This is a genomic window from Halogranum gelatinilyticum, from assembly GCF_900103715.1.
Lineage (GTDB): Archaea > Halobacteriota > Halobacteria > Halobacteriales > Haloferacaceae > Halogranum > Halogranum gelatinilyticum.
In genome coordinates this window covers 771389-879538 of record NZ_FNHL01000001.1, presented here as the reverse complement: position 1 = coordinate 879538, position 108150 = coordinate 771389, and the positions used below count along the sequence as shown (strand labels likewise).

At 67.6% G+C, this 108150-nt stretch carries 121 protein-coding genes and 1 tRNA gene (2 of these 122 only partly in view); 78 read left to right on the top strand and 44 right to left on the bottom strand.

What is annotated here, in order from left to right; all coding sequences use genetic code 11:
• Positions 1–288, top strand: the 3' end of a protein-coding gene (locus BLR57_RS04535) for a long-chain-fatty-acid--CoA ligase (RefSeq protein WP_089694569.1). It extends 1323 nt beyond the left edge of the window; 288 of the gene's 1611 nt are visible here — the last part of the coding sequence; the start codon falls outside the window, past its left edge; the stop codon is at positions 286–288.
• Positions 289–294: 6 nt separating this feature from the next.
• Here BLR57_RS04535 and BLR57_RS04530 read toward each other — a convergent pair whose 3' ends face one another.
• Positions 295–1584, bottom strand: a complete 1290-nt coding sequence (locus tag BLR57_RS04530; protein WP_089694567.1) for a nucleotide-binding protein — start codon at positions 1582–1584, stop codon at positions 295–297.
• Positions 1585–1728: 144 nt separating this feature from the next.
• Here BLR57_RS04530 and BLR57_RS04525 point away from each other — a divergent pair, with 144 nt between their 5' ends.
• Genes BLR57_RS04525 through BLR57_RS04515 form a run of 3 tightly spaced genes read left to right on the top strand, consistent with a single transcriptional unit; the run spans position 1729 to position 3807 of the window.
• Positions 1729–2895: a thiolase domain-containing protein gene (locus BLR57_RS04525; RefSeq protein WP_089694565.1), complete on the top strand. Its 1167-nt coding sequence runs from the start codon at positions 1729–1731 to the stop codon at positions 2893–2895.
• A 34-nt stretch (positions 2896–2929) separates the two neighbouring features.
• Positions 2930–3304 (top strand): Zn-ribbon domain-containing OB-fold protein, encoded by a 375-nt coding sequence (locus BLR57_RS04520; protein WP_089695519.1) that lies wholly within the window; start codon positions 2930–2932, stop codon positions 3302–3304.
• Positions 3305–3360: 56 nt separating this feature from the next.
• Complete coding sequence (locus tag BLR57_RS04515) at positions 3361–3807, top strand: hypothetical protein (RefSeq protein ID WP_089694563.1); 447 nt, start codon at positions 3361–3363, stop codon at positions 3805–3807.
• Between the two features lie 33 nt (positions 3808–3840).
• Here the strand turns inward: BLR57_RS04515 and BLR57_RS04510 are convergent, their stop codons facing one another.
• The 4 genes from BLR57_RS04510 to BLR57_RS04495 all read right to left on the bottom strand — a co-directional run bounded on the left by BLR57_RS04510 (position 3841) and on the right by BLR57_RS04495 (position 8330).
• Positions 3841–4773, bottom strand: coding sequence for an alpha/beta fold hydrolase (locus BLR57_RS04510; RefSeq protein ID WP_089694561.1), 933 nt, complete (start codon positions 4771–4773; stop codon positions 3841–3843).
• A 131-nt stretch (positions 4774–4904) separates the two neighbouring features.
• Entirely contained in the window at positions 4905–5978 is a 1074-nt protein-coding gene (gene meaB, locus BLR57_RS04505) for a methylmalonyl Co-A mutase-associated GTPase MeaB (RefSeq protein WP_089694559.1), read from the bottom strand.
• On the bottom strand, positions 5978–6397 hold the full coding sequence (locus BLR57_RS04500; RefSeq protein WP_089694557.1) for a cobalamin B12-binding domain-containing protein: 420 nt from the start codon (positions 6395–6397) through the stop codon (positions 5978–5980). The genes meaB and BLR57_RS04500 overlap by 1 nt, the downstream gene beginning before the upstream one ends.
• A 130-nt stretch (positions 6398–6527) precedes the next feature.
• Positions 6528–8330, bottom strand: coding sequence for a S9 family peptidase (locus BLR57_RS04495; RefSeq protein ID WP_089694555.1), 1803 nt, complete (start codon positions 8328–8330; stop codon positions 6528–6530).
• A gap of 140 nt (positions 8331–8470) precedes the next feature.
• On the opposite strand from BLR57_RS04495, the gene BLR57_RS04490 reads away from it, so the two are divergent.
• Positions 8471–9526, top strand: coding sequence for a glycosyltransferase (locus tag BLR57_RS04490; protein WP_089694553.1), 1056 nt, complete (start codon positions 8471–8473; stop codon positions 9524–9526).
• A gap of 131 nt (positions 9527–9657) precedes the next feature.
• On the opposite strand, the gene BLR57_RS04485 is transcribed toward BLR57_RS04490, so the two are convergent.
• Positions 9658–10329 carry a plastocyanin/azurin family copper-binding protein gene (locus BLR57_RS04485; protein ID WP_089694551.1) on the bottom strand — a complete coding sequence of 224 codons (672 nt, stop codon included), beginning with the start codon at positions 10327–10329 and terminating at the stop codon, positions 9658–9660.
• Between the two features lie 100 nt (positions 10330–10429).
• Positions 10430–11476, bottom strand: coding sequence for a M42 family metallopeptidase (locus BLR57_RS04480; protein WP_089694549.1), 1047 nt, complete (start codon positions 11474–11476; stop codon positions 10430–10432).
• 113 nt (positions 11477–11589) lie between these two features.
• Between BLR57_RS04480 and BLR57_RS04475 the strand changes: the two genes are divergently transcribed.
• Both BLR57_RS04475 and BLR57_RS04470 read left to right on the top strand, forming a co-directional pair.
• Positions 11590–11853, top strand: coding sequence for an MTH865 family protein (locus BLR57_RS04475; protein WP_089694547.1), 264 nt, complete (start codon positions 11590–11592; stop codon positions 11851–11853).
• 106 nt (positions 11854–11959) lie between these two features.
• A complete protein-coding gene (locus tag BLR57_RS04470; RefSeq protein WP_089694545.1) occupies positions 11960–12565 on the top strand; it encodes a J domain-containing protein in 606 nt (201 codons plus the stop codon).
• On the opposite strand, the gene BLR57_RS04465 is transcribed toward BLR57_RS04470, so the two are convergent.
• Positions 12562–13341 (bottom strand): DUF7839 domain-containing protein, encoded by a 780-nt coding sequence (locus tag BLR57_RS04465; RefSeq protein WP_089694543.1) that lies wholly within the window; start codon positions 13339–13341, stop codon positions 12562–12564. The genes BLR57_RS04470 and BLR57_RS04465 overlap by 4 nt on opposite strands.
• A 77-nt stretch (positions 13342–13418) precedes the next feature.
• Here BLR57_RS04465 and BLR57_RS04460 point away from each other — a divergent pair, with 77 nt between their 5' ends.
• Positions 13419–14111 carry a metallophosphoesterase family protein gene (locus BLR57_RS04460; protein WP_089694540.1) on the top strand — a complete coding sequence of 231 codons (693 nt, stop codon included), beginning with the start codon at positions 13419–13421 and terminating at the stop codon, positions 14109–14111.
• A 55-nt stretch (positions 14112–14166) separates the two neighbouring features.
• A complete protein-coding gene (gene pdhA, locus BLR57_RS04455) occupies positions 14167–15273 on the top strand; it encodes a pyruvate dehydrogenase (acetyl-transferring) E1 component subunit alpha (protein WP_089694537.1) in 1107 nt (368 codons plus the stop codon).
• A 3-nt stretch (positions 15274–15276) separates the two neighbouring features.
• On the opposite strand, the gene BLR57_RS04450 is transcribed toward pdhA, so the two are convergent.
• Positions 15277–16554 carry an NAD(P)/FAD-dependent oxidoreductase gene (locus BLR57_RS04450; RefSeq protein ID WP_089694536.1) on the bottom strand — a complete coding sequence of 426 codons (1278 nt, stop codon included), beginning with the start codon at positions 16552–16554 and terminating at the stop codon, positions 15277–15279.
• Positions 16555–17180: 626 nt separating this feature from the next.
• Here BLR57_RS04450 and BLR57_RS04445 point away from each other — a divergent pair.
• The 6 genes from BLR57_RS04445 to BLR57_RS04420 all read left to right on the top strand — a co-directional run bounded on the left by BLR57_RS04445 (position 17181) and on the right by BLR57_RS04420 (position 22024).
• Positions 17181–18359 (top strand): threonine synthase, encoded by a 1179-nt coding sequence (locus BLR57_RS04445; protein ID WP_089694534.1) that lies wholly within the window; start codon positions 17181–17183, stop codon positions 18357–18359.
• 50 nt (positions 18360–18409) lie between these two features.
• Positions 18410–19117, top strand: a complete 708-nt coding sequence (locus tag BLR57_RS04440) for a metal-dependent transcriptional regulator (RefSeq protein ID WP_089694532.1) — start codon at positions 18410–18412, stop codon at positions 19115–19117.
• A 6-nt stretch (positions 19118–19123) separates the two neighbouring features.
• Positions 19124–19834, top strand: coding sequence for a TMEM165/GDT1 family protein (locus tag BLR57_RS04435; protein ID WP_089694530.1), 711 nt, complete (start codon positions 19124–19126; stop codon positions 19832–19834).
• A gap of 45 nt (positions 19835–19879) precedes the next feature.
• Positions 19880–20128 carry a hypothetical protein gene (locus BLR57_RS04430; protein ID WP_139173274.1) on the top strand — a complete coding sequence of 83 codons (249 nt, stop codon included), beginning with the start codon at positions 19880–19882 and terminating at the stop codon, positions 20126–20128.
• A gap of 98 nt (positions 20129–20226) precedes the next feature.
• Positions 20227–20916 carry a LysE family translocator gene (locus tag BLR57_RS04425; protein ID WP_089694525.1) on the top strand — a complete coding sequence of 230 codons (690 nt, stop codon included), beginning with the start codon at positions 20227–20229 and terminating at the stop codon, positions 20914–20916.
• Between the two features lie 55 nt (positions 20917–20971).
• Positions 20972–22024, top strand: coding sequence for an NAD(P)-dependent glycerol-1-phosphate dehydrogenase (locus BLR57_RS04420; RefSeq protein ID WP_089694523.1), 1053 nt, complete (start codon positions 20972–20974; stop codon positions 22022–22024).
• A gap of 44 nt (positions 22025–22068) precedes the next feature.
• Here BLR57_RS04420 and BLR57_RS04415 read toward each other — a convergent pair whose 3' ends face one another.
• On the bottom strand, positions 22069–22776 hold the full coding sequence (locus BLR57_RS04415) for a M48 family metallopeptidase (protein ID WP_089694521.1): 708 nt from the start codon (positions 22774–22776) through the stop codon (positions 22069–22071).
• A 422-nt stretch (positions 22777–23198) separates the two neighbouring features.
• On the opposite strand from BLR57_RS04415, the gene BLR57_RS04410 reads away from it, so the two are divergent.
• The 3 genes from BLR57_RS04410 to BLR57_RS04400 are packed head-to-tail and all read left to right on the top strand — an operon-like array spanning position 23199 to position 25857.
• Positions 23199–23636, top strand: a complete 438-nt coding sequence (locus tag BLR57_RS04410) for a DUF5788 family protein (RefSeq protein WP_089695516.1) — start codon at positions 23199–23201, stop codon at positions 23634–23636.
• Entirely contained in the window at positions 23633–25378 is a 1746-nt protein-coding gene (polX, locus tag BLR57_RS04405; protein WP_089694519.1) for a DNA polymerase/3'-5' exonuclease PolX, read from the top strand. The genes BLR57_RS04410 and polX overlap by 4 nt, the downstream gene beginning before the upstream one ends.
• Positions 25378–25857 (top strand): Mut7-C RNAse domain-containing protein, encoded by a 480-nt coding sequence (locus tag BLR57_RS04400; protein ID WP_089694517.1) that lies wholly within the window; start codon positions 25378–25380, stop codon positions 25855–25857. Before polX ends, BLR57_RS04400 begins: the two co-directional genes overlap by 1 nt.
• A 41-nt stretch (positions 25858–25898) precedes the next feature.
• Here the strand turns inward: BLR57_RS04400 and BLR57_RS04395 are convergent, their stop codons facing one another.
• Positions 25899–26840 carry a cell division protein CdpA domain-containing protein gene (locus tag BLR57_RS04395; RefSeq protein ID WP_089694515.1) on the bottom strand — a complete coding sequence of 314 codons (942 nt, stop codon included), beginning with the start codon at positions 26838–26840 and terminating at the stop codon, positions 25899–25901.
• 136 nt (positions 26841–26976) lie between these two features.
• On the opposite strand from BLR57_RS04395, the gene BLR57_RS04390 reads away from it, so the two are divergent.
• Both BLR57_RS04390 and BLR57_RS04385 read left to right on the top strand, forming a co-directional pair.
• Complete coding sequence (locus BLR57_RS04390; RefSeq protein ID WP_089694512.1) at positions 26977–27261, top strand: DUF5789 family protein; 285 nt, start codon at positions 26977–26979, stop codon at positions 27259–27261.
• Positions 27262–27394: 133 nt separating this feature from the next.
• Positions 27395–27847 carry a DUF302 domain-containing protein gene (locus BLR57_RS04385; protein ID WP_089694510.1) on the top strand — a complete coding sequence of 151 codons (453 nt, stop codon included), beginning with the start codon at positions 27395–27397 and terminating at the stop codon, positions 27845–27847.
• 34 nt (positions 27848–27881) lie between these two features.
• Here the strand turns inward: BLR57_RS04385 and nreA are convergent, their stop codons facing one another.
• The 5 genes from nreA to BLR57_RS04360 form a co-directional block, all read right to left on the bottom strand.
• Positions 27882–29156, bottom strand: a complete 1275-nt coding sequence (gene nreA / locus BLR57_RS04380; protein WP_089694508.1) for a DNA repair protein NreA — start codon at positions 29154–29156, stop codon at positions 27882–27884.
• Between the two features lie 179 nt (positions 29157–29335).
• Positions 29336–29914 carry an anthranilate synthase component II gene (locus tag BLR57_RS04375; protein WP_089694506.1) on the bottom strand — a complete coding sequence of 193 codons (579 nt, stop codon included), beginning with the start codon at positions 29912–29914 and terminating at the stop codon, positions 29336–29338.
• A complete protein-coding gene (gene pabB, locus BLR57_RS04370) occupies positions 29911–31461 on the bottom strand; it encodes an aminodeoxychorismate synthase, component I (RefSeq protein ID WP_089694503.1) in 1551 nt (516 codons plus the stop codon). Before pabB ends, BLR57_RS04375 begins: the two co-directional genes overlap by 4 nt.
• A gap of 133 nt (positions 31462–31594) precedes the next feature.
• A complete protein-coding gene (locus tag BLR57_RS04365; RefSeq protein WP_089694501.1) occupies positions 31595–32479 on the bottom strand; it encodes a DUF4332 domain-containing protein in 885 nt (294 codons plus the stop codon).
• A gap of 44 nt (positions 32480–32523) precedes the next feature.
• On the bottom strand, positions 32524–33348 hold the full coding sequence (locus BLR57_RS04360) for a shikimate dehydrogenase (RefSeq protein ID WP_089694499.1): 825 nt from the start codon (positions 33346–33348) through the stop codon (positions 32524–32526).
• Positions 33349–33499: 151 nt separating this feature from the next.
• Here BLR57_RS04360 and BLR57_RS04355 point away from each other — a divergent pair, with 151 nt between their 5' ends.
• The 5 genes from BLR57_RS04355 (at position 33500) to BLR57_RS04335 (ending at position 38455) form a co-directional block, all read left to right on the top strand.
• Entirely contained in the window at positions 33500–34828 is a 1329-nt protein-coding gene (locus BLR57_RS04355) for a sodium:calcium antiporter (RefSeq protein ID WP_089694497.1), read from the top strand.
• A gap of 44 nt (positions 34829–34872) precedes the next feature.
• Entirely contained in the window at positions 34873–36252 is a 1380-nt protein-coding gene (locus BLR57_RS04350) for a D-aminoacyl-tRNA deacylase (RefSeq protein ID WP_089694495.1), read from the top strand.
• Between the two features lie 167 nt (positions 36253–36419).
• Positions 36420–37574, top strand: a complete 1155-nt coding sequence (gene ftsZ / locus BLR57_RS04345) for a cell division protein FtsZ (RefSeq protein WP_089694493.1) — start codon at positions 36420–36422, stop codon at positions 37572–37574.
• A 265-nt stretch (positions 37575–37839) separates the two neighbouring features.
• Complete coding sequence (locus tag BLR57_RS04340; RefSeq protein ID WP_089694491.1) at positions 37840–38013, top strand: protein translocase SEC61 complex subunit gamma; 174 nt, start codon at positions 37840–37842, stop codon at positions 38011–38013.
• Positions 38014–38017: 4 nt separating this feature from the next.
• Positions 38018–38455 carry a transcription elongation factor Spt5 gene (locus BLR57_RS04335; RefSeq protein WP_089694489.1) on the top strand — a complete coding sequence of 146 codons (438 nt, stop codon included), beginning with the start codon at positions 38018–38020 and terminating at the stop codon, positions 38453–38455.
• A gap of 88 nt (positions 38456–38543) precedes the next feature.
• On the opposite strand, the gene BLR57_RS04330 is transcribed toward BLR57_RS04335, so the two are convergent.
• Positions 38544–38846 (bottom strand): DUF7565 family protein, encoded by a 303-nt coding sequence (locus BLR57_RS04330; protein WP_089694487.1) that lies wholly within the window; start codon positions 38844–38846, stop codon positions 38544–38546.
• 129 nt (positions 38847–38975) lie between these two features.
• Here BLR57_RS04330 and BLR57_RS04325 point away from each other — a divergent pair, with 129 nt between their 5' ends.
• A complete protein-coding gene (locus BLR57_RS04325) occupies positions 38976–39710 on the top strand; it encodes a PHP-associated domain-containing protein (protein WP_089695512.1) in 735 nt (244 codons plus the stop codon).
• Between the two features lie 9 nt (positions 39711–39719).
• Here BLR57_RS04325 and BLR57_RS04320 read toward each other — a convergent pair whose 3' ends face one another.
• Both BLR57_RS04320 and BLR57_RS04315 read right to left on the bottom strand, forming a co-directional pair.
• Positions 39720–40214, bottom strand: coding sequence for a metal-dependent hydrolase (locus tag BLR57_RS04320; protein ID WP_089694485.1), 495 nt, complete (start codon positions 40212–40214; stop codon positions 39720–39722).
• Positions 40215–40348: 134 nt separating this feature from the next.
• Positions 40349–40870 carry a CinA family protein gene (locus BLR57_RS04315; protein ID WP_089694483.1) on the bottom strand — a complete coding sequence of 174 codons (522 nt, stop codon included), beginning with the start codon at positions 40868–40870 and terminating at the stop codon, positions 40349–40351.
• Between the two features lie 129 nt (positions 40871–40999).
• Between BLR57_RS04315 and BLR57_RS04310 the strand changes: the two genes are divergently transcribed.
• Both BLR57_RS04310 and BLR57_RS04305 read left to right on the top strand, forming a co-directional pair.
• On the top strand, positions 41000–42097 hold the full coding sequence (locus tag BLR57_RS04310; RefSeq protein WP_089694481.1) for a pyridoxal phosphate-dependent aminotransferase: 1098 nt from the start codon (positions 41000–41002) through the stop codon (positions 42095–42097).
• 67 nt (positions 42098–42164) lie between these two features.
• Positions 42165–43325 carry an ArsA family ATPase gene (locus BLR57_RS04305; protein WP_089694479.1) on the top strand — a complete coding sequence of 387 codons (1161 nt, stop codon included), beginning with the start codon at positions 42165–42167 and terminating at the stop codon, positions 43323–43325.
• Here BLR57_RS04305 and BLR57_RS04300 read toward each other — a convergent pair whose 3' ends face one another.
• From BLR57_RS04300 to BLR57_RS04285, 4 genes are all read right to left on the bottom strand, one after another.
• Positions 43326–44174 (bottom strand): SDR family oxidoreductase, encoded by an 849-nt coding sequence (locus BLR57_RS04300; protein WP_089694478.1) that lies wholly within the window; start codon positions 44172–44174, stop codon positions 43326–43328.
• A gap of 24 nt (positions 44175–44198) precedes the next feature.
• A complete protein-coding gene (locus BLR57_RS04295; RefSeq protein WP_089694476.1) occupies positions 44199–44987 on the bottom strand; it encodes an endonuclease V in 789 nt (262 codons plus the stop codon).
• A complete protein-coding gene (locus BLR57_RS04290; RefSeq protein ID WP_089694474.1) occupies positions 44987–45901 on the bottom strand; it encodes a rhomboid family intramembrane serine protease in 915 nt (304 codons plus the stop codon). Before BLR57_RS04290 ends, BLR57_RS04295 begins: the two co-directional genes overlap by 1 nt.
• A gap of 161 nt (positions 45902–46062) precedes the next feature.
• Positions 46063–46596, bottom strand: coding sequence for an inorganic diphosphatase (locus BLR57_RS04285; RefSeq protein WP_089694472.1), 534 nt, complete (start codon positions 46594–46596; stop codon positions 46063–46065).
• Between the two features lie 311 nt (positions 46597–46907).
• On the opposite strand from BLR57_RS04285, the gene BLR57_RS04280 reads away from it, so the two are divergent.
• Positions 46908–47267, top strand: coding sequence for a PadR family transcriptional regulator (locus BLR57_RS04280; RefSeq protein ID WP_089694470.1), 360 nt, complete (start codon positions 46908–46910; stop codon positions 47265–47267).
• 10 nt (positions 47268–47277) lie between these two features.
• Here the strand turns inward: BLR57_RS04280 and BLR57_RS04275 are convergent, their stop codons facing one another.
• Together BLR57_RS04275 and rnhA are read right to left on the bottom strand one after the other, a co-directional pair.
• Positions 47278–47874: a DUF7108 family protein gene (locus BLR57_RS04275; protein ID WP_089694468.1), complete on the bottom strand. Its 597-nt coding sequence runs from the start codon at positions 47872–47874 to the stop codon at positions 47278–47280.
• Entirely contained in the window at positions 47867–48463 is a 597-nt protein-coding gene (gene rnhA / locus BLR57_RS04270) for a ribonuclease HI (protein ID WP_089694466.1), read from the bottom strand. Before rnhA ends, BLR57_RS04275 begins: the two co-directional genes overlap by 8 nt.
• A 99-nt stretch (positions 48464–48562) precedes the next feature.
• Here rnhA and BLR57_RS04265 point away from each other — a divergent pair, with 99 nt between their 5' ends.
• Positions 48563–49423, top strand: coding sequence for an aminotransferase class IV (locus tag BLR57_RS04265; protein ID WP_089694465.1), 861 nt, complete (start codon positions 48563–48565; stop codon positions 49421–49423).
• Positions 49424–49461: 38 nt separating this feature from the next.
• Here BLR57_RS04265 and BLR57_RS04260 read toward each other — a convergent pair whose 3' ends face one another.
• Positions 49462–49941: a universal stress protein gene (locus BLR57_RS04260; RefSeq protein WP_089694462.1), complete on the bottom strand. Its 480-nt coding sequence runs from the start codon at positions 49939–49941 to the stop codon at positions 49462–49464.
• A 150-nt stretch (positions 49942–50091) separates the two neighbouring features.
• Here BLR57_RS04260 and BLR57_RS04255 point away from each other — a divergent pair, with 150 nt between their 5' ends.
• Positions 50092–50511: a Rieske (2Fe-2S) protein gene (locus tag BLR57_RS04255; RefSeq protein WP_089694460.1), complete on the top strand. Its 420-nt coding sequence runs from the start codon at positions 50092–50094 to the stop codon at positions 50509–50511.
• A 271-nt stretch (positions 50512–50782) separates the two neighbouring features.
• Here the strand turns inward: BLR57_RS04255 and BLR57_RS04250 are convergent.
• The 3 genes from BLR57_RS04250 to BLR57_RS04240 form a co-directional block, all read right to left on the bottom strand.
• Positions 50783–50857, bottom strand: a tRNA-Met gene (locus tag BLR57_RS04250).
• A gap of 69 nt (positions 50858–50926) precedes the next feature.
• The gene (locus BLR57_RS04245) at positions 50927–51379 is read right to left on the bottom strand and encodes a GtrA family protein (RefSeq protein ID WP_089694458.1); all 453 of its coding nucleotides are present in this window, start codon (positions 51377–51379) and stop codon (positions 50927–50929) included.
• The gene (locus tag BLR57_RS04240; RefSeq protein WP_089694456.1) at positions 51372–52157 is read right to left on the bottom strand and encodes a glycosyltransferase; all 786 of its coding nucleotides are present in this window, start codon (positions 52155–52157) and stop codon (positions 51372–51374) included. Before BLR57_RS04240 ends, BLR57_RS04245 begins: the two co-directional genes overlap by 8 nt.
• 141 nt (positions 52158–52298) lie before the next feature.
• Here BLR57_RS04240 and BLR57_RS04235 point away from each other — a divergent pair, with 141 nt between their 5' ends.
• The 4 genes from BLR57_RS04235 (at position 52299) to BLR57_RS19680 (ending at position 57648) form a co-directional block, all read left to right on the top strand.
• Entirely contained in the window at positions 52299–54710 is a 2412-nt protein-coding gene (locus tag BLR57_RS04235) for a DUF2298 domain-containing protein (protein ID WP_089694454.1), read from the top strand.
• A gap of 178 nt (positions 54711–54888) precedes the next feature.
• Positions 54889–56316 carry a cytochrome ubiquinol oxidase subunit I gene (locus tag BLR57_RS04230; protein ID WP_089694452.1) on the top strand — a complete coding sequence of 476 codons (1428 nt, stop codon included), beginning with the start codon at positions 54889–54891 and terminating at the stop codon, positions 56314–56316.
• Positions 56309–57310 carry a cytochrome d ubiquinol oxidase subunit II gene (gene cydB, locus BLR57_RS04225; protein ID WP_089694450.1) on the top strand — a complete coding sequence of 334 codons (1002 nt, stop codon included), beginning with the start codon at positions 56309–56311 and terminating at the stop codon, positions 57308–57310. The genes BLR57_RS04230 and cydB overlap by 8 nt, the downstream gene beginning before the upstream one ends.
• Before the next feature lie 5 nt (positions 57311–57315).
• Positions 57316–57648 (top strand): hypothetical protein, encoded by a 333-nt coding sequence (locus BLR57_RS19680; RefSeq protein WP_244509899.1) that lies wholly within the window; start codon positions 57316–57318, stop codon positions 57646–57648.
• 262 nt (positions 57649–57910) lie between these two features.
• Here the strand turns inward: BLR57_RS19680 and BLR57_RS04215 are convergent, their stop codons facing one another.
• Complete coding sequence (locus BLR57_RS04215) at positions 57911–58177, bottom strand: HAH_0734 family protein (protein WP_089694448.1); 267 nt, start codon at positions 58175–58177, stop codon at positions 57911–57913.
• Positions 58178–58214: 37 nt separating this feature from the next.
• Between BLR57_RS04215 and BLR57_RS19830 the strand changes: the two genes are divergently transcribed.
• The 6 genes from BLR57_RS19830 to BLR57_RS04190 all read left to right on the top strand — a co-directional run bounded on the left by BLR57_RS19830 (position 58215) and on the right by BLR57_RS04190 (position 60683).
• Positions 58215–58340: a hypothetical protein gene (locus BLR57_RS19830; protein ID WP_280140437.1), complete on the top strand. Its 126-nt coding sequence runs from the start codon at positions 58215–58217 to the stop codon at positions 58338–58340.
• Between the two features lie 35 nt (positions 58341–58375).
• Positions 58376–58657, top strand: a complete 282-nt coding sequence (locus BLR57_RS04210) for a 50S ribosomal protein L44e (RefSeq protein WP_009366299.1) — start codon at positions 58376–58378, stop codon at positions 58655–58657.
• Between the two features lie 2 nt (positions 58658–58659).
• Entirely contained in the window at positions 58660–58833 is a 174-nt protein-coding gene (locus tag BLR57_RS04205) for a 30S ribosomal protein S27e (protein ID WP_089694446.1), read from the top strand.
• 18 nt (positions 58834–58851) lie between these two features.
• On the top strand, positions 58852–59652 hold the full coding sequence (locus tag BLR57_RS04200) for a translation initiation factor IF-2 subunit alpha (RefSeq protein WP_089694444.1): 801 nt from the start codon (positions 58852–58854) through the stop codon (positions 59650–59652).
• Between the two features lie 3 nt (positions 59653–59655).
• Positions 59656–59835, top strand: a complete 180-nt coding sequence (locus tag BLR57_RS04195) for an RNA-protein complex protein Nop10 (protein WP_089694442.1) — start codon at positions 59656–59658, stop codon at positions 59833–59835.
• Between the two features lie 89 nt (positions 59836–59924).
• Entirely contained in the window at positions 59925–60683 is a 759-nt protein-coding gene (locus BLR57_RS04190) for a proteasome assembly chaperone family protein (RefSeq protein WP_089694440.1), read from the top strand.
• A 454-nt stretch (positions 60684–61137) separates the two neighbouring features.
• Here the strand turns inward: BLR57_RS04190 and BLR57_RS04185 are convergent, their stop codons facing one another.
• The gene (locus BLR57_RS04185) at positions 61138–61734 is read right to left on the bottom strand and encodes a DUF420 domain-containing protein (protein WP_089694438.1); all 597 of its coding nucleotides are present in this window, start codon (positions 61732–61734) and stop codon (positions 61138–61140) included.
• Between the two features lie 180 nt (positions 61735–61914).
• On the opposite strand from BLR57_RS04185, the gene BLR57_RS04180 reads away from it, so the two are divergent.
• Entirely contained in the window at positions 61915–63264 is a 1350-nt protein-coding gene (locus BLR57_RS04180; RefSeq protein WP_089694435.1) for an alkaline phosphatase family protein, read from the top strand.
• A gap of 112 nt (positions 63265–63376) precedes the next feature.
• Here BLR57_RS04180 and BLR57_RS04175 read toward each other — a convergent pair whose 3' ends face one another.
• Complete coding sequence (locus BLR57_RS04175; protein WP_089694433.1) at positions 63377–64456, bottom strand: tubulin/FtsZ family protein; 1080 nt, start codon at positions 64454–64456, stop codon at positions 63377–63379.
• Between the two features lie 77 nt (positions 64457–64533).
• Here BLR57_RS04175 and BLR57_RS04170 point away from each other — a divergent pair, with 77 nt between their 5' ends.
• The 12 genes from BLR57_RS04170 (at position 64534) to BLR57_RS04115 (ending at position 78211) form a co-directional block, all read left to right on the top strand.
• Complete coding sequence (locus tag BLR57_RS04170; RefSeq protein WP_089694430.1) at positions 64534–64944, top strand: DUF7310 family coiled-coil domain-containing protein; 411 nt, start codon at positions 64534–64536, stop codon at positions 64942–64944.
• Positions 64941–65396: a DUF7311 family protein gene (locus BLR57_RS04165; protein ID WP_089694428.1), complete on the top strand. Its 456-nt coding sequence runs from the start codon at positions 64941–64943 to the stop codon at positions 65394–65396. The genes BLR57_RS04170 and BLR57_RS04165 overlap by 4 nt, the downstream gene beginning before the upstream one ends.
• Positions 65397–65450: 54 nt before the next feature.
• Positions 65451–67496, top strand: a complete 2046-nt coding sequence (locus BLR57_RS04160) for an ATPase, T2SS/T4P/T4SS family (protein WP_089694426.1) — start codon at positions 65451–65453, stop codon at positions 67494–67496.
• Positions 67493–69340, top strand: coding sequence for a type II secretion system protein (locus tag BLR57_RS04155; protein ID WP_089694424.1), 1848 nt, complete (start codon positions 67493–67495; stop codon positions 69338–69340). Before BLR57_RS04160 ends, BLR57_RS04155 begins: the two co-directional genes overlap by 4 nt.
• Positions 69341–69374: 34 nt before the next feature.
• Positions 69375–69845 carry a DUF7283 family protein gene (locus tag BLR57_RS04150; RefSeq protein WP_089694422.1) on the top strand — a complete coding sequence of 157 codons (471 nt, stop codon included), beginning with the start codon at positions 69375–69377 and terminating at the stop codon, positions 69843–69845.
• Complete coding sequence (locus tag BLR57_RS04145) at positions 69823–70233, top strand: DUF7285 family protein (protein WP_089694421.1); 411 nt, start codon at positions 69823–69825, stop codon at positions 70231–70233. Before BLR57_RS04150 ends, BLR57_RS04145 begins: the two co-directional genes overlap by 23 nt.
• A complete protein-coding gene (locus BLR57_RS04140) occupies positions 70230–71150 on the top strand; it encodes a DUF7284 family protein (RefSeq protein WP_089694419.1) in 921 nt (306 codons plus the stop codon). The genes BLR57_RS04145 and BLR57_RS04140 overlap by 4 nt, the downstream gene beginning before the upstream one ends.
• Positions 71147–74296 carry a DUF7286 family protein gene (locus BLR57_RS19245; protein WP_170830557.1) on the top strand — a complete coding sequence of 1050 codons (3150 nt, stop codon included), beginning with the start codon at positions 71147–71149 and terminating at the stop codon, positions 74294–74296. The genes BLR57_RS04140 and BLR57_RS19245 overlap by 4 nt, the downstream gene beginning before the upstream one ends.
• 117 nt (positions 74297–74413) lie before the next feature.
• Positions 74414–74845, top strand: a complete 432-nt coding sequence (locus tag BLR57_RS04130; protein WP_089694415.1) for a DUF5791 family protein — start codon at positions 74414–74416, stop codon at positions 74843–74845.
• Positions 74845–75744, top strand: a complete 900-nt coding sequence (locus tag BLR57_RS04125) for an SDR family oxidoreductase (protein ID WP_089694413.1) — start codon at positions 74845–74847, stop codon at positions 75742–75744. Before BLR57_RS04130 ends, BLR57_RS04125 begins: the two co-directional genes overlap by 1 nt.
• Before the next feature lie 125 nt (positions 75745–75869).
• Positions 75870–77048 (top strand): DHH family phosphoesterase, encoded by a 1179-nt coding sequence (locus BLR57_RS04120; protein ID WP_089694411.1) that lies wholly within the window; start codon positions 75870–75872, stop codon positions 77046–77048.
• 44 nt (positions 77049–77092) lie between these two features.
• The gene (locus tag BLR57_RS04115) at positions 77093–78211 is read left to right on the top strand and encodes an aldo/keto reductase (protein ID WP_089694410.1); all 1119 of its coding nucleotides are present in this window, start codon (positions 77093–77095) and stop codon (positions 78209–78211) included.
• Between the two features lie 46 nt (positions 78212–78257).
• On the opposite strand, the gene BLR57_RS19240 is transcribed toward BLR57_RS04115, so the two are convergent.
• Entirely contained in the window at positions 78258–78428 is a 171-nt protein-coding gene (locus BLR57_RS19240) for an HVO_0758 family zinc finger protein (protein ID WP_170830556.1), read from the bottom strand.
• A 119-nt stretch (positions 78429–78547) separates the two neighbouring features.
• Between BLR57_RS19240 and BLR57_RS04110 the strand changes: the two genes are divergently transcribed.
• From BLR57_RS04110 to BLR57_RS04095, 4 genes are all read left to right on the top strand, one after another.
• Positions 78548–79714: an MFS transporter gene (locus BLR57_RS04110; protein WP_089694408.1), complete on the top strand. Its 1167-nt coding sequence runs from the start codon at positions 78548–78550 to the stop codon at positions 79712–79714.
• 66 nt (positions 79715–79780) lie between these two features.
• Positions 79781–80872 carry a glycosyltransferase family protein gene (locus tag BLR57_RS04105; protein WP_089694406.1) on the top strand — a complete coding sequence of 364 codons (1092 nt, stop codon included), beginning with the start codon at positions 79781–79783 and terminating at the stop codon, positions 80870–80872.
• On the top strand, positions 80869–81369 hold the full coding sequence (locus BLR57_RS04100) for a DUF7109 family protein (protein ID WP_089694404.1): 501 nt from the start codon (positions 80869–80871) through the stop codon (positions 81367–81369). The genes BLR57_RS04105 and BLR57_RS04100 overlap by 4 nt, the downstream gene beginning before the upstream one ends.
• A gap of 5 nt (positions 81370–81374) precedes the next feature.
• Positions 81375–81974: an NUDIX hydrolase gene (locus BLR57_RS04095; RefSeq protein WP_089694402.1), complete on the top strand. Its 600-nt coding sequence runs from the start codon at positions 81375–81377 to the stop codon at positions 81972–81974.
• 509 nt (positions 81975–82483) lie between these two features.
• On the opposite strand, the gene BLR57_RS04090 is transcribed toward BLR57_RS04095, so the two are convergent.
• On the bottom strand, positions 82484–82699 hold the full coding sequence (locus BLR57_RS04090) for a hypothetical protein (RefSeq protein ID WP_244509897.1): 216 nt from the start codon (positions 82697–82699) through the stop codon (positions 82484–82486).
• A gap of 184 nt (positions 82700–82883) precedes the next feature.
• On the opposite strand from BLR57_RS04090, the gene BLR57_RS04085 reads away from it, so the two are divergent.
• Positions 82884–83672 carry a DUF7388 family protein gene (locus tag BLR57_RS04085; RefSeq protein ID WP_089694400.1) on the top strand — a complete coding sequence of 263 codons (789 nt, stop codon included), beginning with the start codon at positions 82884–82886 and terminating at the stop codon, positions 83670–83672.
• Positions 83673–83776: 104 nt separating this feature from the next.
• Here the strand turns inward: BLR57_RS04085 and BLR57_RS04080 are convergent, their stop codons facing one another.
• On the bottom strand, positions 83777–84319 hold the full coding sequence (locus tag BLR57_RS04080; RefSeq protein ID WP_089694398.1) for a hypothetical protein: 543 nt from the start codon (positions 84317–84319) through the stop codon (positions 83777–83779).
• 273 nt (positions 84320–84592) lie between these two features.
• On the opposite strand from BLR57_RS04080, the gene BLR57_RS04075 reads away from it, so the two are divergent.
• On the top strand, positions 84593–85762 hold the full coding sequence (locus BLR57_RS04075) for an NAD(P)/FAD-dependent oxidoreductase (RefSeq protein WP_089694396.1): 1170 nt from the start codon (positions 84593–84595) through the stop codon (positions 85760–85762).
• 85 nt (positions 85763–85847) lie between these two features.
• Here BLR57_RS04075 and BLR57_RS04070 read toward each other — a convergent pair whose 3' ends face one another.
• Complete coding sequence (locus tag BLR57_RS04070; protein WP_089694394.1) at positions 85848–86321, bottom strand: Hsp20/alpha crystallin family protein; 474 nt, start codon at positions 86319–86321, stop codon at positions 85848–85850.
• The gene (locus BLR57_RS19235; protein WP_170830555.1) at positions 86318–86476 is read right to left on the bottom strand and encodes a DUF7559 family protein; all 159 of its coding nucleotides are present in this window, start codon (positions 86474–86476) and stop codon (positions 86318–86320) included. The genes BLR57_RS04070 and BLR57_RS19235 overlap by 4 nt, the downstream gene beginning before the upstream one ends.
• Before the next feature lie 155 nt (positions 86477–86631).
• Here BLR57_RS19235 and BLR57_RS04065 point away from each other — a divergent pair, with 155 nt between their 5' ends.
• From BLR57_RS04065 to BLR57_RS04045, 5 genes are all read left to right on the top strand, one after another.
• A complete protein-coding gene (locus tag BLR57_RS04065; RefSeq protein WP_170830554.1) occupies positions 86632–87492 on the top strand; it encodes a DUF429 domain-containing protein in 861 nt (286 codons plus the stop codon).
• A gap of 102 nt (positions 87493–87594) precedes the next feature.
• Positions 87595–89304, top strand: a complete 1710-nt coding sequence (locus BLR57_RS04060; RefSeq protein ID WP_089694390.1) for a radical SAM protein — start codon at positions 87595–87597, stop codon at positions 89302–89304.
• A 54-nt stretch (positions 89305–89358) separates the two neighbouring features.
• A complete protein-coding gene (locus tag BLR57_RS04055) occupies positions 89359–90138 on the top strand; it encodes an MBL fold metallo-hydrolase (protein WP_089694389.1) in 780 nt (259 codons plus the stop codon).
• 419 nt (positions 90139–90557) lie between these two features.
• On the top strand, positions 90558–91277 hold the full coding sequence (locus BLR57_RS04050) for a YkgJ family cysteine cluster protein (protein ID WP_089694387.1): 720 nt from the start codon (positions 90558–90560) through the stop codon (positions 91275–91277).
• A 152-nt stretch (positions 91278–91429) separates the two neighbouring features.
• Complete coding sequence (locus BLR57_RS04045) at positions 91430–91825, top strand: TRAM domain-containing protein (protein ID WP_089694385.1); 396 nt, start codon at positions 91430–91432, stop codon at positions 91823–91825.
• A 12-nt stretch (positions 91826–91837) separates the two neighbouring features.
• Here the strand turns inward: BLR57_RS04045 and BLR57_RS04040 are convergent, their stop codons facing one another.
• The gene (locus tag BLR57_RS04040; RefSeq protein WP_089694383.1) at positions 91838–92545 is read right to left on the bottom strand and encodes a class I SAM-dependent methyltransferase; all 708 of its coding nucleotides are present in this window, start codon (positions 92543–92545) and stop codon (positions 91838–91840) included.
• Positions 92546–92639: 94 nt separating this feature from the next.
• Here BLR57_RS04040 and BLR57_RS19230 point away from each other — a divergent pair, with 94 nt between their 5' ends.
• On the top strand, positions 92640–92810 hold the full coding sequence (locus tag BLR57_RS19230) for a hypothetical protein (RefSeq protein WP_170830553.1): 171 nt from the start codon (positions 92640–92642) through the stop codon (positions 92808–92810).
• Here BLR57_RS19230 and BLR57_RS04035 read toward each other — a convergent pair.
• Positions 92807–93199 carry a PPOX class F420-dependent oxidoreductase gene (locus BLR57_RS04035; protein ID WP_089694381.1) on the bottom strand — a complete coding sequence of 131 codons (393 nt, stop codon included), beginning with the start codon at positions 93197–93199 and terminating at the stop codon, positions 92807–92809. The genes BLR57_RS19230 and BLR57_RS04035 overlap by 4 nt on opposite strands.
• A 140-nt stretch (positions 93200–93339) precedes the next feature.
• Here BLR57_RS04035 and BLR57_RS04030 point away from each other — a divergent pair, with 140 nt between their 5' ends.
• Positions 93340–93618: a helix-turn-helix domain-containing protein gene (locus tag BLR57_RS04030; protein ID WP_089694379.1), complete on the top strand. Its 279-nt coding sequence runs from the start codon at positions 93340–93342 to the stop codon at positions 93616–93618.
• 154 nt (positions 93619–93772) lie between these two features.
• Complete coding sequence (locus BLR57_RS04025) at positions 93773–94675, top strand: glycosyltransferase family 2 protein (RefSeq protein WP_089694377.1); 903 nt, start codon at positions 93773–93775, stop codon at positions 94673–94675.
• A 46-nt stretch (positions 94676–94721) separates the two neighbouring features.
• Here the strand turns inward: BLR57_RS04025 and BLR57_RS04020 are convergent, their stop codons facing one another.
• On the bottom strand, positions 94722–95552 hold the full coding sequence (locus BLR57_RS04020; RefSeq protein ID WP_089695501.1) for an amidohydrolase family protein: 831 nt from the start codon (positions 95550–95552) through the stop codon (positions 94722–94724).
• 174 nt (positions 95553–95726) lie between these two features.
• Here BLR57_RS04020 and thsA point away from each other — a divergent pair, with 174 nt between their 5' ends.
• Positions 95727–97283 (top strand): thermosome subunit alpha, encoded by a 1557-nt coding sequence (gene thsA, locus BLR57_RS04015; RefSeq protein ID WP_089694375.1) that lies wholly within the window; start codon positions 95727–95729, stop codon positions 97281–97283.
• A gap of 396 nt (positions 97284–97679) precedes the next feature.
• On the top strand, positions 97680–98645 hold the full coding sequence (locus BLR57_RS04010; RefSeq protein WP_170830552.1) for a M48 family metallopeptidase: 966 nt from the start codon (positions 97680–97682) through the stop codon (positions 98643–98645).
• A gap of 94 nt (positions 98646–98739) precedes the next feature.
• Here BLR57_RS04010 and BLR57_RS04005 read toward each other — a convergent pair whose 3' ends face one another.
• The 3 genes from BLR57_RS04005 to BLR57_RS03995 are packed head-to-tail and all read right to left on the bottom strand — an operon-like array spanning position 98740 to position 100697.
• The gene (locus tag BLR57_RS04005) at positions 98740–99360 is read right to left on the bottom strand and encodes a trimeric intracellular cation channel family protein (protein ID WP_089694370.1); all 621 of its coding nucleotides are present in this window, start codon (positions 99358–99360) and stop codon (positions 98740–98742) included.
• A gap of 1 nt (position 99361) precedes the next feature.
• Complete coding sequence (locus BLR57_RS04000) at positions 99362–100147, bottom strand: SAM hydrolase/SAM-dependent halogenase family protein (protein ID WP_089694368.1); 786 nt, start codon at positions 100145–100147, stop codon at positions 99362–99364.
• A 10-nt stretch (positions 100148–100157) separates the two neighbouring features.
• The gene (locus tag BLR57_RS03995; RefSeq protein WP_089694366.1) at positions 100158–100697 is read right to left on the bottom strand and encodes a nicotinamide-nucleotide adenylyltransferase; all 540 of its coding nucleotides are present in this window, start codon (positions 100695–100697) and stop codon (positions 100158–100160) included.
• Positions 100698–100863: 166 nt separating this feature from the next.
• Between BLR57_RS03995 and lonB the strand changes: the two genes are divergently transcribed.
• Genes lonB through BLR57_RS03975 form a run of 4 tightly spaced genes read left to right on the top strand, consistent with a single transcriptional unit; the run spans position 100864 to position 104683 of the window.
• On the top strand, positions 100864–102999 hold the full coding sequence (gene lonB / locus BLR57_RS03990; RefSeq protein WP_089694364.1) for an ATP-dependent protease LonB: 2136 nt from the start codon (positions 100864–100866) through the stop codon (positions 102997–102999).
• Positions 103000–103851, top strand: coding sequence for a CPBP family intramembrane glutamic endopeptidase (locus BLR57_RS03985; protein WP_089694360.1), 852 nt, complete (start codon positions 103000–103002; stop codon positions 103849–103851). It begins immediately after the preceding gene.
• Positions 103852–103882: 31 nt separating this feature from the next.
• Positions 103883–104284 (top strand): hypothetical protein, encoded by a 402-nt coding sequence (locus BLR57_RS03980; protein WP_089694359.1) that lies wholly within the window; start codon positions 103883–103885, stop codon positions 104282–104284.
• 57 nt (positions 104285–104341) lie between these two features.
• A complete protein-coding gene (locus tag BLR57_RS03975; RefSeq protein ID WP_089694357.1) occupies positions 104342–104683 on the top strand; it encodes a hypothetical protein in 342 nt (113 codons plus the stop codon).
• A gap of 11 nt (positions 104684–104694) precedes the next feature.
• Here the strand turns inward: BLR57_RS03975 and BLR57_RS03970 are convergent, their stop codons facing one another.
• On the bottom strand, positions 104695–105147 hold the full coding sequence (locus BLR57_RS03970) for a methylated-DNA--[protein]-cysteine S-methyltransferase (RefSeq protein ID WP_089694355.1): 453 nt from the start codon (positions 105145–105147) through the stop codon (positions 104695–104697).
• 84 nt (positions 105148–105231) lie between these two features.
• On the opposite strand from BLR57_RS03970, the gene trpC reads away from it, so the two are divergent.
• The 4 genes in view from trpC to BLR57_RS03950 are tightly spaced (at most 33 nt apart) and all read left to right on the top strand, a layout consistent with a single transcriptional unit that may run on beyond the window.
• Positions 105232–106005, top strand: a complete 774-nt coding sequence (trpC, locus tag BLR57_RS03965) for an indole-3-glycerol phosphate synthase (RefSeq protein ID WP_089694353.1) — start codon at positions 105232–105234, stop codon at positions 106003–106005.
• Entirely contained in the window at positions 106002–107270 is a 1269-nt protein-coding gene (trpB, locus tag BLR57_RS03960; protein WP_089694351.1) for a tryptophan synthase subunit beta, read from the top strand. Before trpC ends, trpB begins: the two co-directional genes overlap by 4 nt.
• A complete protein-coding gene (gene trpA, locus BLR57_RS03955) occupies positions 107270–108112 on the top strand; it encodes a tryptophan synthase subunit alpha (RefSeq protein WP_089694349.1) in 843 nt (280 codons plus the stop codon). Before trpB ends, trpA begins: the two co-directional genes overlap by 1 nt.
• A gap of 33 nt (positions 108113–108145) precedes the next feature.
• Positions 108146–108150, top strand: the beginning of a protein-coding gene (locus tag BLR57_RS03950; RefSeq protein ID WP_089694346.1) for a 2-amino-3,7-dideoxy-D-threo-hept-6-ulosonate synthase. It continues 790 nt past the right edge of the window; the window shows 5 of its 795 coding nt (coding positions 1–5); it begins with the start codon at positions 108146–108148; its stop codon lies off the right edge, out of view.

Here is a 108150-nt window from a genome sequence, read left to right as displayed (position 1 = left end):
TTCGAACACGAGGCGGTTGCCGACGTCGCCGTGATTCCGGTGCCCTCGGAGAAGTGGGGCGAGACGCCGAAGGCGTTCCTCGTGCCCGCCAACGGCGACCCCGAGAACCCCGGCGTCACCGCCGAGGAGATCAAAGACTTCTGCCGCGAACGCATCGCCTCCTACAAGGTGCCCGGCGAGGTCGCGTTCGTCGCCGAGTTGCCGAAGACGGCGACCGGGAAGATTCAGAAGTACGAACTGCGCGAGCAGGAGTGGGAGGGCGAAGAGCGACTCGTCGGCGAGGGATAGCCGGAGTCAGAACGACTGCCGGACGCTCTGGAGCACCGCACCGACGCGGGTCCGAAGCCCACCGTCCGCCGTGTTCCGGTCCGTCTCGTCGCTCGGCTCTCCTTTTCCGCCTGTTCCGTCGCTCGGCTCTCCTTTTCCGCCTGTTCCGTCGCTCGACTGTACGGCCGTCGGCGACGGTGCGGACTGGTCGGGTCGCGCCGTCTCGTTGGCCTGCGCCGTCTCGTTGGACTGTGTCGAGTCGTCAGACTGCGTCGGCTCGTCGGGCTGCGTCGAGCCGGTGTCTGCCGCCGACGCGGGTCGCTCGTCCGGCTCCCGCGTGTCGGTTTCGTCCTCCACCGAGTCGGGGGCGTCAGTTTCGCCTCCCGTCGAATCGGAGCCGTCGGTCTCGTCCCCTGCCGAGTCGGGGTCGTCGGTCTCGCTCGTCGCCGTCGCGGTCGCTGTGGCGGCAGCGGTGTCGGTATCGCCTGCCTCCGGCGACTCGCCCTCGGGGAAGACGAACCCGCCGCGGTGTCGGGCGGTCTCCTGTCGGACGCGGACGGCGTTCGAGGCGAGTTCGCCGCGGTCGGCGGCGACCGCATCACGCCGGGCGAGTCGCCCCGCGATGGCGACGTAGGCCGCCGCCGCCTCGCTGTCGGGAGCCTCCGCCACGACCGGCCGTCCGGCGTCCTGCGACGCAGGCACCGACTCGTCCTCGGGGACGTGGCCGAACATCGGCACGTCGAGGAAGTCGGCGATGCGGTCGACCGGCGGCGAGTTACCCGTCCCCGACCGGACGAAGACGACGCCCGCGACGGTGCCACCGACGCGGGCGGCGAGCTGTTTCGTCTTCTCGGCGTCGCGGACCGAGGCGACGCGTGGCGAGGAGACGAGCAGTGTCTCGTCGGCCAGTGCGAGCGGTAAGAGCGTCTCGTGGCTCAGCCCCGCGCCGGTGTCGAGCAGGACGACCTCGTACTCCTCGCGCAGCGTGAGAAGCACGTCGCCGACGCCGTCGACGTCCGTCTTCGCGAAGCCGTCGAGGGTCGTCCCGCTCGGGACGACGCTGAACCCGCCGGGTGCGTCGTAGACGGCGTCGGCGACGGCGGCGTCGCCCGCGAGCACGTCGTGGACGGTCGTATCGGTCTCCGGGTCGACGTCGAGTGCGAGAAAGTCTGCGAAGTTCGCCATCGCGAGATCCAGTTCCACGACGACGACCGAGCGACCGGCGGCGGCGAGTGCCGCTCCGAGGTTGAGACTCGTCGTCGTCTTGCCGACGCCCCCCTTCGCGCCCGCGACGGCGTACACACGTCCCGTTGCCATAGCTCCGTATCACGAGAAGACCATTTAAAAATATGCCACGATCTGTTTCTCCAGAGAGACGACGTGCCGACGGATCGTCGCCGCGACGGGACTGACCGGCTCATCCGGCAAGTCTATACGCAACTCTCACATTGTCGTTCGTGTATGACTGGCGTACGAGTCGCCGGGGTCGGTCTGACCCATTTCGGGAGTCACCCCGACCGGACGGGCCGTGACCTCTTCGCCGAGGCCGCACTCGCGGCTCGCGAGGACGCAGGCGTCCCCCGCGACCACATCGAACAGCTGAACTACGGCAACTTCATGGGCGCAATCGCCGAGCGGCAGGGCCACCAGGGACCGCTCATGGCGGAGGCGGCGGGTCTCGGCTGCCCGGCCACCCGCTACGAACAGGCCTGTGCCTCCGCGGGCGTCGCCGCCCGCGAGGCCGTCCGGAGCATCCGCTCGGGCGAGAACGACGTGGTACTCGCCGGTGGGATGGAGCGGATGACCAACCTCGACACCGACGGCGCGACCGAGGCACTCGCCATCGCCGCCGACGAACTCCACGAGGTCCGCTCGGGCGTCACCTTCCCCGGTGCCTACGCGCTCATGGCGAAGGCGTACTTCTCGCAGTACGGCGGCGAGCGCGAGGACCTCGCGCACATCGCGGTCAAGAACCACGCCAACGCCCTCGACAACGAGTACGCACAGTTCCAGAAGGAGATCACCGTCGAACAGGCACTCGACGCCCCCATCGTCGCCGAGCCGCTGGGACTCTACGACGCTTGCCCCATCACCGACGGCGCGAGCGCGCTCGTCCTCGTCAGCGACGACTACGCGGAGGAACACGGTCTCGACGCGCCCGTCTCCATCACGGGGACGGGGCAGGGCGGCGACAAGATGGCGTTGCAGGACCGCGACTATCTCGCCCGGACGCCCGCCGCGACGGAGGCGGCCGAGGAGGCCTACGCCGACGCCGGTGTCGGTCCCGAGGACATCGAAGTCGCGGAGGTCCACGACTGCTTCACCATCGCGGAGGTGCTCGCGCTCGAATCGCTCGGCTTCTACGAACCAGGCGAGGGAATCGGCGCGGCCCGCCGCGGCGAGACCACCATCGACGGCGACCGCCCTATCAACCTCTCGGGCGGCTTGAAGGCGAAGGGCCACCCCGTCGGCGCGACGGGCGGCAGCCAGCTCGTCGAAATGACCCGACTGCTGCGCGGCGACCATCCCAACAGCGACGCCGTTTCGGACGCCCGCGTCGGTCTCACCCACAACGCGGGTGGCACCGTCGCGAGTGCGGTCGTTCACGTCTTGGAGGTGGGCCGATGACGGAGCGGCGATTCACTGCCGCGGAGGTATGCAGATGACCGACGCTGGCTACGACGACTGGCTCGACGCGATCGACGCTGGCGACGGCTTCTATCTCGCCTGCGAGGCTGGCCACGGCTCGCTGCCGCCCCGACGGGTCTGTCCGCACTGCGGCTCGCCAGAGCTCTCGGAGGAACCGCTGCCGGAGACCGGAGAGGTCGAGACGTACACCGTCGTCCACGTCCCGCCGCCGAACTTCGCGCACGAAGCACCGTATGCGACGGTCATCGCGGACTTCGGCGGCGTCCGGCTGACCGGCGTCCTCGGCAGCGACGCCGTCGACGACGTCGAAGTCGGCTCGGCGGTCGAAGCCGGGGCCGCGGCCAACGAGGCCGACGACAGCCGGATGGTCCGGTTCAGTCTGCGCTGAGCGAGACGCTCGGCCGACGAACACTTTTGTTCAGGGCGCGCGAACTCCGTCCGAAGATGCCCCTCCAACAGCTACGCGAGCGCGACCCCCGGCTCGTCGCCCTCGACGTCGCCGAGACCGTCGCACTCGTGCTCGTTCCCGCCGCCGTCGTCGGTCTCGGGTTTGCACTCGTCGGCGACACCAGCGGGCTCGTCATTGGGCTGTTCGTCGGCGGTCTCCTCGGCGCGGTGCTGGCGAGAGCGCGGTGGCTGCTTCGGGCGGTCCGCACCGACGACGGCATCCGGCGCGAGCCACGGCCGACGCCGACGCCGGAGGTTGCTCGAATCGACTACGACGAGCGGTACGACACGTTGCTCGCCGTCGCGCTCGCGCTCGTTGGTCTCGCCGCGGCCGTCGCGTTCCTGTCGGGCAGCCTCTCCAGCGACGTGAGACTCTGGGCCGTCGTCGTCGGCGTGTTGTCGTGGACCTGCCTGTTGGCACTCGTCGGCGTCAAGTCGGCCTGACCGAGAGCAAAACAGCTGCGAGTTCTCCGAAGGTTACGCCGCGTCGGCCGCGAGTTCCTCGCGCACTGTGTCGAGGAAGGCACCCGGATGCTCGACGTGCGGGAGCAGTTTCGCGTCGTCGAAGACGACGAGCCGCGCGTCGGCTTCGTCGGCGAGTTTCCGCCCGTCGGACAGCGGCGTGATGTCGGCCTCGCGGCCCCAGACGAGCGTGACCGGGACGTCGAGCGCGGCGAGCGTCTCGCCGAGGTCGATCTCGGAGTTGAGATAGCCGCTAATGAACGAGGCGGGCGCGAAGCGGGCGTTCGGCTGGTGGGCGGTGCGCCACTCGTAATCCATCCAGTCGTCGGTCACCGAATCCATGTCGTAGTAGCCGTGGTCGGCGTTGAAGTAGCGGATCGACGGCTTCGACGTGATGGCGTTGAACAGCAGGTCGCCGACGACGGGCGCGCGGACGAGTTCGCGGACTGCCTGGTTCGGGTCGGGACCGCCGCGGGCGGTCGGACAGACGAGGACGAGCCGCGAGAGGTCGAGTCGGTTGGCGACGGCGACGACGTAGGCACTCGTCAGCGACGAGGCGAGGACGCGCGGCGAGTCGAACTCGCCGAGGAAGTCGGCGACGAAGTCCTCGTAGAGTGCCGCGGAGTAGCGAAGCGGCGGCCGGTCGGACAGACCGAAGCCGGGGAGGTCGGGGGCGACGACGTGGTACTCGTCGGCGAGTGCCGAGAAGACCTCGCGGAACTCGCCGCTGGAGCCAGCGGCGTTGATGCCGTGGAGGAGGACGAGGTCCGGGTCGTCGGGGTCACCCGCCTCCGTGTAGGCGACGTCCATCCCGCGCCAGCGGTAGGTCCGCTGTTCACCGGCGAGGGGTGCTTCGAGTTCGCCCGCCCGGCCGTGGAGGGCGCGGTTGGCGAGTGCGGTCGCTCCGACACCTGCGAGTGCAAGACCGGCTGCTCGGCGGAGGTTCATACGTCCATCTGAGGAACTCCATGGTTAAAGGCGCACCTGTCAGCGGCCGGTCCCGTCTCGGATTCCGACTGGTCTCGGTCGCCAATTGGCGGCAGCCTCGGCCGTTGGGGGTCGTCCCACCGCCGCGGCCCTCACTCGCGCTGTTCGTCCAGACAGTCCCGGAGCGGCCCGATCAGGTCGTCGACGACGGTGTAGGGGTCGGTCTCGCGGTCGTGGACGGCCGCGGCGAACGACTCGACGCCGCCGCGACGGTCGAGTTCGCGTTCGAGCAAGCCCGCGGTGTCCTCCCGGAGGAGCTGGCGGATCTCTTCGGCGTAGCGCATCCGCGCCTTCGCGTCGAGGCGGCCGGTCGATTCGAGATAGGCGTAGTGGTCGTCGAGCGTCTCGATGAGGGTCGCGACGCCCTCGCCGTCCTTGGCGACGGTGGTGACGACCTGCGGGGTCCAGCGTTCCGTTTCGGTCTCATCGTCGCCGTCCTCACGCTCACCGTTGCCTGCGACTTCCGGCTCCTCGAAGCCGTGGTGGCCGAGGTCGAGCATCGCGGTCGGGTCGTCGCGCATATGGATCATCTCCTCCAGTTCGGCGACCGTGCGGTCGGCACTCGGCATATCGGCCTTGTTGACGACGAAGACGTCGCCGATTTCGAGGATTCCGGCCTTCAGCATCTGGACGTCGTCGCCGCTGCCGGGCTGGACGAGCACGGTCACGGTGTCGGCGGTGCGGACGATGTCGACCTCGTTCTGGCCGGCACCGACCGTCTCGATGATGACCTTGTCCTTGCCGAAGGCGTCGAGCGCCTTGACGGCGTCCGCCGTCGCGGTCGACAGCCCGCCGAGTTGGCCGCGAGCACTCATCGACCGGAAGAAGACGTCCATGTCGCCGACGTTCGAGGCCATCCGGATACGGTCGCCGAGGACGGCACCCCCGGTGAAGGGCGAGGAGGGGTCGACGGCGATGATGCCGACTGTCAGCCCCGCTTCACGGTAGGCGGCGGCGAGCTTGTCGACGAGCGTCGACTTGCCCGCGCCGGGACTGCCCGTGATGCCGATGACCTCGGCGTCGCCGGTGTGTTCGTGGAGCGCCGAGACGATCTCGCGGTAGCCGGGCGAGCGGTTCTCGATCTTCGTGATGACCCGCGCCAACGCACGGTGTTTGCCGTCGAGCAGTTCGTCGACGAGGTCACTCTGTGCAGCGTGCTGTGCCATCAGTCGCGGTCGTGGACGTTGTTGCGGACGAACTCGATGGTCTCTTTCATCGGGGTTCCCGGACCGAAGATCTCGGCGACGCCGAGCTCCTTCAGCTTCGCGCGGTCGTCGTCGGGGACGATGCCGCCGACGATGATGAGGGTGTCCTCGAAGGCCTCGTACTCCTTCAGCCCCTCGATGACCTTCGGGACGAGCGTGTTGTGGGCACCCGAGAGGATGGAGATGCCGAGCACGTCGACGTCCTCTTGGACCGCCGCCTGCACGATCTCTTCGGGTGCGCGGTGGAGGCCGGAGTAGATGACCTCGAAGCCTGCGTCGCGGAAAGCGCGAGCGATGACGTGTGCCCCGCGGTCGTGGCCGTCCAGTCCGACTTTCGCGACGAGACACCGAATGGCTCGTTGTTCTGCGTCTGCGCTCATACCTCGCGATTCGCTGTGGGGGCGTTTGACTCTAACGGATGTTCAGGATAGATGGTGACAGGGAGCCGCCAGTCGGCGGACGGCGTGGCGGTCGCCCGCTGCGTCGTCGGTTCCGGTGACGTCGACCCCTTCAGACGTGCTCTTCGAGGAAGTCGACGATCTCCGTGTAGGCCTGCACGCGATTCTCCAGCTTCGAGAAGCCGTGGCCCTCGTCGTCGAAGACGAGCTTTCGGACTGGGACGTCCTGCTCGCGGGCCTTCTCGACGATCTGTTCGGCCTCGCTCACGGGGACTCGCGGGTCGTTCGCGCCGTGGAGCACGAACAGCGGGGCCTGGATGGACTCGATGTTGTTGATCGGCGAGATGGATTCGAGGAACTCGCGGTCCTCCTCCAGCGAGCCGTATTCGGCCTCACGGAGTTCGCGCCGCCAGTCGCCCGTGTTCTCGAGGAACGTGACGAAGTTGGCGATGCCGACGATGTCGATACCGGCCGCCCACAGTTCGGGATACTCGGTCAGCGCGGCGAGTACCATGAAGCCGCCGTAGGAGCCGCCCATCGCGACGACGCGCTCGGCGTCGACGGCGGGGTGGTCGTGGAGCCACTCGACGGCCGCCTGGATGTCTTTCACCGAGTCCATCCGGTTCTCGACGTCGTCGAGATGGCCGTAGGCCTTCCCGTAGCCCGCCGAGCCGCGGACGTTCGGCTCGAAGACGGCGTAACCGTTGTTGACGAGATACTGTTTGACGCCGCTGAAGGAGGGCCGCCGCTGGGACTCGGGGCCGCCGTGGATGTCGACGATGACCGGCGTCTCGCCGTGACCGGTGTCCGTCTCGGGCAGCGTGAAGAACGCCGGAATCTGCCGCCCGTCGAACGTCGGATAGTGGACGAGTTCGGGTTCGACGAACGTCTCGCGCGGGATGCCCGCCGTCGCGGCGTAGGTCCACCGCTCGACGTCTCCGGTCTCCATCTCGACGACGTAGACGTTGGTGTTGTCGGCACTGCCCGTGACGGTGAGCGCGAACTGCTCGGCGTCGGGACCGAAGCTGACGCCTCCGGCGATACCCTGGGAGAGTTCCGGCTGGGGGAACGCCTCGATGGTGTCGGGGTTGGCGAGGCGTCCCGTGGTCAACTCGGTGTAGCCGTCGACGTTCTGCGAGTAGACGAGATGGCCGGTGTCGTGGTCGATGGCGACGCCGTCGAGTTCCCACTCGCCACCCTCTTCGACGGTCGTCAGTTCGCGGGTTTCGAGGTTCAGCCGCGCGAGATAGAGGGTGTCCGAGCCGTCGTCGGTGACGAGATAGAGGTTCTCGCCCGCAGGCCCCCACGAGACGCTCTGATACCGAATCGTCCCCTCGTGCGGCGTGAGATGGGTCAGTTCGCCCGCCTCGAGGTCGAAGACATAGACGTCCTGGTCGAAGTTGGAGTAGGCCTCGGTGACGACGAGCTTCGTGTCGTCGGGACTCCAGCCGCCGACGGTGAGCCAGCCGTCGCCCTCGTGGACGAGTTCGGCGTCGTTGCCGACCTCGTCGCGGCCCTGCACGTAGATGTCGAACACCGAGTTGTCACGGCGGTTCGAGGCGAAGGCGAAGCGGTCGCCGTCGTGGCTCCAGCCGCCCCAGCGGTGTTTGGCGTCCGGGCGTTGGGTCAGGTTCGTCACCTCGCCGGTGTCCGGGCCGAGCAGATAGAGTTGGGCGCGCTCGTTGCCGCCCTCGTCCATCCCGAAGGCGAGTTCGCGGCGTTCGGGCGACCAGGAGGCGAAGGTGACCCGCTCGTCGTAGAAGGTGTGTTGCTCGGGCCACGCGCCGGGCGCGTCGACGCTCCAGACCTGAGATGTCCCGGTCGTGTCCATCAGAAACGAGAGGGTCTCGCCGCTCGGCGAGAACGACGCGCCGTAGGCACTGCGGATGTTGAGATAGCGTTCGATGTCGTACATGACCCGACCTTCCACCGCCGACGACAAACGGTTTTGGGTGCGGCGAGCCTCCGACGGCGGCCCGCACCTGTCACCGCCGCGGCGGCCCGCTCACCCGCGAAAGACATGGATTTTTATCACGGGCCGTCAATCCGCCGGATATGCGAGTCGCGTTCGTGGCGATGACGACGGCGTATCACGACGAGACGCCGGCAACCCGCCGGACGCGACGGATCGCCCGACATCTCGCCGCCAGCGGCCACGAGGTCACGGTGCTCTGTTCTCGCTGGTGGGAGGGAACCATCCCCGAGTTCGAACACGAGGACGTCCTGTACCGGTCGATCACGGCCGAATCCGACGCGAGGAAGTTCGCCTCCAAACTCCCCTTCGCGCTGAAGAACTGTTCGCCCGACGTCGTCCACGCGGTCAACACGCCGCCCTCCGCGGTCGTCGCCGCCAAGACCACGGCCCGACTGCTCCGGGTGCCCGTCGTCGTCGACTGGTGGGCCGACGGTGCCGGCTCGAAGAAGAACTACCGCCGAGCGGCGACGGGAGCCGACGCGGTCGTCACCCCCTCGGAGACGGTCCGCACGCGGGTTCGGGAGTACGGGGCCGCGGAGGACGACGTCCGCGTGATTCCCGAGAGCATCGATCTCTCGCTCGTCCGCGAGGCCGACGTCGACGACCGCGCCGACGTCGTCTACGCCCGCGACCTCGACGAGGGGGCCAACGTCGAGTCGTTTCTCCTCGCGCTCGCCGAGTTGCGGGACCGCGACTGGCAGGCCGCCGTCATCGGCGACGGTCCCGAACGCGAGCGTGCGGAGACGACCGCCCGCGACCTCCGCATCGACGACCGCGTCGACTTCCTCGGCGACCTCGCTGACGAGGAGCGCGTCCCGATTCTGAAAGGCGCGCACGTCTTCGCACAGACCGCCGAGCGCGAGGCGTTCCCGACGAACCTGCTGTGGGCACTCGCCTGCGGCTGTGTCGGCATCGTCGAGTACCAGGCCGGGTCGAGTGCCCACGAACTGGTCGAGGGCAAGGCCCGCGGCAAGCTGGTCACCAGCCCACAGGAACTCGCCGACGAGATCGTCGCCTCCGGCGGGATGGAGCGACAGACGGTCAACGAGGACTACGCGTCGTTCGACCACAGCGAGGTGCTCCAGCGGTATCTCGACTGTTACACCGAGGTCGTCGACGACTACGGCTTCTTCTGAGCGTCGTCAAGTGGTGGCCACGCAGTGGACGAGTGGATGAGCGGTGGCCACGCAGTGGGACGAACGGCGGTCACACAGCGGACGGACAGCCCGGCCGCTCGCCGGGAGCGAACGAAGAGAGAAGACGGCGTTCAGTTGTCGGGCGTCTCGTAGTCGCCGCCGTACTTCATGAAGAAGTACGCGAGGCCGAGCACCGAGATCATCGAGAACGTCGTCGCGACGCCGAGAGACTTCGCGCTGTCGGGCACCTGCGGGATGTTCGAGCCGCCACCCTCGCCGCCGCCCGAGGAGAGTTCCTCGACGACCTCGACGGCACCGACCATGCCGACGCTGGCGTGCGGGACACAGACGTAGTCGTACGTGCCGAGTTCCGTGAAGGTGTGGCTGTACTCGTAGCCCGTGTCGAACGTCTCACTGTCGCCGCCGGTTCCTTCCCACGAGGCACCCTCGGGGAGTTCACCGTCGGGGACGACGTTGTGGTTGTCGGACTCCCAGACCCACGTGACCGTCGAGCCGGGGGTGACCTCGACCGTCTCGGGGTCGAAGACGAGTTCGCCCTCGGGACCGACGATGACTTCCCGCTCGACGCCACCGCTGGAGCCGGAGCCGGAGCCGCCCGCGGACTCGTCGCCGCTTGCGGTCTCGTTGCCGGACATCGTCTGATTGCCGCTTGCGGTCGTCGTCTCGTTGCCTGCCGTCGTGTTGCCGTCTTCCTGGGCGGCCGCGGTCCCGGCTGCCGCCACTGCGGTCCCCGCTGCCGTCAGGAAGCCACGCCGCGAGAGACCTGCGTTGCCGTCAGTCATTGTCGGCGGTTAGAAGGCGGCCATAGTGAATACTTTGGTTCCGCTCGGCGCGCCGGGTCGGCAGAAAAGCGTGTGACGACGGCCGACGGCTCCCGTCGACCTACAGCGTGTAGTCGTGTTCGCCCGTCTCCGACTCCAGGAAGGCCGTCAGGAGGTCGATGGCCGCGTCGACGTCGGCGTGGTGGACGCTCTCGGTCGGCGTGTGGAGATAGCGCGTCGGCACCGAGATGGCACCCGCGGGCTTCGCACCCGAGGAACGCTGGAGACCGCCCGTGTCCGTCCCGCCCGCCGGGAGGACTTCGAGCTGGTACGGAATCTCCTCGCTCTCGGCGACCTCACGCATCCGGCGGTGGACCTTCCGGTTCGTGATGACGCTGGAGTCCTTGAGTTTGATTCCTGCACCCTCGCCGAGTTCGGTCACGTACTCGCTCGCATCGAACGACGGGACGTCGTTGGCGACGGTGGTGTCGAGCGCGAGCGCGAGGTCGGGGTCGAGGTCGACGCCGACGGCCTCCGCGCCGCGCAGCCCGACTTCCTCTTGGACCGTGGCGACGAGATGGACCGTCACGGCCGGATTCGAGAGGCGGCGGGCGGCTTCGAGCATCGCGAAGACGGAGACGCGGTTGTCCAGTGCCTTGCCCGTGACGAACTCGCCCATCTCGATGGTCGTCTGCTCGGTCGTCACGAGGTCGCCGACGGCGACGTGCTCCTCGACGGCCTCCGCGGGCATTCCGAGGTCGACGTGGACGTCCTCGACCTTCGGCTCCTTCTCCTTCTGCTCCTCGGTGAGCGTGTGCGGGGGCACGGAGCCGATGACGCCCGGCAGGCTGCCCTGCTCGGTGAGGACGGTCACGCGCTGGGCTTTCAGCACACGGGGGTCCCAGCCGCCGAGCGCGTCGAGCTGGAGGAAGCCGTCGTCGGTGATGTGTTTGACCATGAAGCCGATCTCGTCCATGTGCGCGGCGACGACGACGCTGTAGTCGCTCTCGCCCTCGATGGTGCCGACGACGTTGCCCATCGCGTCCGAACGCACCTCGTCGGTCGTGTCCTCGAACTCCCGGCGGACGAGGTCGCGCAGGCGGCCCTCGTAGCCGGGCACACCGTTCTCTTCGGTCAACTCCTTCAGCAGGTCGAAGTCAGCGTCCATAGCGGGGCTTGGATAGCCTGGACAAAAACACACACGGCCCCGGCGTGATAAACTCCCAACCAGTTTAGCGTGGTTCCGGAACGCTTTTGCGCTCCTTGTGTGCATGAAAGAACATGGCAAACGAAGAGGTCACCTCGGAGATTCGCGAGCAACTCCTCGAAGCGTTCAGCGGTGCCGACTACCCCGTCAAGAACCAGATGTCGCTCGTCCCCGCCCTCCCGAACGGTCCGGGCACGCGGTTCGAAGCCGGCGACGTCAGCTTCACCGCGATGGAGATGGCCGCGAAGCTCGGCAGCCACCAGGACTTCCCGTACGACTCGGCGGAGTCTCTCGTCGACGACGTCATCGAGGGTCTCAAGGCCGAAGGAATCCTCTGAAGCGGCCGCCGACGCGCCTCGGTTTCTCACTTTTCTCTCCCGGCCAGCCCCCGCTTTCTCTACCGGTGGCGAGGGGTTCTTTAGCTCCCGTCACCTAGCCCCGGTAGTGTTGCCCGAGTGGCTCTCACTGCTCCCGCCGTGGCTCCTGATGGGACTCGGCGTCGGTGCAGCCGCCTCCGTCGTCGTCGCCGGTATCTTCGTCGTCGCCGACCGGGTGTTCCCCACTGCGCCCATCGACCCCTCCCAGACGTTCGACGGGACGGCCCGCCGCCGCGCGGAGATCCGTGACTATCTCCGGACCATCGGCGAAGCCTTTGCCGAAGACCATCCGGTCCACGGCCACACGGTCGCCTTCTACCTCCCCAGCAGAGACGTCGCAATCACCTTCGACGCCCAGGCGTACTTCCACATCGAACGCGCGGGCACCTACGCGGTGCTCTGCGAACACGAGATGCCCGGCTCCCAGCTGGGTCGGCGGCTCCCCTTCGAGGTGCCCGAACTCGAAGTCGAGGAGGACCTGCCCGACCCCGTCGTGGCCGCGTTCGACCGGCTCGGGCTGTCGACGACGGCCGAACGCGACGAGGTAAAGCGTGCCTACCGCTCACAGGCCAAGGAGACACATCCGGACCACGGCGGCGACAGCGAGGAGTTCAAACAGCTCAGAGAGGCCTACACGACGGCCAAGAACCATCTCGACGACTCTTCCTCTTAGACGTCGCGTACTTCGTACGTCACGTCACCGTCTCTGAGTTCGTCGGTGACGCGGCCGATGGCGTCCGTGGTCGCGACGACGACGACGTTCAGTCCGCGAGCGGCGGCCTCGGTCGCGACGCTCCCGGCGGCGACGACGACCGCGGGTTCGACGCCCAGCCCGCGGAGCGTGACGACCGCTTCGACGCCCGCGGCGACCACGAGATCCGCGTCCTCGCAGGTGGCGGCGAGACCGCCGTCGTCGACGGCGCGGCTTCCGCCGTCGCGGACGGGCGGGACCTGATAGATGCTCACGGACCCCGGCTCGAAGTCGATGACGCCCTCGAAGCCCGTGACGCTGACGTCCGTGCCCGCCTCGGCGTCGGTGGTCGCGACGCCGATTGCCGGTCCCTCGTCGCCCGGCGTCGCGTGCAGGAGGCCGTCGCGCAGCGAGAGCGTGACCGTCTCGCCCGCCTCGACGTCGGCGGTGGCGACCGCGGCGTCCTCTTGGACGCTCTCTAAGACGTCCTCGGTGACGTGGTCAGCGAACCGACGGATGGACTTCGCCTCCTTGAACAGCCAGTCGACGCCCTCTTTGGTGACGCGGTAGCGCGACCGGCCCTCCTTCTCGACGAGGTCGTCCTCGACGAGGTCGCGGATATACTCACTGACCGCCTGGCTCGTCACGCCGACGGCCTCGGCGATCTCACCCTGACTCACCGCTGGCTGTCGGTCAGCGATCTCGACGAGGATGCGAAACCGTGTCGCGGTGCGCTTGTCCTCCAGGGCTCCGCTCATGGCTCCAGAGAAGGAAGGATAGTTTAAAAACCCACGTGGGACGGTAGCGATATATCCTTCCGCACGAACCTTCTCGCGTGGACGACCTGTCGTTCCGCGACCGTGGCGTGTTCGTGCAGGGAACGGGGAGTCTCGTCGTCGCCGACGTGCACGTCGGCCGCGACGAGGCGTCGAGCGTCGAGTTCCCGCTCGGCGAACGTGCCGACCTGCACGACCGGCTCGACGGACTCCTCACCTACTTCGAACCCACAGAGGCCGTCTTCGCCGGCGACGTGCTTCACAGCTTCTCGCACGCGTCGGACGCGACGCGTGCGCACCTCCGTGACCTCGTCGACTGCTGTCGCGAGGCCGGCGCGCGACCCGTCCTCGTCGCCGGAAACCACGACACCCATCTGGCGGACGTCTGGGACGGCGAGCTCCACGAGAGCTACCGCCTCGCCGACGGCACGGTCGTCTGTCACGGCCACGAGGAACCCGAACCGGACGCTCCGCGGTATATCGTCGGCCACGACCATCCGGCCATCGACATCGAGGGGCGGCGGCGGCCCTGCTATCTCCTCGGCGCGGGGACGTACCGCGGTGCCGACGTGGTAATGTTGCCCGCGTTCAACCGACTCGCGGCGGGCGTCGCGGTCAACGAGATGCGGACGAGCGACTTCCAGTCGCCGCTCGTGACCGACGTCGACGCACTCCGGCCCGTCGTCTACGACGACGACAGCCACGAGACGCTCCGCTTTCCCCCGCTCGGGGAGTTCCGACGCATGCTCTGACCGTCGCCTTGCTCCGAGCCGTGGAACTTTGAGGGTCGACGCGAGAGTGTCACCAATGAACGTGGACGACGGTCTCGTCCGGGTGCTCGACGCCGACGGACGGGTCATCGACGGCGCGTCGGTCCCCAATCTCTCGGACGAGCGGCTGGTCGGGATGTACCGCGATATGCGGCTTGCACGACACTTCGACGAGCGGATGGTCAGCCTCCAGCGACAGGGCCGCGTGGGAACCTACGCCCCGCTCGCGGGACAGGAGGCCTCGCAGGTCGGCTCGACGTACGCCATCGCGGACGACGACTGGATTCTCTACCAGTACCGCGAACACGGCGCGGTGGTCGTCCGTGACGCGCTGGAAGCGTACCTCCCCTACTGGGTCGGCTACGAGGAGGGCAACGCCGACATCGTCGACGTCAACGTCTTTCCTCTCAATATCACCATCGCCGACCACATCCCGCACGCCGTGGGCATGGCGTGGGCCTCGAAGCTGAAGGGCGAGTCGAAGGCGTTCGTCTGTCACTTCGGCGACGGCTCGACGAGCGAGGGCGACTTCCACGAGGCGATGAACTTCGCGGGCGTCTTCGACACGCCGAACGTCTTCGTCTGTCACAACAACCAGTGGGCCATCTCGGTACCGACCGAACGCCAGACCGCGAGTCCGACGTTCGCGCAGAAGGCCGAGGCCTACGGCTTCGAGGGCGTCCGCGTCGACGGGATGGACCCACTCGCGATGTATCAGGTGACGAAGGCGGCGGCCGAACAGGCGAAAGCGGAGGGAGAGAACGACGGCGAGAGCGGCACGCTCCGGCCGACGCTCATCGAGGCAGTCCAGTACCGCTACGGCGCGCACACCACTGCCGACGACCCGACGGCCTACCGCGAGGACGACGAGGTTGCGGAGTGGAAGCGGTGGGACCCAATCGACCGGCTCGAAACCTTCCTGCGGGAGACCGGAAGGCTCGACGACGAGCGAGTTGAGGAGATCGAGGCGGAGGTCAAAGACCACGTCGCCGACGTCGTTGCGACCATCGAGGAGTTGGAGCCGGACCCCGACGATATGTTCGAGCACACCTACGCGGAGCTGCCGGACCATCTCGAAGCACAGCGCGACGAACTCCGTCGCCTGCGGGAACAACACGGCGACGAGGCGTTCCTGCGAGAGTAGAGATCAGAACAGGTCCGAGACGACCGCTTCGGCGGCGTCGCGGCCGCTGCGCATCGCGCCCTGAATCGAGGACCACCGGGTGTAGTCGCCCGCGAGGTAGGTTCGCCCTCCCGCGTTACGTGTGTCGGGCAGCGTCTCGTGGACGCCCGGCGGCTGGTCGAACTGCGCGAACGGGATACGGTGGGTCTCGACGCGTTCGAGGTCGCTGTAGTCCTCGTTGGGATACCAGGCTTCGAGCACGCGGCGCGTCTCCGCTTCGAGTTCCTCGGCCGAGCGGTTCTGAGCGTCCTCGCCGAGGAACGTCGCGTTCAAGAGTTCCTTGTCACCCGGCGCGTACTCCGGCGCGACGGCAGTCATGTTGACGACGGTGTTCGGTGACGCCTCGCCCGCGTTGAGCAGCAGTCGCTTGCCCGTGTCGGGTGCCTCGCGGGCGGGCAGGCTGTAGTGCTGAGTGACACAGCTTCGGGCTTCGGTCGGAATGGCGTCGACACCGGTCAGTTCGTGGGCCTGCTTCGGGTCGGTCGCGACGATTGCCGCGCCCGCTTCGACCGTCCCCTCGCTCGTCGTGACGGTCACGCCCTCGCCCGAGTCGTCGATGGACTCGACGGGTTCGCCGAGGCGGATTTCGGCTCCTGCGTCGCGGGCGTTCGCGGCCAACTGCTCGGGGACGGCCTGCATCCCGTCGGCGGGGAGGGCGATACCGCCCTCCGAGAGCGCGCGGAAGGTGTACTCGAAGACGTGTTTCGACGTCCCCAGCGAGCGGTCCAGCGTAATGCCGCCGTAGAAGGGCGCGACGAAGTTCTCGACGTATTGGCGAGAGAAGCCCCACTCGCGGAGATACTGGCGGATACTCATGTCGCGGCCGGTGAAGAACTCGTCTTCCTCCATCGCGGTGACGTGCTGGCGGAGCGCGAGGGTGCGCATCTTGTCGGTCGTCGTTATCTCCGGATTCCGGAGCGACGGGACGAGGGCGGTGGGGTCGCGCAGCGGGTCCGAGAGCGCGGAGACGTTGTCCGGGCGGGCGATGTTCGCGCCGGGCTTGAACCGCCGGAGGTCGAGCGCGTCGAGGTCCAACTCGGCGCGGACCATCGGGTAGGCGGTGAACAGCACTTGGAAGCCCCGGTCGAGGCGGTAGCCGCCGCGGCGTTCGGTTCGCACGCGACCGCCGACCTCGTCGCGACGTTCGTAGACGGTGACGTCGACGTCGGCCGCGGCGAGGCGGCGGGCGGCGACCAGTCCTGCCAGCCCCGCACCGGCCACGACGACGGATTCGTCCTGCATACTCAGGGGTTGGGACGCGTGGTACTAAACTCGGCTGGAAACGGCATTTCGATGAATAATAACTCCGTCCGGAGTAGTCGCACGCTTCACCCACACCTGATTGAAGGGAGACGAGATATCCCCGAAAGCCCACGCCCTCCCCAACCGATTGCGGTGCTCGGCTTCGCCTGCGCTCCTCATCCCTCGCGTGAGTGGCTCGCGGCGACGCAAGAGCTTCGCTCTTGCTGGCTTCCGCTCGTTCCCCTCGCGGAAACGATGAAACGGCGCGAAGCCACGCGCCGTACCGGCTGGTCAGTCCACGGGCACTGACTGCGCGACGGCGCGGTCTCATGGGGGAAGGTCGGCGCAGTGCGGGCCTGGCGGGCTCAAAGGGCGAGTGCTCTCGGCGGTCCCCCGGCGACGGAAGCACCGGAGCGAGTGAAACGAGCGAGGAGCGCGCCGAGACGCGGGAACCCCGAGAGCACGAGGGCTTTGTTGCGTAGTCTGTTCTACTCTCGAGATCCCTGGAGAGCCACGAACTCGGAAGTCCCGGACTGTGTAACCGTAACTAAGTCTGGACCCACATCACACCCCCACCCACGGCGCGTAAAGCGAAGCGATTAGTCCATCGCGCCGAAGGCTCAGATATGAACACGACGGAGGCGTTCGTCGGTCTCGAATGCACCAGTTGTGAGGAAGTCTTCGGCGTCGACACGCACGGCCGCTGTCCCGACTGCGGCGCGCCGCTGGACCCGGCTTACGACTACGACGCCGTCGACATCGAGCGCGCGGACCTGGAAGGTCGCCCGCACGAGGGGCTGTGGCATTTCGACGCGCTGCTGCCGTTCCCCGCCGACGCGGCGATTACGACCGCCGAGGGGGCGACCCCGCTCGTCGAGGCCCCGCGACTGGCCTCGGAACTCGACGTCGGCCGCGTGGTCATCAAGGACGACGGCCGCAACCCGACGGGGACGACGCTGGACCGCGGCTTCTCCGTCGCGATGACCGCGGCGAAGCAGCAGGACGCGGAGGACGCGACCATCGCCGCGCCGGGCCACGGCGCGCAGTCGCTCGCCGCCTACGCCGGTCGGGCGAACGTCCGGCACCACTCGTTCGTCCCGTCGCGCTCGACGTTCCAGAACAAGGCGATGACGAACGTCCACGGCGGCGACATGCGCGTCGTCGGCGGTCGGTTCCCCGACGCGGTCGAGGCGAAGGCCGAACAGGTGCTCGACGGCTGGCTCGACCTCCAGGAGTTCACGACGCCCTACCGTCACGAGGGGGCGAAGACGATTGCCTACGAACTCGCGGCGGGCCTGGAGTGGGATGTCCCCGACGCCGTCGTCGTCCCGACGGGCACGGGCGAGTTCCTCGTCGGCGTCGAGAAGGGCTTCCGCGAACTCCGGACGCTCGGTCTCGTCGACGACGTCCCGCGACTGTTCGCCGCCCAGCCCGAGGGCTGTGCCCCCATCGCCACCGCGTTCGAGCGCGGGCTGGACGCGCCCGAGCCGTGGACGAACCCCGACACGGTCTGTGGCGAACTGGAGATCACCGACCCCGCAGGCGGCGAGTTGGCCCTTCGAGCATTGGAGGCGACCGACGGCGCGGCCGTCGCCGTCGCCGACGACGACGCACTGCAGAGTGCCTACTCGGCCGCCCGCTACGAGGGCATCGAGATGGGCGTCAACCCCGGCGTCGCCGCCGCGGGCGCGTGGGACCTCGCCGACGAGTTCGGTGACGATGCGACGGTCGTCCTGCTCAACACCGAAGCCGGTGGCAAGACCGCCGACCTGCTGCGCAGTCACCTGATGGGTAAGGGCATCTAGTCCGTCTTCGACCCACCAACTATTTGAGTTCGACACGTCTAATCCAGGCTATGTTGAGCGACGTGATGGAGGACTACCTGAAGGCGATCTACACCCTCCAGAGCAAACACGGCCCGCCGGTGTCGACCTCCGACATCGCCGACTATCTCGACAAGACGCCGCCGACGGTCACGAGTATGCTCGGCAAGCTCGAAGAGCGCGGCCTGGTCGACCGCGAGAAGTACAAGGGCGTCGAGCTGACTCGCGAGGGCGAGACGGTCGCGCTCGAAGTCCTGCGACACCACCGCCTTCTGGAAGCCTATCTGACCGAACATCTCGACTACTCGTGGAGCGAGGTCCACGAGGAGGCCGACCGGCTCGAACACCACATCAGCGAGGAGTTCGAGCGGCGGGTCGCCGACCTGCTCGGCAATCCCACGGTCGACCCCCACGGCGACCCTATCCCCGGTGCCGACCTCGAACCGCTGGGCCACGACGACACCACGCCGTTGAGCGAACACGACGTCGGCGACCGCGTCGTCGTTGCCCGCGTCAGCGACCGCGACGACGAGGAGTTGGAGTATCTCGAAGCCGCGGGCGTCGTCCCCGGCACGACCCTCGACGTGGTCGACGTCGCCCCCTTCGGGATGGTGACCGTCCGCGCCGTCGGCGAGGAACACGAGCAGAGCCTTCCCGACGCAGTCGCCGCGTCCATCCGCGTGAGCGACGCACCCGACGAGCACGAGGAGTCGACACCCGCCGAGGCCAACGGGGCCTAACGAGGGATGGTCAGCTTCGCCGAGATCGTCGTCGTCGCCTTCGTCGCCCAACTCGCCGTCCTCCCCGGCGAGAAGGTCCAGTTCATCATCGCCGGCCTATCGACGCGCTACAGCCCGCTCGTCGTCGTGAGTGCCGCGGGTACCGCCTTCGCGGGCTGGACGGCCCTCGAAATCTGGCTCGGTGAGGCACTCCAGACCGCGTTTCCCTCTGCGGTGCTCGACGGCGTCTCCGCGCTCCTCTTCGCCGTCTTCGCCGTCTTGTTGTGGCGCTCCGCCCCGGACGACCACGCCACCCCCAGCGAAGTCGCGGCCGAGACCGACGGTGGACTCGCAACGTCGCCCGACATCGACCTGCCGACGGTCGCGGGCTACGACCTCTCTAACGCCGCGGGCGGCTTCCTCCCCATCTTCGTGATGATGGCCGTGGGCGAGTTCGGCGACAAGACCCAGCTCGTCACCATCGGGCTCGCCATCCAGTACGGCGCGAGCCCGGCCATCTGGGTCGGCGAGATGCTCGCCATCATCCCGGTCAGCCTCGCGAACGCCTACCTCTTCCACCGGTTCTCCCACCGGTTCGACCTCGAGCGTGCCCACCAGTTTGCGGCGGCGTTGTTCGCCTTCTTCGCCGCCGACACGGTGCTCGCGCTGACGACCGGCTTCTCGGTCTGGGAGACAGTCGTCGGCTCCGTAGCCGACGCGGTGCTCTCGGTGGCGTGACGTCACCTCGAAAACACTATCTTTCGGGCGTTTGAGTGTCGGTTTATGAACTGGTCTCCACCTCCGACAGTTCGGCGAGCGGGACTCCTCGTCGTCGGAGTGATTCTCCTCACGACGGTCGCGATGTCGTACCAGGCGTACGTGATTTGGCAGTCGCCTCCGGCGATGTTCGACGGTGCGCCCTCAATCGAGTTCGACATCGCGGTCGCCCTGACCGAACTGATCGTTCTCACGGTCGGCCTGTATCTCGCCCGGAACGCCTACCGGTGGTCGATGGCTGACTCGGCGGACTGACTCGGACGCTCTCTGTCTCCCGTACTTCCATCCACCCGACTGCACGGCCAACCGCCGGACCGAGGCGTTTTTCACGGTTCCTGTCGTCGCTCAGAGACATGGCTGGACTCCTCGGCTCCGCGCTCGCCGGCGTCGTCTTCGGACTCGCACTCGCCGCCCCGCCGGGTCCGATGAACGCCGTCATCGCCGAGGAGTCCGTGGTCCGCGGCTGGAACGCCGGCGTCAAGGCTGGCTTCGGGGCGTTCACCGCCGACGCGACGTTCTTCGTCCTCGCGTTCTTGGGCGTCGTCGCCTTCGTCGAACAGTTTCCGACGATACAGGCACTGATGGTCGGTGCGGGCGGTCTCCTGATGCTCTACTTCGCCTACGGTGCGGCCCAGGAGGTCGAGGGGACCTTCCGCGCCGACGAGGAGTTAGCGGAGTTAGAGGAGGAGAGCACGGGTTTCCGCAAGGCGTTCGTGCTCGCGTTGACGAACCCCTACCAGATCCTCTTCTGGCTCACCATCGGCGTCGGCCTGCTCGAACCGGGTCGCGTCGACGTGCTCGCCAAGACGCCCTACGTCGGTGCCGACCTCGCGGGACTGCTCGTCGTCGAGACGGGCAGCCCGGCACTCATCGTCGGCTTTTTTGGGGGTATTGCGCTCTGGGCGACCGGCTTCCCGGCGGCACTCGTGACCGCCGAGCGGCGGGTAGAGTCCTTTGCACCGGTCGTCGCCGGACTGAGCGCGCTGGTGCTCGGCGGGTTCGGCGTGGTGTTTCTCTGGGACGCGGCGACGTCGCTGGTGTGAGCGAACGACACCGCCGACGGGAAAGGGTTTCAACGGTCGCGCGTGACCACCGGATATGTTCGATAAATCGACGTGGATCAAACTGCCACGGAACGTCCTCGTGGGCCACGGCGTCCTCGACCAGTTGGGCGAGGCGGTCGACGAGCTGTATCTCTCCGGCCGACCGCTCGTCGTCACCAGTCCGACGCCGAACGAGCTGGCCGGCGACCGCGTGACGGAGCAGTTCGCCGCCGACGACCCGGCGACCGTGGTCGTCGAGACGGCGAGTTTCGAGTCCATCGAGCGCGTCATCGACACCGCCGAACGCGAGGACGCGGGTTACCTCATCGCACTCGGCGGCGGCAAGCCCATCGACATCGCGAAGATGGCGTCGGATCACCTGAACCTCGGCTTCGTCGCCGTCCCGACCGCCGCGAGCCACGACGGCATCGTCTCCGGCCGGTCGTCGATTCCCGAGGGCGACACCCGCCATTCGGTCGCCGCCGACCCGCCGCTGGCCGTCGTCGCCGACACGGAGATTCTCGCGAAGGCACCGTGGGAGCTGACGACCGCCGGCTGTGCGGACATCATCTCCAATTATACCGCTGTCAAGGACTGGCGGCTCGCCCACCGGCTGAAGAACGTCGAATACTCGGAGTACGCGGGCGCGCTCTCGGAGCTGACGGCGGAGATGCTCGTCGACAGTGCCGACTCCATCAAGAAGGGCCACGAGGAGTCGGCGTGGATCGTCACGAAGGCACTCGTCTCCTCGGGCGTCGCCATGTCCATCGCCGGGTCGTCGCGGCCGGCCAGCGGAGCCGAACATCTCTTCTCGCACCAGCTGGACCGTATCGCGCCCGGCAAGGCCATCCACGGCCACCAGGTCGGCGTCGGTTCCATCATTACCGAGTTCCTCCACTCGGGCGAGAAGGGCCAGTGGTCGGACATCCGCGCCGCGTTGGCCAGCATCGACGCACCGACGACGGCGAGCGAGTTGGGTGTGAGCGATCAAGAAGTCATCGAGGCACTGACGACGGCGCACACCATCCGCGACCGCTACACCATCCTCGGCGACGGCATTACCGAAGAAGCTGCCATCGAGGTGGCGACGGCGACGGGCGTTATCTGAACGGCAGCGACGGAGTTTCTTCTCGCAGTTACCATCTACGTCGCTTAGTCACCCGAGTTCTCGCGGGGTCGTCGTGGCCGTGCCGACCGCGTCGTCCCACGTAACCGGGTCACGCGCTCTGCGAGCGTCGGATGGCGCGAGAGCAATCGTCTAAGTCCGGCTTCGTCGCGGTGCAGGTGGCCGTCGCGGACGAGTCGGTCGAGCGCGTCGGCGAGTGCTGGCCCGCCGCCGTGACGGACGACGTAGGCGTCCGCATCGTGTTCGGTCCAGCGCGAGAGACCGAACGAGGCGAGGGTGACGGGGGCGACGAGCGCGAGACCGCCGAGGAACGCGCCCGCGACCCCGGCACTGACGGCAGCGGCCCAGCCAACGACGAAGACGACCGGGAGACCGATGCGCGGGAGGACGTGGTATCGCCGGAGATGGCCGCGCTCGTGGGTGACGACGGCGGCGAGTTCGGCGGCCGTGAGCGTTTCGACGAGTCGCTCGGTCACGCAGACGTGGCGGTGGCCGGGGAGGACGCCGACGGCGAAGGCGGTCGGTGTTGCACCGCGGGCTCCGAGCACGCGAATGTCGTCGACGGGGACGCCGTAGCCCGCGAGTGTCTCGGTCTCCGCCGGGGAGAGTCGACGGACGCCCACCGTCCGCGCGAGAATCGACGGCCCGGCGCAGACGGCCGCGACGCCGAGGAGGATGAGCAGCGTCAGATAGGGCCAGTCCCGGAGGAAGGCTTCGACTGCCGCGAGGAGCATTTCCAGTCGATAGCGACGGCTCGATTATAGGCTTTCTGCGCCTAACCGTGTAGATGCGACCGGCTAACCGGTCAACGGGCACTGACCGCGCCTCGTGCGCGGTCTCATGGGGAAGGGTCGGCGGGGTGCGGGGCTGTGCTGTGCGGGCCTGGCGGACTGAAAGGGCGAGTGTTCTCGGTGGTCCCCCGACGACGGAAGCACCGGAGCGAGAGAAACGAGCGAGGAGCGCACCGAGTCTCCCGTGAGCGAAGCGAACGGGAGGCAGCGAGACCTGTGGTCTCGCCAGTCGCGGGAACCCCGAGAGCGCGAGGGCTTTTCAGGCGAACAGTACCCGAAGTCGTAGGGGGTGAATCACCCTCCGCAAAAACTCACCAGCCATCTAGCGGCGAAGGAGCAAAGTGCGAACCGACCCAACTCCGACCGTGAAAGAGTTCGAGCGGAAACAGCTCCTCGAACGGGCGAACAAGGAGGGAGCCACCATCGGGGCGTCCATCCCCGACGAGATAGAGGTGCAGGGCGACCCGGTCGACCTCCAGAAGTTCGTCTTCGAGATCAAGCGTCGCGACACCATCCCGTCGGGTGAGCGCGAGCGCGTCGACGAGGCGAAGAAGAACCTCCGGCGCGAGCGCGTCGAGCGGCTGTCGAAGATTGAGGACAACGAGGTGAGCTACGAGGAGGGCGAGCAGCTCGTCGAGAGCATCATCGGCATCGACCGGGCGTTGAACGCGCTCGACCAGCTCCGGCCGGTCGACCTCGAACAGGAGGCACAGGTGCAGGAGGCGGCCGACCAGAAGCGGTGGATGAAATTCCTGAACAAGGCACTCGGCCGCGACGGCAAGAACAAGGGCATCCGTCGATGAGCCGGAACGACGAGGTCGCCACTCTCTTAGAGGAGTTCGCGGACCTGCTGGACGCCCAGCGCGTCGAGTACAAACCGCGCTCGTACCGCCGTGCAGCGGAGAACATCCGCGAGTATCCGAAGCCCATCGAGCAGTTGGCCGCCGAGGGACAGGACGAAGTCGAGGAGATCTCGGGCGTCGGCGACGCCATCTCCAGCAAGGTCGTCGAATACTTCGAGACCGGGACGATCGGAGAACTGGAGGACCTCCGCGAGGAACTCCCCGTCGACATGGCGGGGTTGACGAGCGTCGAAGGCGTCGGGCCGAAGACGGTCGGCGACCTCTACGAGGCACTGGGCATCACGACGCTCGACGAACTCGAAGCCGCCGCCGAGGCGGGCGAGATACAGGAGATCAAGGGCTACGGTGCGAAGACGGAGGAGAACATCCTCGAGAACATTCCCTTCGCCCGCCAATCCCGCGAGCGCGAACTCCTCGGCGACGCCCGGCCGCTGGCAGACGGCGTGCTCGACTATCTCCGAGACGTGGACGCCGTCGACCGCGCCGACGTCGCGGGCTCTATCCGCCGGTGGAAGGAGACCATCGGCGACGTGGACGTGCTCGTCGCCAGCGAGTCGGGTGAAGCGGTCGTCGACGCCTTCACCGAGTGGCCCGAGGCAGACACGACCATCGAGGCCGGGACGAGCAAGGCGAGCGTCCGAGCCGGGGGCATCAGGGTCGACCTCCGGGTCGTCGTCCCCGACGAGTTCGGCTCCGCGCTCCAGTATTTCACGGGGAGCAAGGACCACAACGTCCACCTTCGGAACCTCGCCATCGACCGCGACCTCAAGATGAACGAGTACGGTATCTTCGACGTCTCCGACGTGGAGGACGCGAGCGACCAGCGAGCGGGCACGCGGGTCGGCGGCAAGACAGAGGAGGAGATGTACGCCGCGTTGGACCTGCCGCTCGTCTCCCCGGAACTCCGCGAGGATACCGGCGAGATCGAAGCGGCCCGAGACGGCGATCTGCCGGACCTGCTCGCCCTCGACGACATCCGCGGCGACCTCCACACTCACACCGACTGGTCCGACGGCAACAACACCATCGCGGAGATGGTCGCCGGCGCGGCCGAGCGGGGCTACGACTACCACGTCGTCACCGACCACGCGACGGGACCGGGGATGGTCGGTGGCGTCGGGCTCGACGACGAGACGTTGCGCGAACAGATGGACGCCGTCAGCGAGGTCGCCGCCGACGCCGACATCGCCGTCTTACATGGCGTCGAAGCAAACATCGACGACGAGGGCGGCGTCTCCGTCGCCGACGACCTGCTCGCCGAGTTGGACCTCGTCGTCGCCTCGCCCCACAGCGCGCTCGGACAGGACCGCGAGACGGCGACCGACCGAATCGTCCGCGCCATCGAACATCCGTCGGTCGACATCATCGGCCATCCGACGGGGCGGCTCATCAACAGCCGTCCGGGTCTCGAACTGGATTACGAGCGCGTCGCCGAGGCGGCCGTCGAGCACGGGACGGCGTTGGAGGTCAACGCCAACCCCCACCGACTCGACCTCAACGACGCTGGCGTCCGCGCCGCGGTCGAAGCGGGGGCGACTATCGCGGTCAACACCGACGCCCACCGACCCGAGACGCTCGACTTCACGCGCTACGGCGTTCACACCGCCCGTCGCGGCTGGGCCGAGGCGGCCGACGTGCTGAACACCCGCGACGTCGACGGCCTGCGGGAGTTCCTGCACTGATGCGCGAGCCGGGCGAGCGTCCCGTCGACGCCGACGGCCGCCCGCGGCTCCTCCTCGATGTCATGCTCGGCAAACTCGCGACCTACCTGCGGATGTGTGGCTACGACGCGGCCTACGCTCTGGACCGCGACGCCGAAGCCGACGAGCGGGTGCTCGACGTCGTCGCGGACGAGGGGCGGCTACTCCTCACCCGTGACCGACAGCTGGCGTCGCGTGCGAGCGACTCGCTCCTCCTCACCGAGCGCGAGGTGACAGACCAGCTCCGCGAGCTTCGGGCGGTGGGGTTCGTCCTCGAACTCGACGACGAACCGGCGTACTGCGGGCGGTGTAACGGCCCGGTCGAGGCCGTCGACGACGGCGAACCTCGGCCGGAGTACGCACCCGACGACGGTCTCGTCTGGCAGTGTCGCGACTGTGGGCAGTTCTTCTGGAAGGGAAGCCACTGGGACGACGTCAGAGAACGACTGGAAAACCTGTAGCGTTGGGACGCTCTATGTCTCTCGTTGGTGAGTACGGCGAGCTACTGCTGGTTCCGCCCGGTCCACTCCTGGCAGGCGGCCATGTCGTCCATGACCTCCTCGTGGTAGCCGCAGTACGGGACCATCCCACTGTCGCCGCGGACGTACTGGAAGTGTGCGCAGCTCCCGCAGTAGGCGTCGCCGCGACTCGGTGCCTGCTTCGGCGACTCGGTGGTCATGACTTCGGCGTCGCCCGTCTCGTCCAACGGCGAACGGATGTCGGTGTCGGCCGCGCCACCGTCGCTGACGGTCGCACTCGTCGGTGACGAGGGCTGTGGGGACGACGACCGCGACGACCGTGACGACCGTGACGACGAGCCAGTCGACTGCGTCGACTTGTTCGACCCCGCCGTCTGCGTCTCGACTTCGCCATCCGGCTCGTTGCCGAAGAGACCGACACCGCCGAAGGACTTGGCCTGTGCCGCCGGGACTTCGATGACCTTCGTCTCACCCTGGCGAGTGACTTCCATCTTGACCGTGCCACCGGGGTCGTTGCGGGTCTTGAAGTTCGCTGCACCCACGAACAGACACCAGAACGTGGTGATGGTGCCGAGGAAGTAGACGCCGACCGTGGGCAGCGTGAGGTTCGTCAGGTCCTGCCCACAGTTCGCGCCGATCCACTGACACGGATACGCGTGCCAGAACAGTGCGACGCCGAGCAACGAGATACTCGCGCCGATGACGGCGGCCGCACGGGTCTGCCGTCCCGACGGGAGGACGGTGAAGACGCCGAGGAAAACGGCGGGAACGCCGACGCCGGCGAGGACACCGCCGTAGAGCCGCACCTCGGCGACGTTGAGGGATGGCTGGAGCACGTTCGTCGTCGTGACGACGATTCCCGCGATGACGAAGAGGGCACCGACGAGAAACAGCGTCACGCCGAGGTAGAGGCGGCCGGGATTCTGCCCCGCCGCAGTGTCGTAGGCCTCGGAGAGACTGGTCATGCGCACGAGTATGTAACCACTACACAAAACAGTGCGTCAGACAAGTGCATGACACGCTCGGAGCGACGTGAGCGTCGGTGTCGGACCGCACCGACGGTCCGAAGCCATTAATGTCGGTGCTCGCAAACCGCCGGGTATGGCTGACGAGGACACGGAAGACGACGCGCCGGCCGTCGAACTCGGTGCTGGAGAGACTGTCGAGGGCGCGCCGCTGGCACAGGTCGCCTCCCGACTCACCTGGCCCCAGGAGAAGAGCCTCATCGAGCGCAAGGAAGGCGACGCCGTCGTCCGCACCCCGGACGGCCCGCAGACGCTCGCCGACATCCTCGCCGAGATCGACGTGACCTACTTCGACAAACGGCAGACGTTCATGGACGCCGTCCACGACGTCGTCGGTGCCGGTCCGGTCCAGACCGAGTAGACCGAGTAGACCGACCAGACCGACCAGACCGAACACGCGCTGGCTGAAGCTCCCGGCTGCGGACGACAAGTGCTGTTGTTCGGAGAGCGCACACTACCGGACCCTTTTGTGTCCGTCCACCTAACGGATAGTTATGGCACTACCCATCGACCCGACGGCACTGGAGAGCGGCGATATCGGTGAAGAGCGTGCAACACTGCACATGGAACACGAGGGAGCCATCGAACACGTCCGGACGGCGTTCACCGATGCTGGCTTCGGCGTCGCCACGGAGTTCTCCCCCTCGGAGATGCTCAACGAGAAGGTCGACGCCGACCGCGACCCCTACTACGTCCTCGGCGCGTGTAACCCGAACATGGCCGACAAGGCTCTCACCGCCTCGGACGGGAAGATGGGCGCGCTGTTCCCCTGCAACGTCGTCGTCTGGGAGGAGGAGCCGGGCGTCCAGACGGTCTACCACGTGAGCATCATGCGTGTCGGCCGACTCGTCGGGCTCGCGCCCGACAACGACGAGATGGCAGACATCATCGCCGAGACAGGGAAGCTCGTCGACAAGGCAATCTCGAACCTGGACGCGGCCGAGTAGCTACCCGCAGACAACATCCACCAGTTTTGTGCGGTCAGAGAAAGTCCGTGAGGTTCGCCTGAAGCCCCGAGACCATCGCGGACTTCCGGCGCAGGTCCCCCACCGACACGGGCAGATGTGTCGCGACCTCGCGGACGGCGTCCGCGAACGTCTCGGCTTCGCCGTGTTCTCCCTCGAATGCGTGGCGGATCGCTTCTCGCACTTGCCAGACGCCGACCGGTCCCCAGTAGGCGTCGGAGACGTGTCGGAGGACGAGCACCTTCGCCTGCCGACCGACGTCCGAGAGATGTTCGAGCGCGGCCAGCCGGGCCGCGTAGTACGCCCCGGCCGTCTCGTCGACGTAGCTCGTCCGCCCCTCGAAGCCCTCGCGGTCGCTCGACAGCCACAGCTTCTCGCCATCCGGGTTCCAGATACTGCCGGGTGCCTTCATCTCGACCAGCTCGAACTCCCACGTTCCGGGCGCGAGAATCACCCAGAAGGCGTTGCCGAGATACTCGTTGCGCCAGACCTGCACGGTGTCGACGCTCGGCGCGTCGCGGATGGTCCCGCGGACGAACTGGCCGACGGTGTCGTCGACGGCGGTGATGGACCACCGGGTCGGGACAAGCCGCCGGTTCTCGCCCTGACCGAGCGCGCCAGCGGAGAGGATGGTGTTGATGTCGTAGACGTCGAAGCCGCGGCGGTAGAGATAGTTCATCGCCCCCTGAGCTTGCCAGTCGTCGTCTTCGAGCGTCTTCTTCACAGCCACAGGAACGTGAGGGTTCTCGCCGAGGTCGGCCGACCGGGCGCGCGCTCGGGGACCGGTCGGGGTCGCGACGTCCTGTGCCGAGACGTCGAAGTCGAGGTCCGGGCGGCTGTCCAGACCGATCTCGACGCTCACCGGCCGGTCGGCGATGGCGACCTCCCGTTGGGTGCCGACGAAGCCGTCCCACGCGTCGTGGACGTTCGCGTCGCGGCCGACCTCGACGCTGGCCGACCGGTTGGAGTTGAGGAGGCTCGTCCGTCGCTGGAAGACGTCGTCGATGCTGACGCCCTCGTCGTACCACGCGGCACTCGTCTCGAAGCGGGCGGCGTCGTCCTCGTGGCCGACGGGCGAGAGGATACCCGTCGACACGTTCGGATAGTTGGCGCGGCCGACGAAGATGGCGGGCGAGACGCTGCCGACGACGGTGTCGCCCTGGACGGCGTCGTCGAAGCGTCCCTCGAAGGCTTCCAGCTCGTCGAGGATGGTGTAGGATTTCTCCTCGACCATCTTGCGGCGGTTCGCCGCCTCGTCGACCTCCATCTCGATGTAGTCGTCCAGCCGCATTCAGACAGAGTACCAGCTACGGCTGCATGAACCTTCGGAGAGCAAACAGGCGACGGCGTGTCGACGCACGGGGCGGCGTGTCGCACAGTCGCGGACAGCCCCGTGGCGATGGTCAGTGCATGGACCGGGCTGGCTCCGTCATCCGTCAAAAGGGTTCGTGTGGGGAGCGTCGGTGCCGACTACGGCGACACCGCGAGTCCGTCGACGAAGTTCCGGACCATCCGCTTTCCGGCGTCCGTGAGGATGCTCTCGGGGTGGAACTGGACGCCGACGTGGGGTTTGTGGCGGTGGCGGACGCCCATCACGACCCGGCGGTCGTCGTCGGTCCAAGCCGTCTCCACCAGCTCGTCGGGGAGGTCCTCCCGTTCGACCGCCAGCGAGTGGTAGCGGCCGACCTCGAACCGCTCGGGAAGCCCCGCGAAGAGGCCCTGACCGTCGTGGACGACGGTCGAGGGCTTGCCGTGGACGACCTCGGGCGCGTGGCCGACGGGCGCGCCGAGTGCCGCACACAGTGCCTGGTGGCCGAGACAGACGCCGAGCGTCGGATAGTCCAACTCGGCGAAGACGGCCATCGAGACGCCCGCGTCCTCGGGGGTGCCGGGGCCGGGCGAGACGACGATGCCGTCGGGGTCCAACTGTCGAATAGCGTCGACGGTGATGGCGTCGTTTCGGCGGACGACCACCTCGTCGGCCACCTCGCCGACGTACTGCACGAGGTTGTAGGCGAAGGAGTCGTAGTTGTCGACGACGAGAATCACGGGCTGGCCTCCTCGTGCTCGACGCGGAGGTCGCCGCGGTCGCCCAGTGCCTCGTCGATGGCGTTGACGAGCGCGCGGCCCTTCGCTAGCGTCTCGTCGTACTCCGCATCGGGGTCCGAGTCGTGGACGATGCCCGCGCCGACCCGGAGATGGTACTGGTCGCGCCAGCGGACGAGCGTCCGGATGACGATGTTCAGCGTCGCGCGGCCGTCGAAGCCGAAGACGGCCATGCTGCCGGTATAGGGGCCGCGGCGGGTGGCTTCGAGTTCGTCGATGATCTCCATCGTCCGGGGTTTGGGCGCGCCGGTGATGGTGCCGCCGGGGAACGTCGCGGCGACGGCGTCGGCGAGGGTGGCGTCGTCGCGCAGGGTTCCCTCGACGAGCGAGACGAGATGCATCACCTCGGAGTAGCGGTCGACGCGCCGGTAGTCCGTGACTTCGACGGAGCCGTACTCGGACACTTTCCCGAGGTCGTTGCGTTCGAGGTCGACGAGCATCGCGTGCTCGGCGCGCTCCTTCTCGTTGCCGAGGAGGTCGGCCTCCAACTCCTCGTCCTCTTCCGGCGTCTTCCCGCGGGGGCGCGTCCCGGCGATGGGTTCGGTCAGGAGCCGGTCGCCGTCGCGTTCGAGCAGGAGTTCCGGACTCGCGCTCACGAGGTCGATGCCGCCCGTCCAGCCCGGCCCGGAGAACTCGACGAGGCCAGAGTAGGGTGCCGGGTTGACCCGTCGGAGCGCGGCGTAGGCGTCGACCGGGTGGACCGCGGCGGGCGCGACGAGCCGCTGGGCGATGTTGGCCTGGAAGGTGTCGCCGTCGTGAATATACTCCTTGACCCGCCGGACGCGGTCGGCGTAGACCGCCCGGCCACAATCGCTGACGAACTCCGCCTCGTCGGCGTCGACCGGCGGCGCGCCTGCGTCGGGGTCACCCGTCGTCGCCGACTCGGCGAGGTCGCTCGCGCGGGCGACGGCGGCGTCGTAGACGGCGTCGAGGTCGTCGTCCGGGTCGACGCGCGGACAACAGGTGATACGCAGTGTCGTCTTCTCTCCCCTTGGCTCCTCCCACGCAGCCACGCAGTCGTAGACGCCGACCTGGAGATGTGGCAGCCCCCGGTCGTCGACGGTGTGTGCAGGGAGTGATTCGAGTTCGCGGGCGATATCGTACGAGAGCCAGCCGAACGCGCCACAGGGGTAGGGAACGTCGCAGTCGCCGCGGACGAGCGTCTCGCCCGCGAGCAGACCGTCGAGTGCCGCAAGCGACGGCGAGGGGCGAGCGAAGTCGCCGTGGCCCGGCGCGTCGGGGTCGGCGAGCACCGCGTCGGAGCCGACCTGCAGCCGTTCGACGGGGTCGACGGCGAAGTAGCCCCAACCGCTCCGGCCGCCGGTGGTCTCCAGAAACACCCCGCCGGGTCCGTCGCGGGCGCGACGGTAAGCGTCGAACGGGTCCGCCACCGAGATGCGTACCTCGACCGGGACGCGTGCGCCAGCCGATGCCTCGGCGGCGACGGCCCGGAACGCCGCCCGGTCGGTGACGACGGTGGGTGTAGTCATATCCGTGGAGTTGCGATACGGACAGGTAACGGTTTCGCGATGCTGTCCGGGGGCTGACAGCGTGAGTCTGCAAGAAAAATCGGTGGTGTGTGAGACGACGAAAACCGGGGGTGTGAGACGGCGAACCCGGGGGTTACTCGTCGCGTGCGCGGTCGATCCAGCGGCCGACGCGCTTCTCGGAGACGGAGATCTCCTCGCCGAGTTCGGCGGCGTCGGCGTTCGCGAGATCCGCAACGGTGTGGATGCCCGCGGCTTCGAGGCGGTCGGCGTAGGCCGGACCGATACCCTTCACCGTATCGACCGAGGGAGAGTCGTCCGCGTCCTCGCTCTCGTCGGCTTCGTCAGCATCGCCCTCGTTCTCCTCGTCGACCGAGACGTCCTCGACGTCGGTCGCGATGTCCTCTGCCTCCGGTCCGGCCGCTTCGGCGGGTTCGGCGGACTCGACCGGCTCGGTGTCCTCGTCGACCATCGACTCGGTCGAGGCCGTGGCGTCGGTCTCGGTCGCAATCGGCTCGTCGACCGTTTCGCTCTCCTCGTCTGTCTCGTCGGCTTCGGACGCTTCGTCGCTCTCCGCGTCTTCGGCTTCCTCGTCGTCGACCGCCGGTTCCTCGGCCGCCGCGCCCTCGACCTCGTCGGCCTCGTCGACGGACTCGGCGTCCTCGATGGTGACCGCCTCGCCGTCGTCGACCTCGGTGGCCTCGGACTCCTCGGCGGCACCGGCGTCGGCACCCACGGCGGCTTCGGCGGGTTCTGCGGCCTCCTCGGCCTCGGACGCCTCGTCGACGACCGACTCGGTGGAGGCTGCGGCGTCCGTCTCGGCTGCGGCAGCTTCCTCGTCCGCGTCGTCCGCTTCGTTCGCGTCGTCCGCTGTTCCTTTGACCGCTGCTTCGCTCTCGGCGTCAACTTCCTCTCGCTCCGTCCGCGTGTCGCGTTCGACGGTGACGCTCGTGTCCCGACGCTGCTCGGACGACGATCCGTTCAATCCGAGTAGGGATTTTATCGTGTCGAGTAGTGACATTAGGTGACAGTAAGTGTGCCCGGTATTTAAAAGGCCACGGCCGCTCAGAGCCGCGACCGAAGCGCGTCGTTCATTTCTGCGACGGGAGCGTCCCGTCCGGTCCACCGTTCGAACGCCTCCACTCCCTGATACAACAGCATCCACGCGCCGTCGACGGTGGTCGCACCGGCCGCGTCGGCATCGCGGAGCAGTCTCGTTTCGAGCGGGGAGTACACCGCATCCATGACCGCGAGGTCGGCGTGGAGGAGGTCGGCGGGGACGGGCGTCTCCGCGGACTCCATCCCGACGCTCGTCGCGTTGACGAGAACCGACGCCTCGGGCACCGTCGAGTCCAACGAGTCCAGCCCGCCTGCGGTGACTGCGTCGGCGTCGACGTCCTCGCTCGCAGCGACGGACGCCGCCAGCGACTCGGCCGTCTCGACCGTACGGTTGGCGACGTGGACGGCCGACCCCGCGTCCGCGAGCGCGAAGGCGATGGCGCGGCCCGCACCGCCCGCGCCGACGACGACGGCGTCCGCCCCGTCGAGCGCGACGTCGTGGCGTTCCAGTGCCCGACGCGCGCCCCCGGCGTCCGTGTTGTAGCCGCGCACCCGCTCGCCGGTGAAGTCGACCGTGTTGACCGCGCCGATACGGGCGGCCAGCGGGTCGGGTTCGACGAGGTCGAGCACGTCCTGTTTGAACGGGATGGTGACGTTCAGCCCGGTGATGCCGAGTGCCTGCGCGCCACTGATGGCGTCGCCGATGGCGTCCGTGTCGGGTTCGAAGGTGACGTAGCGAGCGTCCACGTCGAGCGCCTCGTAGGCCGCCTCGTGCATCGGTGGCGACAGCGAGTGGCCGACGGGGTTGCCGACGAGACCGAAGACCTGCATACGTCGGTGCAGGCGAGGCGGTGGCATAAACCGCCCGCCCTGCCCGTGATTTTGCCGGTCGACTCACAGTCTGACAGTCACCGGTCACTCGTGTCAGACGGTCGGTAGCAGAAGCGGAACAGATACCCGGCTCGCTCGTGTCCGGCCAGCCATGAGTTCTGTGCTTCGCCACCCGCTCTCGGCACTCGTCGGAGCCGTCCTCCTCACCGTGCCGTGGCTCCTGTTTTGGGCCACCGGCACCCACCAGCTGCCCGCCACGGCCACGCTGACGACCGTCGGCGTCAGCGGGCTGGCGGTCCTCGGAGCCTCCTTCCTCCTCGCGTGGGGGGCCGAGACCGCCGAAAAGGACGTCCCCCGGGCGTTCGCCCTCGCCGTCCTCGCCGTCCTCGCCGTCGCCCCGGAGTACGCCGTCGACGCGCTCTACGCCTGGCAGGCGGGGTCACAGGCGGGGACGCTCGCCGGGCAGGAGGCCGCGAACCTCGCGGTCGCCAACATGACCGGCGCGAACCGCATCCTCATCGGTCTCGGCTGGTCCGGTATCGCGCTGTTCTCCATCTGGCGCGCTGGCAAGACCGAGGACACCGCCGTCGTCGAGGGGAAGAGCTTCCTCACGAACGCCGTCAAACTCGACCGCAGCATCGCCACGGAGATCCTCTTTCTCACGGCAGCGACGGTCTTCGCCTTCTTCGTCCCGCTCGGCGGCGGCATCGACGGCCTCGACATGGTCGTCCTCGTCGGCATCTACGTCACCTACATCGCCATCATCATCCGCGGCGACGTCGGCGAGACGAGCGCGCACGTCGGCGTCCCCTCCCGCCTCCAGCAGCTACCGAAGCTCCTCCGCGTCCTGACGGTGCTCACGCTCTTCGCCTTCTCGGGCTTTCTCATCTTCACGGCCGTCGAGCCGTTCGCCCACGGTCTCGAAGAACTCGGGAAGGGCATCGGCATCCCGCCGTTCTTCATGATTCAGTGGGTCGCGCCGCTGGCCAGCGAGAGCCCGGAACTCATCGTCGTCGCCTACCTCGTCAACAAGGCGCGGTCGACCGCGGCGTTCAACGCGCTCATCTCCTCGAAGCTCAACCAGTGGACGCTGCTCATCGGGACGCTCGTCGTCGTCTACAGCCTCGCACTCGGCCAGTACGGCGTCCTCCCGTTCGACCGGAAGCAAGCGGGGGAGATCTGGCTCACGGCGGCCCAGAGCTTCTTCGCGCTCGCCGTGCTCATCAACTTCCGCATCACCGTCCGCGAGGCACTCGCCATCCTCGTCCTGTTCACCTCTCAGGTGCTCGTGGAGTTCTACTTCATCCGGACCGCCCCCGAGTTCGACACGTTCTGGGTGCTCATGGCCTACACCGCAGTCTACCTCGTCATCGGCCTCGCGATGTTCGCGACCCGCATCGACGACATCAAGGAAGTCAGCCGTATCACCGTCGCCAACATCCGCGGGACGACAGCGGCAGAACTCGACCGGGGCGACTAGTCGATACCGACTCGTTTTAGCGCGTCGACCGTCGACACACCACTGTGATCGCCATCGTCGTCAGCCGCGCCGACCACGCATCGGAACACATCGGTGACTGTCTCCTGGAGCTCGCCGACTGGACCGAACACACCGACGACTCCCGTGCCGATGGCGACGGCGGCGGGACCGTCTACCGCACCGGCGACGACGGCACCGGCGACCCGGCCTTCGAACTGCGGACCTTCGACCGCATCCACGTCGAACTCGACGGCGTCGACGAGGCCTTCGACGACCCCGATCTCGTGTTCTTCGTCTCGCGACACTCGGGAGACACCGGCCCGCTCCTGACGGCGCACTTCACCGGCAACTTCGGCGGGGCGAAGTACGGCGGCGAGGACGCCTCGCTCGCGCGGGCCTGTCCGAACGTCCAGAAGGAACTCGTGGCGGCCTTCGAGGAACACGCGCCCGACCGCTACGACGTCGGCATCGAATGTACCCACCACGGCCCGAGCGAGCTGGGCGTCCCCTCGCTGTTCGTCGAACTCGGCAGCGACGAGAGTCAGTGGGAGGACCCCGAGGGTGCCCGCGCGGTCGCAGCGTCTGTCCTCTCGGTCGACGGTGTCGACGCCGACCTCGCGGGCGGCGACCGCCATCTCGTCGGCTTCGGCGGCGGCCACTACGTCCCCCGGCCGACGCGGCTCGTCCGCGAGACCGCCTGGGCCGTCGGCCACATCGCCGCCGACTGGCAGCTGGACGAACTCGGCGACGTCGAGGCGAACCGCGACGTCGCCGCGCAGGTCTTCGAGCAGAGCGCGGCCAGCCACGCCGTCGTCGACGGCGACAAGCCCGAGTTGGAGACCGTCGTCGACGAGTTGGGCTACCGCGTCGTCTCCGAGACGTGGGTCCGGACGGTCGACGACCGGCCGCTCGACCTCGTCGCCGAGTTGGAGGCCGCGCTGTCGACGGTCGACGAGGGGCTGCGGTTCGGCGACGGGAGCCGCGCGGAGGGAGCGTCCGAGGAGTTTGATACGTTCGACGAGTTCGTCGTCGTCGACCTCCCGACCGACCTGCTGCAAGACGCCCAGGGGACCGACGCGGAGGCGACGCGGGCGGCCGTCGAGGCGAACACCGTCGCCTTCGAGACGGTCCACACCGGGTCGCGCGCGGCGGGGCGGGCCGCCGTCCGCGACGAGGCGGCCTACGACGCGTTGGTCGACGCGGTGGCCGACGTGCTGCGCGGGAAGTACGAGCGCGTCGAGCGCGAGGCGGACGCCGTCGTCGCCCACGAGTCGGCGTTCGACCCCGAGAAGGCCGCGACGCTCGGCGTCTCGGAAGGACCGGCGTTCGGCAAGCTGGCCGCGGGCCAGCCGGTCGAGGTCGGTGGGCGAGAGATTCCGCCCGAAGAGGTACGGACCGACAAGACCCACCGATTTCCCGTCTGAGACCCTGTTTCGACCCGCTTGTTACGACACAAACCGCCAGACAGAGATATCTCGCCAGCTATCTGACGAGTTATCTGCGCAGCTTCTCGTTCGGAACAATCGTCATACATCCGTCTGACGCTAGGGAGAAAGATAATTAGGGAGCCTCAACAAACCCTGCGCATAATATGGACTCTCTCGTCGAGGATGCAATCACTGAGGCCGAAGAGACGGAGGATGGGCCGGTTCAAAACGGGGACGGAGCCGGACATCCCGAGGCGAACGACGCCCCGAAACGGACGGGGAAGATGACAGACGACGAACTGCAGGACATCCTGCAGGACCTCCAGACGAACATCACCGTCGTCGGCTGTGGTGGGGCCGGTGGCAACACGGTCGACCGGATGGCCCAAGAGGGCATCCACGGCGCGAAGCTCGTCGCCGCCAACACGGACGTCCAACATCTCGTCAACATCCAGGCGGACACGAAGATCCTGATGGGCCAGGAGAAGACCCAGGGCCGGGGGGCCGGGTCGCTGCCGCAGGTCGGCGAGGAGGCCGCCATCGAGAGCCAAGAGGAGATCCACGAGTCCATCGAGGGGTCGGACATGGTCTTCGTCACCGCCGGACTCGGCGGGGGGACGGGTACCGGCTCCGCGCCGGTCGTCGCAAAGGCCGCCCGCGAGTCGGGCGCGCTCACCATCGCCATCGTCACGACGCCGTTCACCGCCGAGGGTGAGGTCCGACGGACCAACGCCGAGGCCGGTCTCGAACGGCTTCGCGACGTCGCCGACACGGTCATCGTCGTCCCGAACGACCGCCTGCTCGATGCGGTCGGCAAACTGCCGGTCCGCCAGGCGTTCAAGGTCTCTGACGAGGTACTCATGCGCTCGGTCAAGGGCATCACCGAACTCATCACGAAGCCCGGGCTGGTCAACCTCGACTTCGCCGACGTCCGCACCGTCATGGAGAAGGGCGGCGTCGCCATGATCGGACTCGGCGAGTCCGACTCCGAGTCGAAGGCGCAGGACTCGGTCAAGTCGGCACTCCGCTCGCCGCTGCTCGACGTCGACATCTCCAGCGCCAACTCCGCGCTCGTCAACGTGACGGGTGGCTCCGACATGAGCATCGAGGAGGCCGAGGGTGTCGTCGAGGAGATCTACGACCGCATCGACCCGGACGCCCGCATCATCTGGGGGACCTCCATCGACGAGGAACTCGAAGGCCAGATGCGGACGATGATCGTCGTCACCGGCGTCGAGTCGCCGCAGATCTACGGCCGCAGCGAGGAACTGCAGGCCGAATCCGGCGGCCGCGGCGAGGACATCGACTTCGTCGAGTAATCCGATAAACCGCTTTTCGACTGTTTTTCGAGTGCTGGTAGCGACAGGTTCGGTATCCGTTGTGGCGCGTGGGCTTTCGAGACGTCCGTGTTCTCACGGCCATCACGAGAGAGACAGCACAGGCGTTCGACCCGCTCACACCGTCGCTCACAACACCCGAAATTCGACCACCGAACGCACGTCCAAACATCCGACGACCCACGACTCACCCGACTGCCAACATTCAATAGAGTGAAAAGGCGGGACGTACTATCAGCCGCTAACAATGGACGTCAAATACGACCTCACCAGCTACGTGCGGGTGCTGAAGCTCGCCAGCACACCCTCGTGGAACGAGTTCTCCCAGATCGCCAAGATCGCCGGAGCGGGCATCTTCCTTGTCGGTCTGCTCGGCTTCATGATCTTCGCGGTGATGAGCTTCATCCCGGGAGGCGTCTGAGCGGATGCCCATCTTCGCCGTCAAGACCACCGCGAGCCAGGAGCGCACCGTCGCCGATATGCTCGCGAGTAAGGAAGAGCCGGAGATTCACGCCGTGCTCGCGCCCGACCAGCTCACGAGCTACGTGATGGTCGAATCCGACGACACGGCCGTCCTCGAACGGCTCATGGAGGAGATCCCGCACGCCCGCAGTATCGTCCCCGGCCAGTCGAGCATGGCCGAGGTCGAACACTTCCTCTCGCCGACGCCCGACGTGGAGGGCATCGCCGAGGGTGACATCGTCGAGCTCATCGCCGGACCGTTCAAGGGCGAGAAGGCCCGCGTCCAGCGCATCGACGAAGGCAAAGACCAGGTGACGGTCGAACTCTACGAGGCGACCGTCCCGATTCCGGTCACGGTCCGTGGCGACCAGATCCGCGTCCTCGACAGCGACGAGCGGTAATCTCTCTTTCCCCGTCTCCCCGTCTTCGCGACGACAGAGCGGCGGCTCCGCCGAAGACGACGTAGACGAGACAGCAGAAGGCGACGGCTCAGACCGGCTGTTCGATATCCAACTGGTCGACGACGGCGCGGAGGTCGACCTCTTTCTCGATGGCGTCTTTGACCGACTCGCGGACGCGGACCGCCGAGGAGTCGGCGTCGTACGAACGGACGTACTCCGCGCGGGTGTGTTCGTCGAACGCGTGGCGGATGGCGAAGTAGCCCTCCGGGACGACGGTGCCACAGACCTGACACTCGTGACGTTCGTGCTCGTTCGTCTGGTGGACGATGGCCGATTCGACGTCCTCGAACCGGGCCTCACAGTCGCCGATTGCGCACCTCCAGAGGGACATGTGGCGTGGATTACACCGTGAGGACAAAACCGTTTTCCCTCTCGTGTCCCCCCTGCTGGGATAGCAACCACTAATTGACGGCTCCACGGACACTCCCGTGTGAGAGAGGCCGACGCGACCCGGGTCGATATGCACGTAAAGACGCTCGACGAGCGTGTCGTCGACCGAGCGAAAGCCCGCGGCATCGACATCCTCGTCTACGCACCGCACTTCGTCCGCCTGCCCGAGATCCGCGCGCGCGCCGAGCATTTCTCCGACGACGAACTGCTCGTCGTCCCCGCCCGCGAGGTCTTCACCGGTTCGTGGCGCGACCGCCGACATCTGCTCGCCGTCGGCCTCGACGACCCCGTCCCCGACTTCATCACCCTCGACGGCGCGCTGGCCGAGTTCGACCGACAGGGCGCGGCTGTCCTCGTCCCCCACCCGGAGCTGATGAACGTCAGTCTGAGCCGCGAGGAGATCGAGAGCCGCCGCGAGTCCATCGACGCCGTCGAACTCTACAACGCCAAATGCCAGCCGAGTCAGAACCGTCGCAACCGGGAGATCGTCGCCGACGTCGGCCTGCCGGGCTTCGGGTCGTCGTACGCGCATCTCTGGCGGACGGTCGGCGAGGCGTGGACCGAGTTCGACCGCGCCGTCGACAGCGAGGCCGACCTCGTGGCCGCGCTCCGAGCGGGCGCGCCGCGGAGAGTCCTCCACCAGCCCGGCCTCCGCCACCGGTTCCGGAGTGCCGTCGAGTTCGCACATCTCGGCGTCGAGAACTCGTGGGGGAAACTGGACCGGCTGCTCCTCTCGGGGATGGAACCCACCCACCCCCGACAGGTCGCGTACGAAGGTCGGTTCGACGACGTCAGCGTCTACTGAGTTCGGGGCTCAGACCCCGAAGCCGAACGCTGCCGCCAACGCCGCGACGTTGATGTCGAGCGAGACGACGTAGAAGTGGACCGCGGCGAAGGCGGCGACCTCGAACGCGGTGATGATGACCGTCACGAGGTCGGCGTACTTCGAGGACGTGGCGACGCCGATGGGTAGCGCGAACTCCTTGTCCCACGGATAGAACAGCGCGATACCCCGTTTGCTGCCCATCAGGTCGAGGATGTAGTGGGTGACGACGCCGATCCAGACGAAGTGGAGGTTGTTGAAGACGAGCGGGTAGGCGGCGACGATACCCAAGACGGCGAGGTTGTGCAGCGTCTTGCGGTGCTTGCCGAACGCGGTGTCGACGTCGGGGAAGAGTGCCCCGAGGACGATCGGCACCGAAATCTGTGCGATCTTCTCGAACGTCGCGACGTCGCCCGACGGTTCGAGGACGTAGCCGAGACCGATGCTCAAGAGGATGGCGTTCAGCACGTGCCCTTTCTTGTTCATTCACCCCCACCTGCTCCCGCCTGCGTTACAAACGTTTGCTCCGCGGAGAGTCTCGGTCCGACGGCTGTCTGACCTGTCGTGTTTTTATCGGTTGCATGACGTCGTCGAGATGCGGACGTCGCTATCGTAGCGGGCTACTCCCGCTGTGCTTCGACGGCCGCCAGCAGGTCTTCGAGCGCCTGCCGCGCGATTTTGGCCTTCACCTCGGTCCGCGACCCGTCGAACTCGTAGCGTCGGACGGCCGAGTAGGACTCGCTCGACCCCCACTCGCCGGCGTAGGCGACGCCGACGAAGACGGTCCCGACCGGCTTCTCCGGCGTCCCACCCGTCGGCCCGGCGATGCCCGTCGTCGCCACGCCCCACGTCGTGTCGGCGACGTCTCTGACTCCCGTGGCCATCTCGCGGGCGACCGGCTCGCTGACCGCACCGTGCTCGTCCAGCGATTCTCGGGAGACAGCGAGTTGAGCGCGCTTGGCGTCGTAGGAGTAGGTGACGAGCGAGCGGTCGAAGTAGTCAGAGGAGCCGGCGACGTCGGTCAGAAGCGAGCCGATGAGACCGCCGGTGCAGGACTCGGCGGTCGCGACGGTGGCATCAGTCTCGCGAAGCGCGTCGCCCAGTTCTTCCGAGACGGCGCGGGCGTCGTCGAGTGTGCTCATACGCGGGGTTCGGAGCGGCCGATAAAGAAGGTGGGCGAGCCGTCGGTCGGGTCGGCCGTGGGGAGTGTCGACGAGCGACTGCCTCACGATGACGAAAGACACAGGTGCGCTCGCCGGGAGCACACGCACATGGAGTACGACGAGCCGCTGTTCTTCAAGGTGATGCAGTACGCGGCCAACGCCGACCGCGACGTCGTCGACATGGTCAGCGGCAACCCCGACTGGGAGCCGCCGCAGGCCCTCCGCGACGGCCTGCACGAGTACGCCGACGCCGACATCGAGGACTTCCAGTATCCGCCGAGCGAGGGTCTCCGCGAGCTTCGCGAGGAGATCGCCGAGCGTCGGAACGTCTCGGTCGACCAGGTCGTCGTCACCAACGGCGCGGGTGAGGCCAACTATCTCGCGATGGCCCGTGCGATGGAGCGCGACGCCGGCGACGAGATCATCCTGACCGACCCCGTCTATCCGTACTACCCCGGCAAGACGACGATGCTCGACGGCGAGGCGCGGTTCGTCCCGACCGAACGCGACGGCTCGCTCGACCCCGCGAAGGTCCGCGACGTCGCCAGCGACGACACCGCCTGCATCGTCGTCAACACGCCGAACAACCCGACCGGCGCGGTCTACGGCCGCGAGACGATGGAGGAACTCGTCGCCATCGCCGAGGAACACGACGCGCTCCTCGTCGCCGACGAGGTCTACGACCACTTCGACTTCTCGGGTCGCTTCGAGAGCGCGCTCACCATCGACTCCGAGCACCGCGTCGTCGTCACCTCCTACTCGAAGTCGATGGCCATCACGGGCTACCGCGTCGGCTACGCGGTCTTCCCCGACTCACACGTGAAGGCCGCGAAGACCCGCCATATGCTCGTCAACGTCACCGGCAGCCGCCCGGCCCAACAGGCCGTCCTCCACGCCCTGCGGAACACGGACGCCGACTACTACGAGGAGACGCGGGCGATGCTCCGCGAGCGGATCGACGCCTTCACCGACGCGCTCGACGCCGCGGGAGCTGAATACTCCCGCCCGGACGGCGCGTTCTACGTGCTGGCACGCTTCGATGACTTCCCCGGCACGCTCGACAACGTCTACACGCTCATCGACGAGGCGGGCGTCGCCGGGATGCCCGGCGAGGCGTTCGGGACGGCCCGCGACGAGTGGATCCGCTTCGCGCTCGTGACCCCGCGGGCCGAGGAGGCGGCGGCGCGGCTGGCGGACTACTTCTGATTCATCTAGCTCTCCTCACAGTTCGCGGACCGAGAAGTACACAAGTCGTCGGCGTGCACGTCCACCCATGTCACGCATCGACGTCGAAGCCGTCGATTCGGTCGAGGGCGAGGAAGCCGAGTCGAGAGACCACGCAGACGAGACCCCGTCCGACATCGAGAGACAGGCGACGGAGCGAGAGCATCTCCCCGAAGGCGTCGACGCGCCCGAGTACGTCCTCTACGGCGGGAAGGGCGGCGTCGGCAAGACGACGATGGCCGCGGCGACGGCGCTGGCCAGTGCGGCCGGTGGCGTCTCGACGCTCGTCGTCTCCACCGACCCCGCCCACTCGCTGTCGGACACGCTCGAAGCACCGATTCCGCCGCGGCCGACGCAGATCCGCGATGATATGCCGCTCTACGCCGCCGAAATCGACCCCGACGAGGCGATGGAGGAGGGGATGTTCGGCCAGGGTGGGCCGGGCGGCCCGGATGCCGACGGGAACGCGGGACCGGCTGGCGGCGACAATCCGCTCGGCGGCATGGGCCAACTCGGCGAGATGATGGGCGAGGACGGCGCGATGGATCCGCTGCTCGGCGGGACGATGCCCGGCGCGGACGAGGCCGCCGCGATGCGCCAACTGCTCGAATATCTCGACGACCCGCGGTTCGACCGCGTCGTCGTCGACACCGCACCGACGGGCCACACCCTCCGACTCCTGCAGCTACCGGAGGTCATGGACTCGATGGTCGGCAAGATGATGAAGCTCCGCCAGCAGTTCGGCGGGATGATGGAGGGCGTGAAGGGAATGTTCGGCGGCGGCGACGACCAGGCGGGTGGCATGGGCGACCTCGACGAACTACAGGAGCGTATCGAGCGGCTCCGCGCCGTCCTCCAGGACCCCCAGCAGACCGACTTCCGGGTCGTCATGATTCCCGAAGAGATGAGCGTCGTCGAGTCCGAGCGGCTCGTCTCGCGACTCGGGGAGTTCGACATCCCGGTCCAGACGCTCGTGGTCAACCGCGTGATGGAGGACGTGGGTGACGTCGCCGACGTCGACCCCGAGTGGGTCGTCGCGCCGAACCTCGACGAGTGTGAGTTCTGCCAGCGGCGGTGGCAGGTCCAACAGGACGCGCTGAAACAGTCGATGGAGCTGTTCCGGGGACGGGACGTCAAACGCGTGCCGCTGCTCGCCGACGAGGTGCAGGGAGAAGCGGCACTCCGCGTGGTCGCCGCCTGTCTGGACTGATTAGCTCAGCTTGTCCATCAGGCCGAACAGCTTGTCGCGCGGGCCGTCCGGGATGAACCGGGCGAGCACACCGACTTTTGCGAGCGTGCCGACCGGGTAGCGAGCGGCAGGTTTCGTCGCGCTCGCGGCGTTGACGATGTCCTCGGCGACGCGCTCGGGAGCGACGGAGCCGGGCCCGCCGCCGCCCATCGCCTGCGTGTCCGAGAAGACCTTGTAGAAGGACTCGTAGGCACCGGAGCGTTCGACGCCTTCGACTTCGCTGCCGTCCTCGCCGTCGACTTCCTTCTGTGCGCGGGCGGAGAACTTCGTGTCGACCGGGCCGGGTTCGATGAGTACCGCGTTGATGCCGTACTCGTCGACCTCGTTGCGGAGCGAGTCGGTCATCGCCTCAATGGCGAACTTCGAGCCGGCGTAGACGCCCATGCCGGGCGGGGAGACGCGGCCGATGACGCTGGAGACGTTGACGATGGTGCCGTCCTCCTGACGGCGCATATGGGGGAGGACGGCGCGGATGAGCCGGTGGGGACCGTAGACGTTGACGTCGAACTGGCGGTGGACCTGTTCGGTGGGCACGTCTTCGATGGGACCCATCTGGCCGAAGCCAGCGTTGTTGACGAGACACTGGATGTGGCCCTCCTCGTCGATGATGCGGTCGACGACGCGGTCGACGTCGCCCTGGTCGGTGACGTCGAGGGTGGCGATCTGGCAGCCCTCCTCTCCCAGTTGCTCGATGTCTGCGGGGTTGCGAGCGGTCGCGTAGACCTTCCAGTCTTCGGCGAGGAAGGCCCGCGCCGTCGCGCGGCCGATACCGGACGAACAGCCCGTAATCAGGACGGTGTCGGGTTTCACACCGGCGAGACGGAGCGAGGGGAGTTAATAGTCCCTCTTGACCTCGTCGGCGTAGCTGTCGGCGAGTCGCGTCGGCTCGGGCAGTTTGTACTCGCCGCCGAGCCGCGCCACGAGCTCGACCGTCGTCTCCGCCGAGACGCGGTGGCCGGGGCTGACGTAGAGGGGATTGATCTTCATCGAGTTCGGATACTGCCGCGACTGGTAGGCGTAGCCGACGACCGTCTCGGCGAATCCGTCGCCGTCGACTCCCGCACGCGGCTCTACTCCGTCGGCCGCGACGACCGGCGTCTGCCAGCCTTCGGGCCGCTCGTCGACCGACTCTCGTGGTTCACCACAGAGCAGGCTCTTGGCGACGCCGATGGCGGGCGTGTCGAGGACGACGCCCATGTGGGTCGCCAGCCCAGCCTGTCGGAAGTGGATGCGGCCACTGCCATCGAAGACGAAGAGATCCGGTTCGCAGTCCAACTCGGCGACAGCATCCAGAATCGGGCCACCCTCGCGGAACGAGAGCAGGCCGGGAATGTACGGAATCGACAGCTCCGAGACGGCGTGGGCGCGTTCGACCACTTCGCCGCCGCGGAGGACGACGACCGCGCTCACCGCGTGGTCGTCGAGGAACGCCTGGTCGACGCCCGCGACGAGCGGGCGGTCGTCGGCGGGGACGAGTGACTCGGTGGCGAGCGAGACGCTCGCAGGCTCGAAGGAGAGGTCGTCGGAGAAGTCGGCGGCGGCGGCGACCTCGCGCTGGAGCGATTCCATCTCCGCACGCGACAGCGACGGGTCGGGGACGAACTCGGGACGGGTCGGCCGCATCAGAACCGGCCGCGACCGGGACCACCAGGACCGCCACCGCCACCGAAGCGGAGCGACTGCGGTGCCCGCTGGTTGCCCTTGATCTGGCTCCCGTACGCCAGCCCGATGACGAGTCCGGCGAGATGGGCGATGTGCGCGACGTTGCCGCCGAGGAAGCCGCCGCCGTTCAGGCTGCCGAAGCCGGCGACGAGGCTCAGGAGGGCGAAGCCGAAGGTGAGCACCCACAGCGGCATCGGGATGATGAAGTAGAGATACACCTTCAGATTCGGGTTCAGGACGGTCAGCACGCCCATGACACCCATGATGGCACCGCTGGCTCCGAGGACTCCCGCAGTTCCGCCGAGGACGAGCCCGGTACCGATCTGTGCGAGTCCGGCGAGGATACCCGCACCGAGGAACAGCGCGGCGAACTTCCGTGAGCGGAGTCGCTGTTCGACGGCCGGACCGAAGAAGTACAGCGCGATGCTGTTGAACGCGATGTGCTGGAAGCTGCCGTGCGCGAAGACGGAGGTGAACCACGTCCAGACGTAGGTGATGTTGCCCGGCCGCAGGACGAACAGCGAGGCCCAGAGTTCGGTGTTCCTGCCGACGCCGAGCAGTTGCGGGAAGACGAGATACTGCAGGAGGAACGTGATCCACATCAGCCCGAGGAAGAGGTAGGTCATGTTGCCCCGGAAGTAGCCGAAGAAGCCGCCCGTGCCCGTCACCCGCTTGACGGCACCCTTCGCGCGGCCCTCCTTGTTCACGCTGTCGTCGAAGCCGCTGTCGAAGACGCCGCTCGGGTCGTTCCACTCGTTCAACCCCGGACAGGAGTGGTTCTCCGGGAGGCGATGCTCCGCACAGAACGTCTGCCCACAGCGTCGGCACTGGTACGGAAGGTTCTCGTACCGGCCACACTGGTCGCATTCGGCCATTACCGCAGGGTAGTGGCCAGCCGGTAAAAGGGGTTTGGCTCCGGTATGGCGGTTCACATGGTCGTGGCCACGTGGTTCACACGCGCGAGTGCGTCCGTGCGCCGGACGGACTCACCGCTGTCGACGGCTGCGTCGAGAGAAAACGGAGTGTCTGTGGCCGCTCAGCCGAAGTGCTCTTCGTAGAGGTCCTGGGCGTGCTCGATGGCGTCCATCGCCGCCTGCTTGTCCTCCCAGCCCAGCGTCTCGACTTCCTTGCCCTCTTCGAGGTTCTTGTAGGTCGCGAAGAACTCGTCGATCTCGTCGAGCTGCTGTTGGGGGATATCGTCGAGGTCCTCGATGTGGTCGAACCGCGGGTCCTCGGTCGGGACAGCGATGACCTTGTCGTCCTGTTCGCCGTCGTCGTCCATCTTCATCAGGGCGACGGGGCGGGCCTCGATGACACAGCCGGGGAAGGTCTGGTCCTCGACGAGGACGAGCACGTCGAAGGGGTCCTCGTCGTCGTAGTACGACTGCGGGATGAAGCCGTAGTCCGACGGGTAGTGGACGTTGCTGTGGAGCACTCGGTCGAGGACGACACCGGGGATGTCCTTGTCGTACTCGTACTTGTTGCGCTCACCTTTGAGGCACTCGACGACAGCGTAGATGGTCTCCGGCGCGTTCGGGCCGGTTTCCAGGTCTTCCCAGAGGTTCGTCATGCGTTCTCCTTTCTCCGAAACGACGCAAAGTGTTTTCGGGATAGCCCCGAATCGTCGAATCCAAAAGGTTCTTTCTGTGGTACCCTCGATATTCTCCTGCGACTCTCAACAGCATCCACTGCGTGCATCTCGAGAAGGCCGGCACGTCGCTGGCCGACCCGACTGCGTCGACAGTGCGGTTCGCGGACACCCCGTGACGGCGACCATCTCGGTTCGTTTAATACACCGGGAGAGTGCCGAAATCGGGCCGTATACCGGAAACGAGCGAAAAGTTGAGAAGCGTTAAATAGCATGGTGACATCTCAATAGCTATGTCAGAGGCACAAACAGTAGACGACGAAGCTGGCATCGTACGCGACCTTACCGCGTTCCAACAGAATATCCTCGTCATCCTCTCCGAAGAGCCGATGTACGGGCTCGCAATCAAGCGCAATCTCGAGTCCTACTACGGCACGGAAGTCAACCACGGGCGTCTCTACCCCAACCTCGACGACCTCGTCGAGATGGACCTCGTCGAGAAGAGCGAACTCGACAAACGGACGAACCAGTACGAGCTGACGGAGAAGGGCCACGACGCCGTTCTCGACCGTCTCGACTGGATGCTCTCGAAGTTCGTCACCGACGAGACCCGCGGTGGCGAAGTCTCGGAACTCATCGACGACCGACTCTAAATCGACCTCCTTACGTTCGGCGCGGGCTTCCGGGCACGTCCGCGTCGGCCGCTTCGAACAACGTCTCGAGCGACTGCTCGATCACGTCCTGTTGTCTCTCGCTCGGCCACGCGTTTCGCGGATAGTAGTCGGTCAGGAACGTCTCGACCATCTCCCCGGTCGCGTCCTCGACCCGCCGGACGTAGTGGTTGCCCATGAAGTCCGCGAACGCTCGGCAGTTGGCGGCGTGGAGCGCGCCGTGTTCCTCGGCAACCGCTTCGACCAGGGCGGCGTTGTGCTCCTCGACTACCCCCCAGTCGGTTTCGTCGCCCGCCCCCGACAGCGGGATTTCGACGGCGCGGTCGGTGTCGTCGATGCGCTCGACCCGGATGACGCCGTCTTCGACCCACTCGTCGGGGTGGAGCACGAGCACGTCGTCCTCCTCGCGGATTCTGGCGGTGAAGCCGTGCTCGCCGAGTAGCTCGGCGCGGTGTCGCTCGTAGGCCGCTTCCTCCTGACCGTCGATTGCCTCGCGAGCCAGCCGTGTCAGTCGCTCCGCCTCGTTGACGGCGTCCTCGGGGAGTTCTGCCGTCTCAGCCGCGTCAGCCGTATCAGCCGTATCAGCCATTGTCGAGTGCCTCGTTCGCCAGTTTGTCGGCGCGGTCGTTTATCTCTCGCGGAACGTGCGCGAGCGACCAGCGGTCGAACCCCTCCAGCAGTTCACGCACCGCCACGCGCTTCTCCCGCAGGCCGGGGTCGTTCGTGTTCCACTCTCCACGGACCTGCTTGACGATGAGCTGAGAGTCGCCACGGACGTCGACCTCCTTCAGCCCGTACTCCTGTGCCGCCTCCAACGCCCGGACGAGTGCCTCGTACTCGGCACGGTTGTTGGTCGTCCGGCCGATGCGCTCGGAGCCTTCGGCGACGATGCCGTCGCTGGTGACGATGGCCCAGCCGACGGAGGCGGGACCGGGGTTCCCCCGGCTCGCCCCGTCGAAGTAGACGTGTCCACGGGTCGCCCCGCCGTCCTGCAACAGGAGCGTGAGGTCCGTCGGCGACGACCCCTGCACGATGACCTTGTCGGCGTAGGCGACGGCGACGGCGCCGCCGCGCTCGGCCCGCCACGCCTCGTGGTCGGTGTTGCCCGGCTGCACCTCGACCCCCGCCTCCCGAAGCGTCTCGCGCGCCTCGTCGGGGTCGCACTGGATGGTTGGCATGGGTGAAGCGAACGACGGGAGGGCTAAAACGGGTTCGCTCGGCGGACGGAGCGGGAGCAAACGGGCAGTTCTTTGGTCCCGCCGGGCCGACGGAGAACGATGAAGTACCACGTCGACGGCGAGTTGGTCGACGCCGACGAGGCGACGGTGAACGTCCGCGACCGCGGCTTTCTCTACGGCGACGCGGCCTTCGAGACGCTCCGCGCCTATGGCGGCGAAGTGTTCGAGTGGGAGGCTCACGCTGACCGCCTTCGGGAGACCTGTGAGGTGCTCCAGTTAGACCACGGCCTGTCGGATGCGGACCTCCGGAGCCGTATCGACGAGACGCTCGCTGCGAACGACCTGCGAGAGGCCTACGTCCGGCTGTCGGTGACGCGGGGCGTCCAGCCCGGCAAGCTCACGCCGAGCGAGGAGGTCGACCCGACGGTCGTCGTCATCGTGAAGGGACTCCCCCGTGGCGGCCGCAACAGCACCCCCGTCTGGGACGGTCCGGCGACGCTCCAGGCCGTCCGGACCCAGCGTGTCGCCGACCGGGCGATTCCATCGAAGGCGAAAACCCACAACTATCTCAACGGCATCCTCGCCCGGCTCGAACTCCGGGCGACGGGTGCCGACGAGGCACTCATGCTCGACGCCGACGGCCATCTTGCGGAGGGCGCGACGAGCAACCTCTTTTTCGTCGACGGCCAGTCGCTCAAGACGCCGAGTCTCGACGGGCCGGTCCTGCCCGGCATCACCCGCGACGTCGTTATCGATCTCGCCCGCTCGGAGGGCATCCCGGTCGACGAGGGGGCGTACACACTCGACGACGTCCGCACCGCCGACGAGGTCTTTCTCACCAACACGACGTGGGAAGTCCGGCCGGTCGAGACGGTCGACGGTCTCGACACCGAGGGCGGGCCGGTGACGACACTGCTCTCGAAGCTCTACGACGAACGCGTCGAGTCGCTCTACGACTGACTCGGTCGTCCTGCTACGGCTGGCTCGGCGTCGTCCGGTCAGGCGGACGTCTCCCCCGACTCGGCGGCACCGTCACCGACGTCGGTCTCCTCGCTCACTGGAATCTCCGCCATCGGTCCCGTCGCCCCGCCGGCGATCGCGACCGGCCGATTCGAATCCAGCGTCACCGCCTGGCTGACGCTCCCGAACAGCAGCGACCCCAGCGGCGACAGTTTGCGACCCCCCAGTACGACGAGGTCGGCGTCGATATCGTCGGCGGCGTGGAGGATTTCGGTCGCCGGGTCACCGAAGCGCGACTCGGTGCGGACGGCGATGTCACGCTCGGTGAAGAACTCGTGACACCGTCGGCCCGCGGTGACTTGGTCGACACTGGTCTTCGCGGCCGTCTCCTCGTCGGTGAAGACGTGGACGAGCGTCGCCTCGACGTCCTCGGTGGCGTGCGGGAGCGACGCGACGAACGCGGTCTGCCGGAGCGACCGGTCGGTGTCGCTGTCGATAGGAACTAATACGCGGAACATACCGTACGTTCGCTGGGAACGTCCATAGCGGTTGTTCAGCCTCATCCCGACAGTCCGTGTGAACGTGCTGTCGACGTGACACGTCCGGGCGTCAGGCACAGCGGGCCGCAAACTACAGACCTAAATCAGCCGAGACAGTACGGGTCGACAATGGATTCAGACCGTCGAATCGCGTCGGTCGACGAGATTCCCGACGAGAGCACGTTCCTCTTCACCGTCAACGAGACCGAGACCCAGGAGGACCGCGAGGCGATTCTCGTCCACACCGACGGCGACGTCGCCGCGTGGCTCAACTACTGTCAGCACTACACGCACATCAAACTCGACAAAGGGTCGGGCGCGCCCATGCGCGACGGCGAGGTCGTCTGCGCCAACCACGGCGCGTACTTCGACTGCGAGTCGGGACTCTGCACCTTCGGCCCGTGTGAAGGCGCGTATCTCAACGGTCTCGACATCGCCGTCGACGACGGCGCGGTCTACCTGACCGACGACGACTACGCGTTCGTCGGGGCGGGCGCGCCCAAGTCGGACCCCGCGGACCTCTCCTCGAAGTCGAACATGGAGTTCTGATCGGCGAACTGCTCGAACGTTGCGAGCTTACGCTTCGGGTGGTCGACCAGCGACAGTTCGGTTGAAACCGTCTCGTGACACAGCGAACGCTCGGCGGGTGGCTGGGTCGATAGCTGTCGCAGAGAAGTGGCGGGAAGTAGATTTGAGCTACGCGAACGTCGCTCCCTCCGGTCGCTCGTTCTCTCGTTCAAATCTCCTCGTCTCATTTTCACAGAAACCGCTCGTTCGCGGCGCGACGAGACGCGCCGCTCGAAGGTTGGTTTCTGGAAAATAGCGGGAAGTAGATTTGAACTACCGATCTCCGGGTTATGAGCCCGGCGGAATCTCCTGGCTATCCCATCCCGCTACCTGAAGCAAGTCGCGTCTGCCTGTTAAGGATTGTGATTCGACCGCCGTATGTGAGTTTTCGGCGCGATTACTGGTCGCCGACACGCCACGTGAAGAGGCTCTCGGCGACGTAGTTGAAGAACATCGACGCGCCGATAGCGATGGGGAACGGGAGCACCGTCCAGAGGTCGAAGCCAGCGACGACGAAAGAGAGATCGAGCAGGCGAAGCCCGCGCACGATGAAGAACTGGACGGCCAACCCACCGGAACGGACGAGATTCGACTTCAGCAGCCGTCGGAGCGTGTGGCCGCGACTCGTCGCACCCTCTCCCGCGAACGTCCAGTTGTCGTTGATGAAGAACATCACGACGATGGCGACCTCCGCGCCGACGAGTTTAGCGTACTCCGCGAGAACGCCGAAGAAGACGGTCAGAACCGCGCTCACGGTGAGGTCGAAGACCGCGCCGACGGCTCCGACGGAGACGAACTTGCCGAAGCGGACGGTCGAGGCGAGTTCGTCGACCGTCCCCCCGTTACTCATCGCGCGCCTCCGCTGCGAGCCGGTCGAGCAACGAGGGGGGTCCGTCGCGCTTGGCCTCCAGCAGGTGATGAAGGCTGTCGTCGGCCAGCAGCTTCGCACGGTGTCGCGAGGTGAGAAGCCCGCGGGCGAGTCGGAGCGACGTCCGGACGGGCGAGACCGTCGAGCCGGGCTGGTCCTCCCAGACGACGGGGACTTCGGCGAGCCGCGCGCCGAGTGCGGCGGCGACGGCGACGAGTTCGATGTCCCACGCGAACCCCGGCTCGTAGAGGTGTCCCCGGACGGACTGCCACGTCTCGCGTGTCATCGCCTTCGCGCCGCACTGATAGTCGTAGAGCTTGGCGTCGAGTAGCTGCCGGGCGAGCCACGCGAAGCCGTCACCGAGTCGGCGACGGGCGAAGGTCTGATGCGACGCGATGGTCGCGTCGGGGTGGCGGCGCGAGCCGACCGAGAGATCCGCGTCGCCGTCGAGGACCGGGGCGAGCACGTCGGCGACGCTCTCGGCGGGCGTGCTGCCGTCGGCGTCGACGAAGACGAGGACGTCGGTGTCGAGTGCCTCGAATCCGGCGGTGATGGCGGTCCCCTTCCCGCGGCGGGCGGCGGCGACGTTGACCTCAACTGGGAGTTGTGAGACGGCCTCGACCGTCTCGGGTCCGGCCGCGTCGAGCTCGATACGGACGAGGTCGGGATCGAGCCGTGCCTGCAGTGCCCGAACGTAGTCGCTCAGGAGGGCGACGTTCGGGCGGTAGGCGGGGATGACGACCCCGACAGTCCGGGTCATGTGGCCCGCTTCCGCGCACGCAGTAAAAAAGCGTGCGACTTCGGGTTCGACGCCGAGTCCGTCGACGACGGCCAGAGCGTCGCCGCCGCGTCACGGTGACCCAAAAAGCGTATACCTCCGTCCGTGCGTCACATCCGGTAGATGGAACTCGTCCCCCTCGTCTTCTGGCTTCTGACCTACACGCTCTTGGCGGCGGCCGGTCTCCCTCTCGCCGCCCGGCTGTTTCGGCCGCTGCCGACCCGCGGTGCGGGCTTCGCGCTGCCGGTCGCGCTCGTCGTCCTCACGACTGTCGGCTACTGGGTCGGCCACGTCTCCTTCGGCATCGTCGCGCCCGCCGCCGGTCTGCTCGTCCTCCTCGCGCTGTCGGCACTGGCCGGTCTCGACCGCGACGCCCTCCGCGAGCGACGGCTCGAACTCGCCGACGACCTCGGTATCGAGCGGGCCGTCGTCGTCGACACGGCCGCGGTCTTCCTCGTCGCCTTCGGCTTTCTGATCGCGGTTCGGCTCGTCGACCCCGCGGTCCACGCCGGCGGCGGCGAGAAGTTCCTCGACTTCGGCCTACTCAAATCCTTGATGCGGTCGCCCGTGCTGCCGCCGGAAGATATGTGGTTCGCGGGCGAGCCGGTGCGCTACTACTACGGCGGCCATCTCCTCACCGCGCTCGTGATGAAGCTCTCGGGGGTCGCCCCGGCGTTCGGCTACAACCTCTCGCTCGCGGGCTTCTACGCGATGCTCGTGACCGCCGTCTTCGACCTCGCCGGGTCGATCTATGCGGTTCGGAGCGGAGTCGCGGCTGGCGACGGCGGCGGCAGCGACGGTAGAGAGAGTAACGATGGCGACAGCACGGGTCGCTCGGGTGGGAGCCGCCGCGCCCGTCTCGTCGCCGGCGGCTTCGGAGCCTTCTTCGTCGGCTTCGCGAGCAACCTCTCGACGCCCGCGCGACTCGTGTTGGTCTGGGCACCCGAACCCTACCGCACGCAGCTGGCGCAGTTCGTCGCCGACCAGTCACCGCAGTTGGACGCCGGAGAGATTCTCGCCGGGACCGACTCGTTCAGCTACTGGTCGGCCAGCCGCGTCATCCCGGGGACCATCAACGAGTTTCCCCTCTTTTCGTGGCTCAACGGCGACCTCCACGCCCACATGATGGGGACGGTCTTTCTCCTCCTCGCGGCCGCGCTCGGCTACAGCTACTTCCGGACGCCCGAGGGGGAGCGTCGCCGCCGACTCGCGCTCGTCTTTCTTGCCGTTCCGGTCGTCGGCAGCCTCCAGGTCTACACCGACACCTGGAGCTTCCCCTCCGTCTTCGGGCTGCTCTTTCTCGCCGTGACGTTCGCCCCGTCTGACCCCCTCTCGCTCGTCTCGCCCCGGCTCGCGACACGGGTCTCGACCCGACTCGACGGCTCCTGGGTCGGCACAGAACTCGCGCGGACGGGCGGCGCGCTCGCCGTGACGGGACTCGCGGGCGGACTCGGCGTGCTCCTCAGCCTTCCCTTCCTGCTCGCGGCGGGGGCGAGTCGCGAAGTCGCACTGCTCGAACCCGCGATGCGGAGCACGCTCGGCGGGCTCGCGCTCGTCCACGGGGCGTTCCTTCTCGCGTTTGCGGTCTATCTTTACCGACGCGTCGACGTCGACGACCGACTGCTGTTGCTCGTCGCTCTGGCGGTCGTGACGGCCGTCGCCGTCGGCCAGAACCTCGCCGTGTTCGCACTCGTCGTCCCCCTCCTGATCTTCGGCTGGCTCGCCCTCCGGATGGACCGAGACGTCGGCTACGAGACGGTGCTCGTCGTCGCCGGTGCCGGGCTGGTCCTCCTCGTCGAACTGCTCTACGTCAAGGAGCAGGCCGGGCCGGGCCGGATGAACACCGTGTTCAAGACCTACATGCAGGTCTGGGTGCTCTGGGCGACGGCGATGGGGGCGGTGTTGCCGGGGCTGGTCCGCGGCTCGCCGCTGTCGACACCGACGCTCCGCCCGCGGGCGGTTCGCTCGACCGTCGGCGTCGCCGTCGTGCTCTTCCTCGTCGCTTCGACGTCGATTTACGGCGGGCTCGCGCTCGGCCAACATTTCGGCACGCAGTCGGGGTCGACGCTGGACGCGACGGCGTTCGCCGACCAGCAGCATCCCGAGGAGGCCGAGGCGATCCGGTGGCTCGACCGACAGGCCGACGCGGAGACGGTCATCATCTCCGCACCCGCCGCGAGCAACTACCCCGGCGCGACGAGCGGGTCGTATCCGTATCCGCCCGGGATGTACCGCTGGGATTCGAGTCCGGCGGCCAGTCTGACCGGCGTGCCCACGGTGGCGGGCTGGGCGCACGAAGTCGGCTACCGCGGTCCCGAAGCCTACTACGGCCGCGTCCGCGTCGTCGACGCCGCCTACACCGGCTCGGAAGCTGACTTCCAGACGCTCGTCGACGACCACGGGGTGGACTACGTCTGGGTCGGTCCGGCCGAACGCGCTCGCTACGGTGACTCCTTGGCCGTCACGGAGATGGACGGCCTGACGGTCGCCTACGAGACGGAGGAAGTGACGGTCTACCGCGTCGGCGGTGCGTGACCGCGGCGAGCGCGGCACCTTTTGCGGTTCGTGATAACCCTGTCGACGGTTCTCAGTCGGTGGCCGCCACGTCGTGTTTTTATCACCAATCGGTGGGGACCCTCACGGTGAGACGGCCGTCTATCCGGACGAGCGTCGGTCGAGACGCCGTGCTCGTTCGTTCGCCCCCACTACATCCATGGTTGACCCAGTCATCGCAAGTCGGTTGCAGTTCGCGCTCACGACCATCGTGCACATCATCTTCCCCGTGATGAGCATGGGGCTTGCGCCCTTTCTCGTCTACTTCACGTGGAAGGAGATTCGGGGCGGTGCCCCGGTGTACGAACAGCTCAGGCGGTTCTGGACGAAGATATTCGCGGTGAGTTTCGTCGTCGGCACCGTCACGGGCATCGTCCTCGAATTCGAGTTCGGGACCAACTTCGCCGCGTTCTCGGCGTTCGCTGGCGAGCTGTTCGGCGGTCCGCTGGCGACCGAGGGGATGATGGCGTTCATGTTGGAGGCGACGTTCCTCGGCATCTTCGTGTTCGGCCGCGAGCGCGTCTCCGACCGGCTGTACTTCGTGTCGAGCGTCGCCGTCGCCGCCGGGACGTGGCTGTCGGCCGTCTGGATTCTGATCGCCAACTCGTGGATGCAGACCCCGCAGGGGTTCGAACTCGCCCAGAAGGGCGGCCAAACCATCGTTCTCCTCACGGACCCGATCGCGGCGTATGCGAACCCGCGGTTCCCGTATATGTTCGTCCATATGCAGAACGCGGCCGTCGAGTCCGTCGCGCTGTTCATGGCGGGGGTAGCGGCGTACCACGTCTTCCGCCACCACGTCTGGGGCTATCCCGTCGAAGAGATCTCCTTCTGGGAGACGACGTTGAAGATCGCGCTCGTCGCGCTCCTCATCACCGCGCCGTTGCAGGTCGTCCACGGCGACCTCTACGCCCGCCACGTCTACGAGACGCAGCCGCAGAAGTTCGCCGCGATGGAGGCGGTCTGGGAGACCGACTCGTACGTCCCCGAATATCTCATCGCGTTCCCGACGAGTCTCGCGGACATCACCGACCCACGCGCCAAGCAGCTGTTCGGTATCGGCATCCCCGGCGGTGCCTCGTGGCTCGCCAGCGGGGGTGACGCGCAGGCGACGATACGCGGGTTGGACACGTTCGAGACGGAGGCACCCCCCGTCGCCATCGTCTTCTGGGCGTTCCGCGCGATGGTCGGGATGGGCTTTTGGTTCATCCTTCTCGCGTTCTGGGGTGCGTACCGCTGGTGGCGCGGCGAACTGTTCGACGACGACCTGCTCCACAAAGCACTCATGGCCTCGTCGGTGCTCGGCATCCTCGCGGTCGAACTCGGCTGGATCGTGACCGAGGTCGGCCGCCAGCCGTGGGTCGTCCAGGGCGTCCTCCTCACGAGTGAGGGCGTCTCACCGGGGCTGACCGGCGCGGAAGCGACGCTGACGCTCGTCGGCTTCGCAGTCGTCTATTTCGGACTGCTCGCGCTCTACACCTACGTCGTCACCCGCATCATCCGCGGCGGGCCGCCGGCTGCCGACGAACTGCGGACCACTCGGGTGCCGACCCCCGAGCAGGAAGGCGGGGTGTCCGTCGATGACTGACGTGGCCACGTTAGCGAGTGAGCCGCTGTTCGGGCTGCCGCTGCCGGAACTCTGGTTCGCGCTCGTGTTCGCGATCCTCGGGACGTTCCTGTTCCTCGACGGCTTCGACTTCGGGGCCGGAGCGCTGTTCGCGACCCGCGACGACGACGAGGAGCGCGAGACGATTCTGGCCGCCATCGGGCCGTTCTGGGACGGCAACGAGGTCTGGCTGGTCGTCTTCGGCGGCGCGCTGTTCGCCGCCTTCCCGGCCGTCTACGCGAACCTGTTCAGTCGCCACTACCTGCTGATGTTCGGTATCCTCGGCGCGCTCATCCTCCGCGGGTTGGCTCCGGAGATGTACGAACAACGCCACGACGAGCGGTGGCAGCGGTGGTGGGGCCGGTCGTTCGTGGTCGGCAGCATCGCCGCCCCGTTCCTGCTCGGGATGTTCGTCGCCAACTGGCTGACCGGCAGCCCGCGGACGCTCACGCTCCCAGCGTTCACCGTCGGAGCCGCCGTCGTCGCGCTGACCGTGGTCTCGGGGACCGCCTTCCTTCGAGTGAAGACGCGCGGGACGCTCAGAGCGGACCTCCGTCGGTACGGCGAACTCGCCGTGGTCGGCTACCTCGTCGCCGTCGTCGTCTCGCTCGTGGCACTCGCGCTCGCCGCCGCGAGACTACAGACGGGGCTGTTGACCGCACCCGTCCTCGCGCTCGTCGTCGCGACCGTCGTCCTCGCCGGGGGCTACGTCTGGGCACTCCGCGCGGACCGAGACCTCCTCGCACTCGCCGTGAGCGCGGTGCTGACCTACGGACTCGTCACGGTGGTCGCGCTCCTGCTGTTCCCGCTTACCGACCCGGCGACTGACCTCTCGCTCGGCGAGAGCATCGTGTCGACGCTCCCGCTTAACCTCATGTCGGTCGCGGCCGCGCTGTTGCTGCCGCTCATCGCGACGTACTTCGCGGTGTTGTACAACACGTTCAGCGGTCCGGTCCAGTCGACGGACTCCTACTGACTACCATGCAAGAGACAGAACAACCGATGGAGGAAACGGAAGCGACGGAAGAAACGGAAAGGATGGAGGCGACAGAACCGATAGCCGACGAGACGGCCGAACGAGCAGGAGTTGGCGAGGGTGACGGTAGTTCGGAGAGTCTCCTCGGGCGGCTCCCGCTGTCACGGATTCTCGTCACGTGGGTCGAGTTGACGCTCGTCGGCTTCGGCGGGGCAGCACTCGGAAGTTTCACGTCTGGCCCGCCACAGCTCGTCGTCTTCCTCGCGACGACGCTGCTCTCCGTCGCGGTCCTCCTCTACAACGTCGACCGACTGATCGCCGAGCGACTGCGCGGGTAGGTCAGGTGGAGTCGGCTTCGGCAGGTGGAGTCGGCTTCGGTCAGGTCGAGTCGGGTCGACTCCAGTCAGGCCGGGTCGGCTCCGGTCAGGCTGGGTCGGGTCGGCTCCGACGACCACTGCCGGTAGGACCTGGGCCACTCGCCGGAACGGCGAGTTCGACGTCGGCTGGTCGACGCCGACTGCTCGACGCGGACACGACTTGCGACGCTGTGCACGGCTCTCCAGTCGACGGTCTGTGAGAAAGGGGGTGTCGCAGGTCCGGTTAGACGGCCATGTCGCTAGAGGCCTCGATGACGTCGAGGGCGTCGGCCTCGATGTCGTCGACGTCGAGCCAGTGCGGGACGAACTCCCGCTTGTCGAAGGCCTCGCGTTCGTCTTCCGTCCCGATGACGCACCACAGCTGGACCTCGTCGGGTCCGTGGTAGTCGCCCTGTCGCTGGATAGAGAAGCAGACCTGCTCGGTGTCGTCGTAGTTGATGATGGCGTCCTTGCGGATGCCGGGGTCCCCGTGCACGATGAGGTGCTGCATAGTCGCCCGTTGGCACAGTCGCCGCTTAACGGCTTCGATGAGGGTTGGCTGTGCCGTCGCCGTCGGGGACGGCTCGCTCGACGTCGACGAGGGAGTCGGCGGTGCCGTCCGTGAGGGTGAGAAACTCCCCCACGAGGCCTCGGAGAAACCAAACTGGTTTTAACGCCCCACGCCAAATCTCGCGTAAGGTAGATATCTATGCAGATGCCTCGCCGATTCAACACGTACTGCCCGCATTGTAAGGCACACCACGAACACGAAGTCGAGAAGGTCCGAAAGGGCCGTCCGACGGGGATGAAGTGGAACGCGCGTCAGCAGAAGCGCGGCAAGAAAGTCATCGGGAACGCCGGGAAGTTCTCGAAGGTGCCCGGTGGCGACAAGCCGACGAAGAAAACCCACCTGAAATACCGCTGTAGCGACTGTGGCAAGGCCCACATGCGCGAAGGCTGGCGCGCAGGCCGACTGGAGTTCCAGGAGTAACGATGGCAGGGAACTTCTACAAGCTCAAGTGTCAGGACTGTGAGAACGAACAGGTCGTCTTCGGCAAGGCCGCGACGGTCGTCAACTGCGCCGTCTGCGGAACCGTCCTCGCTCGCCCCGCCGGCAGCAACGCTGCCTTCGAGGGTGAGGTTGTCGAGACCGTCGAGGCACGGTAACCCCCTGGAGGACCCAGTATGAAGTACAGTGGCTGGCCCGACAAAGGTGACCTCGTCGTCGGCAAGGTAGACGAGATTGCCGACTTCGGGGTCTTCGTCGACCTCGAGGAGTACGAGAACAAGCGTGGCCTCGCGCACATCAGCGAGGTCGCGAGCGGCTGGATCAAGAACGTCCGCGACCACGTCCGCGAGGGACAGACGGTCGTCGCAAAGGTGCTCGACATCGACGAGAGTTCCCAGCAGATCGACCTCTCGATCAAGGACGTCAACGAGCACCAGCGCAAAGAGAAGATTCAGGACTGGAAGAACGAGCAGAAGGCCGACAAGTGGATGGCCATCGCGTTCGGCGAAGACGTCTCCGACGAGCAGTACGGAGCCGTCGCCAACGCCCTGCTCGCCGAGTACGAGTCGCTCTACGATGGATTCGAGCAGGCCGCCATCCACGGGATGGAGGCACTCGAAGACGTCGACATCGAGGAGGACGAGAAGCAGGCCGTCGTCCAGACGGCCCGCGAGAACGTCTCGGTGCCCTACGTCAACGTCACCGGCTACGTCGACCTCCGCTGTCCGACGCCCGACGGCGTCGACGACATCAAGGACGCACTGAAGGCCGCCGAAGGAAACGGTGAGATTCCCGACGGAATTGAACTCACCGTCGCCTACGTCGGGTCGCCCGAATACCGCATCAAGGTGAAGGCACCCGACTACAAGACGGCCGAGGCGCAGCTCGAAGCGAGTGCCGAGCGCGCCCGCGAGGCCATCGAGGCCGTCGGTGGGACTGCCGAATACCACCGCGAACGCACGGAAGACGACGAATAACCGATGCACTCGGACATCCGGGTCTGTTCGGCGTGGCGCGACGCCCACCCCCGCCCGGTGTACACGCTCTCGGCGACGTGTCCGGAGTGCGGTGCCGACGCCGAGAACAGCGCGCCCGCGCCGTTCAACCCCGAGGACCCCTACGGCGAGTACCGGCGGCGGGCCAAGCGTCGTCGCGAGTAGGCCGCGTTTTCTTCCCGCGTTCTTCGACACGCCGAGCGACGGGTCTCGTCTTCAAACCTATTAAGCCGCCACGTCCCGACTGGCCGGATATGGAATCCATCGAAATCGACGTCGTCGCCGACCCGGACCTCGACGACCCCGTCTTCGTCGAGGGGCTGCCCGGCGTCGGCCACGTCGGCAAACTCGCCGCGGAGTATCTCCTCGAAGAGTTCGACAGCGAACTCGTCCGCCGCGTCTACACCGACGAGTTCCCGCCGCAGGTCAACATCGACGACGAGGGCGTCGCCTCGCTGACCTGCGCGGAGTTCCACGCGGTCGACGTGGGTGAGGAAGACCTCCTCGTCCTCACGGGCGACCACCAGGCGCAGTCGAACGACGGCCACTACCATCTCACGGACGCCTTCCTCGACATCGCCGAAGAGTTCGGCGCGACGCGCGCCTACGCGCTCGGCGGCGTCCCGACGGGCGAACTCATCGAGGAGTACACCGTCCTCGGTGCCGTGACCGATAGCGCGCTCGTCGACGACCTCGAAGAAGCGGGCGTCGAGTTCCGCGAGGACGAACCCGCGGGCGGCGTCGTCGGCGTCAGTGGTCTCGTACTCGGTCTCGGCGCGCGCCGCGGCTTCGACGCGACCTGCCTCATGGGCGAGACGAGCGGCTACCTCGTCGACCCGAAGAGTGCCCGTGCGGTGCTTGAGATACTGGAGGAAGTCGTCGGCTTCGAACTCAACTACGAGTCCTTGGAGGAGCGCGCCGAGGAGATGGAGGAAGTCGTCGGCAAGATTCAGGAGATGCAACAGCAGCAGGAGGCCGTGCCGACCGGCGACGATCTTCGGTACATCGGCTAGCGGTCTTCGGCACGACTGACTGTATTTTTGGTTTCAAAGTTCGCGGTGTAGTAGTCGTTAGGACAGTGAACACATCGAAAGCCCACGCACTGTCGGCTCCCGCGCTCCCTCTGTGCTCCTCGGCCTCCGGCCTGCGGTGCTTGAGGCACCGGGGTTCACGCGAGAGTCGCAGACTCTCGCTGGCCTGCGTTCGCTCCGCTCACACAGACGCCGACAGCGCGTCCCCTTTCAGTCCCGCCCGCCACAGCCACTCCCTCCCCAACCGACTGCGCTCCTCAGTCGCTTCGCTCCTTGCGGTGCTCATCCCTCGCGTGCGTGTCACGCGCCGACGAGACGGCGCGAAGCCACGCGCCAGACTGTCGGCTCAGCACTGTCGAGAACACTTGAAAACCGCTGTCGATTTACAATAGTTTATTGAGGCGAACGGAGCGTGGGAGAGACCTCAGTCGCCGAATCAGGCGGTAAACTCGTACGCGTACACCCAGTTCAGCATGACGTAGGTGACGACGCCGAGCGAGAGCGACAGAATCCACGAGCCCGCCGCGATGCGGCCGATCTTCTTGTGAGGCGTCTCCTGGCGGAGTTCCGTCGGCGTGTGGGTGATGCCGAGGATGAGCGCGTAGAGCACCACCGGGACGGCGACGATGGAGAGAATGATGTGGATGGCGAGCATCGCGAGGTAGGCGTAGTAGACGAGCTGCGGCGCGCCTACGATCTCCTTGGTCCCGCCGCCGCCGATCTTCGTGAGATAGAGCACGAGGAAGACGAGGATGAGACCGAACGAGCCGGTCATCGCGGCGGCGTGTTTCTTCACCTCGTTTTGGCGAATCCACCGCCAGCCGAGAACCAAGAGAATCGTCGCCGTCGTGTTGATGGCGGCGATGGCGTGTGAGAGGAGGTTCACCTGCTGGAGCGAGAGATCCGGGAACAGAGATTCAGGAACGAGCCCGGCGAAGGTGCCGATGACGATGCCGTATCCGACGACCGAGAGAACCGCCGTCGCGGCCGCCGGATGTTCCTTCATCGGACCCCTGACGCTGGCTGTAGCCATGGTCGGGGCTTAGGCGGGACCGGATATGTCGTTTCGGATTCCGGCCGCGCGTGGCTCGCTGTCCGTGCCGTAGTCGAGTCGGTCGCCGTCCAACAGTTCCGTCGGGAGAGACCGTCACAGACAGCGTCAGAAGACGCATCTATGGAAGCTTCTTTATGCCTCTCCCGGGTACCCGAGTGTATGGGATTGTTCGACCGACTGCGCGGCAACGACAACCCGCGCGTCGCTTTCATCGGCATCGACGGGGTGCCGTTCAGCCTCCTCGACGAGCACCGCGACGAGTTCCCCAACTTCGCGGCACTCGCCGAGGACGGCAGCGCCGGGGCCATCGACAGCATCGTTCCGCCGGAGTCCAGCGCCTGTTGGCCCGCCCTCACGACCGGCGTCAACCCCGGAGAGACCGGCGTCTACGGCTTCCAAGACCGTGAGGTCGGGAGCTACGACACCTACGTCCCGATGGGTCGGGACGTCCAGGCCAAGCGTCTCTGGGACCGCGTGAGCGAGGCCGGTCTCGACGCGACGGTGATGAACGTGCCCGTCACGTTCCCGCCGCAGCGCAACGTCCAGCGGATGGTCTCGGGCTTCCTCTCGCCCGGCGTCGACAAGGCCGCCTACCCCGACGAGTTCCGCGACGACCTCCAGTCGATGGACTACAAGATCGACGTCAACGCCAAACTCGGCCACAAGGACGACAAGTCCGACTTCGTCGACGACGCACACAAGACGCTCGACAAACGCTTCGAGGCGTTCGAGAAGTATCTCACCGCCGACGACTGGGACCTCTTCTTCGGCGTCTTCATGACGACCGACCGGGTCAACCACTTCCTGTTCAAGGACTACGAGCGCGACGGCGCGAACAAGCAGGCCTTCATCGACTTCTACAAGAAGGTCGACGAGTACATCGGGAAGATCCGCAAGATGCTCCCCGACGACGTCACGCTCGTCGTCGCCTCCGACCACGGCTTCACCTCGCTGGACTACGAGGTCCACTTCAACACCTGGCTCCAGCAGGAGGGCTGGCTCTCCTACGAGAGCGACGACCACGCCGAACTCGGCGACATCGCCGACGAGACCGAGGCCTACTCGCTCATTCCCGGCCGCTTCTACCTCAACCTCGAAGGCCGCGAACCCCGCGGCTCCGTGCCGAAAAGCGAGTACGAGACCAAGCGTGCCGAGCTGAAGGAGGCCCTCAAAAACCTCGAAGGTCCCGACGGCACCAAGGTGGCCGCCCGTGTCGTCGAGAAGGAGGAGGCCTTCCGCGGCGACCACGACGACATCGCCCCGGACCTCGTCGTCATCCCGAACCACGGCTTCGACCTCAAAGCCGGCTTCAAGGGCTACGACGACGTGTTCGGCACCGGCCCGCGTAACGGGATGCACAGCTTCGACAACGCCTCGCTCTACATCGACGACCCCGAGGCATCCATCGAGGACGCGGACCTCTTCGACATCGCGCCGACCATCCTCGACCTGATGGACGTCGACTACCAGCGCTCGGAGTTCGACGGCGGCTGTCTGCTGTCGCGGTAAGGCCGCTCTCTCGTCTCACGCTCCGTCTTTTTCCGTCTTTCCTCGTCTGTTCACCCTGTCGTCACTCACGGAGCCGTGGCTCTGCCGTCGAAAACAGAGAGCCGAGGAGCACTCAGAACAGCGAGTCCAACTCGTCGTTGGCGAAGGCGGTGTTCGGGTCCTGTCGCTCTTGTTTCGCTTCTTCACGCGCCTCTTTCGCGCGCTCGATGAACTGTTCGACCCGCGTCGACCGCTCGACACCACCGAGGAGAACGAGCGTCGCGATCCGTTCGCTCCCGAGCGGGAAGTCGCCGCCACGGACCTGCATACTGCCGGTCTCGTCCTCGATCCAGCGGCGCGCGCGTTCGACGCCCTTCCGCGGGATACGGTCCGACTCGGCGGCGACGACGACGAGTGCCGAATCGGCCGTCGTCGCGTCGGGGAGACTCGCCCCGGTCAAGAGCGCGCGGCGGGCCGTACTCATCACGGTGTTGATGTTGTCGGCGGCGTCTTCCCCGGCTTCGGCACTGGCGTATCCCAGCGAGGCGATTCCACCAGAACGGAGCGTGTTGATGATCTCGCTGGAGTCGACGACGCTCTCGCCGACGCCTTCGACGGCCTCGCCGGAGGCGAGAAGCAGGCCGACGCGGCGGGCGATGGCCTCGTTGATGGCGTCGTAGCCCTCTTCCATGCTCTCGCCGGAGGAACGCCACGCGTCGTTGTCGACCAGGAGCACCGAATCGGCTTCGCGGGCCAGGGTCTTGAGCGACCGTCCGGCGTTGACCTGGAACATCGCGCCCTCGCCGCGGCCGGGGAGGACGCCGAGCGCGTAGACGGGCACGTCGTAGACGCGTTGGAGTTCTTTCACGACGACGGGCGCGCCGCCGGAGCCGGTGCCGCCGCCGAGTCCGGCGACGACGACGATGGCCTCGGCCGCGGCGGTAATGTTGCCGTCGAGCGCGCCCATGACTTCGCGGGCGTCCGACTGCATCACTTCCGCGCCGAGTTCGTTGTCGCCGCCAACGCCGTGGCCGTTGACCTTGTCTTGGCCGACGAGGACGGTTTCGAGGGGGAGGGGTTGGAGGTCTGCCTTCGCGCTGTTGATCGCCAGCGCGCCGGTGATCGCGTCGAATCCCATACGGTCGTCGAATTCGACGAGGGAGGTCGCCAGCTTGCCGCCGGCTTGGCCGACACCAATCAGGACGGTCTTCATAAGTGACACGTTGGCCGGTCCCCCCTTGAACGTTCCCCCGCGAAGGTTTTTCTGCGAAAACGGGGCCACCACCGGCCATGGCTGACGACCTCACAGAGCGACTCGACGCGGTCGAACGCGCGCTGACCGACGGCGAGACGGCGGTCGACGACCTCTCGGACGCCGCCGACGTCGAACGACGACTTACCGAACTGGAAACACGGGCCGAGACGGTCGACGAGCGGCTCACGGAACTGGAAGCCGCCGTCCAGGCCGTCCGCGGCTACGTCGGCGGCGTCCGCGCCGTCAACCGCGACGTCGAACGGCGAGCCGACGCCGCGCTCGCCACGGCCGAAGCCGTCGCCGAACAGGTGAGCGACGGGCCGACCGTCGACGACCTCGACCTGCCTGCAGCCGAGACACGGCACGCGGACGCTGGAGTCGACGACGACAGCACCGAACGGACCGAAGACGACGACCTCGCCTCGCGGCTTCGGCGCGTCCTGTGATCCGCGTCGTCGTCGCCGTCGCCGTCGCGACCGCCCTCCTCGCCACGTCGCTCCCGGCGGTCGACAGTGCCCGCGCCGACCGGACAGCGGCCCACCTCGACGGGGAGATGGCACGGCTCTCGGCCGCTGCCACCTCGCTGGTCGACGACGACGACGCCACGGTCTCGGGGGTCCCCGGTGCCCGCCGGGTTCTCTCGGTTTCCGTCCCCGCACGGTCGTGGACGGCCGCTGGCGTCGACGCGATACGGGTCGGCTGCCGTGACGGTGAGGGCTGTCGACGGCCGATGGTGGGCTACGAACTCGACAACGGCCGCCAGCGACGCGTCCGCCTCGATGTCCCGCTCGTCGTCGCCGACGGGCCGCTGGTGTTGCGCGAGACCGGACGGCACCGACTGACGCTGACGCTCACCCGTCGTGACGGGAGCGTCGCCGTCGTCGTCGCGCGAGAGTGAGACACCGGACGTCCGACCACAGCTTCAAGTACGAAGCCGCGGCCACCGCGGCCCATGCTCTCGCGTCTGTCCGACCTCACCGACCGCTTCCACGGCGCGTCGACGGCCGACTGTCAGTGTCTCTGCTCTTTCGAGGAGCCGACGGGGACCGCCGTCGGCGACCGGGTGGAACTCGTCGTCGACGCCGACGGCTGTCCCGGCCGTGGCGACCTCGCAGCGTCGCCGGAGTGCCGAGCGACCGTCGTCGACGCACTCGCAGACCGCGACGCCGACGTGGTCCGGAGCGTCTCCGGCGGCCGCGAGCGGACCTACGCGGACCGAGCCGCAGCACTCCTGCTCGCCGCCGGTCGGTTCGTCGAACGCGCCGCCTTCCACGACGAACGGCTCGCCGAGCGCGCCCGGCGTGACCCGCTCGGGGCAGCCCACGACGCCCGCGGCCGGGCCGACGCGACGGCGACTATCGCCGCCGAGACGGGGCTGGCAGAGGTCGCTGCCGCTGTCGGCGGCGGCGACGGCGACGGCAACGACGGTGGCGTCGGAGACGACGACAGCGACCGTGACACCGACACCGATCATGACGACACCGCCGACAAGGCGGATGTCGGGAGATACGGCCACGCGCTCGCCCCGTTCGTCGGTCCGACCGTCGCCCGCGCGCACGTCCGACTCGCGACGCCGCCGGACGCCACGCTCGTCGACCGCTGGTCGCTCGACACGGGAGCGACCGTCAGACTCTACGACCGCGCGGGGGACGGCCGCGAGTATCATCTCGAACCCGTCGCACACACGCTCGACGACCGGTCGACGCGGACGCTCGCGGCCGCCGAAGAACGGCTGGCACACGGCGGCGTCGAAGGCGGGACTCGCGCACCGGGGCGGGCGGTCCGAGCCGTCGCCGACGACGACGAGCCGGTCGAGACGCTGGCGGGCGAACTCGCGACCTACACCCGCGGCCACGGCGTGCTCGAAGACCCCTTCGCCGACCCGCGCGTCTCCGACGTCTTCGTCACCGCCCCCGTGACCGAGAACCCGGTCCGCGTCACCGTCGACGGCGAGACGGTCCCGACGAACGTCCGGCTGACGCCCGGCGGGGTGGCGACGCTCGCCTCGCGCTTCCGACGGACGAGCGGCAAGCCCTTCTCCCGGGCGACGCCGACCATCGACGCCGTGGTCGACGTGGGCGAGAACGCCGCAGTCGACGGCGAGGCTGGCAGCGTCCGTGTCGCTGGCGTGAGCGCGCCCGCCAGCGACGGACTCGGGTTCGCCTTCCGCCGACACGACGCCGAGGCGTGGACGCTTCCGGCACTCGTCGCCAACGACACGCTCCCGGCCGACGCGGCGGCGGTGCTCTCTGTCGCCGTCGAACGCGCCGCCGCCGGTCTCGTCGCTGGCGCGCGCGGCGCGGGCAAGACGACGCTGCTCGGCGCGCTCCTCTGGGAACTGCCCGCGCGGACCCGGACGGTCACCATCGAGGACACCCCCGAGTTGCCGGTCGACGCGTTGCAGACGCAGGGCCGCGACGTTCAGCCGCTCTACGCGGGCAGCGACGACGGGGCCGCGCTGACGCCGACGGAGGCACTCCGGACCGCGCTCCGACTCGGCGAAGGTGCCCTCGTCGTCGGCGAGGTCCGCGGGGAGGAGGCCGCGACGCTCTACGAGGCGATGCGCGTCGGCGCGAGCGGGAGTGCGGTCCTCGGGACCATCCACGGCGACGGAGGGCAGGCGGTCCGCGAGCGGGTCGTCTCGGATCTCGACGTGCCGGAGTCCTCCTTCGGCGCGACCGACCTGCTCGTGACCTGCGCTGCGGGCGACTCCCGACACGTCGCCAGCATCGAGGAGGTGCGGACGACCGACGACGGCGTCCGGTTCGCGTCGCTGTTCGAGCGCACGGGTTACGGCCTGGAGCCGACCGGGACGGTCGCCCGCGGCAACAGCACGCTCGTCGCCGACCTCACCCGTGCCGACGAGTCCTACGCGGACCTGCGGAGACTGCTCGACGAGCGCGAGAAAGGGCTGGCGGCGTTGGCGACGACCGGCCGGACGCGCCCGGACGACGTCGTGGCGGCGTACCGGGGTCGGGGAAGGGGTCGCAAACGATGAGTGCGCACGCAGCCGGGTCGGAGCGCGGACTCGTCGCGCTGGCGACGGGGACGCTGCTGCAGACGCTCGCTCGCCTCTATCCGTGGCCGGTCGACCCGAGCACGGAACTCGTCCGCTCGCTCGGCTATCTCGACACCGACGTCCGAGCGGAGACCGTCGTCCGCGCGGGCTACGGAGCCGCCGTCGTCTGCGGTGTGCTCGGGGTCGTCGTCGCGGGCGTTGCCGTCGGCTCTCTTGGTGCTCTCGGTTCTCTCGGCTCCCCAACCTCCCTCGGTCTCGTGGGGTCCGTCGCGCTCGCGTCCGCCGGTCTCGCGGCCCACGGCGTCCACCGCGCGCCGGTCCTCGCGGCGAGTGCGAGACGGACGCGCGCGCTGGGGGCGACGGCCGGACTCGTCGGCCGTGCGGTCCTCCGATTACGTATCGACCCGACGGCCGAGCGGGCGGCGCGGTTCGCGGCACGGACCGGCGAGGGACCGCTCGCCGACAGCCTCGCCGAGCACGTCCGCCGGGCGACCGGGACGCCACAGAGCGGGTTCGACGGCTTCGCCCGCGAGTGGTCCGAGTGGTTTCCCGCGCTCGACCGGTCCGTCGCGCTCCTGACGGCGAGTGCGTCGGCCCCGGACGACGAACGCGCCCGCTCGCTGGACCGGGCACTCTCGGCGGTCCTCGACGGAACCCGCGAGCGGATGGCGACGTTCGCCGCCGAAATCCGTGGGCCAGCCACCGCCGTCTACGCCTTCGGCGTCCTCCTGCCGCTGGCACTCGTCGGCGTCCTCCCGGCGGCACGCGTCGCCGGCGTCCCCGTCTCGCTCCCCGTCGTCGTCGTGCTCTACGACGTGCTCCTGCCGCTGGCACTCGTCGCGGCCGCTGGATGGCTCCTGCTCCGTCGGCCGGTCGCGTTCCCGCCGCCGCGCGTCTCCCGCAGCCATCCCGACGTCCCCACCCGGCCGTGGCGCGCGCTGGTCGCTGGCGCGGTCGCCGCAGCGGCGGGCTGGCTCGTCGGCTCGACGCTCGTCGGCTGGGCGGGAGCCGTCGCCAGCGTCGGCGGCGGTGTCGGCGTGGCACTCGCGGTCCGCTTCTATCCGGTGAAGGCCGTCCGCGACCACGTCCGCGCCGTCGAGTCGAGTCTCCCGGACGCGCTCTACCTCGTCGGCCGACGCGTCGCGGAGGGGACGGCGGTCGAGACCGCACTCGTCCACGCGGGCGACGAGGTCGGCGGCGCGACCGGCGACCTCCTCGACGACGCCGTCCGCGTCCAGCGGACCCTCCGCGTCGGCGTCCGCGACGCCTTCCTCGGCCGCCACGGCGCGCTCTCGAACGTACCGAGCGACCGCGCCCGTGGGATGGCCGCGTTTCTCGCGCTCGCAGCGACCCAGGGAAAGCCCGCCGGGAGTGCCATCGTCGCGATGGCCGACCAGCTCGAATCGCTCCGGGAAGTCGACCGCGAGGCGCGCCAGGAACTGGCTGCCGTCACGAGCACGCTCGCGAACACCGCCGCGGTCTTCGCGCCGCTCGTCGGCGGTGCGACCGTGACGCTCGCCGACCGGATGGGAAGCGTCGACGCAGGCGGCGAGGGCGGACGGCTCGGTGGGTCGGCGACGTCGGCCGCGACGTCTGCCTCCGCGGATTCGCTCGCGGCCGCGGCAGACCCGCTCGCGACCGGCGCGCTCGGGACGGCCGTCGGCGTCTACGTGCTCGTCCTCGCGGCCGTCCTAACCGCGCTCGCAGTGGGACTAGAGCACGGCGTCGACCTCGCGCTCGTCGGCTACCGCGTCGGGCTGGCACTCCTGGCGGCGACGACGACCTACCTCACCGCCGTCGTCGCCGCGGGATTACTGGTCTGAGAGTTTAAATACGGAGACGCGGCCACCCCAGCCCATGTTTGACGTGCCACTCGACGCCTGGTACAGCTGGATCGGACTCGCACTCGCGGGGGTCGCGCTGCTCGGGGTCGTCTCGTCGCTGCCGACGACGCCGCCGCCGGACGCGAACGCCGTCGCCAACACGGTCGACCGACTCGCCGCGGGCGACCACGTCGCGACGGCCGAACATCCGCTCGACGCGAGTGCGGTCAAACTCGGCCCGCACCGAGTGAGCCTGCGGAACGACGCCGGGACGGTCCACGCGGCCTACGCGTTCGGCCCGGTGACGCCCGTGGCCGACGGCTCGGCACTCCAACGGGTGCTCTACGGTCAGCCGCCGTCGACCGTCTTCGAGTCCGAGCGAGCGTTCCACCAGGCGGTCGTGGAGGCGCGGACGCGCGAACCGACGTGGGAAACGGTCGACCGGACGCTCGTCGTCCGGCGCGTCTCGTGGGGGGAGACGGATGTCACGCTGGTCGACGCCTGAGGAGACTCGCGGCCAGACCGAGCCGGTCGTCGCGCTCGTCGCGCTGTTTGCCGTCTGCGTAGGTGTGAGCCTCTACGCTGGCGTGCTCTCGGACGTGACAACGTCGCTCGGGAGCGAGCGCGACGTGGCCGGGCCGACGCTCGACCGCGTCGAGCACGCGATATCGACGACGGGCATCCTCGACCCCGTCCGTGAGGAGCGCGCACTGGACGCCGGTCCCGACGGCTACGGACTGCACGTCAGCGTCCGCGCGGACGGCCAGCGGTGGACCGCGGGACCGACGCCGCCGGAGGACGAGGCGACACAGACGGCAAGCCGACGCGTCGGCGTCCGAGTCGGCTCGGGACAGATACGGCCCGGCCGGCTGCAGGTGGTGGTCTGGCGATGACGAGCGCGGCACTCGACGTCGGGCTGTGTCTCCTGCTCGTCAGTGCGTCGGCCGTGACGCTCGTGACGGTCCCCGAGGCGACCCAGCCGACCGGAGAGACCGAGGCCGACGCCGTCGCGACGCTGCTCACGACGACGACCGCGACGGTGAACTACAGCCTGTCGCCCGGCGCGCGCCGGGCCGACGAAGCGGTCGTCGCGTTCCCGACGGCCGAGGGTCCCGAGTTCGACCGGACCGCCCGCGGGACGCCCGCGACACTCCTCGCCGAGGCCGCGGTCGGCGGCGTCGCGGTCGGCGGCGACCGGCTCACGCACACCCGCGACGGGTTGCGGGCGGCGGTCAGTCAGCGGGTCGCCGCCGAGGTAGAGCGCGGGAGTCGAACGGGGAAGGCAGGACGAACGGAGACGGCCGTCCAGGTCGTGACTCGGTGGCAGCCGCACCGAGGCTCACAGTTCCGCGGCTGTGTGACGGTCGGCTCGTCGCCGCCGCCGGACGCCGCGGTTCACGCGACCCGAGTAACGGTCCCGAGCGGGCTGCCGTCGGCACGGAGCGACGCGGTCGACGCCGCGGAAGGAGCAGAGGAAGACGAACGGTTCACCGCCGTCGCCACCGTTGTCGCTGAACGCGTCGTCGCGGGGCTGTTCCCCGCCGACGACCTCCAGCTCGCGCTTCGCGGCGACTACCCCGTCTCGCGGTTCGCCGAGTACCGCTACCGGCGGATGGGGCGGCTGTTCGGCGTCGACGTCGTCGGCCGGGACGGCGAGATTCATCCCGAGGCAGCCAACGAGCGACTGACCGACGCCGTCGCCCGCGCGGTCGAGTACGACCTGCGGCAGGCCTACGACACCCCCGAGGCGGCGGCCGCGGACGTGCGGGTGGACGAGGTGACCGTCGTCGTCAGGACGTGGTCGGCGTGAGACTCGCCGACGACCGCCGGGCGCGGATTCCCTTCGCGCTCCTCGGCGTCCTCCTCCTCGTCAGCAGCGCGACCTACGCGACGACGCTCTCGACTGGCGGGCCGCTCCGCCACGACGACAGCGTCGCGACGGCGATGGACCGCGCCTCGGCGTCGACATCGAGCGCGCTCCGGTCGGCGGTGAAAGACGCCGCCCGCGACGCTGCTCGGAATCCCGTGACGGAACGGGCCGACACGCCCGCCGGTCGCGCACTCAACGAGTCGACGCCGTTCCGCGACGCGCTCCGGATTCGCGTCTATCTCGCCGCCTACGAACAGCTCGGTGCGACGCGCGTCCGGACATCCGGCGTCGTCGCCGCGACGTCACTGCCGCCGGTCGACGACGCCGCCGACCTCGCCGCGGCGAAACGCCGGGTCGGTATCGAGCAGGCCGCGAACGGCACCGCACTCCGCGTGACCGTCCGGAATCTGACGACGACGGCGTGGCGTCCGCCGATCGATGCGGGGGACGACGGGGAGCCAGAGGCGAACAGGGACACGGAGACGGACGGGGAAACCGTCGTTGCCAGCGAGACCGAGACAGTGGTTCTGACCGTCCGAACGCCCGTCCTCCTCGCCCACCAGCGGACGACCGAGTACGAACGGCGGCTGAACCGCGAGCCGGAGGACGGGCCGGGACTCGGCCGCCAGCTGACCGCCCGACTCGCCCCGGTCGTCTGGGCGCGGAGCGCGGGGCAACTGGCGAACGCACCAATCTCGAACGTTCTCGGCAACCGCCACGTCGAGGTGACGGCCAACGGCGGCGCGCTCGCGACCCAGCGAGCCGTCTTTGGCCGCGACGACCCGCAGGCTCGGTGGGGCTTGCAGTGGGCCAGAAGCCACGTCGCGCTCCAAGACGCTCACGCCGTCACGTCGAGCAAGCTCGGGAGCGTCACGGAGCGGACCTACCCGCCTGCGCCAATCGACCCGGTGGGAACCGGCGCGCCGCCGAAACTCGCCGGGGCGAATCGGGGAGAGAACCGGACGATGACGGTCGGCGTCAACCGCACCGCCGACGTCGCCTTCGCGGACCTGCTGGCGGGAAGGAGTGGCAGATCGTTCGCCGGGACGCTTCGAGGTTCGTACCGCACCGAGACACGTCTGCGAACCGACGTCGACCTGCTCCGCGCGGGCGACGAACCGGCGGCCGACTCGCCGGGGTCGAACTGGACGCTCGTCGACGAGGACCACGACTCGCACTACCGCGTCGACGGTCCCGCCGGGACCGCCAGCCGTGTCGGCAGCGAGCGGTTCGCAGCCTTCGGTCGGCGCGTCACGGAGCACCACAGCGTCGTCCGAACCTGGCGACGTGGCAACGAGACGCGTCGGACGCGGGGCGCGTGGCGCGACGAGTACCGCGTTCGGGTCACTGTCACGGGGGAGTACGACCCCGACGGGACAGCACCCGAACGGCCGGTACGGCCGTCCTTCGAACGCGGTGGCGCGCTCGACGGCCCGAACCTCGCGGGAGTCCCGGCCCGCGCGACCGACCGGTTGCTCGACGCCGACCGCGATTCGCTCGCCCGCCGCGTCGCCGACGGCCGCCTCGACGACGAGACGGTGGTACTTCACGGCGACCGCCCCGACGACCTGCGTCGGTGGGTCTACGCCGACCTCGCCGACCTCCGCGAGCGCGTCCGTCGCACCACCGTCACCGTGTCGACGCGCGACGTCGCACTCGGCGAGGCGAACCCGCCCGCGCTGCTCGCCGCGAAGCTCCGCGAACGGCGCGCCTCGCTCGTCGACGCGCCCGCCAGCTACGACGGCGTCGCCGACAGGGCACGCGTCGCCGCCCGCGTCGCCTACCTCGACCGCGTCCTCGCCGAACTCGATGCGCGAGCGGACGCCCAGCGCGAGACGAGCGGCGTCGTCGACGACGCGCTCGGCGACACCGCGCTCGGCTCAGCCGACGGCGCGTCACGGACGCTCGACGCGGGCGACGAGGTGGAGCCGGTGGGCTACCGCGCAGTGGGCGATCGCGGGCCGAACGAGACCGTCACGCTCGTCCCCGACGGCTCGCCCGGCTATCTGACGCTGTCGACCGTCTCGAACGAGCACGTCGCTGCCGTCCCCGAGAACGCCAGCTACCGGCCGCTGGCCGCCCGCAACATCAACGTCTTCGCCGTCCCGTACGGCGACGGGATGGACGTGTTGGGGTCGACGGTCCGCTCGGAGCCGACCGTCGACCTCCGGAGCGCGGGCAGCACGCTCGTCGCGGCGAACCGGACGCTCGACCGGACGGCCAACGCGACGCTGCGCGACCGTCGCGACCGGCTTCAGGCGTCGGTGCAGGGGTCGGTCGTCGCCGTCGCCCGCGAGACGCGCGGCGTCGTCGTCGCCGAGACGAGCCTCTCCGAGCGAGCGTACCGGAACGCAGTCGGCGACGCGATGGCTCGCTGGGACGGGACGGGCCACCGCGCGCTCGCCGTCGCCAACGGCTCGTTCGCCGCGGCACTGGCCGCCGAGGTCCGCGCTCGCGACGACCTGACCGCTCACGAGACCGACCGGCTGCGGACGCGGCTGCGCGTCACCCTCGGCCGAGAGGTGAACAGTCGGCGGGCGGCCGTCCCCCTCGACCGGACGAACGAGACGGGGAGCGTCGTCCGCGACTACGCCGGGAAGACGGCCGAGAAGTACGCGACGAAGGCCGTCGAGGACGCGGCCGCCGGGGCTGGAAAGCGCGGGGCGAAGCGGTATCTGTCCCAGTCGGTCGACGGCGTTCCCGCTGGACTGCCCGTCGCGCCCGCACCGGGCTACTGGTACGCGACGGTCAACCTCTGGTGGGTCACCGTCGAAGGCTCGTATCTGCGGTTCACCGTCCGCGCACACACCGGCACGGGCGACGGCAGCGGGTCGACGCTGCAGTACGTCCGCGACGGCTCGGCCGTCACGCTCGATGTCGACGACGACGGGAGCGCGGAGCGGCTGGGTCGCAGCGAGCGGATCTCCTTCGAAGCGCACGCCGCCGCGTTCACCGCCGCGCCGGGCGGCCGCTGGGTCGGCGACGTCGACGGCAACGCCGACGAACGGTCGTCGGGATGGGAAGACGGGCCGGGCTGTGTCCGAGCCGGCGACGGAAGGGCCGACCGCGCGTGTCACGCCGAGTAGTGTGGCACGTCGGTCTCCCGTCGACCGTCGGCCGTCGGCCGCGAGGCCCCGACTTGTGAGTTCGAGTCGCGTACCGTGTGGTAACCGTTTTCCCCACGGGGGCGTGAGACTCGGGCAATGTTGTACGACGCAGCCGACGAGCCCGAGACGCTCTCGCCGGACGAGCTGCTTTCGACCTACGCCGACGAACTCCGCACCGTCGTCGACGCGCTCGGTGTCGACGCCGTCGTCGCCGGAACCGACCTCGACGAAGCGACCGTCGAAGCCATCGTCGACGGCGACGTGGCCGACCTCTCGGTCGAGGAGGCCGCCGCCGTCCTCGCGCTCTCCGAGAGCTACCCCGACCAGCGCGGTATCGTCCTCGAACTGCGCGACCACATCCTGATGGGCATGACGACCGCCGTCCTCGACGTCGACACCATCGCCGCCAACATCGAGGTCGATTTGACGGGTCAGGAGGTCCAACAGGCCATCGAGGGCCGCTCGCGGTTCAGCCTCGCCGAGTTCGCGGCCATCCACGGACTCATCGCCCGACGGAAGGACCGATAATGCGCGTCGGGATTCTGGGCTGTGGCTACGTCGGTCTCGAACTCGGCCGCCAGCTGACCGACGCGGGCCACGACGTCGTCGGCGTCCGCCGCTCCGACGAGGGGCTGGCTGCCATCGAGGACGCGGGGTTCGAGGCGGTCCGCGCCGACGTCACCGAGCCTGACTCGCTCGACGCGGTCCCGGACGTCGACTGGCTGGTCTTCGCGGCTAGTTCGGGCGGCCGTGGTGCCGACGCCGCCCAGCGCGTCTTCGTCGACGGGCTCACTACTGCCATCGAGGGGTTCGCATCCCGCGAGAACCCACCCGAACGACTCGTCTACACGTCGAGTACGGGCGTCTACGGCGACCACGGCGGCGACTTCGTCGACGAGTCGACGCCGCTGGAGCCGACGACCGACAAGACGCGCGTCCTCGTCGAGGCCGAACGCGTCGCCCGCGAGGTCGCCGCCGACCACGGCATCGAGGGCACCGTCGCCCGCTTCGCCGGGCTGTACGGCCCGGACCGCTACCGCCTCTCGCGGTACATCGACGGCCCGGTCACGGAGGGCTATCTGAACATGGTCCACCGCGAGGACGCGGCCGGAGCCGTCGCCTACCTCCTGACCGAAGACCTCGCACGCGGCGAGGTCGTCATGGTCGTCGACGACGAGCCGGTCGACAAGTGGGCCTTCGCCGACTGGCTTGCCGACGAGTGTGGAGTCCCGGAACCCGAAAAGCGGACCAACGAGGAGCGACTGGCCGCGGGCGACCTCTCGGAGGCCGCACGTCGCCGGATTCTGACGAGCAAGCGCTGTTCGAACGAGAAGCTACGGGACCTCGGCTACGAGTTCCGGTATCCGACGTTCCGCGAGGGCTACCGCGCGGCCATCGATGCGTACCGCGCTGGAAAAACAGCCTAGGGGACGCTTTCGGACGCCAGCGTCGGCGTGTCACCGGGCAGATTCAGTACCGCTCGCTGACAAGTATGGTCTGGGTGAACGTGGGGGAACCTTCTTGCCAGTCCACCCTGACAGGGGAACATAGTATGCATCCGTTGGCCGGTGTTGGCGTGTTCGAGGGCTTCGAGACGGCCGTGTTCGGCTATCCCGGTGTCGTCGCGGCGACGGTCGTCGGCGTCCTCACGCTCGCACTCGGTCTCTACGCCCTCCGTCGAATCCGTCGGCCGATGGGTGCCCGGTTTCAGGAGGTCCTCGCGGGGCGAGACACGCTCGCGATCCTGATGCATCCGAATCCCGACCCCGACGCGATGGCCGCCGCCATCGGGGTCGAATGTCTCGCCGACCAGGTCGGCACCGACAGCACACTCCAGTTCTCCGGGCAGATACGCCACCAGGAGAACCGCGCCTTCCGAACCGTCCTCGATCTCGATCTCGACGCCGTCGACCACGTCTCCGAACTCGCCGCCGAACACGTCGTCCTCGTCGACCACAACGCCCCGAGAGGCTTCGCGGGCGCGGACTCCGTCTTGCCCTTCGCCGTCGTCGACCACCATCCCGGCGAGGGCGCAGGTGAGGAGTTCACCGACGTCCGCACCGACTACGGCTCGTGTTCCAGTATCGTCGCCGAATACTTCCAAGACGTCGGCGCGAAACCGGTCCCGCCGGACCAACACGCAAGCGAGATCAACGCCGAATACACCCTGCCGTCCACCGTCGCCACGGGTCTCTTATACGGCATTCTCGCCGACACGAAACATCTCACCGCGGGCAGTGCGGCCGCGGACTTCCGGGCGGCGTCGTATCTCTCGCCCGGCGTCGACGAAGACCTCTTGGACCGCATCGCCAACCCGCAGGTGAGTGCCGAAGTGCTCGAAGTCAAAGCCCGCGCCATCGCGGGCCGACAGATAGAAGGCTCCTTCGCCGTCAGCGACGTCGGCTCGCTGTCGAACGTCGACGCCATCCCGCAGGCCGCAGACGAACTCGTCCAGCTGGAGGGCGTCACCGCCGTCGTCGTCTGCGGCGAGCGCGACGGGACGGTCTATCTCTCGGGCCGCTCGCGGGACGACCGGGTCCACATGGGGCGGACGCTGGAGGCCGTCGTCGAAGACCTCCCGAACGCCTCGGCGGGCGGCCACGCCCGGATGGGTGGCGGGCAGATTCAAGAGCGCGTCGCGCTCCCGAACGGCGGCGAGGAGGAGGTCGAGTCCGTCCCGCGGCCGGAACTCGTCGACCGGCTGTTCCGGTCGATGTCGGGCGACATCTGAGGAGAGAGCGGACACCCTTTGTAGCCGCCAGCCGTAGCGCGGGTATGGCGACCCACGACGGCACTTGGGGCTACCGCGACCGCTTCGGCGACAGCTTCGGCCGCACCTACTTCCGGCGGTTCGGTCCCGGCGTGGTGTCGAGCATCGGCGTCGGCACCTATCTCGGTGACCCGACGACCGAAGTCGACGACAAGTATCACGACGCGCTCGTGTCCGCGCTCGACAACGGTGTCAACCTCGTCGACACGGCCATCAACTACCGCTGCCAGCGGAGCGAGCGCGTCGTCGGCCGCGCGCTCCGCGAGTCGTCGGCCGCGCGCGACGAGGTCGTCGTCGCGACCAAGGGCGGCTTTCTCCCCTTCGACGGCTCGCGCCCCGAGAACCCCGGCCGGTACGTCCAAGAGCGGTTCGTCGACACGGGCCTCGTCGACCCCGACGATCTCGCCCACGGCAGCCACTGCATCGCGCCGGGCTTCCTCGACGACCAGCTCGACCGCTCGCTCGACAACCTCGACCTCGACACTATCGACCTGTACTACGTCCACAACCCGGAGACACAGCTCGCCGTCCGCTCGCGGGAGACCGTCTACGACCAGCTGGAGGCGGCCTTCGAACTGCTGGAAGAGCGTCGAACCGCGGGCGACATCGGTGCCTACGGTGTGGCGACGTGGAACGCCTTCCGCGTGCCCGCGAACCACGAGCAGTATCTCTCCTTGCCCGAGGTCGTCGCGCGGGCGAAGCGGGCGGCCGAGCGCGTCGGCAACGACGAAGTAGGATTGAAGGCGATTCAACTGCCGTTCAACGTCGTCATGGCCGACGCGTTCACCGTGAAGTCGCAGACGAGCGACGACGGGAACGACGACGGCGCGGACGACGGCGACGGGCCGACGAGTGCCTTGGAGTACGCCCACGAGCAGGGCCTGTCGGTGTTCACGAGTGCCAGCATCGCCCAGGGCGACCTCGCAGCGCGGTTGCCGGAGGACGTGGCGGCGAAGCTCGCGGGCGACTCGACGGTCCAGCGCGCCATCAACTTCGCGCGGAGCGCGCCCGGCGTGACCGCCGCGCTCGTCGGCATGGGTCAGAAAGAACACGTCGCGGAGAACGTCGCGGCCGGGACGTTCGACCCGCTCGGAGCGAAGGCGTTCGACGCCGTGTTCGAGTAGTTCGGGCAGTTCGGGCGGTTCGTATCGGATCGCGACGTCGCGTCGCTTATCGCAGCTCCTTCCACTCGGTGCCGCAGTCCGGGCAGATCCGCACGGAGAAGATCTCGTCGGGGTCGTTGCGCTTCTTCAGCGTCTCACCGCACTCGGCGCAGGTGAGGCGGTCGTAAGTGTCCTTCTTCAGTTCGCCAGCACGGAGCCCCTTGCGTGTCGATTTCATCGTGCCGGGCTTTCGGAGGCGAGGCAAAAAGCTCTCCGGTGGGTGAAATCCCGAGCCGAGGGCCTCCCGCGGGCTGAGCTTTCGGAACGTTTGACAAGGAGTGCGAGAAATCCCCCACCGTGTCACGTGGCCGGTTGTTCGGAACGCTCTGCTCGCTCGTCTTCCTGGTGAACCTCGCCCGTGTCGTCTTCGCGCCGCTCTTGAACGAACTCCTCTCCGTCTTTCCGACGATGGGCGAGGCGACCGCCGGGCTCATCGCGACGCTCGTCTGGGTCGGGAGTGCCAGCCTCCGGATTCCGACCGGCTGGCTGCTCACCCGCGTCGCCCGTCACCGGGTCGTCCTCGGGACGGGTACCATCCTGACCGTCGCCGCCGCCTTCACCGCGAGTGCGACCTCCGTGCCGATGCTCGGCGTCGGCGCGCTCCTGATGGGGCTGTCCTCGGGTGCGTACTTCGTCGCCGCCAACCCGCTCGTGAGCGAACTCTTCCCCGAGCGCGTCGGCCGCGCCATCGGCATTCACGGGATGGCGAGCCAGCTGGCCGCCGTCATCGCCGCCCCGCTCGTGACGCTGGTCGTCCTCTCACAGTACGGCTGGCGGCTGGCCTTCTGGGCCATCTGCGTCGCCGCTGCCCTCGTCACCGTCGCACTCTATCTCGCGGCTCGAAGCACCGACCTGCCCGACGCGGGCGGCAACGACCGCGACCTCGTCGGGGCGGCCCGCAAACAGTGGCGCGTCATCCTGCTCGGTATCGTCGTGCTCGGCTTCACCGGCTTCGTCTGGCAGGGGCTGTTCAACTTCTACGAGCTGTATATGCTCCAGAAGGATCTCCCCCCGGCGACCGCGAAGAACCTGCTCACCGTCGTCTTCGCGGCGGGCGTCCCCGCGTTCTTCTTCAGCGGCCGGCTGGCCGACCGCTTTCCGCACGTGCCCTATCTCCTCGGCATCGTCGCGGTCTTCGTCGGCTGTCTGTTCATCCTGACCCGCGTCGAGGCTGTCCTCCCGGTCGTCGCCGTCACGGCCGTGTTGGGCTACGTCATCCACAGCCTGTTTCCCGCACTCGACACCTACCTGCTCGACACGTTCCCCGACGACAGCCGTGCCAGTGCCTACGCGGTCTACAGCGGCGGCATGATGGTCGTCCAAGCGACCGGCTCCGTCGCCGTCGGGACGCTCCGGGAGGCCGGCTTCGCCTACGACCTCATCTTCACGTGCTTCGCCGCCGCGCTCGCCGTCCTCGTCGTCGGTCTCGTCGGCTTCCAGCGGGCGGGTAAGCTCCCCTCCTGACCGAACTTCCGGCGACGCACACCCCAACCGGCCGGCTTTTGCCCGTCGGGTCCTCACCCGCAGGTAATGGAGTACGTCCAGGAGCGAGTCACGACGCTCCACGACCTGCGGAACCCGACTCCGGATGCCCCGACCGACGAGGCGGCCGTAGTCGTCCCCATGACCGAACGCGAGTACAACGGACTCGCCGCCGAGCGCGTCCTCACGGAGCTGGAAGCCGTCGACCCCGCACGCGTCGTCGTGCCGCTCCGCGCCTCGGCCGACAAGGCCGGTCCCTTCGCCGACTGGCTGTCGTCGTTCGACCTCCCGCTGGAAGTGCTGTGGTGTGACGGCCCCCGCGTCGCCGACCTACTCGCCGACCACGACCTCGACGGCGAGCGCGGCAAGGGCCGGGATGTCTGGCTCGCACTCGGCCGCGCCCTGTCGGAGCAGTACGTCGTCGTCCACGACGCCGACACGAAGACCTACTCGCGCAGCTACGTCCCTCGCCTGCTCTTCCCGCTCGCACACGGCCACGGCTTCTCGAAGGGCTACTACGCCCGCGTCGAGGACAACAAGCTCTACGGCCGGCTCTTCCGGCTCTTCTACGCGCCGCTCGTCCGGACGCTCGCAGACGAGCACGACGCCGACCTGCTCGACTACCTCGACGCGTTCCGCTACGCGCTGGCCGGCGAGTTCGCCGCCACGAGCGACGTGATTCGCCAGCTCCGGCTCGCCCGAACCTGGGGGCTGGAGGTCAGCACGCTCTGTGACGCCTTCGACGCCGTCGGCTTCGACGGCAGTGCGCAGGTCGACCTCGGGGCCTACGAACACGACCACCGCTCCGTCGGCGGCCCGACCGGCCTCTCGGAGATGAGTGCCTCCGTCGGCGCGACGCTCTTTCGGGCCGTCGAGTCCCACGGCGTCGACATCGACTACGACGCGCTGGGAGACGCCTACCGCGACACGGCCGAAGGATTCGTCCGGCAGTACGCCGTCGACGCCGCGTTCAACGGGCTGGACTACGACCACGCGGGCGAGACCGAGCAGGTCGGCGTCTACGCCGACGCTCTGCGCGCGCCCGGACTCGACACGCGGCTGCCCGCGTGGGACGCCGTATCACTTACCCCGGAGGACGTCTTCAGTGCCGCTACGGAGGACCTCGAAGACACGAGATGACGGACGCGAACGAGACCTACGACGAGTTAGCCGGTGTGGTCGACCTCTTCGGCGCGCTGACCCGCGACGAACTCCACCGGGCACTGGACGAACTGGCGTACAAACAGGGCAGAGACACGGACGAGACGGCACTGAGCGCGGCCGTCGAGGACGCGGTCGAGGAGTATTATCTGGTCGAGTACGAGCCGGACTCGGCGGACCACACTCTCCTGACGGTCGGCCCGGTCGCCTTTCCGATGCTGCCGCCGAACGCGGAGGACCTACCGCACATCATGGACGTCGAGCGGCGCGCGGTCGACCGCGACGCGCTCGGACAGCAGGTCCACGAGCGACTGCTCGGCGACGCCGCGCGGGCCGTCAACGACGCCGACGCCGACCGCGTCGAACATCTGCTGGACGTGAGCTACGACCTCGAAGCGTGGGCACCGGTCGAGGTCGAGGCGGCGCGAGCGCGGCTGGACGAAGCCCTCGAAGATAAGACCGCCGGGCGACAGTAATGGGCATGGACCTCTCGGGGGTGACCCGTCACGAACCCAGCGTCGTCGACGACGCGAAGCGTCGCGCCGCCGTCCTCGCGCCCGTCATCGACCGCGACGGGGAACCACATATCCTCTTTACCAAACGTGCGGACCATCTCGGCGAACACGCCGGGCAGATGAGCTTCCCCGGCGGCGGCGAGGAGCCGAGCGACGACGACCTCCAGGCGACCGCCCTCCGCGAAGCAAACGAGGAGATCGGTCTCCCGCCCGCCGCAGCCGACGTGGTCGGCCGACTGGATGACATCCAGACGGTCACCGAATACTCGGTCCGGCCCTTCGTCGGCCGCGTCCCCGACATGGAGTTCACGCCCGACGAGCGCGAGGTGGCCGAGATCGCCGTCCTCTCCGTCGCGGACCTCACGGACCTCGACAACTACGAGTCCGAACGCCGCGACCACCCCTTCTACGGCGACATCCGCCTCCACTTCTTCCACGTCGACGGCTACACGGTCTGGGGCGCGACCGGGAGAATGCTCGTGCAACTGCTCGAACTGACGACGGAGTGGCAGATGCCCGAGCAGGTCGACCGGGTGGTCGACCCCGACGCCGACCTGCCGATCTGAGACGAGAGAATTTTCGAACTGTCGACGACGACCAGTGAGCGTGTGCCGTGGCGCGTGGCTTCGCGGCCTTCCATGGCCGCGTGACACGCACGCGAGGGACGACTGAGCGAGTGAAACGAGCGAAGGAGTCGGTTGGGGAGGGTGTGGCTGTGCGGCCCGGGCGGGACTGGAAGGGGACGTGTTCTGAACGAACCCCCGCGACGCAAGCACCGCAAGGAGCGAAGCGACTGAGGCGCGCAGCGAGCGGTGGGAGTTCAGAACACGTGGGCCTTCGGGACGTCAACTAATCCCTCAACGGCTCGTATTTCAACGGCTCACTTCGCTCGAAGCGTGGGGGCGCTCCCGACGAGAAGGAGAGAAAGAGCGCGCCCCACGCAAGGCCGATGGCGACGAACCGCGCTCCCGACAGCGGGACGCTCGTCCCGCCGGACTGCGTCTGAACCGACTCAGAGACACGGCGGCGACTGCACGCGGCCCCGAAAAAACCCCCGCAGTCGCCCCCGCCGCGTCTACACCGTGTCGATGTGGTGCACCGCCTCGGGCGACAGCAGCCGCCCGCTCGGCAGTTCTACCCACCCAGTCGCGAGCACGCGCACCGGTCCCTCGTGGAGGACCGTCTCCTGCTCGAAATCGGCGTAGACGACGGCGTCGTCGTACTCGTGTTCGAACAGTTCGTCGAACCGCTCGCGAAGGTACGTCAACGGTGAGTCGGTTGAAACGACCATGCCACAGACAACCAACCGGACGGACAAAAACCTCCGCTCACACGACGAAATCCTCGCAAAAGGCCGCCCGCAACGACAGGCTTATTGCCGAAACCCGGAATAAGAGAGGTACATGGTCGCACAGACGATGGATCGCGTTCCGCGATTCCGTTGACCAGTTTCTCTCCATGAGTGGTGATTCCCAATGTTGACCGGTGAGCACGAGCGTGTCGTCTCGAAAACAGGCCTCGATGCGGCGGCCCTGAAGCCGATGGAGTGCGACGTCCGGCGGGCACTCGACCTCCCGTTCGACACCGTCGCCATCGACTACGAGGGTCGCGAGCAGCTGCCCGACGCCGACCTGCTCCGCGAACTCGCCGCCGAGAAGCGCGTCCTGTTGACGACGCCGGTCCGCGCCGACGGCTTCGACCCGCTCGGCGACGACAGCCTGTACGAGACGCTCCCCGACGCAGTCGACCCCGTGTTCGTCGCGGGCCATCCCGCGTATCTGACGGACGCCGAGCAGTCGCGAGCCATCGCGCCGCGGCTGGGCGCGGCACGTGAGATCGACCCCGAGGCGTGGGTCGGCACCGAAGGCGTCGAGCGCGTCGCGCTCGCGGCGGGCGGGCCGCAGTACGAACTGCTCTCCAGAACGACCGAACGCGACTTCCGCGCGCTCCGCGCCGCCGGGTTCGAAGAGACCATCGCGCTCTACGCGCCGACGGTCCTCTCCGACGAGGAAGACGACGTGCTCGACGCCGTCGGCGGCTACGTCTCCCGGCGTGGACCGGTTCGCCGCGCGCTCCCCGAGGACGCTGCGACCGACGCCAGCGCGACGGGCCGCGCCCGCGAAATCCTCCTGAAGGCGAGCCGGGACTTCGCGCTCGTCGGCTCGCCCGAGGAGGTCGGCGAGCGCGTCCGGACGCTCAAGTCGGCCGGTGCCGACGTCGTCGTCGGCTACCCCGCCCGCGGCGTCGACGAGTTCACGGACTGACTAGCCGAGAAGCAGTTTGCTGCGGATATTCTCTGTGATACTCCGAATACGCGACCGTATACGCAACGTGGTTGCCTGCGGCGAGCAGCCGTCGCAGTCGGCGACTACTCCGGCGGCCGGGGACCGACAGATTCCACCAGCGCGTATCCGCCGACCGCACTGACTGTCACGACGATGACGACAATCGCCGAGAGAACCGTCGCGATGACGACCGCGAACGGGACACCGAAGATAGCGATGGCCAGTGCCTGGAACGCGATGGCGACCAGCGCGACGAACGCCCCGAGCCAGATCGCCACGACGGGGCCGACGACGACCGCAATGACGACAGCCGCGTCCGTCCATCGACCACCACGTCCCGCCCGACGCGCGACGGTCAACGCGACCGCTGTCGTCGCGAACGGCACGAGCACCAGAACGCCGGCGTGGTAGAGCAGCGACTGCGTGAAGAAGTACTCCAGCACGTAGCTCGTGACGTCCGCCGTGTCGCGAAACCCGGGAGCACCGTAGTCGGCGGTCACCAGGGGAACGAGGAAGTACGCGACCGCACCAGCCAGCCCCGTCACGGTCCCACTCAGGAGGGCCAAACTCCGCGGTTCCGTCCAGTCGAACGGTCCCAGGGTCGGCCGGTGGTGGTCCTCAGTCATGTCCAAGTGGCCGACTGTCCGTCGATGGTCCTCGATAGCTGTGAGTCCTGTCTGCGGTCGATATCGCCCCGACAGCTCTTGGAGGACAGCGGGGTCCATCTCCCCGGATGGGAGGAACCCGTGCGGCGTCCGCTGGATGCCGTTTCACGGTCTCTATACTGCCCCAGCACGAATAACTGTATTCTGTCTGAAACGACTGCCGTGTCGGCGTGAGAGCCGCTCGACAGCCTCGGCGCGCCCGCAAGCTAAGTCCCCCCGCCGCGTTCGACGCCCATGCACGTCGCAGTCATCGGGGCCGGTGCGGTCGGCGTCACGGCCGCCGCAGAGCTCGCCGTCGCTGGCGCGGGAGTCACCGTCTTCGACCGGGGCGACCCCGGCAGTGGGAGTTCGGGTCGCGCCGCCGGAATCGTCTACGACGCCTACGCCGAGGACATCGACGCCGAACTCGCCGCCCGCTCCGTCGAGGCGTTCCGCCGGCTCTCGGGGACGGGCGGCTTCGAGTTCGTCGACTGCCCCTACGTCTTTCTCGCCCGCGAGGGCGACGAGCAGGTCGCCGAAGCCATCGCGGGAAGCGTCGAGCGGATGCGACACCACGGCCGGGACGTCGAGGTTCTGACGGCCGACGAGCTGGAGCGACGCTTCGGCGACTCGCTCGTCGTCGACGACGTCGCCGCCGCGGCCGTCGCCCACGACGCCGGCTGGGCCGACCCCGCGAGCTACGTCGAGATGATGGCCGACCGCGCCCGCGCCGCGGGGGTGGAGTTCCGCACGGGCCGGGCGGTCGGTCTCGACGTCGACCTGCCGGGCGTGGTCGTCGGCGCGACCGTCGAACGCTTCGACGCGGTGCTCGTCGCCGCCGGCGCGCACACGAAGCAGCTCTTCGCCGACGCGGGCGTCCCCGTCGCGCTGAAACCCTACCGCGTGCAGGCACTCACCTCGACGACGCCCTACGACGGGCCGATGTGTTTCGACGCGTCCGTGGACGTGTACTTCCGTCCGCATTCGACGGGTCTCCTCGGCGGCGACGGCACCGAACCCGTCGAGGCCGACCCCGACGACTGGGACAGGGAGGCGGACGACTGGTTCGTCGAGGGGTTGGGCAGGGAACTCGACACGCGCGCAGACTACGCCCTCGACGTCGACCGGTCCTGGGCGGGGCTGTGCACGGCGACGCCCGACGGCGACCCGCTGCTCGGCGAAGTCGTCGACGACGTCTACGTCGCCGCTGGCTGGCAGGGTCACGGGTTCATGCGCGCGCCAGCGACGGCCGCGGCTGTCGCCGAGGAGATTCGCGGTGGGAGCGGTATCGAGCCGTTCGCTCCGACGCGGTTCGAGGGCGACGAGGCGTTCCCGATCTTCCAGGGGATGACCGTGGAGACGGGGAAGTCGGGGGAGTCTGAGGAGTTAGAAGAGTCAGGAGAGTCAGAAGAGTCGGAAGAATAGCCCGAACGGCGTCGGCAACGTCGTACGAATCGTCGCTGTCGTCGCTGTCGTCGAGATTATCGAGATCGTCGAGGTAGGCGGCGCGTTACTCGTCGTTGTCGTCGACGCTGTCCTCGTCGTCGTCGAGTCGGATGCGCTCCGGCTCGTCCGGTTCCTCCTCGACGGTGACGTCTTGGGCCTCGTCGCTCTTGGGGATGCGGACCTGCAGCGTCCCGCTTTTCGTCAGCGTCGCCGAGGCCTCGCCGGGGACGACGAGGGCGTCGTCGGGGAGTTGCGCCGAGCCGTCGAGCGACAGGCCGCGGCCGGGGAAGCGCGTCTCGAAGCCCTCGTAGAAGTCGCGGAAGCGGTCGATGCGGACCTGCACCTCGCCCTCGAGGAACCGTACCTGGATGTCGCTCTGGGTCGCGCCGGGGGCGTCGAAGACGACGAGGTATGCGTCGTCGCTCTCCAGCAGGTCGTAGGGGAGCGGCTTGCGCTCTTGGACCTTGCTCATGCCCCGGCCAGCCTTGTTGAGCACCGCGTTGACCGCGCTCTCGCCGAACTCTCGTAACCCGCTCATAGCTCGATGACCTCCAGCGTCTCGGTCTCGCGGCAGTACGGGCAAGCGAAGTCCTCGACACCCACGTCGTCGGGCATATCGTAGGTGTAGTGCATCTCGAACATATCGAGCTCGCACTCGGAGCTGGTACACTTGACTTCGAGGGTGGCAGGCATACGAGGAAATAGCGGGTCGAACCCCATAAGTGGCGCGGGGGCGGCCGTTCCCGCCGGTGGTCCCGGCCACCGCCGCACCATTCGGAGTGCTTTTATGTCGGAGAAGTGATGTGAGTCTCATGCGAACGTTCTCCCCTCCCTCTCGTGTTTACGGTGTGGACTTCAGCGGCGCGCAGGATGCCGGACGGAACATCTGGCTGGCGGAGGGTACTATCGAAGCTGTCGAGCGAGACGACATGGACGCCGACGGCGGAGCCGAGCCGACCGACACTGTCGACTGCGACGGACTCAATGTTCGCGACTGCCGACCGGCGACCGAGTGGTTCGACCTCCCGGCGGCCCGTAACCGGATTCTCCCGGCACTGACCGCTTTTCTCGGCGGTCTCCCGGCGGGGACCGCGGTCGGTCTCGACTTCCCGTTCGGGCTTCCGGGTCCGCTCGTCGGTGTCGACGACTGGGAGACGTTTCTCGTCAATTTTCCGAGCATCTACAGCTCGCCGGAGGAGCTTCGCACCCGCTGTACCGAGCGCGCGGAGCTCGTCGGCGACGGTGACAAGACCAAACTGTTCCGAGCGACCGACGAGCCGATGGCGGCGCTCTCGCCGTACGACATCCGCCTCCAGTCACAGACCTTCTACGGCATCCGCGACGTCCTCCGGCCGCTCGTCACCGCGGGCCGGGTTCGCGTCCATCCGATGCAGTCACCCAGTGCCGACAAACCCTCGCTCCTCGAAGTCTACCCCGCCGGAACGCTGGACGACCTCGGTCTCCACCACACGAAGTACAAAGACGGCTCCGAGGCGGGCCGCGAACGCCGCGAGGAGATCCTCGACGGTCTCGCAGAGCACGGCATCACCATCGCCGCCGACGTCCGGAAACGGGCACTCGAAGACGACGGCGGCGACGCGTTGGACGCCGTCGTCGCGACGGTGAGCACCTACCGCAACACACGGGGGTCGGCCAACCTGACGACGGACGACGAGCTGACCGCCATCGAGGGCTACATCTACGTCTGAGCGACCACGGCCGCTGTCACAGCGGCCGTCAGTGCCCGTCAGTGGCGACAGCCGTCGCCCCGGAACCGCACCGTTTTACCCGTCGGTCGCAAACGACCGGCCATGACTGACCCCGCCGACCTGTCGGTGACGCTCGTCGACGGCTACGTCGACGAACCGGCACATTTCGGCGTGCCGCCGTACATCTCGACGTATCCCCGGTTCACGGCGGGCGCGCTCGTCGACGCCGGTGTCCCCGAGACGCAGATAACGTACCACACCATCGACGAACTCCGCGACGACCGCCAGAAGTGGAGCGACGTCGCCGACGCCGACCTGATGATCTACATCGGCGGCATGACCGTTCCCGGCAAGTACGTCGGCGGCACCCCCGCCGAACCCGACGAGGTGAAGAAGCTCGCGTGGGTCGCCGACGGCACGAGCTTGATGGGCGGGCCCATCCGCTTCGGCGTCGGCGACGAGAACGCCGGTGGACAGGACATGGAGCGCAAGGACCTCGACTACGACTTCGTCGCGAAGGGCGACATCGAGGCCGCGGCCTACGACCTCGTCGACTCCGGGATGGAGGGCTTCGGCAACCGGATGCGCGACAACGAAGAGTTGGACCGCTGGGCCGCACGGGGCGCGTTCGTGGTCGAGCAGCACCCGAACCATCCCGAGTATCTCATCTGTGAGATGGAGACGAGCAGGGGCTGTGCCTACCGCTGCTCGTTCTGTACGGAGCCGCTGTACGGCAATCCGGCTTTCCGTACGGCAGATTCGGTCGTCCGGGAGGTCGAGAACCTCTACAACCGTGGCGCGCGACATTTCCGCCTCGGCCGACAGGCCGACATTCTGGCCTTCGGCGGCGACGGCGAAGCTCCGAACCCCGACGCGCTGCGGCGGCTCTACGGCGGGATTCGAGAGGTGGCTCCCGACCTCGGGACGCTCCACCTCGACAACATGAACCCCATCACCATCGCGAAGTGGCCCGAGAAGTCCAAGGAGGGCATCCGCATCATCGCCGAGCACAACACGCCCGGCGACACGGCTGCGTTCGGTCTCGAATCGGCCGACCCGCTCGTGCAGGAGGAGAACAACCTCAACGTCTCGGCCGAGGAATGTTTCGAGGCAGTCAAAATCGTCAACGAAGCCGGTGGCTGGCGGCCCGGCGAGGACCCCGCGGACGCGCCGACGTTCGGCGACGAAGCACCCGACCGCCTGCCGAAACTCCTGCCCGGCATCAACCTGCTGCACGGTCTCAAGGGCGAACGCGAGGAGACCTTCGCGCACAACAAGCGGTTCCTGCACCGCGTCTACGACGAGGGGCTGATGGTCCGCCGGATCAACATCCGGCAGGTCATGGCCTTCGACGGGACCGATATGTCGGACACGGGTGCCCAGATCGCCAAGGACCACAAGAAGCTCTTCAAGAAGTACAAGAAAGAGGTCCGCGAGGAGATCGACCGACCGATGCTGCGGCGGGTCGCGCCGCCCGGAACCGTGCTGAAGAACGTTCATCTGGAGTACCACCAGGACGGGACGACCTTCGGCCGGCAGCTCGGGACCTATCCGCTGCTCGTCGGTATCCCCGGCGAACGTGAACTCGGCCAAACCATCGACGTCGCCATCGTCGACTACGGCTACCGCTCGGTGACGGGCGTCCCGTATCCGCTGGACGTCAACGGGGCGTCGATGAAGGAGTTGCAGGCGATTCCCGGCGTCGGCAAGCAGACGGCCGGAAACATCGTCGTCAACCGTCCCTACGAGTCGGCCGCGGACCTCGCGAAGGTCGGCGGCGAGGTCGACCTCGCGAAGTTCACGCGGTCCTGAGGGACCGACGGAGACAGGCTTTTGACGACGCCGCTGTTCCCGAGAGCTACAGCAATGGATATCTCCCGCGTCTCGGTCCCGGTGGAGACCCGCGCCCCGACGGGCCAGACCAACGCCTATCTCGTCGGCCGCGACGACGCCCTCCTCGTCGACCCCCCGGCCCGAAGCGACGACCTCGACGCGGCCGTCGCCGACCGCGACGTCGCCCACATCGCGGCCACGCACACCCATCCGGACCACGTCGGCGCGGTGACCCACTACGCCGAGTCGACCGATGCGACGGTCTGGGCGCACGAGGCCCACGTCGAGCGGTTCGAAGCGGCGACGGGCCGTGAGCCGGACGCGACGTTCGGTGACGTGCTCGAAACCGGCGACGGGGCAGTTCGCGTGCTCGACACGCCCGGCCACGCCCCGGACCACGTCGCGTTCGTCGCCGACGGCCACGTCCTCTGCGGCGATCTCGCGGCCGCGGCGGGCAGCGTCGTCGTCGGGGCACCCGAGGGCGACATGGCCCGGTATCTCGACTCGCTACGGCGGGTGAAGGCGGAGTCGGCGACGCGGCTCCTGCCCGGTCACGGCCCGCTCGTCGACGACCCCGCCGCGACGCTGGACCGACTGATTCAACACCGCTTGGACCGCGAACAGCGCGTGCTGGACGCTATCAAGTCTGGCGCGACCGACCCGGACGCGGTGCTCGATGCCGCCTACGACAAGGACCTCTCGGGGGTTCGGGACCTCGCGCGGGCGACGGTCGTCGCACACATCGAGAAGCTGGTGGCGGACGGCAGGGTCGTGTGGGACGTAGAGAGCGAGACGGTCGCTGTCGCCGAGTAACGGTTGCCGACAAACCACCGTGGCGCGTGGCTTCGCGCCGCTCCGTCGGCGCGTCACACTCGTGCGAGGGATGAGGGAACGAGCGTAGCGAGTGAGTGAATCGGTTGGGGAGGGTGTGGCTGTGCTGTCGGGGCGGGACCGAAAGGGGACGCGCTCTCGGCGACGGAAGGCGACGTAAGCACTGGAACGAGCGAAGCGAGTGAAGGGCGCAACGAGCCTCCCGAGTCGAGAGCGCGTGGGCTTTCGAGGAGTCTCCGTTTCTGATAGCAAAGGAGTGGGATTTCGTGGCGTCACCGTTCCAGACCGCAAAAGAGTGGGATTTCGAGGTGTTCACTGCTCCGCGCCCAACAACCAATACGGAATATCCGACCAATAGCCATCCCGACGCCGTTTAGTCCGGTGACCACACATCAACAGCCATGCAGAGCCTCGAAGCCGAACTCGACCGTGCGAAGGACCTCAGGGTTTCAGAGCTAGCCGACGCCATCGAGGCCATCGGCTTCGAGTGTACCCGCTGTGGAGCCTGCTGTAAGGGCTACGACGGTGACGACGGAGAACGTGAACCCCACACAGCGACCGTGTTCCCGGACGAAGCCCGAACCCTCCAAGCCACCACGGACTACGATCTGCGAAGCGGCGGAGCCGCTTCTGGCTCCAGTTCGGGGACCTCACTGGAATGGCGCGATATCGCCCGCCCCATGCCCTACGGTCTCGTCGAGGGCGACGACGGTCTCGAAGGCGAGACGTTCGAGTGGGCACTCCAAACAGATGCGTGCGGCGACTGCACCTTCTACACCGAAGACGAGGAAGGGATGGGAGCTTGCCAAGTCCACGACGACCGGCCGCTCATCTGCGAGACGTACCCGTTCAGCGTCGCGCTTGGCGGGACCAGTCAGCCGATGGGCGAGGCAGTCGACGAGGAGGGCATGGTCCGCGCCCACGAGTGCGAGGGACTCGGCCGCGACATCTCTCGCGAAGAGGCCGAAGACCTCGCCGCGGCCCTCAAAGAACGCGCCGTCCGCGAACTGGAGGAGGCCATCGGCGTCCGCGACAATTACGAACCCACCGCAGTCGACGCGGGGGAGGTCGTCGTCCACGACTCCGAGGGAGCGAAGGACGTCGACGGTCTGCCGCGCTGACGAAACTCGGCCACCCTGACGACGCTCGCGCGCACTGACGAGAACCGCGCCGCCGACGCCGATTACCGGACAATCAGAGACCGCCAGCTTCCGGCGGCGGTAGCTCTTTAACGACTCGCTCCGAGGAATCGAACGAACTGGAGGTCTACACCTTGGAAATCTCAGATAAGCTGCTGTGTCTGTTCAACGCCGAAGTCCGCGAAGAGGACGACAAATATCTCATCGAAGTCCCCCGTCGCGAGATCGAGACCGGCTCGGTCGAGACCGACGAAATCTACCGCGTCGCACTCATCTCCCGCGAGGAGACAACCGAGACGACGGAGCGCGAGAGCCGGTCGTCGACCGAACCCCAGCCACCGGTCGAGGCGGGTGAACTTCGCTACGTCGAGATCGAGGATATCGGGAAACAGGGAGACGGCATCGCTCGCGTCGAGCGCGGCTACGTCATCATCGTCCCCGGTGCCGAGATCGGCGAGCGGGTGAAAGTCGAGATTACCGAAGTGAAGTCCAACTTCGCCGTCGGCGAGATCATCGAAGACGACTTCTAATCGCCTCGGCCGCTACTTCACGCGGGCGTTCCAGTACGAGACCGAGGCGAGCTTTTCACCGACGCCGCTGCCGCGGAGCTTCGTGTCCAGCCCGCGGATCGGTGCCGCGACTTCGTTCGGAATCTCCCGGTAGAAGCCGAACGGGAGCACGAAGTCGTGGGCGTCGCCGATGAGTTCGAGTCCGGCACCCGAGAGCAGCCCCTCCACCTCGCTGCGCGAGTAGAGCCGCGACCCCATCGGCAGGAGCCACGTGTAGACGCTCCGCGTACTGTACCGGTTGAACGTGTCGAAGAACACCTGGTCCTTCGAGACGCGACACATCTCTGCGAGGAACTTCGCCGGCGTATCCGCCAGATGGAAGAATCGCATGGCGAACACGGCGTCGAAGTGGTCGTCGGGGAACGGGAGGCGGGCAGCGTCGCCGCGCATGAACTCGACGAGCTCCGAGACACCGGCACTCTTCGCCTTCTGCCGTCCCTGGGCCATCATGGCCGAGGAGATGTCGAGTCCGACGATGTTCGCCCCACGCTCTGCTAACATGACGGTGAAGCGACCCGTCCCGCAGGCGATCTCGAGGACGTCCTTGTCCTCGACGGGACCGAGCGCTTCGAGGACCGCCGTCTTCTCTCGCCGGTCGATGAGTCGCCCACCGTCGGAGAACCGCTTTGCGTCGTACTCCTGGGCGACGTCGTCGGCCTGGTACCACTCCTTACCTTTCACGCTACCGGGGACTGCACGGGGGAACTGTAAAGTCGTATTGGAAGTCGGCCCGCTTGACTGGAAAATATATGCTACTCGGTGACATACCTTCGCTATGCCAACCTGTCCCCACTGTGCGGCCGAGCACAACGCCGCCGACCTCGTCCGCCACGAGCGTCCCGGCGTGACCATCGTCCACTGCCCCGACTGCGAGTGTGTCGTGGGCGCGTACCGCCGCCACGGCGACCGCCCGAAGGTCGACCGCCTTCGGGACGCTAGCCCTTAGCCGCTCGTCGAGACGTGGTCCGTCGAGATGCGGACGACGACGCGCGGTCCCGACTCCTCGCCGAGATGGGGATACTCGTCTTTGCCCATGTACTTCCGGGCGAGTTCGTTGGTATGCTCGACTGCTCCCTCCTCGGTCAGCGTTGCCGTCCCCCGCACCGAGACGTAGCGGTAGGGGTCGTCGGGGTCGAGCACGCTGACGCCGACCTTCGGGTCTCGCCGGATGTTCTTCTCCTTCTGTCGGCCACGGGCCGTGTTGATGAGGACGTATTCGCCCTCGTCGTGGCTGACCCAGACGGGCGTGACGTGGGGCGTCCCGTCGGGCATGAGCGTCGCGAGCTGGGCGTACGACTCTTTCTCCAGAATGTCGCGGTGGGAGGCCGGAATCATACAGGGTCGTTCGCTCGGTACCGGCAAAAGGGCTTGCCAGCGGGCGAACTACCACATAGATATTAGGTGTTTAAGGAGTCACTATCACTTTGGCTCATATGTAGCCAACCTTTACCAAGAGGCATCTGCCAGTGTGTAGTATGAGCACCAGTACCGCAGAAGTTACCCAAGAAGACCGTCTGTCACAGAGCGAGTACCGCGAGCGGCTGCGCGAGCTGCCGCCGAGCGCGAAGCTCGTCGCGAAAGTCCTCGAAAGCGACGCACCCCTGTCGCAGGGCCAGCTCGCCGACGAATCGCTCCTGCCGGACCGCACCGTCCGCTACGCGCTCAACCGCCTCGAAGACGCCGGCCTCGTCGGCTCGCGCTACAGCTTCAAGGACGCACGCAAGCAGGTCTACTACCTGAACCGTAACGCGTAAGCGACCCGACTCGACTCGAAACAACTCGTCCGCGCCGGACGGCCCGACCAAGCCCCGTCCGGCAACGACTTTTCCAGCGGCCATCCCCCGAGACGCGTCACCACGACGGGCTGAGACGCGTCACTTTAAGTAGCACGTCGTGCTTCTCACGGGTATGACGCTCTCGGTCGTGGTCCCCACGCTCAACGGGCGGGACCAACTCGCCGCCAGCCTCGATTCGCTGGCAGCGCGCGCCCCCGACGCCGAGGTCATCGTCGTCAACGGTCCCTCGGCCGACGGCACGACCGGCATGGTTCGGGACCGCGACGACGTCGACGTCCTCGTCGAGATTTCGGCGCGGACGCTCAACGTCGCTCGCAACGCCGGTATCGAAGTCGCCAGCGGCGACGCCGTCGCCTTCCTCGGCCACGATCTCGTCGTCGAGGAGTCGTGGGCCGACGCCATCCGGGCGGGTCTCGACGAGGCCCACGTCGTCACCGGCCCGACCCACCAGACCCTCCAGGGCGGGATGACGACCGACGAACTCGAAGAGCGCGACATCGCCAACCGCCACGTCACCTACTTCAACGGCGGCAACGTCGCCTTCCGCGCTCGGACGCTCAAGCGACTGGACGGCTTCGACGAGTATCTCGAAACGGGCGGCGCGCGCGACGCGGCCCACCGCCTCGGCGGTATCGACGCACGAGTCACGTGGGGCGCGGGGATGTGCGTCCGCCGTGAGTACGAGGCCGACGGCGGCGTCACCGAACGCGACTGGGGCTGGAAATACCGCGCGCTCGCCTACCGGCTGGTCAAGAACTACGGGCTCCGGCCGACGGTCGCCCGCCGGACGCTGGTCCACGCCGCCGAGGACGCGTACTCGGCGGCTCGCGGCGTCCTCCGCGGCGACGGGACGCCGACCGGCTGGCTCGGCAACGGCCGGGACGTCGTCGTCGGCATCACCACCGGCGGCTCCGACGGCTTCGTCGCCCGCTCGCGCGACCGGACGAGTTCCAGAAATCCACACGGCGTGTCGAAGCGCGCCGACCGGGCGGTCGCGCGGTACGACTGGCGGTGAGTGCGACTGGCGGTAAGTGTCAGTCGTCGCTCTCGCGAGCGACCCGCTACTCGTCGCTCCCCGGAGCCAACCCCTCGACGACGCGCGACGGATTGTTCGAGAACGCGCGGGTCATCGCATCCTCCGAGACGTCGAGTGTGAGTAGTTCCATGACGCCCACGTCCGGATGTGTCTCGGGCGCGCCGCTGCCGAACAGCACGCGGTCGGGATGTTCCCGGAGTGCGCGTTCGAGGACCGCACGGTAGCGGACGAAACTCGTCTCTAAGTAGAGGTCGTCGTACTCGGCGAGCAGGTCGATGGCCGTCGCCATCAGGTCGCGGTCGAGCGGGAAGCCGCCGAAGCTCGTGAGGACGACGGGGAAGTCGTAGCCGAGGAGCGCGTCGGCGACAGCGGTCGGCGTGAAATCGACGCCCGCGTGGACGAGGATGGGCAGGCCGACGTCGTCGAGCCGGTCCAGCACCTCGTCGTCGGGCAACCCGTCGTGGACGGGGTCGACGACGAAGCCGTGAAACCGGCCGTCGTAGGCGTACTGTTCGACGTCGTCCGGCGAGACGTGGTATTCTTTGCGCGAGGCGGTGAGGTTGCGGAGCCGCGAGGTGGTCTTGCTTCCGGGGTCGCGAGCACCGTTGAGCCGCGCGAAGGCGACGAACGGGCGGTCGACGCTCAGCCGGGCGACGGCGTTGTTCGCGCGGAGATAGCCCTCCTCTCGTGGCCGCCGTCCCGGCGAGACGACCGCCCGGACGACCCCCGCCTGATGCATCTCGCGTTCGAGGCGTTCGGGCGTGATCTCCCGACCACGGGCCGCGACCGACCCCGCGTCGGGGTCGAGCTGTGCGTTCACGTCGACGACCCGGAAGCCGTGCTCCAACTCCAACATCGTCCACATCTCCGTATCGGCCGTTATGTTCCTGTCGATACCGACCTGGGTGCCGTGCGAGCACGCGACAGACCACCCCGACGCAGTCTTGCGGTTTTCTGGACCACAATAGAAACGCATATATAGAACCGCTAACCATTGGAACGTCGAGGTTTACTCATCATGGCAAGTCGCATGCAGCAACCCCTGTTCATTCTCTCGGAAGGTAGCCAGCGGACCCGCGGTCAGGCCGCCCAAGACTCCAACATCCGCGCGGGCAAAGCGGTCGCCAACGCGGTCCGAACCACACTGGGTCCCCGTGGGATGGACAAGATGCTCGTCGACTCCTCGGGCACCGTCGTCATCACGAACGACGGCGCGACCATCCTCGAGGAGATGGACATCGAGCACCCCGCCGCGCAGATGATCGTCGAAGTCGCCCAGACCCAGGAGGAAGAGGTCGGCGACGGCACGACGACCGCGGCCGTCCTCACCGGTGAACTCCTCGCGCAGGCCGAAGACCTGCTCGACGCCGACCTCCACCCGACGGTCATCGTCGAGGGCTACCACGAGGGCGCGCGGCTCGCACAGGAGGCCATCGACGCGATGGTCCTCGACATCGACCTCGACGACGAGATCCTCGTCCAGGTCGCCGAGTCCTCGATGACCGGCAAGGGCACCGGCGACGTCACCGCCGACGCCCTCGCGAAGCTCGTCGTCGACGCGGTCCGCCACGTCGCCGACGGTGAGAAGATTAACCGCGACCACATCCGTCTCCTGACCCGCACGGGTGCCTCCTCCTCGGCGACGGAACTCGTCGAAGGCGTCGTCATCGACAAGGAGCGCGCGAACGACAACATGCCCAAGTCCGTCGAGGACGCGACGGTCGCTGTTCTCGACATGAAGCTCGAAGTCCGCAAGGGCGAGTCGAAAGCGGAGTACAACATCACCTCCGTCGACCAGCTCAACGCGGCCATCGCGGCCGAGGACACCGAACTCCGCGGCTACGCGAAGACCCTTTCGGAAGCCGGCGTCGACGTCGTCTTCTGCTCGAAGAAGATCGACGACCGCGTCGCGGGCTATCTCGCCGACGCGGGCATCCTCGCGTTCAAGAACGTCAAGTCCTCGGACGCGAAGGCACTCGCCCGCGCGACCGGTGCGAAGCGGCTCGGCTCGCTCTCGGACATCGACAAATCCGACTTCGGCCACGTCGACAACGTCCACGTCGAGAAGTACGGTGACGACGAACTCACCTTCATCGAGGGCGGCGACGCGGCCAAGTCCGTGACGCTGTTCCTCCGCGGCGGCACCGAACACGTCGTCGACGAACTCGAACGCGCCATGGAGGACGCCGTCGACGTCGTCATCGCCGCGCTCAACAAGGGCGGCGTCGTCCCCGGTGCAGGCTGCACCGAAATCGCCATCTCGGACCACATCCGCTCGGAGGCCGCGGGCATCACGGGCCGCAAGCAGCTCGCCGTCGAAGCGTTCGCCGACGCCATCGACGCCCTGCCGCGCACGCTCGCCGAGAACACCGGCATGGACCCCATCGACGCCATCGTCGACCTCCGCGCCATGTTCGACAAGGAGGGCCGCGCCGGCATCATCGCCCACGGCCAGAAGGGTGAGGTCGCCGACCCCGTCGAATACGGCATCATCGACCCCGCCGCCGTGAAGCGCGAGGCAGTCGAGTCCGCGACCGAGGCTGCGACGATGATCGTCCGCATCGACGACGTCATCGCGGCCGAGTAAGCGACCGAACCGACAACAGTATCTTTTCGAGCAGTAACTCGTCGCCACCGGACAACGGTCCCAGCAGGCCGTCCCAGAGCCAGTAACGGACCGAACCGACGGTTCCTACGAGAGCGAAACTGCATCTGACCGCCTTTGGGTCCGACACGCGACAGCAGACGAGCCGTTCCCACGCGACGAAACAGTGACCTGCGAGAGCACGTCGCTGACGGCTGGACCGTATCCGCCCGACGCCGGTGTCCCGCGGCCAGTTCTGTGTCGGGAGTGAGCGTGCCCACCGCGAGGCTCTAGCGAGACATCGGTGGCGGGTCGTCTACAAGTGTCTACGGAGAGACGCGAACGGAACTGTTGGTGAACCGAATGCCATTTCAGTACAGCCGTTTTAATCAGAAACAAATGGGACACGCCAGCTCGTGGACACTACCGGTTCGTGCTGGTGTCTCGCTCGTCACGAGTCTCTTCATGCTGTTGGCTGGTCTGGGACTCGTCGCTGCAGTCGGCGTCGTGGTCGCAATGCTGTTGTCGACGTACGCTGCAGAGTTCCTTGCTCTCGGCCAGGTTACAGTCCCCGAAGAGTGGTGGTGGGTACTCTGGGCAGTTGCAGGCAGTATCGCGGTGGGACTGGCCTCATTGACAGTAGTAAGGTTCGTTCGGAGCGACCGCGAGCGGTTAGTGGCCAATACGCGCCCGCCCGGCGACGTGAGCGTTGAGCGACAGCTCGAACGGACTGTCGACCGTCTTGCCCTTCAGTTGGGGCTGAAACCACCAACGGTCCGTGTTCGAGAGATGAGCCAGCCACTCGCGTATACGACTGTTCAGCCACGAGAGGAGGTCACACATCGTCGGTCCGAAGCCGATTTCATCGTCGTCTCCAGCGGCTTGCTCGAGTTACTCACCGCTGACGAACTGCGTGCGGTACTGGCTCACGAGCTAGCACACATTGCGAACCACGACAGTCGGTTGTATACGATGATTCGCCTCCCACTCCTCTCTGCGGAAACACTCCTGCCAACGGACGGCCGTCCGTCGAACCTTATCGAGCTCGTGGCAGCACTCCTCGCATCTGTTGCAGCGATCAACGTCGGAATCTTCGCACGCAGCCGGGAACTCGCCGCGGACCGTGCTGCAGCGTTGCTGACGGGCAATCCGGCGGCGTTAGCGTCGGCTCTCGACAGGATATCCGACGAGTCGACGGCCACGCCAAGTGAAGACCTCCGTCAGTATGCACGCACGACGAGTTCAATCGCCACCGTCCCAGTCACTAAGAATTACTGGGGCGCGTCGCTGACGACACTCCACCCCTCGCTCGAGAGCCGCCTCGCACAGTTACAGGCTATCGAGGCCGAAGCAGCGACCGCGTGATGTGCTCGAGCATGCTCTGAACAGCCAACAGCGTGCTCGACCGTGTCTTCACTCACGCCGAGCCTGACATCCTTCCTGAAGCAACCCGACGACGTTACTCGTGGGTGCCTGACACCCGCGGCAGTTCCCACTCGTACCGCAGCGCGAGCACCCGCACCGAGAGGACGAAGCCCGCACAGACCAGTGCCGCCGTGTCGACGGCGACACTCAGTTGCGTCACGAGCCAGAACACCACCCCGCCGAGCAGCGCGGGCGTCGCGTAGAAGTCCTCTTGGAGGACGACCGGTACGCGGTTCAACAGCAGGTCCGCCAGACTGCCGCCGCCGACGGCGGTCAACGTCGCCAGGATGACCACGCCGTAGGGTGAGAGTCCGGCCTGCGTCCCGACGAGCGCGCCCGTCGCGGCGAAGGCCGCGAGACCGACGGCGTCGGGCAGGAGAATGGCGGGGTGGTCACGCAAGCGACCCGAGATTCGCCGAGACAACACGACGGCGAGTGCGACACCGACGAAGGCGACGCTCATGTCGCTAATGGACTGCAAGGAGGCGGGCGTCCGGCCGACCAGCGTGTCGCGCATCGTCCCGCCGCCGAGAGCGGTGAGGACACCCAAGACGGTCACGCCGAAGAGATCCAACTCCGCGTCGGCGGCTTTCAGCGACCCGACCATCGCGAAGGCCACGAGGCCGACGACGTTCATCAGGTCGAAAGCGTCCATCTCAGAACGAGAACCGAACCTCGTCGCCGAGTGTGAGCCCGAAGGCCTTGTCGCCGCGGCCGTGGTTCACGTCGCACTCGACGTAGCCGTGACTGCCGACGGTGAGCAGTCGGTCGCCGCGGGAGACGTCGGCGAACGCCTCGACGATGGGGGCCGTGAGCCCCTCGACGACGGCCTCGTCGGCGTCGCCGAGCACCTCACCGGGAACGTTGGTGATGGTGTTGCCGAAGTCGTCGATGACGAGGACTTCGCCGGTGACGGTCGTCGCACCGCCGTCGCGTTCGACCGTCGGCTCGGAGAACGCGAGGTCGACGTAGTCGTCTTCGTCCAGCCGCGTCAGGTCGTCGAGACGCGCCATCGCGTCGACGCCGACCTCGTGTACCTCGGCGGCGACGGGCGCGAAGACGTCCCGGCCGTGGAAGGTGGTCGATTCGGGGGCGTCGTAGGCGACGTCGAAGACCTCGATGTCGGCGTCCTGCTGCTCGGCCAACACCCGCGCGGGTGGGAGCAGGAGACCGTTGTCGGGACCGACGAGCGCGTGGTCGCCGACGCGAACCGCGAGGGCCGCGCGGTCGGTACCGACGCCGGGGTCGACGACCGCCAGATGGACCGCGGGCGGGAAGTACGGCAGCGTCTCGCGGAGCCAGAAGGCGGCCGTGCGGACGTCCTGTCGGGGGAAGTCGTGGCCGACGTCGACGAGCGTGGTGTCCTCGCCCAGTCGGTCGAGGACGACGCCTTTCATCGCGGCGGGGTAGGGGGTTCCGAAGTCTGAAGCGAGTGTCAACATTGGTGTAGGCTCATTCGGGTGTCTCCGGCACGGCCTCGTCGTTGGAATCGCTGTCACTGACCTGCTGGATGCGGTTGATGCCGTCGATCTCGTCGATGACGTCGACGGCGGGGTCGGGGACGAGATGTCGCCAGTTGCCGTCGTCGTCGATCATCCGCTGGCGGAGTTCCGTCCCCTCCAGCACCTCGCGACGGAACATGGGTGACTGACGCACCTCGACACCGGCCTCCGTGAACAGCCGGATGACGAGGGGGTTGTTGGAGTAGGCGACGTCGAACTTCGGCGACATACTCTGGACGTGGCTGACCCACACCGAGTTCCGGTCGAGGTCCTCGATGGGGACGACGTAGGTCGTAAGGTCGAACTCGGCGACCGACTTGGTGATCATCATGACGCGTTCGCCCGCGGTGAACGGATTGCGCGTCGAGTGAGAGTCGCCCGCGCTACCGATGCCGAGGACGAGTTCGTCGACCTCGGTGGCGATCTCCTTCACCATGTGGTGGTGGCCGTTGTGGTACGGCTGGAAGCGACCGATGTAGAACCCCCGCATACACCCTCGTTCCCGCCGATTATTTATAAACCCGGCGAGTCGGTGTTTCGGGGCTAAACGGGCGTCACTGGGCGTAAGCGGCCCGGAACGCTGATGCAGCGAACCTCCCCGCGGGGAGAAAGTATATCAATCGCGCACCCTACGAACTATACAGCGACACAGTTCTATGAGCAACGACATGGACAATGACGACAGGCACCCGGAGCAGGGGGCACGCGACACCGACGGATCCGAGGATTCGGAGCCGGAGGAGTCGTTCCCTGTGTCTGGTGACCAAGAGACGAACGGGCAGCGTGAGCGGGGCCACAACCCCGACCACGGTGCCGGGGCAGACGAGCCCTCGATAGAAGACCTCGGAAGCACAGTCGAGGTCACGGCAGACATCGCAGAGGACGTCGACGAAGATGACCTCCTCGGTGGACTGCTCGTAGACTCGACGGACGAGATCGAGGTCCCTGACCGTCTCGTCGACCAGGTCATCGGGCAGGAACACGCCCGGGACGTCGTCATGAAAGCGGCAAAGCAGCGCCGACACGTCATGATGATCGGCTCGCCCGGGACGGGCAAATCGATGCTCGCCAAGGCGATGGCCGAACTCCTCCCGAAGGAGGAGCTGCAGGACGTTCTCGTCTACCACAACCCCGACGACGGCAACCGGCCGAAAGTTCGGACCGTCCCCGCGGGCAAGGGCGAACAGATCGTCGAGGCCCACAAGGAGGAAGCCCGCAAGCGCAACCAGATGCGCTCGTTCCTCATGTGGATCATCATCGCCGTCGTGCTGGGCTACGCGCTCCTCATCGTCGGCAACATCTTGCTGGGCATCCTCGCGGCCGGTATCATCTATCTCGCCTTCCGCTACGGTTCTCGCGGCGGCGACGCGATGGTGCCGAACCTCCTCGTCAACAACGCGGACACGAAGACCGCGCCGTTCGAGGACTCCACGGGTGCGCACGCGGGTGCACTCCTCGGCGACGTCCGCCACGACCCGTTCCAGTCGGGTGGGATGGAGACGCCGAGCCACGACCGCGTCGAGCCCGGTGCCATCCACAAGGCGAACAAGGGCGTCCTGTTCATCGACGAGATCAACACGCTCGACATCCGCTCCCAGCAGCATCTCATGACCGCCATCCAGGAGGGCGAGTTCGGTATCACCGGCCAGTCCGAACGCTCCTCGGGTGCGATGGTCCAGACGGAGCCGGTCCCGACGGACTTCGTCATGATCGCCGCCGGGAACCTCGACGCGATGGAGAACATGCACCCCGCACTCCGCAGCCGTATCAAGGGCTACGGGTACGAGGTCTACATGGACGACACCATCGAGGACACCCCCGAGATGCGCCGCAAGTACGCCCGCTTCGTCGCGCAGGAAGTCGCCAAGGACGGCCGGCTTCCCGCCTTCGACCACGAGGCGATCGAGGAGGTCATCCTCGAAGCCCGCCGCCGTGCGGGCCGCAAGGGCCACCTCACGCTCGAGTTCCGTAACCTCGGTGGGCTGGTCCGCGTCGCCGGCGACATCGGCCGCGCGGAGGGCGCGGACAGAGTCACGCGGGAACACGTCCTGCAGGCCAAGCGCCGCTCGCGCTCCATCGAGCAGCAGATCGCCGACGACTACATCCAGCGCCGCAAGGACTACGAGCTGTCGGTCAACGACGGCTACGTCACCGGCCGCGTCAACGGTCTCGCCGTCATGGGCGAAGACTCCGGTATCGTGATGCCCGTCATGGCCGAAGTGGCTCCCTCGCAGGGGCCCGGTCAGGTCATCGCGACCGGGAAGCTTCAGGAGATCGCCGAGGAGTCCGTCCAGAACGTCTCGGCTATCATCAAGAAGTTCTCCGACGAGGACCTGTCGGAGAAGGACGTCCACATCCAGTTCGTGCAGGCCTACGAGGGCGTCGACGGCGACTCCGCCTCCGTCACGGTGGCGACCGCCGTCATCAGCGCGCTGGAGAACGTCGGCGTCGCACAGAACATCGCCATGACCGGCTCGCTGTCGGTCCGTGGCGACGTGCTCCCGGTCGGTGGGGTCACCCACAAGATCGAGGCGGCCGCGAAGGCCGGCATGGACACCGTCATCATTCCGGCGGCGAACATGCAGGACGTCATGATCGAAGACGAGTACAAGGAGATGGTCGAGATCATCCCGGTCTCGCACATCAGCGAAGTGCTCGATGTGGCGCTCGAAGGCGAGCCGGAGAAGGACTCGCTCATCGACCGCCTCAAGAGCATCACCGGGTCGACGCTCGACAAGAAGAAGAGCCAACAGAGCGTCAACAAGGGTCCGAGCAGTCCCAGTCCGCAGTAGATGACCGACTGGACGGCGTTCGCGGGATTCGCGGGCGTCGTCCTCGGTCTGCTTCTCCTCCTCGCACACGCCTCGAAGGCGGTTTTTTCCGACGCTGACGACGAGCGTCAGCGACGTGCCGTGGACCTCGACCGGCCGCTGAAGCGTCGAGACGAGGACCCATATCACACACAGCCGAGCGCCGACGGCGGTGTCGACGCACACAACCGACGCTGGGAGGCACTCGACCAGCCACAGGGACACCGACAGTCCGGCATCGACGAGATGTCGACGGCGTCACTCCTCGTCAACGTCGCCGTCTCCCAGGGGCTGTTCGGCGTGCTCCTCGTCGTCGGCGCGTGGTTCACCGAGGTGCCGCTGTCGGCACTCGGCTTAGGTTCCGGCGACGTCAGTCCGCTCATGCTCGCCGTCGGCACCGCGCTCGGCGTCGGTCTCTACGTCGTCAACGAACTCGGAGCCGCCGCGGGCGAGCGCGTCGGCATCGCCAGCTCCGAGGAGCTGCGACAGGCACTTGCCCCCGACTCCGCGGCGGGGTGGGCTGTCCTGCTACTCGTCGTCCTGCCAGTCATCGCGGGGTTCGAGGAGTTGCTCTTTCGGGCCGCGCTCGTCGGCGTCGTCAGCGCGGGCTTCGGCGTCTCGCCGTGGCTCCTCGCCGTCCTCTCGTCGGTCGCGTTCGCGCTCGGCCACGGCGCGCAGGGACCGGGTGGCATCGTCGTCACGGGGACGCTGGGCTTCGTCCTCGCGGCGGCGTTCGTGCTCACCGGGAGCTTTCTGGTGGTCTTCGTCGCCCACTACCTCGTCAACGCCCTGGAGTTCGTCGTCCACGAGGGGCTGGACGTCGAGTGGGTGTAGGTTTTAGTACAAGTCCGGCCGAGGATCGACTATGGTCCCCTCTCCGTTCGACGCCGACCGCGCGCTCGACGCGACCGACCTCGTCGCGGGCGTCGGCCTCGCACTCTGTCTCGCCTTCGGCAGTGCCGCACTCGCCGACGCCGCGCTCGATACCACCTTCTGGCCTGACGGTGCGGAGTACGGCGTCGGGCTAATCGGCTTCGTCACGTTCTACGTCGAGTTCCTGCGTCGCCTCGGCCGTCGCGAGCGAGCCGTCTCGGTCGGGCTGTTGGTCTTCTCGACGGCCGCGATGGTCGTCGCGGCCTACACGAACCCCGAAGGTGTACTCACGACCTTGGCACTCTTCGCGTTCCTCGCCGCCGTCGCCTACGGCGGCGGCCACGCGGTCAAGACACTCGGGACGTCGAAGGACGTTCGGGCAGGTGGGTCGTAGCGGGCGGCCTCGCGCGTCGGACGCTGCAGTCAAGTGCCGCGGGCACGGAAGGCGAGTATGTCAGTTTCCGAAATCACGAGCCGTCAGCAGAACCTCCTGCGGGCGTTCTTACTCGTCTACGTCGTGCTCGTCCTCTACACCATCGCCACCGGCGACCCGCTGGTCTCGCTGCTCGTCGACGTCATCTTCAGCGTCGCCATCGCCGTCGTCGGCGTACTCATCGTCGCGACCAGCAACGGCGAGACGTTGGGTGTGACGACCGGCGTGGCGTTCCTCGGCTCCGGCGTCGCACAGGCAGTCGAACTCCTCACCGGACTCGCCATCGCGGCGACGACGTCGAACATCCTGCTCCTCGCGGGACTCGGGCTGTATCTCTACGCACGGGCGAAAAACAGGTAGTCTAATTCTAATCAGCGTTCGACCACGCGCAGCCGCTCGGCGACGTCGTCGGGGGTCGCACCCGACGCGCCGCTCACGCGGTGGTCCGGGATGAACAGCGGCACCGGGTTGGCCCGGAGTGCCTGTCGGACCGTCGCCACGTCTTCCTCGTCCTCGTCGTCCAAGCCCGCGAGCCGTGCGACCCGGTCGACCGAGACGGTCTCGCCGTAGGGGAGCTTGCGGACCGCGTCGAGCACGCGACGCTGGTCGGTCGGGACTGTCAGCGCGACGGGCACGTCGTCGAAGTGGTCGTTCTCGCCCGCGAGGTAGTCGGCGAGCCGGTCGAGCAGCGGATGGTCGCGCTCGGCGTCTGCAGGGGGCGTGTCGGGAAAGGAGACGTTGATGACCTGCCCGCTGGCGACACCGAGTTGGACCGCACGGCCCAGCGCGTCGAATTCGCGAGCGTAGATTCCGGCGTCTTGCATATGCCATCCGAGGGCCGTCCGACCCTTCAAGCTTGAGTCAGGGACACAAGCCTTTTGTACAGATACGTCCGTTATTGTACAACGATGAACGCTAACGAGGAAGAGGTTGCGCCAGCGGTGCGCGCTATTCTCGACGCCGCCGCCGAGCGCGAGGGCGGGTCGGAACGGCTCGCCGTCGACGCACGGTCGCTCACCGACGCCTTCGACGCTGTGGAAGCCGACGGCCGCGTCCCGATCATCTCGGAGGTCAAGCCGACCAGTCCGACGACCGAGGGGACGCGCGACGACGACCCCGTCGAACTGGCCGAAGAGATGGTCGCCGGTGGGGCCGCCGCCCTGTCGGTGCTGACCGAACCCGAGCACTTCGGCGGGTCGACGGAGAACCTCGAACGGATTCGAGAAGCGGTCGACGTCCCCGTCCTGCGGAAGGACTTCGTCGTGCGCGAGGACCAACTCGACGTCGTCGAGTCCGACGTGATTCTGCTCATCGCGCGGTTCGTCGACGACCTCGCTGGCCTCGTCGAGGCCGCGGAGTCCCGCGGTTTTCAGGCACTCGTCGAGGTCCATAGCGTCGCAGAGCTGGAAGCGGCACTCGCGGCAGGTGCTTCCATCATCGGTATCAATAACCGTGACCTCGCCAAGTTGGAGGTAGACCTCGCGACGTTCGAGACGGTCGCACAGGAGGCCCCCGACGACGTGACACTCATCGCGGAGAGTGGCGTGTCGTCCGTCGACGACGTGCGTCGGATGCGGGCGGCCGGTGCCGACGCCCTCCTCGTCGGGACGGCGATTATGGATGGAGACGTGCGAGAGAACGTCCAGCGGTTCACGAACGCGACACAGGAGACACAGACATGAGTACGGATTCAGACGGCGTCGAGGCGAACAGAACAGACGGGAAGTTCGGTGACTACGGCGGCCAGTACGTGCCGGAGGCACTGATGCCCGCCATCGAAGAACTCGAGGACGCGTACGAGCGGTACGTCCTGAACAACGAGGACGGCTTCATGGACGAGTTCCGCCGCCGCATCCGCGACTTCGGCGGCCGACCAACGCCGCTCCAGCGGGCGGACCGGCTCTCGGAGCGATACGGGAGAGAGGTCTACCTCAAGCGCGAGGACCTGCTCCACGGCGGCGCGCACAAGCTGAACAACGCGCTCGGTCAGGTGCTTCTGGCGAAATATATGGGCAAAGAGCGGATCGTCGCCGAGACCGGCGCGGGCCAACACGGCACCGCGACGGCGATGGCGGCCGCCCATCTCGGGATGCCCTGTGAGATCTACATGGGCAAGCGCGACATCAACCGCCAGCGGCCCAACGTCTTCCGGATGCGCATCAACGGCGCGGAGGTCAACCCCGTGACCGTCGGCCGCGGCACGCTGAAGGAGGCCATCTCGGAGACGATGCGTGACTGGGCGACGACCGTCGAGACGACCCACTACGTCATCGGGTCGGTCGTCGGTCCCCATCCGTTCCCGAGCATGGTTCGGGACTTCCAAGCCGTAATTTCGGAGGAGGCCCGCCGACAGTCCAAAGAGCAGTTCGGCGGCCTGCCGGACTCCGTACTCGCCTGCGCGGGCGGCGGTTCGAACACGATGGGTGCCTTCGCCAACTTCGTCGAGGACGCGGACGTCGGGCTGTACGCCGTCGAGGCTGGCGGCAGCAGTCTCCAGGTCGACGAGGAGAAAGGCGTCGCCCCGAACTCCGCGTCGCTCTCGACGGGCGACGAAGGCGTCCTCCACGGCGCGCGGACGAAGCTCCTCCAGGACCGCGACGGCCAGATTATGGAGTCCCACAGCGTCTCCTCCGGACTCGATTACGCCGGTGTCGGTCCCGAACTCGCGTATCTCGTCGACGAGGGCCGCGTGACGCCCGTCAACGTCGACGACGACGCCGCACTGGAAGCCTTCCACCGCCTGTCGCAGGAGGAGGGCATCATCCCGGCACTGGAGACCGCCCACGCCTTCGCGTACCTCCACGAGGAGTACGAGCAGTTGGGTGAAACGGTCGTCGTCAACGTCTCCGGCCGCGGCGACAAAGATTTAGAGTCCGCTATCGAGGAGACCGCCAAACGCGACATCCCGAACGCACCGGACATGGATATGTTCATCGGGGGACTCTAATGAGCCGAATCCCCGAGGTCTTCGCCGACCCCGACGACCCGGCGTTCATCCCCTATTTGGCTGTCGGCGACCCGGACTACGAGTCGTCGCTCGAATACGTCGAGGCACTCGAACGCGGCGGTGCGGACCTCATCGAACTCGGTCTGCCCTTCTCGGAACCCATCGCCGAGGGACCGACCATCCAGTCGGCCGTCGTCCGCTCGCTGGAAGGCGGGATGACGCCGACGCGGTTCTTCGAGTTCGTCGAGGACCTCGACGTCGACGTCCCGCTCGTCTGCATGACGTACTACAATCTCATCTACCAGTATGGAGAAGAACAGGGACCGCGCCCCTTCGTCGAGAAAGCGTCCCAAGTCGGTCTCGACGGCTTCGTCGTCCCCGACCTCCCGGCCGAGGAAGCCGGGCCGCTGCGCGAGGCCTGCGACGAGTTCGACCTCGATCTCGTCTTCATCGTCGCGCCGACGACGCAGGGCGACCGGCTCACGCGCATCATGGACCAGGTCTCGGGCTACGTCTACGTGCAGGCCCGCCTCGGCGTCACCGGCGCGCAGGACGACGTCTCCGAGGAGACCGGCCAGAGCCTCGAACGGCTCGCCGACTGGGACGTCCCGAAGGCGGTCGGCTTCGGTATCAAGACCGGCGACCACGCCGCGAACATCGTCGCTGGCGGCGCGGACGGCATCATCGTCGGCAGCGCGCTCGTCGATATCGTCGCGCAGGGCCACGAAGACGGCGACAGCGCGGCCGAGGTGGCCGCCCGCCTGGAGGAGAAGGCCCGCGAACTGAAAGCCGGTGCCGTCCGCGGTGCCGAGCAACGTGTACCGCATCCGGAACGGCAATAAGGACAGCTTGACACAGATTCACATATCTCGAACATGAA

What these genes read in the sequence shown, in the direction of transcription:
- BLR57_RS04500 (WP_089694557.1), bottom strand. Translation starts at nt 6,397, where the DNA reads ATGAGCGCAGACGCAGAACAACGAGCCATTCGGTGTCTCGTCGCGAAA.
- BLR57_RS04020 (WP_089695501.1), bottom strand. Translation starts at nt 95,552, where the DNA reads ATGTTGGAGTTGGAGCACGGCTTCCGGGTCGTCGACGTGAACGCACAG.
- BLR57_RS04275 (WP_089694468.1), bottom strand. Translation starts at nt 47,874, where the DNA reads ATGGCTGATACGGCTGATACGGCTGACGCGGCTGAGACGGCAGAACTC.
- cydB (WP_089694450.1), top strand. Translation starts at nt 56,309, where the DNA reads ATGACTGACGTGGCCACGTTAGCGAGTGAGCCGCTGTTCGGGCTGCCG.
- BLR57_RS03970 (WP_089694355.1), bottom strand. Translation starts at nt 105,147, where the DNA reads ATGCAAGACGCCGGAATCTACGCTCGCGAATTCGACGCGCTGGGCCGT.
- BLR57_RS04435 (WP_089694530.1), top strand. Translation starts at nt 19,124, where the DNA reads ATGGTCAGCTTCGCCGAGATCGTCGTCGTCGCCTTCGTCGCCCAACTC.
- BLR57_RS04155 (WP_089694424.1), top strand. Translation starts at nt 67,493, where the DNA reads ATGAGTGCGCACGCAGCCGGGTCGGAGCGCGGACTCGTCGCGCTGGCG.
- rnhA (WP_089694466.1), bottom strand. Translation starts at nt 48,463, where the DNA reads ATGCCAACCATCCAGTGCGACCCCGACGAGGCGCGCGAGACGCTTCGG.
- BLR57_RS04230 (WP_089694452.1), top strand. Translation starts at nt 54,889, where the DNA reads ATGGTTGACCCAGTCATCGCAAGTCGGTTGCAGTTCGCGCTCACGACC.
- BLR57_RS04050 (WP_089694387.1), top strand. Translation starts at nt 90,558, where the DNA reads ATGCAGAGCCTCGAAGCCGAACTCGACCGTGCGAAGGACCTCAGGGTT.
- BLR57_RS04095 (WP_089694402.1), top strand. Translation starts at nt 81,375, where the DNA reads ATGGACCTCTCGGGGGTGACCCGTCACGAACCCAGCGTCGTCGACGAC.
- BLR57_RS04080 (WP_089694398.1), bottom strand. Translation starts at nt 84,319, where the DNA reads ATGACTGAGGACCACCACCGGCCGACCCTGGGACCGTTCGACTGGACG.
- BLR57_RS04170 (WP_089694430.1), top strand. Translation starts at nt 64,534, where the DNA reads ATGGCTGACGACCTCACAGAGCGACTCGACGCGGTCGAACGCGCGCTG.
- BLR57_RS04520 (WP_089695519.1), top strand. Translation starts at nt 2,930, where the DNA reads ATGACCGACGCTGGCTACGACGACTGGCTCGACGCGATCGACGCTGGC.
- trpA (WP_089694349.1), top strand. Translation starts at nt 107,270, where the DNA reads ATGAGCCGAATCCCCGAGGTCTTCGCCGACCCCGACGACCCGGCGTTC.
- pdhA (WP_089694537.1), top strand. Translation starts at nt 14,167, where the DNA reads ATGAACGTGGACGACGGTCTCGTCCGGGTGCTCGACGCCGACGGACGG.
- BLR57_RS04115 (WP_089694410.1), top strand. Translation starts at nt 77,093, where the DNA reads ATGGCGACCCACGACGGCACTTGGGGCTACCGCGACCGCTTCGGCGAC.
- BLR57_RS04285 (WP_089694472.1), bottom strand. Translation starts at nt 46,596, where the DNA reads ATGACGAACCTCTGGGAAGACCTGGAAACCGGCCCGAACGCGCCGGAG.
- BLR57_RS04310 (WP_089694481.1), top strand. Translation starts at nt 41,000, where the DNA reads ATGGAGTACGACGAGCCGCTGTTCTTCAAGGTGATGCAGTACGCGGCC.
- BLR57_RS04260 (WP_089694462.1), bottom strand. Translation starts at nt 49,941, where the DNA reads ATGTTCCGCGTATTAGTTCCTATCGACAGCGACACCGACCGGTCGCTC.
- BLR57_RS04420 (WP_089694523.1), top strand. Translation starts at nt 20,972, where the DNA reads ATGTTCGATAAATCGACGTGGATCAAACTGCCACGGAACGTCCTCGTG.
- BLR57_RS04190 (WP_089694440.1), top strand. Translation starts at nt 59,925, where the DNA reads ATGGAATCCATCGAAATCGACGTCGTCGCCGACCCGGACCTCGACGAC.
- BLR57_RS03975 (WP_089694357.1), top strand. Translation starts at nt 104,342, where the DNA reads ATGTCAGTTTCCGAAATCACGAGCCGTCAGCAGAACCTCCTGCGGGCG.
- BLR57_RS04480 (WP_089694549.1), bottom strand. Translation starts at nt 11,476, where the DNA reads ATGGACGCTGACTTCGACCTGCTGAAGGAGTTGACCGAAGAGAACGGT.
- BLR57_RS04030 (WP_089694379.1), top strand. Translation starts at nt 93,340, where the DNA reads ATGAGCACCAGTACCGCAGAAGTTACCCAAGAAGACCGTCTGTCACAG.
- BLR57_RS04105 (WP_089694406.1), top strand. Translation starts at nt 79,781, where the DNA reads ATGGAGTACGTCCAGGAGCGAGTCACGACGCTCCACGACCTGCGGAAC.
- BLR57_RS04325 (WP_089695512.1), top strand. Translation starts at nt 38,976, where the DNA reads ATGCACGTAAAGACGCTCGACGAGCGTGTCGTCGACCGAGCGAAAGCC.
- trpB (WP_089694351.1), top strand. Translation starts at nt 106,002, where the DNA reads ATGAGTACGGATTCAGACGGCGTCGAGGCGAACAGAACAGACGGGAAG.
- BLR57_RS04495 (WP_089694555.1), bottom strand. Translation starts at nt 8,330, where the DNA reads ATGTACGACATCGAACGCTATCTCAACATCCGCAGTGCCTACGGCGCG.
- BLR57_RS04140 (WP_089694419.1), top strand. Translation starts at nt 70,230, where the DNA reads ATGACGAGCGCGGCACTCGACGTCGGGCTGTGTCTCCTGCTCGTCAGT.
- BLR57_RS04215 (WP_089694448.1), bottom strand. Translation starts at nt 58,177, where the DNA reads ATGCAGCACCTCATCGTGCACGGGGACCCCGGCATCCGCAAGGACGCC.
- BLR57_RS04395 (WP_089694515.1), bottom strand. Translation starts at nt 26,840, where the DNA reads ATGACCAGTCTCTCCGAGGCCTACGACACTGCGGCGGGGCAGAATCCC.
- BLR57_RS04255 (WP_089694460.1), top strand. Translation starts at nt 50,092, where the DNA reads ATGGATTCAGACCGTCGAATCGCGTCGGTCGACGAGATTCCCGACGAG.
- BLR57_RS19830 (WP_280140437.1), top strand. Translation starts at nt 58,215, where the DNA reads ATGAGGGTTGGCTGTGCCGTCGCCGTCGGGGACGGCTCGCTCGACGTC.
- BLR57_RS04485 (WP_089694551.1), bottom strand. Translation starts at nt 10,329, where the DNA reads ATGACTGACGGCAACGCAGGTCTCTCGCGGCGTGGCTTCCTGACGGCA.
- BLR57_RS04355 (WP_089694497.1), top strand. Translation starts at nt 33,500, where the DNA reads ATGAGTTCTGTGCTTCGCCACCCGCTCTCGGCACTCGTCGGAGCCGTC.
- BLR57_RS04205 (WP_089694446.1), top strand. Translation starts at nt 58,660, where the DNA reads ATGGCAGGGAACTTCTACAAGCTCAAGTGTCAGGACTGTGAGAACGAA.
- BLR57_RS04510 (WP_089694561.1), bottom strand. Translation starts at nt 4,773, where the DNA reads ATGAACCTCCGCCGAGCAGCCGGTCTTGCACTCGCAGGTGTCGGAGCG.
- BLR57_RS04320 (WP_089694485.1), bottom strand. Translation starts at nt 40,214, where the DNA reads ATGAACAAGAAAGGGCACGTGCTGAACGCCATCCTCTTGAGCATCGGT.
- BLR57_RS04180 (WP_089694435.1), top strand. Translation starts at nt 61,915, where the DNA reads ATGGGATTGTTCGACCGACTGCGCGGCAACGACAACCCGCGCGTCGCT.
- BLR57_RS04515 (WP_089694563.1), top strand. Translation starts at nt 3,361, where the DNA reads ATGCCCCTCCAACAGCTACGCGAGCGCGACCCCCGGCTCGTCGCCCTC.
- BLR57_RS19680 (WP_244509899.1), top strand. Translation starts at nt 57,316, where the DNA reads ATGCAAGAGACAGAACAACCGATGGAGGAAACGGAAGCGACGGAAGAA.
- BLR57_RS04335 (WP_089694489.1), top strand. Translation starts at nt 38,018, where the DNA reads ATGCCCATCTTCGCCGTCAAGACCACCGCGAGCCAGGAGCGCACCGTC.
- BLR57_RS04415 (WP_089694521.1), bottom strand. Translation starts at nt 22,776, where the DNA reads ATGCTCCTCGCGGCAGTCGAAGCCTTCCTCCGGGACTGGCCCTATCTG.
- ftsZ (WP_089694493.1), top strand. Translation starts at nt 36,420, where the DNA reads ATGGACTCTCTCGTCGAGGATGCAATCACTGAGGCCGAAGAGACGGAG.
- pabB (WP_089694503.1), bottom strand. Translation starts at nt 31,461, where the DNA reads ATGACTACACCCACCGTCGTCACCGACCGGGCGGCGTTCCGGGCCGTC.
- BLR57_RS04055 (WP_089694389.1), top strand. Translation starts at nt 89,359, where the DNA reads ATGGATATCTCCCGCGTCTCGGTCCCGGTGGAGACCCGCGCCCCGACG.
- BLR57_RS04390 (WP_089694512.1), top strand. Translation starts at nt 26,977, where the DNA reads ATGGCTGACGAGGACACGGAAGACGACGCGCCGGCCGTCGAACTCGGT.
- BLR57_RS04185 (WP_089694438.1), bottom strand. Translation starts at nt 61,734, where the DNA reads ATGGCTACAGCCAGCGTCAGGGGTCCGATGAAGGAACATCCGGCGGCC.
- BLR57_RS04525 (WP_089694565.1), top strand. Translation starts at nt 1,729, where the DNA reads ATGACTGGCGTACGAGTCGCCGGGGTCGGTCTGACCCATTTCGGGAGT.
- BLR57_RS04160 (WP_089694426.1), top strand. Translation starts at nt 65,451, where the DNA reads ATGCTCTCGCGTCTGTCCGACCTCACCGACCGCTTCCACGGCGCGTCG.
- BLR57_RS04005 (WP_089694370.1), bottom strand. Translation starts at nt 99,360, where the DNA reads ATGGACGCTTTCGACCTGATGAACGTCGTCGGCCTCGTGGCCTTCGCG.
- BLR57_RS04265 (WP_089694465.1), top strand. Translation starts at nt 48,563, where the DNA reads ATGAAGTACCACGTCGACGGCGAGTTGGTCGACGCCGACGAGGCGACG.
- BLR57_RS04490 (WP_089694553.1), top strand. Translation starts at nt 8,471, where the DNA reads ATGCGAGTCGCGTTCGTGGCGATGACGACGGCGTATCACGACGAGACG.
- BLR57_RS04060 (WP_089694390.1), top strand. Translation starts at nt 87,595, where the DNA reads ATGACTGACCCCGCCGACCTGTCGGTGACGCTCGTCGACGGCTACGTC.
- BLR57_RS04090 (WP_244509897.1), bottom strand. Translation starts at nt 82,699, where the DNA reads ATGGTCGTTTCAACCGACTCACCGTTGACGTACCTTCGCGAGCGGTTC.
- BLR57_RS04440 (WP_089694532.1), top strand. Translation starts at nt 18,410, where the DNA reads ATGTTGAGCGACGTGATGGAGGACTACCTGAAGGCGATCTACACCCTC.
- BLR57_RS04025 (WP_089694377.1), top strand. Translation starts at nt 93,773, where the DNA reads ATGACGCTCTCGGTCGTGGTCCCCACGCTCAACGGGCGGGACCAACTC.
- BLR57_RS04070 (WP_089694394.1), bottom strand. Translation starts at nt 86,321, where the DNA reads ATGAGCGGGTTACGAGAGTTCGGCGAGAGCGCGGTCAACGCGGTGCTC.
- BLR57_RS04100 (WP_089694404.1), top strand. Translation starts at nt 80,869, where the DNA reads ATGACGGACGCGAACGAGACCTACGACGAGTTAGCCGGTGTGGTCGAC.
- BLR57_RS04400 (WP_089694517.1), top strand. Translation starts at nt 25,378, where the DNA reads ATGCGCGAGCCGGGCGAGCGTCCCGTCGACGCCGACGGCCGCCCGCGG.
- BLR57_RS04035 (WP_089694381.1), bottom strand. Translation starts at nt 93,199, where the DNA reads ATGATTCCGGCCTCCCACCGCGACATTCTGGAGAAAGAGTCGTACGCC.
- BLR57_RS19240 (WP_170830556.1), bottom strand. Translation starts at nt 78,428, where the DNA reads ATGAAATCGACACGCAAGGGGCTCCGTGCTGGCGAACTGAAGAAGGAC.
- BLR57_RS04430 (WP_139173274.1), top strand. Translation starts at nt 19,880, where the DNA reads ATGAACTGGTCTCCACCTCCGACAGTTCGGCGAGCGGGACTCCTCGTC.
- BLR57_RS04450 (WP_089694536.1), bottom strand. Translation starts at nt 16,554, where the DNA reads ATGCAGGACGAATCCGTCGTCGTGGCCGGTGCGGGGCTGGCAGGACTG.
- BLR57_RS04290 (WP_089694474.1), bottom strand. Translation starts at nt 45,901, where the DNA reads ATGGCCGAATGCGACCAGTGTGGCCGGTACGAGAACCTTCCGTACCAG.
- BLR57_RS04145 (WP_089694421.1), top strand. Translation starts at nt 69,823, where the DNA reads ATGTCACGCTGGTCGACGCCTGAGGAGACTCGCGGCCAGACCGAGCCG.
- nreA (WP_089694508.1), bottom strand. Translation starts at nt 29,156, where the DNA reads ATGCGGCTGGACGACTACATCGAGATGGAGGTCGACGAGGCGGCGAAC.
- BLR57_RS04120 (WP_089694411.1), top strand. Translation starts at nt 75,870, where the DNA reads ATGCATCCGTTGGCCGGTGTTGGCGTGTTCGAGGGCTTCGAGACGGCC.
- BLR57_RS03995 (WP_089694366.1), bottom strand. Translation starts at nt 100,697, where the DNA reads ATGCGGGGGTTCTACATCGGTCGCTTCCAGCCGTACCACAACGGCCAC.
- BLR57_RS04365 (WP_089694501.1), bottom strand. Translation starts at nt 32,479, where the DNA reads ATGTCACTACTCGACACGATAAAATCCCTACTCGGATTGAACGGATCG.
- BLR57_RS04340 (WP_089694491.1), top strand. Translation starts at nt 37,840, where the DNA reads ATGGACGTCAAATACGACCTCACCAGCTACGTGCGGGTGCTGAAGCTC.
- BLR57_RS04200 (WP_089694444.1), top strand. Translation starts at nt 58,852, where the DNA reads ATGAAGTACAGTGGCTGGCCCGACAAAGGTGACCTCGTCGTCGGCAAG.
- BLR57_RS04000 (WP_089694368.1), bottom strand. Translation starts at nt 100,147, where the DNA reads ATGTTGACACTCGCTTCAGACTTCGGAACCCCCTACCCCGCCGCGATG.
- BLR57_RS03985 (WP_089694360.1), top strand. Translation starts at nt 103,000, where the DNA reads ATGACCGACTGGACGGCGTTCGCGGGATTCGCGGGCGTCGTCCTCGGT.
- BLR57_RS04280 (WP_089694470.1), top strand. Translation starts at nt 46,908, where the DNA reads ATGTCAGAGGCACAAACAGTAGACGACGAAGCTGGCATCGTACGCGAC.
- polX (WP_089694519.1), top strand. Translation starts at nt 23,633, where the DNA reads ATGAGCCGGAACGACGAGGTCGCCACTCTCTTAGAGGAGTTCGCGGAC.
- BLR57_RS04295 (WP_089694476.1), bottom strand. Translation starts at nt 44,987, where the DNA reads ATGCGGCCGACCCGTCCCGAGTTCGTCCCCGACCCGTCGCTGTCGCGT.
- BLR57_RS04305 (WP_089694479.1), top strand. Translation starts at nt 42,165, where the DNA reads ATGTCACGCATCGACGTCGAAGCCGTCGATTCGGTCGAGGGCGAGGAA.
- BLR57_RS04360 (WP_089694499.1), bottom strand. Translation starts at nt 33,348, where the DNA reads ATGCAGGTCTTCGGTCTCGTCGGCAACCCCGTCGGCCACTCGCTGTCG.
- lonB (WP_089694364.1), top strand. Translation starts at nt 100,864, where the DNA reads ATGAGCAACGACATGGACAATGACGACAGGCACCCGGAGCAGGGGGCA.
- thsA (WP_089694375.1), top strand. Translation starts at nt 95,727, where the DNA reads ATGCAGCAACCCCTGTTCATTCTCTCGGAAGGTAGCCAGCGGACCCGC.
- BLR57_RS19235 (WP_170830555.1), bottom strand. Translation starts at nt 86,476, where the DNA reads ATGCCTGCCACCCTCGAAGTCAAGTGTACCAGCTCCGAGTGCGAGCTC.
- BLR57_RS04425 (WP_089694525.1), top strand. Translation starts at nt 20,227, where the DNA reads ATGGCTGGACTCCTCGGCTCCGCGCTCGCCGGCGTCGTCTTCGGACTC.
- BLR57_RS04085 (WP_089694400.1), top strand. Translation starts at nt 82,884, where the DNA reads ATGTTGACCGGTGAGCACGAGCGTGTCGTCTCGAAAACAGGCCTCGAT.
- BLR57_RS04240 (WP_089694456.1), bottom strand. Translation starts at nt 52,157, where the DNA reads ATGACCCGGACTGTCGGGGTCGTCATCCCCGCCTACCGCCCGAACGTC.
- BLR57_RS04235 (WP_089694454.1), top strand. Translation starts at nt 52,299, where the DNA reads ATGGAACTCGTCCCCCTCGTCTTCTGGCTTCTGACCTACACGCTCTTG.
- BLR57_RS04530 (WP_089694567.1), bottom strand. Translation starts at nt 1,584, where the DNA reads ATGGCAACGGGACGTGTGTACGCCGTCGCGGGCGCGAAGGGGGGCGTC.
- BLR57_RS04210 (WP_009366299.1), top strand. Translation starts at nt 58,376, where the DNA reads ATGCAGATGCCTCGCCGATTCAACACGTACTGCCCGCATTGTAAGGCA.
- meaB (WP_089694559.1), bottom strand. Translation starts at nt 5,978, where the DNA reads ATGGCACAGCACGCTGCACAGAGTGACCTCGTCGACGAACTGCTCGAC.
- BLR57_RS04150 (WP_089694422.1), top strand. Translation starts at nt 69,375, where the DNA reads ATGTTTGACGTGCCACTCGACGCCTGGTACAGCTGGATCGGACTCGCA.
- BLR57_RS04315 (WP_089694483.1), bottom strand. Translation starts at nt 40,870, where the DNA reads ATGAGCACACTCGACGACGCCCGCGCCGTCTCGGAAGAACTGGGCGAC.
- BLR57_RS04465 (WP_089694543.1), bottom strand. Translation starts at nt 13,341, where the DNA reads ATGAGCGGAGCCCTGGAGGACAAGCGCACCGCGACACGGTTTCGCATC.
- BLR57_RS04245 (WP_089694458.1), bottom strand. Translation starts at nt 51,379, where the DNA reads ATGAGTAACGGGGGGACGGTCGACGAACTCGCCTCGACCGTCCGCTTC.
- BLR57_RS04130 (WP_089694415.1), top strand. Translation starts at nt 74,414, where the DNA reads ATGTTGTACGACGCAGCCGACGAGCCCGAGACGCTCTCGCCGGACGAG.
- BLR57_RS04195 (WP_089694442.1), top strand. Translation starts at nt 59,656, where the DNA reads ATGCACTCGGACATCCGGGTCTGTTCGGCGTGGCGCGACGCCCACCCC.
- BLR57_RS04445 (WP_089694534.1), top strand. Translation starts at nt 17,181, where the DNA reads ATGAACACGACGGAGGCGTTCGTCGGTCTCGAATGCACCAGTTGTGAG.
- BLR57_RS04385 (WP_089694510.1), top strand. Translation starts at nt 27,395, where the DNA reads ATGGCACTACCCATCGACCCGACGGCACTGGAGAGCGGCGATATCGGT.
- BLR57_RS04010 (WP_170830552.1), top strand. Translation starts at nt 97,680, where the DNA reads ATGGGACACGCCAGCTCGTGGACACTACCGGTTCGTGCTGGTGTCTCG.
- BLR57_RS04175 (WP_089694433.1), bottom strand. Translation starts at nt 64,456, where the DNA reads ATGAAGACCGTCCTGATTGGTGTCGGCCAAGCCGGCGGCAAGCTGGCG.
- trpC (WP_089694353.1), top strand. Translation starts at nt 105,232, where the DNA reads ATGAACGCTAACGAGGAAGAGGTTGCGCCAGCGGTGCGCGCTATTCTC.
- BLR57_RS04075 (WP_089694396.1), top strand. Translation starts at nt 84,593, where the DNA reads ATGCACGTCGCAGTCATCGGGGCCGGTGCGGTCGGCGTCACGGCCGCC.
- BLR57_RS04330 (WP_089694487.1), bottom strand. Translation starts at nt 38,846, where the DNA reads ATGTCCCTCTGGAGGTGCGCAATCGGCGACTGTGAGGCCCGGTTCGAG.
- BLR57_RS04475 (WP_089694547.1), top strand. Translation starts at nt 11,590, where the DNA reads ATGGCAAACGAAGAGGTCACCTCGGAGATTCGCGAGCAACTCCTCGAA.
- BLR57_RS04125 (WP_089694413.1), top strand. Translation starts at nt 74,845, where the DNA reads ATGCGCGTCGGGATTCTGGGCTGTGGCTACGTCGGTCTCGAACTCGGC.
- BLR57_RS03980 (WP_089694359.1), top strand. Translation starts at nt 103,883, where the DNA reads ATGGTCCCCTCTCCGTTCGACGCCGACCGCGCGCTCGACGCGACCGAC.
- BLR57_RS19230 (WP_170830553.1), top strand. Translation starts at nt 92,640, where the DNA reads ATGCCAACCTGTCCCCACTGTGCGGCCGAGCACAACGCCGCCGACCTC.